The organism is Dinoroseobacter sp. PD6 (assembly GCF_028807315.1).
In the GTDB taxonomy this organism is placed as follows: domain Bacteria; phylum Pseudomonadota; class Alphaproteobacteria; order Rhodobacterales; family Rhodobacteraceae; genus Dinoroseobacter; species Dinoroseobacter shibae.
The window spans coordinates 1-110,569 of sequence record NZ_JARAMN010000010.1; the positions used below are offsets into that span (position 1 = coordinate 1).

Sequence of the window (110,569 nt, forward strand, 5' to 3'; positions counted from 1 at the left end):
TAAACGCCTCTTCCGTCGTCATCCGCATCGTCTGGTTTCCTCTCGGTGAAGGGGTCAGGGGTCAGGCCGGGACCGCTTGGGCGGTGTCCCTGGCGTCTTCGAGCACCATGTCGGAGAGCTTCTCGCCGATCATGATGGCCGGGGCGTTGGTGTTGCCCGAGACGATCTCGGGCATGATCGAGCAATCCGCCACGCGCAGGCCCGACAGCCCGTGGACCCGCAGCCGGGCGTCCACCACGGCGCCGGGGCCGGTGCCCATCTTGCAGGTGCCCGTGGGGTGGTAGATCGAGACCGAGTTGCTCCGCGCCCAGTCCAGCGTGGCATCGTCGTCGTCGAGCGCGAGATCGGCGGGGGGGCGGAATTCCTCGGCGATCTTGCCCGCCAGCGGGTCGGCCCGCGCGATCCGGCGCGCGATCTTGACGCCTTCGGTGAGGGTGGCGCAGTCGGTTTCGGTCGACAGGTAGTTGGGGTGGATCGTGGGATAGGTGCGCGGGTCCGGCCCGGCGAGGCGGATCTCGCCACGGCTTTCGGGGCGCAGCTGGCACACGGACATGGTGAAGGCCGAGAACGGGTGCACGCCTTCGCCGGGGCTGTCGGCGGACCAGGGCTGGACGTGGAACTGGATGTCCGGCGTGGCGATGTCGGGCCGGGTTTTCAGAAAGCCCGTGGCGAGGCTGGCGGCCATGGTCATTGGCCCCGCGCGGAAAAGCGCGTATTTCAGGGCGATGCGCGCCTGATTGACGAGGCTGCGGACCTCATCGTTCAGGGTCGGCTCGTTGCATTTGAACACCAGACGCGCCTGCAGGTGGTCCTGCAGGTTCTTGCCGACACCGGGGAGCGCGTGGCGCGGCGTGATGCCATGGGCCTGGAGCTGGTCGGGGTCGCCGATGCCCGACAGCATCAGGATATGGGGCGAGTTGATCGCACCGCCGGACAGGATCACCTCGCGCCGGGCGGTGACGGTGTGGGCCCGCCCGCCCGCGTCGGTATAGGTCACCCCGGTGACGCGCTTGCCCTCCATCTCGATCCGGGTGACGAGCGCGCGGGTGATGATGCTCAGGTTGGGGCGTTTTCTGGCGGGTTTGAGATAGGCGACCGCGGCGCTGCAGCGGCGGCCGTTGCGGGTGGTGAGCTGGAAATAGCCCACCCCCTCCTGGCTGGCGCCGTTGTAGTCGGGGTTGAACGGGTAGCCCATGGCTTGCGCTGCGGCGACCCAGGCGTCGCAGATCGGGCGCTGGATGCGCATGTTCGAGACCGCCAGCGGGCCGTCATCGCCGTGCCAGGGATCGGCGCCGCGCTCGTTCGCCTCGGCCCGCCGGAAGAGCGGCAGAACATCGTCCCAGCCCCAGCCCGCATTGCCCATCTGGCGCCAGCGGTCGTAATCCTCGGGCTGGCCGCGCACGTAGAGCAGCCCGTTGAGCGAGGACGAGCCCCCCAGCACCTTGCCACGCGGCCAGTCGATGGACCGCCCGTTGAGGCCCGGGTCGGCCTGGGTTTTGTAGCACCAGTCCACGGTCGGATTGTGCATGGTCTTGAAATAGCCGACGGGGATGTGGATCCAGGGGTTCGTGTCGGGCGGGCCCGCCTCCAGCAAGACGACCTTGTTGCGTGCATCCGTGCTGAGGCGATTGGCGACGACACAGCCGGCGGAGCCGGCACCGATGACCACATAGTCCGCTTCCATGTCGAAAATCCTCCCCGCTGGCGAATTTGTGTCTATGCAAAACGGGAAACGTATTCTAGTCTTTTTTGATACAAAATATCTCAATAATTGCTCACATGGGAGGTAAGCAATGAAAATCGGAGATCGTATCAAGGGCGTGTCGCGCCGGGATTTCTTCAGGATCGCAGGGACTTACGGGATGAGCTCGACGCTTCTGGCGGCGGGGGCATTCGGGGGTGCGATGACTGCCGCGAACCTCGCGAAGGCGGCGGAATCGACCTATGACAAGCGCTTCGGCAAGGAGCCCAAGCACACGCTCAAGTTCGGCGCCGCGGGCTTCAACCCGCAGAACCTGCTGATCGAGCGGGCCGGGTGCCTGGAGTTTGCCCGCGATCTCGAAGAGCGCACCGATGGCGAGATCCGGATCGAGTTCATCGGCAACAACCAGATCTGCGGGCAGCTCTCTTGCGTCGAGAAGGCCCAGCAGGGGATCATCGACATTTATGCGGCATCCACGCAGAACTCCGCCGGGGGCGCGCCGTATCTCAACGTGCTGGACTATGCCTACATGTTCCGCAGCCGGGCGGATCAGTACTATTTCATGTACAGCCCCGAGTCCCAGCGGATCCTGCGTGACCCGTTCGAGAAGCGTCACGGGTTGAAATTCCTGTTCACCCACGCCGAATTGCGCGGGATCATGATGGGCCAGAACTTCGCCGACAAGCCCACGGTGACCCGCATCGAGGACATCATGGGCACCAAGAACCGCGTCACCGGCACCCAGCTGGGCCGGATCGCGATGGAGGCGCTCAACCTCAACCCGGTGCCCGTGGCCTGGGAAGAGACCCTCGACGGGCTCAAGCAGGGCCTGATCGACGGGGCCGAGACCTGGGCGTCGGCGGTGGCCTATGCCAACATGTCGCCGGTGGTCAGCCAGGTGGTCGATCTGCGCTTCTTCTGCGGCACCGAGCATACGGCGATGCGCTCCGAGACCTTCGACGGGCTCGACGGGTACCTGCAGGATGCGGTGATGGAGTCGTCCTACCTGACCCAGGTGCATGTGCAGGCCGCCAATGAGGCAGCGCTGGTCAACACCGTGGGGCACACCGATCCGCCCCGACCCGGCACGATCTTCGCCGAGAACAACGTGCGCGTGGCGCCCCTGTCGGATGCGGAGGTGCGCAAGGCCGAGGAGATGTGCTCGCCCGAGTTCCAGCCGCAGCTGTGGGAGCAGTGGCGCGAGCGGATCAACAACTGGGCCGGTGGCATCGACACCTACCAGGACATCTACAACGAGGTGCGCAAGAACCCGCACACCCTGGCCGAGAATGTCGAGCCGCGCCGCTGGTGGCGCAGCGCCTGACGTCAGGTGCATGATCAGAGCCGGTCCCGCCATGTGCGGGGCCGGTGCCCATGGGGGCACCGAGACCGGGACAACCCGGCGATACGACAAAAAGGGAGGAGGGGCAGATGGAGCTCTGGTCCGATCTGAGCGCCCTGATCAGCGCTCTTGGCAGTCAGGATTCCTGGACGATCCGACAAGCCCTGGCCCCGAACACGGTCTATGTGTTCGCAACCGCGTTTCTGGTGGTCTCCGGGCTAGCGCTGGCCTGGGTCTATCACCATGTGCCGATCATCGAGCGGTATTTCGAACGCACGGTGATGGTCACCTGCTATCTCGCGACGGCGGGCATCATCTTCTGGGGGGTGATCGACCGGTTCGTCTTTTCCAACCAGCAGCCCTGGTCCACGACGATTCCGCCCTTCCTGTTCATGATCATGGCGCTGTTCGGCGCGGCCTATAACATCCGGCTGCGCACCCATCTGAGCTTTTCGGAGTTTCGCACGAACATGCCGCGCCGGGCGCAGTTCGCCTGCCTGTGGCTGGATTTCGCCCTGTGGTTCGGCTTCGCGGTGATCCTGCTGGTCACGACCGCGCGGGTCGTGGCGCTCTCGGCGTCGAATTTCCAGATCGTGCTGGGCACGGACAACACCATGCAGTGGTGGTTCCTGCTCTCGGCCCCCGTCGCGGCGACGCTGATGGCCGCGCGGGCGGTCGAGAACATCCAGGACGACATCGACAACTATCGCAACGACAAGCCGCTGATCAGCCAGGCCGTGATCGGGGGGGATGCGGGATGACCGATGGCACGCTTGTCACGCTGATCTCCGTCGGGGTCACGTTTCTGTTCATGCTGGGGGTCCCGGTGTTCCTGGTCATCGCCTATTGGGTGATCGGCTGTTCCTTCGTGCTGGGCCTGACGCTGGACAACATGGGGGCGGAGATCCTCAACGTATTCAACAAGGGCTTTGCCCTGCTGGCCATGCCTCTGTTCATCCTGACGGGGGACCTGATCAACAAGTCCGGCATCGCCCGGCGGCTGTCGGATTTCGCCTATGCCTGCCTCGGCTGGCTGCGGGGCGGTCTGGCCATGGCGTCCCTGGGCGCCTGTGGCCTGTTCGCGGCGATCTCGGGGTCGAACTCGGCCACCACGGCGACCATCGGGTCCATGCTGCATCCCGAGATGGTCAAGGGCGGCTATGACGAGCGGTTCTCGGCAGCCACGGCGGCGGCGGGCGGTACGGTGGGGATCATCATTCCGCCCTCGATCATCTTCATCGTCTACGGGTTCCTGATGAACCTGCCGATTTCGGACCTGTTCGTCGCGGGCATCATCCCCGGCGCACTGATGGTGATCGGCATGCAGCTGGCCTGCTGGATCATCTGCCGGATCAACGGCTGGGGCTTCATCATCCCGCTGCAACTGAACCGGGTGCTCAAGACCGCCTTCGGCGCGTGGCTAGGCTTCTTCGCCATCGGTCTGGTGCTATGGGGGATCTACACCGGCAAGTTCTCCCCCACCGAGGCCGCCGGGGTCACGGTCGGGTTCTGCGTGATCGCGGGGCTGGTGTCGTGGGTTTTGACGCGGGTGCTGCGGCTGCGGTCGGACAAGACCTGGGAAGAGAAGAGCTATGGCGAGATGCTGGTGGTGGAGGGCTTCACCCTGCGCCAGATCCCCGGCATCACCATGCGTTCGGCCGAGATCACCGGCATCCTTGCCCCCCTGATCGCCATTTCGGTGGTGATGCAGCAGATCCTGTCACTGCTGGGGGCGCAGCAGGTGATCGGGGATTTCGTCACGTCGATGGGCGGCTACCACGCGGTGCTGTTCACGGCGATGGTGATCGTGTTCTTCTCGGGCATGGTGCTGGAGTCCCTGCCGGTGACGATCATCCTGGCGCCGATCCTGGCGCCGATTGCCGCCAGCGTCGGGGTCGATCCGATCCATTTCGCGGTGATCTTCCTGGTAGGCGCCTCCATCGGGTTCATCACGCCGCCCTACGGGCTCAATCTGTATGTCGCCTCGGGGGTGACGGGGGTGCCCTATTTCCGGCTGCTGCGTTACACGGTGCCGTATCTCGTGGCGCTGATCTCCGTTTGGATCCTTGTGTCGCTGACCCCGGAGCTGGCATTGTTCCTGCTGCCCAACCGCTAAGGACCCCATGCCCGAAGTCAGACCGCCTCCGGACGACAAGGCGCAGATCCCGACGAATCTGCGCCTGCTGCGGGTGATCGAGGAGGTGGCGAAGGCCGGGGTGCCGGTGCTGCCCGGCGCGCTGGTCGAGGCACTGGGTCTGCCGAAACCCACGGTGCACCGGCTGCTGACCACCGCCGAGGAGGAAGGGTTCGTGCAGCGCCATGTGGACGGGCGGTCCTATGGGCCCGGCGTGCGGCTGCGGCAGGTGGCGGCGCACACCCTGTCGTCGGAGCGGGTGCGGACCGAACGGCTCCTGATCATGCGGGCGCTGGCCGAGGCGGTGGAAGAGACCTGCAACCTCGCCGCCCCCGGGCGGTACGGCATGGTCTATCTCGACCGGGTGGAGACCCACTGGCCCCTCCGCATCCAGCTGCCCATCGGAACCCAGGTGCCGTTTCACTGCACCGCGTCGGGGAAGTGCTACCTCGCGAGCCTGCGCGCGGACAAGCTGGCGCGGCTGATCTCGGCTCTGCCGCTGGAGCGCCAGACGCCCCATACCCTGACCGAGGCGGGCGCGTTGCGCGCGGAGCTGGCCGAGACCCGGACGCGGGGGTACTCGGTCGACCACGAGGAGTTCATGGACGGGATGTGCGCCATCGCGGTGCCGATCCACGACACAGAGGATCGCTTCCTGACGGCCCTGGCTATCCACGCCCCGATGCAACGCCACAGCCCCGACAGCCTTGCGGAGCGTGCCCTGGCGCCTTTGCAGGAGGCGGCGGGCAAGCTTAGCGCGCTGTTGGTCTAGGGCGGCGCCCGGCGGCATTGCCGAAGCTTCGGACAATACTCGCGCACCAGAGGGCTTGGAGATCGAGCTGCGCGCGCGCCTCGTCAATGCATGGCGGCGCTGCAGGGAACCCAACGGACGCCCGATTGGTTTTGCATGGGACATCAGAATGGAGTTTGCCCCATGTCCTCTTCGAAATCGCGCACTCAGATCTGGGATGAATGGCGGGATCTGGTCAACATGGCGCCAAAAGAGCTGTCCGACTGGCTGGAAACGGACGAGAGCCACAGCGTCGGCGACTGTACGGACGGCGAATCCACCGGGCACGCATCCGGCCGCCGTATTGTTGAGATCAAGCGCACCGACAAGGCCGATCTGAGCGACGATCAGTGGGATCACATGGCCACGGTCGTGGGCTATATCAAACGCCATCTGAGCCAGGGCGGCCCGGACACCGGCATCGAGACATCCGACTGGCGCTATTCGCTGATGAACTGGGGCCACGACCCCTGCAAGAGCTGACCACCGGACAGCTTGCGTCGGCGGCCCGGGTGCGCTACCTCGCCCGGGCACCACACGGGATACCGCCGATGACCCTCGAGCTGCAGCTCCGACGAGACTTGCCCCGCGCGTGATCCGCGCGCCCCGGTGCCCCGGGCCAACCGCCCATCTCGCGCCCGGCTCCCCTTTTCCGGCCCCCTCATTCCAGATTGACATGGCTTCCAAATTGACACGGGCCCACGCCCTTGGCACCTATGGGGCTTCTCCGTTCCGAGAGGATTTTCAAGATGATCCCTGCGATCCTGCCGACCTATAACCGCGCGCCCCTGAGTTTCGTGAAGGGCGAAGGCGCCTGGCTGATCGAGGCCGATGGGCGCCGCTTTCTCGACCTCGGCGCCGGGATCGCGGTGAACGCGCTCGGCCACGCGCACCCGCGGCTTGTGGCGGCCCTGACGGATCAGGCGCAGGCGCTCTGGCATGTCTCGAACCTCTACCAGATCCCGGCGCAGCAGAAGCTCGCGGAGATGCTGGTCGCGGAAACCTTCGCCGACACGGTGTTCTTCACCAATTCCGGGACCGAGAGCTGCGAATTGGCCGTGAAGATGGTGCGCAAGCATTTCCATGACGCGGGCCAGCCCGAGCGGGTCGAGATCCTGACCTTCGAGGGGTCGTTCCACGGCCGGTCCTCGGCGGGGATCGCCGCGGCGGGGTCCGAGAAGATGACCAAGGGGTTCGGCCCGCTATTGCCCGGGTTCCGGCACCTGCCCTTCGGCAATCACGAGGCGCTGCAGAGCGCGGTGAACGACCGCACCGCGGCGATCATGGTGGAGCCGGTGCAGGGCGAGGGCGGCATCCGGGCCCTGCCCGATGCGTGCCTCAAGGGGCTGCGCGACCTGTGCGACCAGCATGGGATCCTGATGATCCTCGACGAGGTGCAATGCGGCGTGGGCCGGACGGGGCGGCTTTTTGCCCATGAATGGGCCGGGGTGAGCCCGGATATCATGATGGTGGCCAAGGGGATCGGCGGGGGCTTCCCGCTGGGGGCGGTTCTGGCGACGGCCGATGCGGCCTCGGGCATGACGGCGGGGACCCACGGGTCGACCTATGGCGGCAACCCGCTGGGCTGTGCTGTGGGCTGCGCGGTGCTGGAGACGGTGTGCGCCGACGGGTTTCTGGAAGAGGTGCGGCGCAAGGCGGGGCTGATGCGGCAGGCGCTGGAGGGCCTCGTGGCGGAGTTTCCGGGCGTGTTCGCGGAGGTGCGCGGCGCGGGGCTGATGCTCGGGCTGGTGTGCCGGGCGCCGAATACGGACGTGGTTCAGGCGGGCTACGGCGCGGAGGTGCTGGTGGTGCCCGCGGCGGAGAACGTGGTGCGGCTGCTGCCGCCGCTGACGATCACGGACGCGGAGATCCGCGAGGCGCTGGCGCGGCTGCGCAAGGCGGCGGCTTCGGTGCAGGCCGATGCCGCATGAATATCGCTTCGTGCCCGTGAGCCGTGACGATTACCCGATGCTGCGGCGCTGGCTGGCCCAGCCGCACATGGCGGGCTGGTGGGGCGCGCCGGAGGCGGAGATCGCCCTGATCGACGGGGATCTCGGGGCCGGTTTCTGCGACATGCGGATCGTCTGGGCCGACCGGCCCTTCGGGTTTGTGCAGGACTATCCCGTCCGGACTTATGGTGCGCCCCATTACGGGCATCTTCCCGATGAGGCGCGGGCGCTGGACATCTTCCTGGGCGATCCCGCCTATCTGGGTGCGGGCCACGGCGCGGGCTTTCTGAAGGCGCGGGCGGCAGCGCTTTTCGCGCAGGGCACACCGGCGCTCGCGGTGGATCCGGACCCGGAGAACCACCGGGCGGTGGCAACCTTTGCCAGGGCCGGGTTTCGCCCCCTTGGCATGAAGGCGGCCGAGGACGGGGCGCCCGTTCTTGTAATGGACATGTGGCCCGAGGGGTTGGACTCCGGCCGGACCGCGGACGAGAAAGACTTGATATGACGCATTTTCTGGACATTCACACCACGGATCCGGCCGACCTGCGGGCGATGCTCGACCGGGGTCGCGCGATGAAGACCGCGCGCGCCGGGCGGCCCAAGGGCGCATCGGATGACGACCAACCCTTGGCCGGGCATATGGTGGCGCTCATCTTCGAGAAGCCATCGACCCGCACGCGGGTGTCCTTCGATCTGGGCGTGCGCCAGATGGGCGGGCAGACCATGGTGTTGTCGGGGGCGGACATGCAACTGGGCCACGGCGAGACCATCGCGGACACGGCCCGGGTGCTCAGCCGGTATGTGGACCTGATCATGATCCGGACCTTCGAGGAGACCACCCTGCTGGAGATGGCCGAGCATGCCAGCGTCCCGGTGATCAACGGGCTGACCAACCGCACCCATCCGTGCCAGATCATGGCCGACGTGATGACCTTTGAAGAGCACCGCGGCCCGATCGCCGGCAAGAAGGTGGTGTGGTGCGGGGACGGGAACAATGTCTGCGCCTCGTTTTTGCATGCGGCGGGCCAGTTCGGGTTCGACATGACCTTCACCGGGCCGCCGACCCTGGATCCGGAAGCGGAGTTCGTGGAGGGCGCGCGAGCCAAGGGCGTGACCGTGGAGATCGAGCGCGACCCGGCGGTGGCCGTGCAGGGCGCGGACCTGGTGGTGGCGGATACCTGGGTGTCGATGCATGACAGCCAGACCACCAAGGAGCGGCGGCACAACCAGCTGCGCCCCTACCAGGTGGACCGGGCGCTGATGGACAAGGCCAAGCCCGATGCTCTGTTCATGCACTGCCTGCCGGCGCACCGGGGCGAGGAGGTGACCTCGGAGGTCATGGACGGCCCGCACTCGGTGATCTTCGACGAGGCGGAGAACCGGCTCCACGCCCAGAAGGCGGTCATGCGCTGGTGCCTCGGGGTGTGAACGGAAACCGGATCACGTTCAACCGAACCGATCTTCGTTTGCCACGTGGTGTCGTGCGTATTTGGGCAAAGATGAAACAGGCACTGTTGGGCGCAATAACCTTTACGGCGCCCTGCCTTTTTCATCTTTGACGAAATACTCCGGGGGGTCGCGTCAGCGACGGGGGCAGCGCCCCCTTGCGCCGTCCGCTCAGGGCCGCCAGGTCAGGAAATTGGCGATCATGCGCAGGCCCGCAGCCTGGCTTTTCTCCGGGTGGAATTGGGCGCCGACCATGGTGTCGCGCCCGACGACGGCCGTGACCGGGCCGCCGTAGTCGCAATGGGCCAGAAGGGTCGCGGGGTCGGTCACCTGCATGTGGTAGGAATGGACGAAATAGGCGTGATTGCCCGTGGCCACCCCGTCCAGCACCGGGTGCGGGCGGTCGATCACCAGGTCGTTCCAGCCCATATGGGGCACCTTGAGGGCCGGGTCGGAGGGCGTGATCTTCACCACCTCGCCATCGATCCAGCCAAAGCCGGGCGTGTCTTCGTATTCGCGCCCCGTGGTGGCCATCAGTTGCATGCCCACGCAGATCCCGAGGAACGGGCGGGCACGGGTGGTCACCGCCTCCTCGATCGCCTCGAAGAGCCCCCCGAACCCCTCCAACCCCGCGCGACAGGCCGGGAATGCCCCGTCGCCAGGCAGCACGATCCGGTCGGCGCGCGCCACGAGGTCGGGGTCGGAGGTCACGCGGATCTTCCCGCCATCCACCTCCCGCGCCATACGTTCGAAGGCTTTCTCCGCCGAATGCAGGTTGCCGCTGTCGTAATCGACCAGAACCGTCAGCACGTCAGAGCGACCCCTTGGTGGAGGGGATGGCATCGGCCTTGCGCGGGTCGGTTTCCAGAGCATCGCGCAGGGCGCGGGCAACCGATTTGAACGCGGCCTCGGCGATGTGGTGGGAATTGATCCCGGCGAGCGCGGTCACATGCAGGGTCAGCCCGCCGTGGGTCGAGAGCGCCTGGAAAAACTCGCGCACCAGCTCGGTATCGAAGGTGCCGATCTTGGCGGTGGGGAGGGCCACATCCCACACCAAATAAGGCCGTCCGGAGATGTCGAGCGCGGCGCGCACCAGCGCGTCGTCCATCGGCAGCAGGCAGGACCCGTAGCGCACGATCCCGCGCTTGTCGCCGACCGCCTCGGCCAGGGCCTGACCCAGGGCGATGCCCACATCCTCCACCGTGTGGTGGTCGTCGATATGCAGATCGCCCTGGCAGCGGACGGTCATGTCGATCAGCGCGTGGCGGCTGAGCTGGTCCAGCATGTGGTCAAAAAACCCGACCCCGGTGCGGTTGTCATAAACCCCGGTCCCATCGAGATCGATTTCGACCGAGATGTCGGTTTCGGCGGTCTTGCGGGTGATGGTGGCGCGGCGCATGGGCAGATCCTCGGGCTGTCGCCGCCTTTTGGCACGCGCTCCGGGCCTTGCCAAGCCCGGGCGATACCGCCACCGCCGCCGACCATTGCCCTGCCGCGCGAAACCCTGCATGGTCCGCGCAAAATCGACTTCGAGGGAGAGACCCATGTCCGACGACACCCCCAGCTACGGCTTCGACACGCTGCAGATCCATGCGGGCGCGCGGCCCGATCCGGCCACCGGCGCGCGGCAGACGCCGATTTACCAGACCACGGGCTACGTGTTCCGCGACGCGGACCATGCCGCGGCCCTCTTCAACCTGCAGGAAGTCGGCTACATCTATTCGCGGCTGACCAACCCCACGGTTGCGGTGCTGCAGGAACGCATCGCGACGCTGGAGGGCGGTGTCGGCGCGGTCTGCTGCTCTTCGGGCCACGCGGCACAGATCATGGCGCTCTTTCCGCTGATGCAGCCGGGGTGCAACATCGTGGTCTCGACCCGGCTCTATGGCGGGACGGTCACGCAGTTCGGCCAGACGATCAAGCGCTTCGGATGGTCCGCGAAATTCGTGGATTTCGACGATCTCGATGCGGTCAGGGCGGCGATTGACGACGACACCCGCGCGGTGTTCGGCGAGGCGATCGCCAACCCGGGTGGCTATATCATGGATGTGCGCGCGATTGCCGACATCGCCGATGCCGCCGGCATCCCGTTGATCATCGACAACACCACGGCCACCCCCTATCTGTGCCGCCCGATCGAGCATGGTGCCACACTCGTGGTGCATTCCACCACCAAGTACCTGACCGGCAACGGCACGGTCACCGGCGGCTGCGTGGTGGATTCGGGCAAGTTCGACTGGGCCGCGTCGGGCAAGTTCCCGTCCCTGTCCGAGCCCGAGCCCGCCTATCACGGGCTCAGGTTCGCCGAAACCTTCGGGCCGCTCGCCTTCACCTTCCACGGGATCGCCGTGGGGCTGCGGGACCTGGGCATGACCATGAACCCGCAAGGCGCGCATTACACCCTTATGGGGATCGAGACGCTGTCGCTGCGGATGGCGCGCCATGTGGAGAATGCCGAGAAGATCGCGAAATGGCTGGAGGCCGACGACCGGGTGGAGTTCGTCACCTATGCCGGGCTCCCATCCTCGCCCTATTTCAAGCGGGTCAAGACCGTCTGCCCGCGGGGCGCGGGGGCGCTCTTCACCTTCGCGGTCAAGGGCGGCTACGAGGCCTGCATCAAGCTGGTCGACAGTCTCGAGATCTTCAGCCACGTGGCCAACCTCGGGGACACGCGGTCGCTGATCATCCACTCGGCCTCGACCACCCACCGGCAGCTCACCCCGGAGCAGCAGGAGGCCGCCGGGGCCGCGCCCAACGTCGTGCGCCTGTCCATCGGGATCGAGGACGCGGACGACCTGATCGCCGATCTCGATCAGGCCCTGTCCAAGGCAACCGCATAAACCCAGACCCGAAGGCCCTGCAGACGCGGGGCCTTTTCATGTCGGCCCTGCGCGGGGCGCCCGCGTGCTGCTTGACGGCTTCCGGATCCGGCGCAACAGTGATCCTGCAACCAACCATATGCGTGAAAGCCCGGCGCGGCATGCCGTCCGCCGGGGGAGGAGACACGATGAAGACGACATCTATCGCGGCCATGGCCGCCACGGCGGCCCTGCTGATGGCTTGCGGCAACTCCGGCTCCAACTACGTGCCCGTGATCGACGGTCCCGTGGGGCCGAGTTTCAACGTGGACCTCCAGCAGTGCCAAGGCCTCGCTGCCTCCCAGGACCAGTTCGACGGCAACACCGCGACCACCGCCGCAACCACCGCGGGCGCAGCGGCCGTCGGCAGCGTGATCATCAACGACAACAGTGACAACCTCGCCGAGGCCGCTGCGGCCGGGGCGGTTGTCGGGCTCGCCTCGGACGCGCTGCGCAAGAACGCCGATCGCGAGACGATCATCAAGAACTGCATGCGCGGGCGCGGCTACAACGTCGTGGGCTGACCGGCGCGCCGCCCCCGATGGGCGGCGCCCCTGCCCGACCGGACACTCCCGGCGCGGCCTATTGGACGAGTTCGATCACCAGGGACACCGCAGCGCGGACACTGACCTCGCCGGCGGCGACGGGCACGGCGCTGTCGGCCATGGCCATCTCGGAGCGCATCATCATCGGGCCGCGCATGCCGCCCTGTTCGGTGATCGACCGGATCGGACCGAGGGCCACGCCGGCGGCCTCGGCCAGAGTGCGCGCGCGGGCGAGCGCGTCCTGCATCGCCCGTTCGCGGGCTTCGACCTCCAGCGGGCCGGGTGCCTGCACGCCGAAGCTCAGCCCGCCGAAACTGTTGGCGCCGTCGCGCACGCTGGCATCGAGGATCTCGCCCAGCCGTTCGAGGTCGCGCACCCGTACGGTCAGCGCGTTCTGGGCCCGGAAGGCGACGATCCGGCGCGGCAGATTGCGTAGCTCCGTCCCCTGCTCATAGACCGGATTCAGCGTCAGGTCCGAGGTCTGCAGATCCCGCTCCGCGATGTCGAAGCCGCGCAGTTCTGCCAGAACCGCCTGCATGCGTTCGGTATTCTCGGCAAGCGCCTGCGCGCCGGTGCGGGCCTCGGTCACCACCGCAAGGCGCAGGGTGGCCATGTCGGGGATTGCGGGCACGCTGGCCTCTCCGGTCACGCTGAGCAGGCCCGGCCCGGCCTCCTCGGCGCGGGCGGTCGGGGACAGACCGAGACCGGCCAGCAGAACAAGCATCAGCACAAGACGAGAGAGCGGGGCACGGCAGTTGCGGGCGGGCTGGGTCATGAGGCCTCCTGGGATCGGGGATTCCGCGGAACACAGGCCGGGTTGCGGCCTTTTCCTGCGGAGGGAAACAGGGTACAACGTGCCGATGGGAGGGGGCCATTGCAAGGCCCGCATATCCACCGATGAAACCAGGTTTCGCGCTCCTTTTGTCCCATGACGGGCTGACCCTGAGCCACCGTACCAGCGAGGGCTGGCTACGCATCGGCGAGGTCTCGCTCGATGCGCCGGACGTGGCGGGGGCGCTGGCCGAGTTGCGGGTGCAGGCGGTGGAGATCGCCAAGGCGCGCAACCTGGCCCCGTTGCGCACGAAACTGGTCCTGCCGAACAGCGAAGTTCTCTATCATACGGTCTCGGTCGAGGGTGTCACCAGCCCCGATTATGACGGGGCGATCCGCGACAGTCTGGATGGGCGGACGCCCTATGCACTGGACGAGCTGTGCTATGACTACGTGGTCAGCGGCAGCGAAGCGCAGGTCGCGGTCGTGGCGCGCGAGACCCTGGCCGAGGCGGAGGCTTTCGCGGTGGAGCATCGCCTGGCGCCCGTCTGTTTTGCTGCCGTACCGCCCAAGGGGGCGTTTTCAGGCGAGGTGATGTTCGGCACCACGAAGGCGGCCGAGCACCTTCTGGGTCCGGGCGAGATGCTGGAGCGGGACATGGCACCCGTGGTGCTGCTGGGAGAGGCGCAGGGCGCCGACGCCCCGGGCCCGGCATCGGAACCTGCGCCGCTACCGAAGCCGAAACCGCCTGCGGCACAGGCAGAGGCCGCGGACCCTGCGGCGGGCAAGACCGGGGCGGCGAAGGCCCCCGACAAGGCCGCGCAGGCGGCCGTGGAGGGCACCGAACCGGCCGCCGAAGACGCGCCGAAGCCGAGTTTTGCCAGTGCCCGCACCCGCGATGGCGCGGCCGTCCCGAGTGCCCCGTCCCCGGAGGCACCGCAGGACCCGATGGCGCCCCGGATCAACCTGTCGGCCGAGGTGCGGTCCAAGGTGGAAACACCGCCCGCCGCCCCCCCGCCCGCGGAGCCCAAAACGCGTCCTGTCGGTCTGCTGCTGACCGTGGCGCTGCTGGTGGTTATGGTCCTGGTGGGTGTGTTCGCGGCACTGACAGGCGGTGACGAGGCAGCCGAGACCAGGCCGCCGCCCGCGGAAGAGACCACACCGGAGGCGGTCGCAGCACCCACGCCCGAGCAGGCGCCGCGCCAAACCGCCGAAGAGGGACCGCCGGTCGCCGATGAGGACAGCGGCGACGCGGTCGCAGAGGCGGCGCCAGATGCCGCAACCCCGCCGGTGGTCGCCATGACCACCGGGCCCGAAGCCCTCGCTCCGGCCACGCCGAGCAGCCCGTTTGCCAGCCTTCCGACACCGGAAGAGGTGGCCGAGGGCGACGAGGCCAATGTGGCAGACGCCCCGACACAGGATATGGCGTCGCTGCCCGACGCGCCGGGCTTGCCGGATATCGATGCACTGCCGGTGGATGACACGCCACCGCCTTCGGATGCGGCCGACCCGCAAAACCCCGGTCTGATCGAGACCGAGACCCGCTATGCCGCCACGGGCATCTGGCAGCGCAGCCCGGATCCGCTTCTGCCCCTGACGCCCCCGGGGATCGAGGATCTCTACGTGGCCGCCCTCGACAGCGATATCGCGATCGAGGACGCGCTTGCCCTGCCTGCCTATCGCGACGACCGGGATCTGCGCCCGGTCACGCCGCGACCGCCCATCGCGCCGGGGCAGTTCTTCGAGCTGGACGCGGACGGGCTCGTTCCGCCGACGCCCGATGGGGCCCTGACACCGGACGGGGTGCTGGTCTTCAGCGACCCGGAGGTCCGGCCCGATCCGCGCCCGGGCATAACCCCGGCCACCACCGATGCGGATATCTTGCGCGAGACCCTGTCAGGGCTGCGCCCGCCGCCGCGCCCCGAAAACGCCACCGAACTCAGGGAGCGCGCGGTGCTGGATGGGCGCAGCCGAGCGGAGCTGGCCTCGGTCGCGCCGCCGGCCCGGCCCGCTTCGATCCAGGACCTGGCCGAGGCGCCCGACGCAGCGGAGGCCGAGGCGAGCGGCATGGCCTCCTCGCTGGTTCCCGATGCGCGCCCGTCGGATTTCGCGGCAAGGGTGGCAAGCCTGCGCGCCGCGCGCACCCAGGCAAGGGCCGAGGCGCCCTCGGGATCCCGGGGCAGCGCCCCCTCGGCCTCCCTCGCCGCGGTCGCGCCACCGGCACCGGCACCGGAAGTCCGCGAAACCGCACCGAGCATCCCCACCACCGCTTCGGTGGCGCGTCAGGCGACACTGGAAAACGCCTTGCCGCTGAACCGGATCAACCTGATCGGGGTCTATGGCACGCCGAACAGCCGACGCGCGCTGATCCGGCTCGCCTCGGGCCGCTACGTCAAGGTGGAGGTCGGCGACCGGGTGGATGGCGGCCGTGTCGCCGCGATCGGCGAAGCGTCGGTCCAATACACCAAGGGCGGGCGCAACATCACCCTGGAGATGCCCCGGGGCTGACCCGCAGGCAGGCCATGGGCGCGCGATCTTCCGTCCCGGCGCCCAATAATGCCGCATGCCGGAACGCTTTACCCGCAGGCCGCGCCCGGTAGAGTAGCCCCACGCGCCCCAGTATCCACCACGACCCAAGCCAGGATCCCCGATGACCGCATTTCTGATCGAAGCGACCATATTCCTGTTGGCGGCGGTCATTGCCGTGCCGCTCGCGGTGCGGTTCGGGCTGGGTTCGGTTCTGGGCTACCTGCTGGCCGGGGTCATCATCGGTCCGGTTCTGGGCCTCGTGGGCACCGATGTGGAGGAGTTGCAGCATTTCGCCGAGTTCGGCGTGGTGATGATGCTGTTCCTGATCGGGCTGGAGCTGGAGCCGCGCGCCCTGTGGGACATGCGCGACCGGCTTCTGGGACTCGGCGGCTTGCAGATCGGGCTGACCATGGCGGCGATCACCGGCGGCTGCATCCTGCTCGGCTTTGCCTGGCCCGTGAGCCTCGCGATCGGGATGATCATGGCGCTGTCGTCGACCGCGATCGTGTTGCAGACCCTGAACGAAAAGCGGCTGATGCAGACCCCGGGGGGCCGCAGTGCGTTCTCGGTGCTGCTGACCCAGGATATCGCGGTGATCCCGATGCTGGCCTTCATGCCGCTTCTGGCGCTGTCGATCCTGCCCCATGCACCGGAGGCCCAAAGCCCCGCGAGCGGTCTTGCCGGTATCACCGCCGCCCCCGATGGCAGCGTTCAGCTCGCCCCGGGCGGCACCGACGGGCATGGGCATGACGATCATTCCGCAACCGCGGTGATGCACCTGCTGGACCAGTTGCCTGGCTGGGGACTGACCCTCGTCACCATCGCGGCGATTGCGGCGATCATTCTCGGCGGGCATTACCTGACGCGGCCCGTGTTTCGCTTCATCCATGCGGCCCGGATGCGCGAGATGAACACGGCTGTGGCATTGCTGTTCGTGACCGGGGTCGCGTCGCTGATGCTGATCGTGGACCTGTCGCCGGCGCTCGGCACCTTCCTGGCGGGCGTGGTGCTGGCCAACTCGGAGTACCGTCACGAGCTGGAGGCGGATATCGCGCCCTTCAAGGGACTGCTGCTGGGCCTGTTTTTCCTCACTGTCGGGGCGGGGATCAATTTCGGCGTCCTGTTCGGTGATCCGGTGCTGCTGATCTCGCTCACCCTGGGTCTGATGCTGATCAAGGGAGTGATCCTTCTGGGTCTCGCGATACTGTTCAAGATCAGGGGGCGGGATCGCTGGCTCTTCACCCTCGGTCTCGCCCAGGCGGGGGAGTTCGGCTTCGTGCTGATCAGCTTCGCGGTGGGTACCCATGTGTTGCCCGCCGAGCTGAGCCAGACCTTGTTGCTGGTGGTGGCATTGTCGATGCTGCTAACGCCCTTGCTGTTCATCGTCTATGACCAGGTTTCCGCCCGAATGGAGGAAGCCAGCGGGCCGCAACAGCCCCATGACGAGATCGACGAGCAGCAGCCGATCATCATCGCCGGGATCGGCCGGTTCGGGCAGGTGGTCAACCGCATGGTGCAGATGACCGGGATGAAGACAACGGTGCTCGACCACGACCTCGAGATGATCGAGCTGATGCGGCGCTTCGGGTTCAAGGGGTTCTTCGGCGATCCCACCCGGCCCGAACTGCTCCATGCGGCGGGGCTCGACAAGGCGCGGGTGCTGGTGGTGGCGCTCGACGACAGGGAGGCGGGGCTGCGCCTGGTGCAATACGCGCGGCGGATGCGGCCCGACCTGCATATCGTCGCCCGCGCCCGGGACCGGGTGCATGTCTACGAGCTCTATGCCGCTGGGGCCAATGACATCGTGCGCGAGACCTTCGACAGCTCCCTGCGGGCCGCGCGCTATGTGCTGGAAAACATGGGGATGAGCGAGTTCGACGCCGCGGATGCGGAGCACACGTTCTTCCGGATGGACCGCAAGGCGATGCGCGATCTGGCGGTGCTCTGGAAGCCGGGCGTGCCGGTCACCGAGAACACGGCCTATGTGACACGCGCCAAGGAGCTGAACCGCGACCTGGAGACCGCGCTGGTCAGCACCCTGGACGAGGGCAAGGCGGTGACCGGGTACAGCGACCGGTTCGCGACGCTGGAATCCGAGACCGCGATGAAGCAAAGCCGCAAGCCCACCGCCTGAGCCTCAGCCGTCGGACACGCCCGCCTCGGCGAAGGTGGCCATGCCGGAATGGCACGCGACCGCACCCTTAAGGATGCCCAGCGCCAGCGCCGCGCCGGAGCCTTCGCCGAGACGCAGGCCGAGCGACAACAGCGGCGTTTTGTCCAGCCGCGCCAGCAGGGCCTCATGCCCGCCTTCGGCCGACAGGTGCCCCGCCACCGCGTGATCGAGCGCGCCCGGCACGGCCTCGGCCAGGCAGGCCGCCGCCGCGCAGCAGATGAACCCGTCGAGGATCACCGGGATCCCCTCGCCGCGCGCCCGCGCGATGGCTCCGGCCATGGCCGCGAGCTCCCGTCCGCCGAGGCAGCGCAGCACCTCCAGCGGATCGCCCAGCGCCCCCGCGTTGACCGCGAGGGCCGCGCGCACCGCGTCGGCCTTGCGCGCGAGGCCCGCGTCGTCGACGCCCGTGCCACGCCCGACCCACCCCTCCGCGTCGCCGCCGTAAAGGGCCGCACACAGGGCCGCCGCCACGGTGGTGTTTCCGATCCCCATCTCCCCTGCCACCAGCACATGCGCCGTGGGATCGACCGCCTGCCAGCCCGTGGCGAGGGCCGCGACCACCTCGGCCTCGGTCATGGCGGGGCCTTGGGTGAAATCCGCCGTTGGCTTGTCCAGATCCAGCGCCTGCACCGTCATCTGCGCCCCGAAGGCCTGCGAGAGCTGGTTGATCGCGGCCCCTCCGGCCTCGAAGTTGGCGACCATCTGGGCCGTCACCTCGGCGGGGAAGGCCGAGATCCCCTGCGCCGTCACCCCGTGATTGCCTGCGAAGACCACCACCTGCGGCGCATCGAGACGCGGCGTCTCGGTCCCCTGCCAGGACGCCACCCAGATCGCCAGATCCTCCAGACGTCCGAGCGCCCCGGGCGGCTTGGTCAGCACGCCGTTGCGGGCCCGCGCCCGGGCCTCGGCCGGGCCATTCGGCCCCGGTGCATGTGCAAGGGCCGCGCGGAAGGCGCTGAGGGTCGTGAAGGGAGCATTGGAGGGGGGCGGCACGCTGGACATCCGGGCAAATTCCTGAAGAAAGAGACGTGCGGGCACTGTTTACCGACCGGCCCGCCCCTGCCACGCGACAGTCCGCCACAGCAATCGGAGCCTGCGATGTCCCGCCCCCGCCTTGTCGATCTCGGGATCGCCCTGAGCCTGCTGAGCCGGGTGCCGGTGCCGCAGGACCATGCCGCCGCCGGGGCCCGCGCGGCGCAGGCGGCCTGGGCCTATCCGCTGGTGGGCGCGGCTTTGGGCGGTGCGGCGGGCGGGCTGGGCTGGGCGTTGGCGGCGCTTGGCGTGCCGGCGGGCCCTGCCGCCGCGGTCATGCTCGCCGCCCTGGTCATGGTGACCGGGGCGTTACACGAGGACGGGCTGGCCGACAGTGCCGACGGGCTCTGGGGCGGCTGGGACGCAGCGCGACGGCTGGAGATCATGCGCGACAGCCGGATCGGCGCCTACGGAGTGTTGGCGCTGGGACTGGGGCTGCTGCTGCGCTGGAGCTGCCTTGCGGCACTTCTGGCCGAGACCGGACCGGTTGCCACGCTGGCCGCCCTGGTCGCGGTGGGGGCGATGTCCCGCGCAGCCATGGTGGGCGTGATGCGGGCCCTGCCCCTCGCACGAAATGACGGGCTTTCGCACAGGGTGGGCACCGTGCCCGGCTGGGCCGCCGGGCTGGCCGCGGCGGTCGGCCTTGGCACCGGCCTCGCGGTTCTGGGACCGGTGGCGGCGGTGGTTCTGGGGTTTGCGGGCGGGATCGCCGCGATCCTGGTTGGGCGGCTGGCCCGGTCCCGGATCGGTGGGCAGACCGGGGATATCCTGGGCGCGACGCAGCAGGTTGCCGAGATCCTCGGACTTTTGGCGCTCGCGACGCTTGTTGCCCAGAGCACATGAAAAAAGCACGGCCGAAGCCGTGCTTTGAACATCGTGAACTGTTGGAAGGTCAGGCCGCGCGCGACACCAGCACGTCATCGACGCGCTTCTGGGCATTGCCCTCGTCATCGCCGCTGACGGCCGCGATCTCGCGCGTCAGCCGCTCCAGCGCCGCCTCGTAGAGCTGGCGCTCGGAATAGCTCTGCTCGCGCTGGTCGTCATTGCGGTGCAGGTCGCGCACCACTTCGGCAATGGCGATCAGGTCCCCGGAATTGATCTTCTGCTCATATTCCTGCGCGCGGCGGGACCACATGGCGCGCTTGACCCGCGCCTTGCCCTTGAGCGTGTCCATGGCCTTCGACACGATGTCGGGGCTCGACAGGCTCCGCATCCCGACCTCGGTCGCCTTGTTCGTGGGCACCCGCAGGGTCATCTTGTCTTTTTCGAAGGAGATCACGAACAGCTCAAGCGTCAGTCCGGCGACTTCCTGCTCCTCGATCGACACGATCTGTCCGACCCCATGGGCCGGATACACCACGTATTCGTTGGGACGGAATTCGTTGGATTTGTTCGCCTTGCTCATGCACTTCCACTCCTGCTGGTGGACGCCACCGATACCGCAAACGATCTGGAACCGGGATTTCACACGGTCAGGCCTCTGTCTGTCGCGGTAAAAAAAACGCATCGGCACACAGGCTGAAGCGTTTTCGGTGGGCTCTCCACGTCAATGTATCTTGCCACCATACCAAAAAAAAGGCGGTTTGAGAAGGCACTTGCCGCAGGTGCAAACGCAACCTGTGCCCAAAACCCGGTTTTTCAGGGCATTTGAGCGAAATCAACGCGCCATTCCGCGGGCCAGCGCAGCGCATGCGCCCCGCTGGGCGAATCGGTCAGCCGCCCTCGCCGGGCGCTTCGGAGAAATACTTCTCCAGCTTGCCTTGTTCCCCGTCACGTTCTTCGGCGTCGGGCAGCTGGTCCTTCTTGGTGATGATGACCGGCCAGGCCTCAGAATACTTGCGATTGAACTCGACCCATTTCTCCATGTCCGGCTCGGTGTCGGGACGGATCGCGTCGGCGGGACATTCGGGTTCGCACACGCCGCAATCGATGCATTCGTCCGGGTGGATCACAAGCATGTTCTCCCCCTCGTAGAAACAATCCACCGGGCAGACCTCGACGCAATCGGTGTATTTGCAAGCGATGCAATTGTCGGTGACGACATAGGTCATGGGCGCGTTCCTTCGTGTGCTGCTCCTGCATTAAAACCCTCGGACGCATCATTCAAGCGGGGGGCGCCGGGATTCCTCGTAGTCGCGACGATGTTTCTTGGTCGGCCTCGGCCCCTTGCGCACCGGGGGAGGCTCGCAGGGGTCCGGCACCGGGGTCAGATCGGTGTAGAGCGCCTGTGCCTCGGGGGCCGGGCCGCGCCGCATGCCCGCCGCTTCGACGCGGATCACGCGGATCTGCCGCCCCTGCGCGAAGGTCAGCACATCCCCCGCCCCGACCGAGGCCGCGGGCTTCGTCACACGCGCCGAGTTGACCCGCACATGGCCCCCGCTGACCTGTTTCGCCGCGAGGCTGCGGGTCTTGAAGAACCGCGCGAACCACAGCCACTTGTCGAGCCGCTGGCGCGCGGGCTGCGGATCGCCGGTCGCGGTCAGGACTTGTCCTTGAGCCCCATGAGGGCTGCGGCAAAGGGGTTGTCCGGGTCGATCTTGTCCTTGCGCTCGGGCCGGGACTGGTAGGTCTTGGGCCCGGTCTCGCGCGCAGGGCGCCCACCGGGCTTGCCCTTGCCCCTCGGCTTGCCACCGGGCTTGCCGCCGGTCTTGGCATTGGGCCGCCCGCCGCTCTCGGCACCCTGGCGGCGCCCTCGGGCCTCGCCGCGGCGCGGTCGGGGGGACCAACGGAAGGTGTAGAACACCTCCACCTCCGGCTCGGCCTTCTCGGCAACCACGTCGCCGACGGCCTCGGCAGCGCCGGGCTCTGCAGGCTCCGCCGTCGCGTCGGGTATTTCCGCGGGCGGCGTCTCGGGGGTCTCGGTCGGGGCCTCGACAGGGTCTTCCGTCGGGGCCTCGGGCGGTGTTTCTGCCGGGGCCTCCTGCGGGACTTCGACGGGCATTTCCCTTGGCGCCTCCGGCGGGGTTTCCGAGGGGGTCTCGTTGGGCGTCTCTGACGGCACGTCGGACGGCTCACCCTCCGGCGTCTCCGCCACCTCTGCCGGCGCAGCCGCGACCGGCGCGGGCTTCACCTTGGGCCGCTCGCCCTTCTCGGCGGCATAGCCCAGCCCCTGCATCAGGTCGGCGAACTGTTCCAACGTCATACCCGTGATCGAGAGCATGTCCGGCGTTGCCTCGAACCCGCCACGGGTATCGACGCTGCGCAGCATGTCGGCCAGACGCTCCAGCATGTCGATGCGGATCGCCCGCGCCCCGGCGGCCCGATACCCGGATTCGGTGTAGATCTCCTGCGCGACCCCCTCGACCGTCGGAATCGTCACGAGGCCCGGCGGCGGGCTTTCGGGGAACACGTCGCGCTCCTTGGCCAGCGACGACAGGACCAGCCGCAACCGGGTCGGCGCGGGCTTCAGCAACAGGGGCAGGAAGATCGTGAACTGCCCGAACCGCACCCCGTGCTTGCGCAGGAGCGCGCGGGCATCCTGGTCCAGCGATTTGACGTCATTGGCCACGGTCCCGCGCGGCAGCACGCCCAGCGCCTCGACCAACTGGAAGGCGAACCCACGCACCAGCCCGGTGAGCGCCTCGTCCCGGCTCATGGCCATGAGCGGCTCGAACAGGGCGGCGATCTTGCGGTCGATGAAATGCTGCAAGCGGCGCTCGACCTTCTGGGCGACCTCGGGCCCGGCCTCGTCATCGACGAAGGCCTGCACCATGGGCTTGAGCGGGTCGGCGCCCTTCACGAGCTTGCCCACCGCATGCTCGCCCCACATCAGGCCACCCTGCTCGGTATAGTCGATCTCGGTCTCCGGCGCGTTGTAGAACCGGTCGGCGCGCAGATGAAACTCCGGCGCGAGCGCGGCCACGGCGGCGGCGCGCACGGTCTTGGCCTCCTCCGGCGTCGCGGTCTTGTCCTGGCGGAAGCGGAACCCCTCGAGACGGCCGATCAGCTCGCCCTCAACGGTTACTTCACCCTTGTCGTTTACGTCAGCCACCAGGCTCTCCTTCTGCTTCAACCGCCGCAGGAGCACAGATGTGCGGCGGTCGACAAATCTCTGGGTCAGTGCCATGTGCAGGGCATCTGACAAGCGGTCTTCTACAGCGCGGGTTTCGCCGCGCCAATGGCTATCCTGTTCGACCCACCCCTTGCGTTGGGCGACATAGGTCCATGTGCGAATATACGCCAAGCGTTTCGACAATGTGTCAATGTCGCCATCTGTCCGGTCGATACGGGCGACTTGTCGCGCAAACCACGGCTCGGGCACGCGGCCCTCGTCATGCAGGAAGCCGAAAATCCGCGTCAGCATGCCCGCGTGTTCGCCCGCCGAGATGCCGCGGAAGTCGGGGATTCGGCAAACATCCCACAAAAGCCGCAGATCGCGCGCATCCGACAGGCGCGCGGCGACCTCGGCCTCTGCCGCCAGGGTCTTGAGCGCGGCCAGATCGTCCGATTCCCGGGATCGGGCAAGCCACTCGTCCTCTGGCGCGGCCTCCAGCGAGGCGATGAGCCGCCCGGGCCCGGTGAAGTCGAGCCGGGCGCTGCGCCATTGCAGCTTGCGAATCGGGGTAAACCGCGAGGCCTCGATGGCCGCGACCACCTCCGGCGTGATTTCGGGCGCCTCGCCGGTCACCCCGAAGGTGCCGGGCGTCATGTAGCGCCCCGCGCGCCCGGCGATCTGGGCCAGCTCGTTGGGCGCCAGCGCCCGCATCCGGCGACCGTCGAATTTCGACAGGCTGGAGAAGGCGACATGGGCCACATCCAGGTTCAGCCCCATCCCGATGGCGTCCGTCGCCACCAGGTAATCCACATCGCCGTTCTGATAGAGGTCCACCTGGGCGTTGCGGGTGCGCGGGCTGAGCGCGCCCATCACCACGGCACAACCGCCCTTCTGCCGCCGGATCAGCTCCGCCATGGCATAGACATTGTCGACCGAGAACCCGACGATGGCCGAGCGCGGCTTCATCCGGCTGATCTTCTTGGCCCCGGTATAGGTCAGCTCGGAAAACCGCTCCCGGCGCAGGAATTGCGCCTTGGGCACCAGCGCTGCAATCGCCCCGCGCATGGTCTCGGCTCCCAGAAACAGCGTCTCCTGCAGACCGCGTGCCCTGAGCAGGCGGTCGGTGAACACATGGCCCCGCTCGGGATCGGCACAAAGCTGGATCTCGTCCACCGCGAGGAAATCGGCGCCAATCTCCTGCGGCATCGCCTCGACCGTGCAGACCCAGTATTGCACCCGGTCCGGCACGATCCGTTCCTCGCCGGTCACCAGGGCCACCACGGACGGGCCGCGCAGGGCGACGATCTTGTCATAGACCTCCCGCGCAAGCAGCCGCAGGGGCAACCCGATCACGCCCGTCCGGTAGCCCAGCATCCGATCTATGGCGTAATGGGTCTTGCCGGTATTGGTCGGACCGAGGACCGCGGTGATCCGCGCGTCGTGTCGCATGGTGATGAGGTCCCCAGTGGCCCGGTCGTCATGTGGCGCGGTCTGGTCAGAGGCTCTGGCCGCCCAGCTCCCGCTCCAGACTTTCTATCGCCTCGCTTATATCGGGGCGCTTGGGATGTATAGCTTTGGCCGCCTGAAACGCGGCAAGCGCGGCTTCCGGCTCACCCATCTCGCTCAGGATGCGGCCCACGCCCGACAGGGCGCCGAAATGCTGTGGGTTGAGGGTCAGGGCCCGGCCCAGATCGCTCAGCGCCGGTCCGTAGAGATCGGCAAGGAAATAGGCCGTCGCCCGCGCATACCAGCCCTCGGCGAACTCGGGCGCATGATCGGTCAGCGCGGTCAGATGCTCGATGGCCGCATCGTAATTCTGGGCCTCCATCGCATCGCGCCCCCGGTCCAGCAGCAGGTCCGCCGCCGGAGAGCCGGATTGCGACCAGGCGTCGTAGATGCGCCGCTCCACCGCCTCCCAGTTCTGCAGGTCCGGCGCCTGGAGCCGCTCCATCAGCGTCTCGACATCGGCCGATTGGGCCTGCACCGCACCGCCCGCCAGTGCGACGCAGAGAAAACCTGCCGCGAAGGCAGCGTTGAGGCGTTGAACAATCCCGGTCATCATGGCTCTTATGGTAACGCAGCCGCCGGAAAAAGCGAGAGCCCGGCAGTCACAACTTGGAGCGACAGGGAAATCCATGAGCGAAGTGATCGAGAAGGCCGTCGAGGCCCTGCAGCAACGTCTGCCTGACGGGTTCGACGGCACGGTGAAATTCGTCATCGAAGACGAAGGCGCCGTGATGGTGGACGAAAACGGCGTGCGCGCCGGCGACGAGGACGCCGAATGCACCCTGACCGCCAGTTCGGACACTTTCCAGGGGATCATGTCCGGCGACGTCAATCCCACGGCCGCTTTCATGACCGGCAAGCTGAAGCTGGACGGTGACATGGGGATGGCGATGAAACTCGGCAGCGCGCTGAGCTGATCTCTTGACGGACCCTGCCCCCTATCGCGCGGACCTCGCACGGGCCCCGCAGGACGCGCGCGCCGTCTGGGTGCGCGCCGATGACGGTGTGCGCTTGCGGGTGGCGCTCCATGCCACGGGCGACAAGGGCACGGTCCTGATCTTCCCCGGTCGCACCGAGTGGGTCGAGAAATACGGGCGGGTCGCCGGGGATCTGGCGTCCGCGGGCTACAGCGCGCTGGTTATCGACTGGCGCGGACAGGGTCTGTCGGACCGCCTGCTGGATGATCCGCTCAAGGGCCATGTGGCCGATTTTCCGGACTACCAGATGGATGTGCAGGCCGCGCTGGATTGCGCCCGGGATGCAGGGTTGCCGGAGCCCTATTTCCTGATCGCGCATTCCATGGGCGGCGCCATCGGCCTGCGCGCGGTGATGCAGGACCTGCCGGTGCGCGGCGCGGTGTTCTCCGGGCCGCTCTGGGGGGTGAAATTCCCGCTCTGGGCGCGGCCCGTGGCGGGGCTTCTGGGCACGCTGTCTTCGTGGTTCGGGCTCGGCGAGGGATACGCGCCCAGCACCAGCCCGGAGCCCTATATCCTGACCGCCCCCTTTCACGACAACCTGCTGACCACCGACCGGGCCGAGTATCAGGACATGGCCGACCAGATGCGGGCCGAGCCGGGCTTTGCCCTGGCCGGGCCGACGATGATCTGGGTGCACGAGGCCAATTGCGAATGCAAATGGCTCGCGACGCAGCCCTCCCCCGCCCTGCCCTGCCTGACCTTGCTGGGCACGAACGAGCGGATCGTGGATGTGGGCGTGATCCACGAGCGCATGGCGCGCTGGCCCGGCGGCGAGCTGGTCTTGGTCGAGGGCGGCGAACACGAGGTGCTGATGGAATCACCCGACAAGCGCGACCCGCTGATCGCGCGGATGATCGCGTTCTTCGACGCGCATCGCGGCGACGCGTAGACTGGCAAAGGAAGGGGGGGTGGTACCACCGCCCCGGCTCGAACGGGGGACCTCCTGATCCACAATCAGGCGCTCTAACCAACTGAGCTACGGCGGCACGCTGCGAGGGTTTAGCCCCGAGATTTCCCGATTGCAAGAGGCGGAACCGGCCCGCGCCGTGCTTTTTCGACCCTCAGAGCGTCATCTCCCAGTGCTGTTCTACCACATCCCGCCCGAAGTTTCGAGTTGGCTTGGTCCCGGTGATCTCGAACCCGGCGGCGGCGTAGAGGCGCCCGGCCGCTGCATGGCTTTCATGGGTCCAGAGCGCGGCGCGCCGGTACCCGACCGCGCGGGCGAAGCCGAGCCAGTCGGCCAGCATCCGCCGCCCCAGCCCGGTGCCGCGCAGGGACGGCTCCAGCCAGAACAGGCGCAGCTGTGCCATGTCCGGCGCGGGCCCCCGGACGCAGAACACCGAGCCCAAGGGCAGACCGTCGCGCACCGGGATGAATGCGCGCTCCCGCGCCGGGTCGCGGGTCTTGAGGTACTCCACGAGGACTTCCGCCACGAGCCGCTCGAAACTCGCATCGAAACCCGCCTCGATCCGGTAAAGCTCTGCGTGACGCTGGATCAGCCAGCCGAGATCCCCCGGCGCCATGTCCCGGATCGTGATCGCGGAGGCCGCGAGCCCAGGATCGCCCAGCGCCGTCCGTACCCGCGCGATGGCCCGGTCGAGCGCGGGGCGCTCGGCATCGCTGAGGCCCGCAAGGCTGTCGCGGACCTGGCGCCGCGCCACCTCTTCATGGGCCGCACGGCGGGCCGCCCCGGTCTCGGTCAACTCCAGCAGGGCGACGCGCCCATCCTCCGGGCTCGCCGTCCGGCGCAGCCAGCCCTGCGCGGCAAACCGTTTCAACACCCGGCTGACATGGCCCTCGTCAAGCGCGAGGTGCCGGGCAAGCTGCCGCGCGGTCCAGGTCGCCAGCCCCAATTCATGCAGGATCCGCATCTCGGTCAGGCTCATGTCGCCGTCCGGAGCCGTACGGCTCAGCACGCCCGACGCCCGCGTCACGATGCGATTGAGCGCCCGCATGTTCTCGACCGTTTCCGGCGGCAGGGCCGCTGCAGCGGTGCCGGGGGATGGATCATGCGGCATGTTGGCCTCCCATTTACTTGCATACTGCAAGCTATTTCCATGCTTGTGTCAAGCGATCTGCATCTTGCCCCCTCGCCCGTGGCGGAGTACCTGCGGGCCGCGCAACCTCAGGAGCTTCCCATGGGCATCGACAAGCAAAGCGACATTGCCGCCAATCTTCAGATCGGCCCGACCTCGCTCGGGATGGTGCGGATCTATGTGGAGGCCGAAGGCGTCGACCTGCCCCTGGATTTCGACCCCGACGAGGCCCTGGAGATCGCCGAGGAACTCAGGGCCGCCGCCGAGCGCGCGCGCCGGGTCAAGCCCTGAGCCGGGGCCTGCGGCCCCCCGCCGCCCGACTGCGCCCTTGACGCGCCCGCCCCCGGGCGGCATGTGACCGGCACACATATTCCCGCAACCGGGCGTTCCGTGGGCGCCGAACCGACGAGGCAGCCGATATGGCCCAGATCTCTCTCACCTTTCCCGATGGCAATGCACGCGATTTCGACGCAGGGGTCACCCCGGCGGAGGTCGCCGCCAGCATCTCGACCTCCCTCGGCAAGAAGGCCATCTCCGCCACCGTGAACGGCGCGCATCACGACCTGCAATGGCCCATCGACGCCGATGCCAGCATCGCGATCCACACGCTCAAGGACGACGCCCAGGCGCTGGAACTGATCCGCCACGACTGCGCCCATATCATGGCCCGCGCCGTGCAGGAGATCTGGCCCGATGTGAAAGTCACCATCGGCCCGGTGATCGAGAACGGCTTCTATTACGATTTCGACCGGGCGGAGCCCTTCACCCCCGAGGATCTGGGCCAGATCGAGGCCAAGATGAAAGAGATCATCAATGCCCGCGATCCCGTCCGCACAGAGGTCTGGGACCGTCCCCGCGCCATCGCCCATTACGAGGCGAATGGCGAGCCCTACAAGGTCGAGTTGATCGAGGCGATCCCGGGCAACGAGCCGCTGCGCATGTACTGGCATGGCGATTGGCAGGATCTCTGCCGCGGCCCGCACCTGCAACATACCGGGCAAGTGCCCGCGGACAGCTTCAAGCTGATGTCCGTCGCGGGGGCCTATTGGCGCGGGGACAGCTCCCGTCCGATGCTGCAACGGATCTACGGCGTGGCGTTCCAGAACCGCGACGCCCTGAAAAAACACCTCCACATGCTGGAGGAAGCCGCCAAGCGCGATCACCGCAAGCTCGGCCGCGAGATGAACCTGTTTCACATGCAGGAAGAGGCCCCCGGGCAGGTCTTCTGGCACCCTAACGGCTGGACCGTCTACACCACGTTGCAGGACTACATGCGCCGCCGTCAGCGCGAGAATGGCTATGTGGAGGTCAACACCCCGCAGGTCGTCGACCGCAAGCTGTGGGAGGCCTCCGGCCACTGGGACAAATACCAGGAAAACATGTTCATCGTCGAAGTAGACGAAGAACATGCCCGCGAAAAGGCGATCAATGCCCTGAAACCGATGAACTGCCCCTGCCATGTACAGGTCTACAATCAGGGCCTGAAATCCTATCGTGACCTGCCCCTGCGCATGGCCGAGTTCGGCGCCTGCAACCGCTATGAGCCGTCCGGCGCGCTGCACGGGCTCATGCGGGTGCGCGGCTTCACCCAGGACGACGCCCATATCTTCTGCACCGAGGACCAGATCCAGGACGAGACCGCCCGCTTCATCCGGATGCTGAGCACGATCTATCGCGACCTGGGTTTCGAGAGCTTCGACATCAAGTTCTCCACCCGCCCCGAGGTGCGCGCAGGCTCCGACGCGGTCTGGGACAAGGCCGAGGCCGCGCTGGAGGCCGCGATCCGCACGGTGACGGACGATTTCGAACTCGATCCGGGCGAAGGCGCGTTCTACGGGCCGAAGCTCGACTTCAAGCTTACCGACGCCATCGGCCGCGAATGGCAGTTGGGCACCTTCCAGGCCGATTTCGTGCTGCCGGAACGGCTCGATGCCACCTATATCGGTGAGGACGGCGCGAAACACCGCCCCGTCATGCTGCACCGCGCGATCCTGGGCTCCTTCGAGCGGTTCCTCGGCATCCTGATCGAGAACTTCGCAGGCAAGCTGCCCTTCTGGCTCGCCCCGCGCCAGGTGGTCGTCGCCTCGATCATCTCCGAGGCCGATGATTACGTGCGCGAGGTGGTGGCGGCCCTCACCCGGGCGAGCATCCGCGCCGAGGCCGACATCCGCAACGAGAAGATCAACTACAAGGTGCGCGAGCACAGCGTCGGCAAGGTGCCCGTGATCCTCGCCGTGGGCCGCCGCGAGATGGAGGAACGCACCGTCACCCTGCGGCGGCTGGGCGAAAAGCAGACCTCGGTCGTCGGCCTCGATGCGCTGGTGGCGGATCTCGCCGCCGAAGCGACCCCGCCGGACCAGCGCCCGGATCAACCCGCCGTCTGAACCGCGCGCAGGGCCGAGTCGATATCGTGCACGACCTGCACGGGCGTTCCGGGCTGGAGCGTCCCGTGCAGGTCCGCCGCCCCGGCCCCGCCCAGCAGGATCGGGACATTGAAAGGCAGTTTCTGGATCTGACCGATCAGCAGTCTTAGCGGCTGAACCGGGTCGAACTTGCTGGCCGTGAGCCCGACCGCGTCGGGTCGCAACCGCCGGATACGGTCGACGATCTCCTTGGGCAGCATCTCGAGCTGCAGGTCCACCTGCCAGCCTGCCTGCCGGAACGCCTCCGCGGCGAGGATGATCCCGAACGTGTGGGTCTGCCGCGGCAGCGTGGCGAAGACCGCGTGGGACTCGTCCGCCTTCCGGATCAGCGGCACGTACCGCCGCCCGACCCGCTGGTGCAGCCTGTGCAACTCCGTCACGGCGATCGCTACGTCCGCAAAGGACAACCTGTCCTCCTCCCACCGGGTTCCGAGACGACGCGCACAGGCGGCGAAAATCCCGTCGGCGAGATCCGCATAGCCCTGGCGCTGCCCGATCCGGCTCCGCACCATCGCCTCGGAGGCCTCGATGTCGCGCGCCACGAGCAGGGTACACAGGCTTTCGATGAAATCTTCGGAGGCGGGCACCTCCGGTCGGGCCACGCGGGTGGCGACGTTCTCAAGCGCGAGCTTGACCACCGTCATCAGCGTGTCTTCCGAAGGGGACGCCCCGATGCCTGTCTCTGTCTCGGTCTCGGTTTTGCGGGGCTCGGCGTCGTCCGATGCAGGCATGTCCCGGCCCTTTCATGCAGTTCCTCAGACAGATGGTCTGGGCCTCCCAACTGTCAAGAAAATCTGACAGGATGATCCCCGACGGACGAGACATTCCGCCTCCATGCGCGAGAAACCCGCCCGGTCCGGTCTCCCGAGGGCCCGCGGCCCCGCGAAGCGCCACGCCGCCACGGCGTTCGGCCTCACCCGGACAAGACGGACCGCGGGGAAAAGCCGCGCCCAGGCGGGAACGCGCCAGCAGGCTCACACCGCCCCGTCACACCACGCCGGATCGCGGTTCACAGCCTTTCGAGGGCCGCGACGATCGCATCACCACAGGCCACCGTTCCCGCCTGTCCACCAAGATCGGCGGTCCGGCGCACCGGGTCCGCGAGCACCTCTTCGAGGGCCGCGACGATCGCGGCGGCGGCCTCGCCCTGCCCGAGATGATCCAGCATCATCGCCCCCGCCCAGACCTGGCCCACCGGATTGGCGATGCCCTTGCCCGCGATATCCGGGGCAGAGCCGTGGACCGGTTCGAACAGCGACGGGAAATCGCGCTCCGGGTTGATGTTGCCGGAGGGCGCGATGCCGATGGTCCCCGTGCAGGCCGGGCCGAGGTCCGACAGGATGTCTCCGAACAGGTTCGAGGCGACGACCACGTCGAACCAGTCGGGGTGCAACACGAAGTGCGCGGTCAGGATATCGATATGATACTTGTCGACCGCGACCTCCGGGTATCCCTTCGCCATCTCGACCACCCGCTCGTCCCAATAGGGCATGGTGATGGAAATGCCGTTCGACTTGGTGGCCGAGGTCAGGTGCTTCTTCGGCCGGCTCTGCGCCAGTTCGAAGGCAAAGCGCAGGACGCGGTCCACACCGACACGGGTCATCACCGTTTCCTGCATCACGGTTTCCCGCTCTGTGCCCTCGAAGATGCGCCCACCGATGGACGAGTATTCTCCTTCGGTATTTTCGCGCACCACCCAGAAGTCGATCTCACCCGGCGCGCGACCCGCGAGAGGCGAGGTCACCCCGGGCATGAGCCGCACGGGGCGCAGGTTGACATACTGGTCGAACTCCCGCCGGAACTTCAGCAGGGATCCCCAGAGCGACACATGATCCGGCACCATGTCGGGCCAACCCACAGCCCCGAAATAGAGCGCATCGCTGTCGCCGATCCGGGATTTCCAGTCATCGGGCATCATCTGGCCATGGGCCTGGTAATAGGCCGCGGACGCGAAATCATGGGTCTCGAACTCGAGCCCGATATCGAACTTGCGCGCCGCCGCCGTCAGAACCTTCAGCCCCTCGGGCACGACCTCGGTCCCGATCCCGTCGCCGGGAATGACTGCGATGCGGTAGGCGTTGCGGCTCATGCGGGGTGATCCTCCGGTTGCGGGCCATGGCGCGCGGCGGCGCGTGTCGATGCGCGGCGGATCGCCCTGAGACAGAGCGCAGTATCCGCGACGCCTTGCCCGACGATGGCATGGGCACGGGGGAATGGCCACGGCCCATGACAAGGGCCCTGACGCGGTCCTTGTGTGGGAGACCAAAATCCCACGCGTCCACCGAGGGGTACAGGGCGCAGCGCTCACATGTCCTCACGACCCGCCCCATGGTGCGCCACGGGACGGCAGCGCCCCTTTTGTCTTTGTTTCAGCCGCAGCGCAGCAATCCCGCGGGCCTCCTCACGAAAAGCCCCAACCCGCTCGCGCGCCCAAACATCCCCGTGAACAGACCACGCGAAACCGGGGGCATTTTTGAAACAATGTTTCTCCGCAACACGGCTCCGTGACACACGCGCCGGTGAGTAGGGCGTGAGCGCCCCCTTGGCCTACGGTCAGGGCATCGCAAGACGCGAGCCCCGCATCCCCGGACACAGACCGGAGCGGGGGATGGACAACCCAAAACGAAAGAGAAATCCATGTCGAAATCCATTACCGCCGTCGCTCTCGCCGGGGCCGTTGCCGCCGCTCTGACCGGTCACGCCACCACCGCCGAGGCCCAGGCACAAGAGAAATGCTTCGGCGTGTCCCTGGCGGGCGAGAACGACTGCGCTGCCGGCCCCGGCACCACCTGCGCGGGCAGTTCCACCGTGGACTACCAGGGCAACGCCTGGACCCTCGTGCCCGCTGGCACCTGCGAAACCATGGAAGTGCCCGGCGACCGCATGGGCTCCCTCGAAGCCCTCGACCGCGACCTGCCGGCCTGAGCGCGCCGCACCACGCGCCCGGTCTCCGCGGGGACCGGATGCGTGCAGCCGGGGTGCCGGACGGGGGTCGATCCCCCGACCGGCACCCATGCCTTTCTTCCCTGCCCGAGACCTGAAAGACGCGCCATGTTCGACCATTCTCCCGACCGCCCCCTGCCCGCCGCCCCCGGCGTCGGCTACAAGGCGCAGCACTTTCAGGCTATCCTCGACGCCCCCGCCCCCGTCGCCTGGCTGGAGATCCACGCCGAGAACTACATGGGCGCCGGCGGACGCCCCATCGCCCAGCTCAAGGCCCTGGCCGACCGCTTCCCTATCTCGGTCCACGGGGTCGGGCTGTCCATCGGCGGCGAAGGCCCGCTCGATGCCGACCACCTCGCCCGGCTGAAGCACCTCGTCGGCTGGCTCGACCCGGCGAGTTTCTCCGAACATCTCGCCTGGTCCACCCATGACAGCCACTTCCTCAACGACCTGCTGCCGCTGCCCTACACGCAGGCCACCCTCGCCCGGGTCTGCGCCCATATCGACGAGGTCCAAACCACGCTCGGGCGCCGGATGCTGCTGGAAAACCCCTCCACCTACGTGGCCTTCACCGACAGCGAGATGTCCGAGATCGACTTTCTGACCGAGATTACCCGGCGCACGGGCTGCGGCCTGCTGCTCGACGTCAACAACGTCTTCGTCTCCGCCACGAACCAGAACTGGGATGCCCGCGCCTATATCGACGCCTTCCCGCTCGCCGCCGTGGGCGAGATCCATCTCGGCGGCCATGAAGAGGACGCCGACGAGTACGGCGCCCCCCTGCTGATCGACAGTCATGGGGCAGAGGTCGTGGACCCGGTCTGGGCGCTCTACGCCCACACCCTAGCGCGTTCCGGGCCCCGCCCGACCCTGATCGAATGGGACACAGATGTGCCGGACTGGCCGGTGCTCGCCGCCGAGGCCCGCCGGGCCGCCGACCTCTTGGCCCCGCTGGCATCCCCGGTCGCACCATGAGCCAGACCGCCTTCACCGACGCCCTGCTGCGCCCCGACGCTCCGGTCCCCACGGGCATCACCGACCCGCAGGGCCGCATCTCGACCAAACGCTTCAATATCTACCGCAACAACGTCGCGGCCTCTCTCACCGAGGCGCTGGAAACCGGCTTCCCGGTGATCCGCAAACTCGTCGGCGACGCGTTCTTCAAGGCCATGGCGGGCGTGTTTCTGCGCGCACACCCGCCGCGCTCCCCGGTGATCAGCGGCTATGGCACCGCCCTGCCCGCGTTTCTCGAAACCTTCCCGCCAGTGGCCCACCTGCCCTATCTCGCCGATGTCGCGCGGCTGGAGCTTGCCCTGCGCATCAGCTACCACGCCGCCGACCACCGGACCCTGCCGCCCGCGCGCTTCGCCGCGCTGCCGCCCGACACCCTGGTGCAGACGCGCTTTGCCCTCGCCCCGTCCCTGATCCTGCTGCGCAGCCCCCATGCGGCTTTCGACATCTGGCGTGCCAACACCGCGGCTGACGCGCCGCCCCCGGGCCCGGGTCCACAGGATATCGCGGTCACGCGCCCGGGCTTCGATCCCGCGCCGCAAACCCTCGCCCCCGGCGCCTTCACCTTCCTCAAGACCCTGCAAGCAGGCGAGCCGTTCGGCACGGCCCTGACCGCCGCCACCGCCGAGGCCCCCGCTTTCGATCTGACCACAACCCTGTCGCTCGCCTTTTCCGAGCAACTCTTCTCGGAGGAGACCCCATGCTGACGCTCTACGCCCGTGTCACCGATATTCTCGACGACATCGCCCACTGGCTGACCCCGACCGCCGCGCGCCTGCTCTTCGCGGCTGTGCTCTTCGTCTATTACTGGAATTCCGGCCTGACCAAGCTCGGCGACGGAGTCTTCGGCTTCCTCTTCCCCTCCACCGGCGCCTATATCCAGATCTTCCCCAAAACCGTCGAGGCACTCGGCTACGACACCTCGCAACTGGGCGTCTTCCACTGGGCCGTCGCCGTGGCGGGCACCTGGGCCGAATTCATCCTGCCCGTCCTGATCGTGCTCGGCCTCTTCACCCGGCTGGCCGCGCTCGGCATGATCGGCTTCGTGGTGGTGCAAAGCTGGGTCGACGTGACCGGTCACGGGCTCGGGCCGAAAGATGTCGGCGCGTTTTTCGACGGCGACCCCTCGTCGCTGATCCTGGATCAACGGGCGTTCTGGGTCTTCGTGCTGGGCTACCTCGTGCTGCGCGGCGCCGGACCGGTCTCGGTCGACGCGCTCTTGCGTCAGAGCAGCCGCGCCTTCACATCCGCCCCCCAGCCCAGGTGAAGCGTGCCGCCCGGGGTCTCGATCACCGGGCGTTTCATCAAGGTCGGATGCGCCGCCAGCAACGCCTCGGGCGCCTGCGCCCGCGCCGCCTCGTCCAGCCCCCGCCAGGTGGTCGAGCGGGTGTTGAGCAGCGCGTCACCGAAGGCCGCCAGGAACCTGTCGATCTCCGCCGCCGTCAGGGGCTCGACGCGGATATCGCGCAGTTCCGCGCCCAGCGCACCCACGGCTTTCCGGCACGTGTCGCATGTCTTGATCCCGTAAACCCGCATCCTGTCCTCCCCGGTTCCTCGCAGAAATGAACACCGCCGGACCGCGCGGCTCAAGCCCAAATTTTCTTTGACTTATGAAACGGGCGACCCACGTGTAATTTTGTAAATGACCTTGGTTTCAAGGCGCATTTGCACCCTGCCCGGGGCGCGGACCCGGATACGAAAACCAGCAAAACGATGCCTTCGGCATCTGAGGACTACCGAGAAGGGAGACGCGGACATGCCGACTGGCACCGTGAAGTGGTTCAATACAACCAAGGGTTACGGGTTCATCGCACCCGACGAAGGCGGCAAGGATGTGTTCGTGCACATCTCGGCCGTGGAACGGGCCGGCCTGACGGGCCTGGCCGACAATACCAAGATCGAATATGAGCTCAGGGAAGGCCGAGACGGCAGGTCCTCCGCGACCGAATTGAAGGTCGTGGGCTGACACGACCCTCCCCCTCCAGCCCCGCATGCACCAAGACCCGAAGCGTCCGCGCTTCGGCCCAAGCACCTGTCCAGATCGCCGGCGGGCTCAGCCCCAGACGGCCTCGAACTCGCGCCACTCACCCTTGCTCATGCCGGAATTCTCCTGGGTGACGGTTTCGCCTGCAAGCCGCCGCTTCAGGCAATCGACGCCCCTGGCGCTCAGCTGCACCGCGCCCATCCGGTAATCCTCGAACGCGGCATAGGCCGCCGGGACCCAGTCCTTCACCATCTCGCAAATCGCATCCGCATAGACCCGGATCTCGTACTGCGCATGGGCATCGGCCCGCAGCCGCAGGAAATGGAACAGGTTGTGCAGGTCCACCTTCCAGTACCACTGGGTATAGACATTGGCCGGCAGGTTCATCCGCGCCAACTCCCGCGCCAGGCCCTGCTGGCCGTCCTGGCTCAGCATGTCCTCGTAATGGTCATAGGCCCGCATGCTGTCTTCCTTCAGAAGCCGCAGCACCCGCTCGGCCTCCGCGCCCTGCAGGGTCTCGCCGCGCCCCTGGTTGTTCACCCGGGACTGGGCGGCGAGCTGTTCCGGCGCGGGGATGTAGAACTCCCTGTCCAGCACCGAATACCGTGCGGAATACTCGTTCACATTCGCCGTGCGGTGCCGGATCCACTGGCGCGCCACGAAGACCGGCAGCTTCACATGCAGCTTGATCTCGCACATTTCGAACGGCGTCGAATGCCAGTGCCGCATCAGGTACCGGATCAGCCCGCTGTCGTCGCGCGCCTTCTTGGTGCCCGCGCCGTAGCTGACCCGCGCCGCCTGCACGATCGCCGCGTCGTCGCCCATGTAATCCACCACCCGCACGAAGCCGTGGTCCAGCACCGGCTGCGGCGTATAGAGATGCGCCTCCATCCCCGGGGCGACCGCCCGAAGGGTCGGCTGCGGGTTGGAGCGCAGGGCCGCGATCTCGGCCTCGGGTGTCTGGGGCGTGTCGGCCTGGTCGTTCATGGGAAGCGCCTCTTTTCCTGACATATCTACATTCTGTGGATTCGGACCGGGATTTCTACCACAAAATGTGTTCGTGCGTGCTGCACCCCACAGAATCTTGTGGATAACCCGGGTCCGGCTTGCTCCGCCCCCGGTTCCGGCTACCTGTTGGGCACCGGAACTAACGGACAAGACTCATGCTGGAATTCTATCATACCATGGTCCGCGTAAAGGACCTGGACACCTCCCTCGCCTTCTACAAGCTGCTCGGCCTCGAAGAGGTCCGCCGCCGCGACAGCGAACAGGGCCGCTTCACCCTGGTGTTCCTGAAGGCCCCGGGCGACACCGGCGCGCCGCCGCTGGAGCTGACCTATAACTGGGACGGGGATGAGGGCCTGCCGAGCGACAGCCGTCATTTCGGGCATCTCGCCTTCCTGACCGACGACATCTACGGGCTGTGCCAGCGCCTGATGGACGCGGGCGTGACCATCAACCGCCCGCCGCGGGACGGACACATGGCCTTCGTGCGCTCGCCCGACAACGTCTCGATCGAGCTTCTGCAGAAAGGCGATGCCCTGCCCCCGGCCGAGCCCTGGGCGCAAATGGAAAACACCGGGCACTGGTAGGATGATGCGCGCGGTGGCCCTGGCGCTCGCCGCCCTTGTCGGGCTCGGGCCGGGCCTGGCCCGGGCCGAGACCCCCTGTCGGCAGGCGCTGGCGCTCGGGATGGATGTGTCGGCCTCGGTCGACGCCGCCGAATACCGCCTGCAACGGGATGGCCTCGCCCATGCCCTGCTCGACCCGGCGGTGGTCGCGGCCTTCACCGCCCTGCCCGATGCCCCCGTGACGCTGATGATCTTCGAGTGGAGCGGCTATCGCAGCCAGACGGTCCTGCTGCCCTGGACCCCGATCCGGTCCCGGGACGATCTGCGCGCTGCGGCCTCGGTGCTGGCCGCTCCCTCCGGGCCGCGCAACGAGAACGCCACGGCGATCGGCGGGGCCGCGCTCTTTGCCGCCCGCGCCTTCGGGCAGGTGGCCGATTGCTGGCGCAAGACGCTGGATCTGTCGGGGGATGGCAAGAACAATGACGGGCCGACCCCGGGCATGCTGGCGCAGGATCCGCGCCTCGACGGGATCACCATCAACGGTTTGGTCATCGGCGCGGGGTCCGGCACCGACGCCACCCGGCGCAATGCCCATATCGGGGAGATGGTCGCCTATTTCCAGCGCCACGTGATCCGGGGTCCGGGCGCGTTTACCGAGGTTGCCCTGGGCTTCGAAGGGTTCGAGATGGCGATGCGTCGCAAGCTGCTGCGCGAGATACGCGTATTGCAATTCTCGGAGCTGGCCTCCGGGCCGCGCTGAGCGCGAGGGCAGCCCCGAGGCACGCAACCGCGCCCAGCCAGAGCACACCGGTCATCACCAGGTCCATTCCGCGCCCTCTCAGTAGATGTAGCGGATCTGGTCGGCCCAGTACCGCTCCATCCGCCGCAGGGCGGTGTTGATCTCTTCGAGACTTTCGCGCCCCAGAACGCCCTTGCTTTCCAACCCGCTTGCATGGCGCGCGAACAGGTCGCCGACCACCCGGCGCACCTTGTGCCCCTCCTCGGTCAGGCGCACCCGGACGGACCGACGGTCGATCTCGCTGCGCTGGTGATGCATGTAGCCCATCTCCACCAGCTTCTTGAGGTTGTACGAAACGTTGGAGCCCTGATAATAGCCGCGGGATTTCAGCTCCCCCGCCGTGACCTCGTTATCGCCGATATTGTAGAGCAGCAGCGCCTGCACCGCGTTGATCTCCAGCACACCGACCCGCTCGAACTCGTCCTTGATCACATCGAGCAGCAGACGATGGAGACGTTCCACAAGCGACAAGCTTTCGAGATACCCGGTCAGAACACCGAGATCGGGGGCGTCTTCCAGTCGCGCGTGCAAGCTCATGTCATTCTCCGAGTATCAGTACCTGAGGCCGACACTCGGGGAATTTCCCCAACAATCCCTTAATGCAAACGCTTCTATTGTCGGAAAAATCAAAAAAACCTGCCCGGGTCCGTCACCGGCCGGTCTGTCCCAACCGCGTCACCAGTGCCGCGAACCGCTCCGGTGGCGCGGCCTGCCCGGAGACCCATTGATAGAGATCCTGGTCGTTTTCCTTCAGCAGCGCGTCGAACGCGTCGAGCTCGGCCTCGCTCATCCCGGCGAGGTGCGTGTCCGCGTAAGGCCCGAGGATCAGGTCCATTTCCTTGATCCCCCGGCGCCAGGCGCGGATCTTCATGCGCTTGATCCGGGCCTCCGGGGTCTCGTTGGGGGTGACGACCCCCATGGCGGCTTCGGTCAGGTGAAATTCGCTCATGGCGCATTCTCCAGGCTCTTGCGCAACCGTTTTTCCAGCCGGGCCATGCGCCCGCTCAGGCGCGTCATCTCCGCCTGCACCTGGCGCAGCTCGGTCAGGGCGGCGCGCACATCCCCGGGCATGTCGCTGCCGAGATCGGGCGCGTCGATCCCCTCGCCCTCCCCGGTCATCAGCCAGCTCAGGGACACGTTGAGCAGCCCCGAGAGCATCTGGATCCGGTTCGCCCTCGGCTCCGACAGATCCTCTTCCCAGTCGCGCAGGGTCTTGGCCTTCACGCCCAGCCGCTTGGCCAGTTGCGCCTGGGTCAGCCCCACCGCCTCCCGGGCCCCGGCGAGCCTGTCCCCGAAGGTGGCCGTCGCTTCGGAATACCAGTCCTGGTCTTCGGGCATTGCGCTCCGCTCCCTTGCGTTTCGGCTTGATTGGCAGATGCCGCAAGCCTAAGACATGGACCCGGGTTATGCAAACCGGAGTCCCCTGAAATGTCCTTCCTTTCGACCTCTCTCGCCCGTGTCAAACCGTCGCCGACCATCGCGGTGACCAACATGGCAAACGAGCTCAAGGCCGCCGGGCGGGACGTGATCGGTCTCGGCGCCGGTGAGCCTGATTTTGACACGCCCCAGAACATCAAGGATGCCGGAAAAGCGGCCATCGATGCCGGGAAAACGAAATACACCGCCGTGGACGGCATCCCCGAGCTGAAAAAGGCGATCGTCGCGAAGTTCAAGCGCGACAATGGCCTGGACTATGACACCACGCAAGTGACCGTGGCCAATGGCGGCAAGCAGATCCTGATCAACGCGCTGATGGCGACCATGAACCCCGGCGACGAGGTGATCATCCCCGCGCCCTACTGGGTGAGCTACCCGGACATGGTGCTCCTGGCGGGCGGCGAGCCGGTGATCGCGGAGGCCTCGATCCAGACCGGCTTCAAGCTGACCGCCGACCAGCTGGAGGCGGCGATCACGCCCCGCACCAAGTGGTTCATCTTCAACTCGCCGTCGAACCCCACCGGGGCGGGCTACACCGCCGCCGAGCTCAAGGAACTGACCGATGTGCTGCTGCGCCACCCCCATGTCTGGGTGATGACCGACGACATGTACGAGCACCTGGTCTATGACGATTTCGAGTTTGCCACCCCCGCCCAGGTGGAGCCGAAACTCTACAACCGCACCCTGACCTGCAACGGGGTCTCCAAGGCCTATGCCATGACCGGCTGGCGGATCGGCTATGCCGCGGGCCCCAAGGAGCTGATCGGCGCGATGCGCAAGATCCAGTCCCAGTCCACCTCCAACCCCTGCTCGATCAGCCAATGGGCCGCGGTCGAGGCCCTCGACGGCACCCAGGACTACATCCCCGAGAACAACAAGACCTTCAAACGCCGCCGCGACCTGGTGGTCGGCATGCTCAACGACGCCCAGGGGATCAGCTGCCCGAAACCAGAGGGCGCGTTCTACGTCTATCCCTCCATCGCGGGCTGCATCGGCAAGACCTCCGCCGGGGGCACCAAGATCACCGATGACGAGGCCTTCGCCAAGGCCCTGCTGGAGGAAAAAGGCGTCGCCGTGGTCTTCGGAGCGGCCTTCGGGCTCAGCCCCAATTTCCGGGTCAGCTACGCCACCTCCGACGACGCCCTGACCGAAGCCTGTACCCGCATCCAGGACTTCTGCGCAGGGCTCAGCTGAGGCGGCGGTGTCCCTGTCCCTACCCAACCTCTACTTCCGGGTGAAGGAGAACGGCGCGACAGTGTTTCGGGTGACCGCCGAAACCCGTCAGAACCGGCTCGACATGACGCAGGTCGCCACGGTGAACATCCGCAATGGCGACATCAAGGTGCAGAACAACAAGGACATCTCCGACACCGAGCGCACCGAGATCGAAGCCTGGATCGAGACCCGCCGCGCCGTGCTCGATGCGCGCCACATGGACGACGTGCACCGAACGGTGGATTTTCTCAACCACACTGCGCAATGGGTCCAGTCCCGCGCCACGGATGACGAGCTCGAAGAGATCACCGACACCCTGCTGCTGACCATGCACGACCTGCGCAGCCTGCTGGTGCGCAAGAAGGCCGACCGGGTGATGGCGGCACGTCCCAAGGACGACTGACACCGCCCCCGCCGAAGGAGACCGCCATGTCCACCCCGCCAGCCCCGGCACCCGCCGCAAGCCCCCGCAAACTCGTGGCCGGCATGATGGCCCTGAGCAGCGCGCTGCTCTTCATCGTCTTTCTGGCCGAGGATTTCGGCGGTCTCATGGCAACGCTGCAGGCCGAACTGCCCTGGGGGCTGGTGCTGCGCTACCTGGTGGCGATGGCGGCGGGCGGCGCGCTCTGCGGGGCGCTGCTGTCGGGGCTGTTCGGGCGACAGGGGCTCGGCGGCTGGCTGCTGGCCGGGCTCGGCGGGATCGTCACCGCAACCATCGCCGGGATGCTGGGCAGCCTTCTGGGCCTGCTGCCGGACCTGTTGGCCGATGGCTGGCAGACCCGGGACCTGGTCGCGGTCGGGGCCGGCGCGCTGGTCCTGCCCCTGGCCGCAACCGGCTGGACACCGCTGCTGGCGCTCTGGGCCGCCGTGGTCGGCGGCACCCATATCCGGGTCCGACGACTGCGCAGCTAGAAGCCAGCGCGTGCCAACCCTCCACCCGGTGGCGCGCACATGTCCCACCACGCCGCACGGGGGGCAACAATTCCGCCCTCTCCCGAGACTGGCGCCTTATCCGTGACATCCTCACCTGTGTCTGACGGGTCTCCCAAGGGCCGCCATGAACACATTCTGACAGGCACCGTGATCGCGGGTGTCCTTCGCAGCCAGCGGCGCGGCACCGACGACGCCAAGTTCGTCGAGATCGGCGCCGTCAACACCCTCGACCCGACCTCCGGCGCCGGATTCGACATCGGCTCCGTGCGCGTCACGGCCCTGCGTTCGGCACCGCCGCCGCGGGGACAACCGCGGACGAGCGCCCTTTTGCCGGGCTCCGGCCTTCTGGGTGCGGCCGCGCTGCGCCGCCGCAAGCGCAAGAGCCGATCTCGCCCAACACCTGCATGTCAAAGGCCGATGCAAGCGCATCGGCCTTTTTCATGGTCCTGCTTAGAAGGCACCGCGGCGACCCGGGCCGGCTTATGCCCAGCGTTCGATCGCCGCCCTGGAATCGGTCGGCCCGGTATTGAAGGCGATCCGGGCTTGCGGCGCATGCTCATGCACCACGTTCACCAGGGTCTCGAATACCAGGAAATGTTCGTCATCCCGGCGCACGCCCGCCCCGATCATCACCACGTCATAGGCTGTTTCGCGCAGCTGCGTGGCCACCTGGTCGGTGGCAGTCTCACCACTCCGGATAAATCCGATCTCCGTCTCATACCCGGCCGCCTCCAACGCCGCCGCATCGGCCCGCAACCCGGCTTCGAGCTTCTCCGGCGTCAAGCCCGGCCACTTGCCATACGCCACCACGCTCGGGTGCCAGCCCACCATCAGAACCTTCTTTGCCATCCATGTCTCCTCCGTGCCTTGTGCCGCCCCCGGACCGGTCGAGGCAAACAAGGATTGCTCCCGGATCCGAGGCGGCCTATGAATGTTTACGCGTAAACTAAAACACAGACTAATTTACATGACAAACAAAAATCCGCTCCCGCCCTCCCTCGGGCGCCAACTGAACTTCACCACGGGCCAGATGAACGCGCTCTGCCAGGCCTGGCTGGCGCCCCACGGGCTGTCCTTGCCGCAATGGGTGGTGCTCTCGTGCCTGTGGCGGGAAGGCGAGATCAGCATCGGCCTGCTGGCCGAGCGGGTCGGCACCGGCCTGCCCGCGACCTCGCGGATCGTCGATCGCATGGAAGACCGCGGCCTGCTGGTCAAGCGCAAGGACCCCGAAGACCGGCGCAGCGTCCAAATTGCCGTGACCGCGGCGGGGCAGGCTCTGGACCACCTCGCGCGCTTCTACGACCATATCAACGAGGCCCTGCTGGCCGGGTTTACCCCCACGGAGCGCAGCCTCGCCTTCGACCTGCTGGCCCGGATGGAACACAACGCCCGCGCCGCCCAGGAGCGCGACGGCCCCTGACCGGACCAATATTGCGCCAGACCGCAGAAAACCGGAACAACGGCCCGATCCGCGCCCTGATGCAAAACTGTTTCCCAGAATCCCCCATCCATGGCACGCTTTCGGCCTGATGCGGAAGTAACGGTCAAGACTTGCACCGCATCCGGACATGGGAGGAGACACATATGAACCTGAGACCGGACCCGACATTCCACGCCACCCCCAAGCTCGCCATGGAGGCGCCGCCCGAAACTCTGGCCTTCACCCTGATGCTCAGTCCCGATGGCGCGCAACCGGACGGGCTCGCGGTGGTCGACGTGAACCCCGCCTCCGAAACCTACGGTCAGATCGTCCACCAGGTGATCATGCCCAATACAGGCGACGAGTTTCACCATTTCGGCTGGAACGCCTGTTCCTCGTCGCTCTCCCCGCTCAGCGGGCACGCCTTCCTCGAACGGCGCTACCTGATCATCCCGGGCATCCGCTCCAGCCGGATCTACATCATCGACGTCAAGGAGCCGCTGAAGGCCAAGATCCACAAGATCATCGAACCCGAAGAGGTCTTCGCCAAGACCGGCTATTCCCGCCCCCACACCATCCATTGCGGCCCCGAAGGCATCTATGTCTCGACCCTGGGCGGCGGCGGCGCGGACGGCATGGACGGCCCGCCGGGCATCTTCATCATGGATTGCGAAACCTTCGAGATCCTCGGCCGCTACGAGATGGACCGGGGCAAGCAGGACAAGCACTATGATTTCTGGTGGAACCTGCCGCGCGACTACATGGTCAGCTCCGAATGGGGCCTGCCGCCGCAATTCGAGAACGGGATCGTCGCCGAGGACCTGCTGGCCAACAAGTACGGCCATTCCATCCATTTTTGGAACCTGCGCCAACGCAAGAACGTCCAGACCATCGACCTGGGCGCCAATCACCAGATGGCGCTGGAAATCCGCCCCGCCCACGACCCGTCCCGCGATTACGGCTTCTGCGGCGTGGTGGTGGACACCACCAACCTGCAAGGCGCGATCTTCACCTGGTGGCAGAAGGACGACGGCAGTTTCGAGGCGAAGAAAACCCTCACCATCGACCCCCGCCCCGAGGACGCAGCGAACCTGCCGCCGCTCCTGCAAGGCTTCGGGGCGGTCCCGCCGCTGATCACCGACATCGACCTGAGCCTCGATGACAAGTACCTCTACGTCTCCTGCTGGGGCCTGGGCGAGATGCACCAATACGACGTCTCCGACCCGATGCACCCCAAGCTCGCGGGCAAGGTCGCACTGGGCGGCATCGGGCGCGGGACCACCCACCCCAACGGCAAGCCCTTCGTCTTCGGCCCCCAGATGGTCGAGATCAGCCGCGACGGCAAGCGCGTCTACTGGACGAACTCGCTCTATTCCACATGGGACGAGCAGTTCTACCCGGGCGAGGAGGGCGGCCAGATGGTCATGGCCCATGTGGGCGAGAATGGCGGGCTGACGCTGGACAAGGATTTCTACGTGGAGTTCCCCAAGGGCTACCGCAGCCACCAGATCCGCCTCGAAGGCGGGGACTGCTCCACCGACAGCTTCTGCTACCCCTCCGTCTGAGACGTGGACGCGCTGACCACCGCAACGGCCCTCTGGGGGGCCGTTGTCGCTTCGGGCCTCTACCACGGGATCAACCCGGGCATGGGCTGGCCGCTGGCGGTGTCCGCCGCCCTGATGGACCGCACGCCCGGCGCTTTGTTCAAGGCGCTGGTCGCCCTCGCGCTCGGCCACCTGGTGGCCATGGTCGCGGTGCTCTTTCCCTTCGCGGTGCTGATGTTTCTCGTGGACTGGCAGCGCCAGATCCAGATCGGTGCCGCCTGCCTCGTGATCGGGCTCGGGATCTACCTGCTGATCAACCGCCGCCATCCGCGCTTTCTCGCCCGCGTCCCGCCCAGCCGCCTGGCACTGTGGTCCTTCCTCGCGGCCATGGCCCACGGGGCGGGCCTGATGCTGGTGCCGATCTATCTCGGCATCTGCCAGACCCTCGACAGCGATGCGGGCCACGCCGCCGCCGCCACGCTGATGCAAGGCAACCTCGCCATCGCCGCATCCGTCGCCGTCGCCCACACGCTGGCGATGACACTCGCGGGCGGCGCGCTCGCCCTCGGGGTCTATCACTGGCTGGGGCTGAAATTCCTGTCGCGCAGCTGGTTCAACCTCGACGTGGTCTGGGCGCTCAGCCTGATCCTCGTGGGCGGCCTGTCCCTGCTACTCCCGCACTAGACCCCGCGCCTGCCAGCCGCGCCGCCCCCAGAACCGCCACATCAACAACATCGCCGCCAGCGCCAGCCCGACCACCAGCCCGGCCCAGATCCCGACCCCGGCCAGCGGCGTGTAGAACCCCAGGACAAATCCCACGGGCAAGCCCACCCCCCAATAGGCCAGCGCCGCGATCACCATGGGCACCCGCGTGTCCTGCACCCCGCGCAACAGGCCCAGCGCCATGATCTGCGCTCCGTCCGCGAACTGGAACAGGGCCGCCATGAACAGCAACGCAATCCCGATGCCCAGGATCTCGGCCCGCGCGGGCTCATCCGGCGACAGGAAAGCCCCGATCAGAACCTCCGGCATGGTCACGAACACCACCACCGTGCACAGAGAGAACCCCGCCGACAGGGCGATCGCCACCGCCCCGCCGCGCTTGAGTGCGGCCGCATCCCCGAGCCCCAGCGCCCGGCCCGCCCGCACGGTCGCCGCCTGGCTCAGGCCGACATGCACCATGAAGGTGATCGCCACCATCTGCAGCGCGATGCCATGGGCCGCCAGGTGCAGGGTCCCGATGGCGCCCATCATCATGGCCGAGGCCGCGAACATCCCGCTCTCGGCGAAACTCGTGACGCTGATCGGCCAGCCCAGCCGGTACACCGCCCGGAACGCCGACCAGTCCGGCACCCAGAGCCGCCGGAACAGGTCATGCTCGGGCAGCTTGCGCCGGGCATAGATCACCAGCGCCACCAGCGACACCAGATGCAGGCTCAGGGACGCCAGCGCTGCACCCCGGATCCCCAGCTCCGGCATCCCCAGCCGCCCGAAGATCAGCACGTAATTCAGCCCCGCGTTCAGCACCGCCGCCCCGATCGTGACCCAGAGAACGACCTGCGTCCGCTCCAGCGCCGAGAGATATCCCTTCAGCACCATGACCAGCAGCCCCGGACCCAGCGCCAGCCCCGCGATCCGCAGGTACTCCTGGGTCAGCTGCGCAGTGCCCGGGTCCTGCCCCAGCGCGACCAGCCAGGGCGCCGACCACAGCATCGGCGGCGTGACCACCGCGGCAAAGATCAGCACCAGCCAGAAGCCCATCCGCGTCACCCGCCGGATCTGCACCTCGTCGCCCTCGCTCGCGGCCTTGGCCACCATGGGCATCACCGCCCAGGCAAAGCCCGAGCCCACGATCAGCAACGCAAAGAAGATCGAGGACGAACCCAGAACCACCGCCGCCAGCGCCTCGGCGGAATACCAGCCGAGCATCACCGTATCCGTGGCCGAAATCGCGATCTGCGCCATGTGACTGCCGATCAACGGCAGACCCAGTTTCAGGATCGCGCGGGCATGGCCGAAGGAGGTGAGCGTCTGCGACATGATCCGGCCTTAGATCACGGCGCCCCCCCGGGCAAGGCCGCTCAGCCCGGCTTGCGCGCCACGAAGTCGATCAGCCCCGAGCGCCCGGAATGGCCCGGCCCCTCGTCGATCTCCGCGTCGTAATCGGCCGCGTGCAGCACCGCGTAGCCCGGGAAGGCCGCGCGCAGCATCTCCAGCTCGTACATGTTCGCCTCCGCCGGGGGCCCGCCGGTGCCGTAGCCCACCTGCCTCGGCGCATAGCCATGCAGCAAGAGCACCCCGCCCGGCTTGAGCGCCGCATCGAGCCCGGCGAACACCTCTGCCCGCGGCCCCGGCCCCATGAACTGGATGAAGATCGCGACCACCGCATCCACCGGCGCCGCCGCCCAGTCCCAGGCGAAGATGTCCGCCTCGTGGAAATCCACCGCCACGCCCTTCTCGGCGGCCAGCTTGCGCGCCTTGTCCACCGCGTTGGGCGCCGCATCGAAGGCGGTCACCTCATGGCCCAACCCGGCCAGGTGCACCGAATTGCGCCCCTCGCCATCGGCCACCACCAGCACCCGCGACGCGTCCGGGATATGGCCCGCCTGGGCCACCAGAAACGCCGCCGGGTCGCGCCCGAACAGGTAATCGGGCCGGTCGTAGCGCGCGTTCCACATGGGCCTCTCCTACATCCCCGCCTGCAACAGGCCCCAGGCCAGCAGCGCCACCAGCACCCCCGCCCCGATCTCCAGCACGCTGCCCAGGTGCCGCGCCTGGCTCCAGCCGCCGGAGGCCAGCGCGCTGCTCTCGCGCAGCCCCGTCGCCGCCACGGCCACCGCCACGGTCACGCTCGCCGTGCCCAGCGCCATGGCGACCACACCGGCCACCGCCGCCGCCTCGATCTGCAACCGCAGCCCCAGGATCAGCACGAAGAGCGCGCCGGTACAGGGCCGGATCGCCACCGCCCCGATCAGGGCCAGGATCTCCCGCGGGCCCCGCGCCGCCAGCACCGCGCTCGCGTCGGGCGCATGGGCATGACCGCAGGTCTCGCAAGCCCCGTCGCCGTGGCCATGGTCGTGATCGTGGTCGTGATCGTGGTCGTGCCCATGGTGATGGTCGTGATGGTCATGGTGATGGGCCTCGACCCGCCGCGCCGCGCGCAACCGCGCCACCCCGCGCCAGACCAGCCACAGGCCCAGCACCAGGATCGCCGCCGCACTCGCCGGCGCGAACCAGTCGTCGGCCACGCCCGTCAGCTGCGCCGTGCTCGCCTGGAACACCCAGGCGCCCACGCCCACCAGAACGATCGCCGTGGCCGCCTGCCCGAGGCTCGCGATCAACGCCACCCCCGACAGCCGCAGCATCGAGATCCGCCGCGCCACGCCGTAGCCGCCGATCACCACCTTGCCGTGCCCCGGCCCAGCCGCATGAAAGAAACCATAGGCGAAACAGACCCCCAGGAACCCCGCAAGCGCGCCCGCCTCGCCCACCCGCAGCGCGCGCAACTGCCCCGCCAGCGCGTCCTGCACCTCGCGCTGCTGGCTCGCGGCCCAGCGCGCGATCCCGTCGCCGCCCCCGCCCCAGAGCAGGAAGGCCAGCCCCCCCAGCAGCAGCAGCGCCGCGCCCGCGCCTAGGGCCCGCATGTGACACGCACCTCATGGGCAAATAGATCCCCGACCGCCGGAAAATCGTCCTCGAACAGCGGATCGTCGCTGCCCGCGAATTCCTGCAAGGCCGCCACCAGCTGCTCCGACGCCGCCTCCGGGTCGGGCACGTAAACCTCCGCCACGCAACCCTCCGGCGCGTTCTCCAGCCGCACGGGCAGGTTGATCTCGTAGGACGTGTAATATGTCGGATCGTAGATCTGCAAAATCACCGGCTCCGCCCCCACCGCGACCCGCGTCTCCAGCGCGCGCAGATGGGTGGACACGACCCGCCCCTCGTCATAGGCCGCGTCATACTCCAACGGTCGGGTCAGCGGCACCTCCGCGCCCCCGGCCAGCAGATAGCTGTCCCCGGCAAAACCCTCGATCCAGTTCATGTCGAAGCCCGACAGCTGCTCCGCCTCGCCGGGCTCCAGCACACCGTCGAAATCCGGGTCGAGGCCCTGCTCCTCCACCACCACCAGCGAGAACAGCGAATCGTAGGCCCACACGATCCGCACGGCCCCCAACCGGCCTTCCTCGTCGAACACGAGCGTCGCGCCCGCATCGATGAAGATATGCGGATGGGCAAACGCAGGAAGGCTCGCCGCTGCAACCCAGGCAGGGGCGAGCCAGGACACCGCACAAAAGGCGCGCAAAGCTTTCATGGGGCGAAGATAGTCGCTCCGCCCCGCAACCTCAATCGCCGCTCAACTGCTGCGGCGGGTATCGGGATGCAGCGAGGCGCCGAGGATATGCTCGGCCGAATGCACCACATGCCCCGCCCCGCCCACGATCAGCGGATCGGCCGGGGTCACGATGTCGTAATCCTTGTCCGGATAGTCCAGCGTCGACAGGAAATGCCGCATGCAGTTGAGCCGCGCGCGCTTCTTGTCGTTCGACTTCACGATGGTCCAGGGCGCGTCGGCGGTGTTGGTGTAGAAGAACATCGCCTCCTTGGCCTCGGTGTACTCGTCCCACTTGCTCAGGCTCGCCTTGTCGATCGGCGACAGCTTCCAACGCTTCAGCGGATCGGTCGCGCGACTGTCGAACCGGCGCTTCTGCTCGGCCTGGGTGACCGAGAACCAGTACTTGTAAAGCCGGATGCCCGACCGGGTGAGCATGCGCTCGAATTCCGGGGTCTGGCGCATGAATTCCAGGTATTCCGTGGGCGAGCAGAACCCCATCACCCGCTCCACACCGGCGCGGTTGTACCAGGACCGGTCATAGAACACCATTTCGCCCGCGGTCGGCAGATGCTCGATATAGCGCTGGTAATACCACTGGCCGCGCTCTTCGTCCGTGGGCTTGTTCAGCGCCACGACCCGGGCCGCGCGCGGGTTCAGGTGCTCGGTGAACCGCTTGATCGTGCCGCCCTTGCCGGCGGCATCGCGCCCCTCGAACAGCATCACGAATTTCTGCCCGGTCTCCTGCGCCCAGAGCTGCACCTTCAGCAACTCCGCCTGCAACTGCGCCTTCTCGGCCTCGTAGGCCCGGCGCGCCATCTTCCGGCGATAGGGATATCGCCCGGTCTCAAAGGCCTGCCGCACGGCCTCGGGGCTCGGCGACGGGCTCCGCGCGGGCGCCGCGGCACTCTGACCGTTGGACTTGGTCTCGGACTTGGGAAGATCGGCGATCGGGGTCTGGTCGGTCATAGGCGCTCCTTGAGGTTCCCCGACGGCCTAGCAGGTTCGCGCAGCGCCGACTTTGACACGAGTCAAGAACTCCTGCCACGCCCTGACAAGGCGCGCAGGTCCCCCGACCACGGGGCACAAGACATAAAAAAGCCGCCCACATCCCTGTGAGCGGCTCTATATTTTTCAAAAGGCCGAAGCTCAGCCGCGGGCTTTGCGTGCCCGCAAGGCCACCGCTCCAAGCGCCCCGATCAGCAACAGACCAGACGCCGGCAACGGAACCGGCGCGGGCGGCGCCCCGAAGCCCGGACCACCGATGCCCACTCTCATACCGTCAAGCGAGAAACCGTCGTCTTTGCGAAAGGTCACGCCATCCGACTCGAAGTTGAAGAAATCGATATCCGCAGCGGTCACTGCGCTACTGAATTCGATCACGACGATGCTGGAATTCCCATCGGGCAGTTTTCCACCGACGCGTTGCTCGAACGTGTTGCCGCCACCCGCGTCGATCCGAAGGAATGCGCCCTGGTCGCTACCATCGGTCAGGGTGAAAAAGATCGCGTCGAAGGAAGCTCCCCCGAGGGACACATCCCACTCGATCCCGTGGGTATCGTTGCTGTCGAGGAACCACGACCCGGTCGTGGGAATCTTGTTGCTGCGTCCGAACACGGTCCCGTCGCGCAGGGCGAGCCCGGTCCCATCATTTGGAAAGCCGCTTCCCGTCACGGTCCCGCCACCGCCTGTGCCGCCGACCGTTTCGAAGTTGCCCACAGCGGTGGACAATGGCGAGCCCTGGAAGCCGACCTGACCCTCGACGGTCGCTCCGCCGCCCGGCCCGAGGTTCTCGAAGTCCTCTCCGTTGAACGTGCCGAGCCCCTCGATGAAACCAAAGCTGGTCGCGTCGAATTCCTGCACCGAAATCGAAACCGCCCAGACCGGTGCCGCCCCGAGGGCCAGCGCCGTTGCGGTCGCCAGTAGTCCTGTCTTGAATGTCATCGTCACACTTCCACTCGTTGTAGTCCAAATACCAAATATCACTATCACATCTGCGCCCGCGGAAGTCAAACTTTGTAAAGATTGTCTTAACACCGCGCCAAATCGGCAGTCTTCACGCGCAGGCGGTCGAAAGTTGCACAAATAAGCAGCAGTCTCGACCGCGTTCCCAGCGCAGGGCGCGTTAGCGGCCCGCGCGAACCGCCGCCCTCGCACCAGCCTGGAGGCCGTGATTCGTCCCCTCCGGCCCTGCGCCCCGCGCCCTGCACGCCCCGCCCGGCCCGGGCTTTACGTGGCCGGCACGGACTTGTCGCGACCAATCGCACATGCGGCGGGCACGCCACCCCGCGCACGCGATTGCCCCGCCAGCGGCACCTGAACTCGGCGTCCACCGCCACACCCGGCGCGCAAACCGCAGACCGCCCCTGGTCGCGCACCGCGTCACGACCGGCGAACTCGCCGCTCTCGCTCCGGGCGGCGATCATCGCCCCCGCGACGAATGATGCCCCCGCGCTCACCCGACGCACCGGCCTCAGCCCCCAAGGTCGTGCGCCTGCCCGCCCGGGCGGCGACATCCCCGCCCCCCTTCGCCCCTCGCGGCCACTTCCCACCTCCCCCCCGCCCTGCCATACTGGCGCAAACACCAAGAATGAGCAGTCCCATGGCCAACGACCTTCTCTCGGGCGCGCGCGCCGACACCGCCGCCACCTATGACGCCTCCTCGATCCAGGTGCTGGAGGACATGGAACATGTCCGCCTGCGCCCCGGCATGTATATCGGCGGCAAGGACGACCGCGCCCTGCACCACATGGTCGCCGAGATCATCGACAACTCCATGGACGAGGCGGTCGCGGGCCACGCCACCTGGATCGAGGTCGAGCTGCACGAAAACGGCCATGTCTCCGTGCGCGACAACGGCCGCGGCATCCCCACCGACCCGCACCCGAAAACCCCCGACAAATCCGCGCTGGAGGTGATCTTCTGCACCCTCAACGCGGGCGGCAAGTTCTCCGGCGACAGCTACGAGACCTCGGGCGGCCTGCACGGCGTCGGCTCCTCCGTGGTCAACGCGCTCAGCGACCACCTGCGCGTGGAAGTCGCCCGCAACCGCGAGCTTTACGCCATGGAATTCTCCCGCGGCGTCCCCCAGGGCAAACTGGCGAAAATCGGCGCCGCCCCCAACCGCCGCGGCACCGCCGTCACCTTCCACCCGGACCCGGAGATCTTCGGCTCCCTCGCCCTCAAACCCGCGCGCCTGTTCAAGATGGCCCGCTCCAAGGCCTACCTCTTCTCCGGCGTGGAGATCCGCTGGAAAACCGCCATCGACGACGGCGACACCCCCGCCGAGGCCACCTTCCACTTCCCCGGCGGGCTCAGCGACTACCTGAACGAAACCCTCGGCCAGGCCGCCACCTATGCCGACGCGCCGTTCTCCGGCACCGTGTCCTTCGAGAAATTCGGCCGCCCCGGCAAGGTCGAATGGGCCATCAACTGGACCCCCGCCCGCGACGGCTTCATCCAGTCCTACTGCAACACCGTCCCCACGCCGGAGGGCGGCACCCACGAGGCGGGCTTCTGGGCCGCCATCCTCAAGGGCATCAAGGCCTATGGCGAGCTTGTCTCGAACCGCAAGGCCGCCACCATCACCCGCGAGGACCTGACCACCGGCGCGGGCGCGCTGGTGTCCTGCTTCATCCGGGAGCCGGAATTCGTCGGCCAGACCAAGGACCGCCTCGCCACGGTCGAGGCCCAGCGCATGGTCGAGAACGCCGTGCGCGACCACTTCGACAACTGGCTCGCCGCCGACACCAAATCCGCCGGCGCCATCCTCGACTTCCTCGTCCTGCGCGCCGAGGAGCGCCTCCGCCGCCGCCAGGAAAAGGAAACCGCCCGCAAATCCGCCACCAAGCGCCTGCGCCTGCCCGGCAAGCTGGTGGACTGCTCCGCCACCAACCGCGCGGGCACGGAACTGTTCATCGTCGAGGGCGACAGCGCGGGCGGCTCCGCCAAGATGGCCCGCGACCGCAAGACCCAAGCCCTGCTCCCCCTGCGCGGCAAGATCCTCAACGTGCTCGGCGCGGCGTCGTCCAAACTCGGCTCCAACCAGGAGATCAGCGACCTCACCCAGGCCCTCGGCGTCGGGCTCGGCAGCAAGTTCAACATCGAGGATCTGCGCTACGACAAGATCATCATCATGACCGACGCCGACGTGGACGGCGCCCATATCGCGTCCCTGCTGATGACCTTCTTCTTCACCCAGATGCGCCCGATGATCGACGCGGGCCACCTCTATCTGGCCTGCCCGCCTCTCTTCCGCCTGACCCAAGGCGCGAAACGGGTCTATTGCCTCGACGAGGCCGAACGCGACGCCTGGCTGGAAAAAGGCCTCGGCGGCAAAGGCAAGATCGACGTCTCCCGCTTCAAGGGCCTCGGCGAGATGGACGCCAAGGACCTCAAAGACACCACCATGAACCCCGAAACCCGCAAACTGATCCGCGTGAGCATCGACGAGGACGAACCCGGCGAGACCGGGGATCTGGTCGAGCGCCTGATGGGGAAGAAGCCAGAAAAGCGCTTCGAGTACATCCAGGAGAACGCCCGGTTCGTGGAGGAGTTGGATGTCTAATTCTGTAGGAATAGATCGGAAAGAGTTTCGCAATCGTCTTGATTACCTTCTGCATCCGTCCCGGCACATTGAACTGGCCGCGCAGCTCAAAGGGCGAGAAAAAACTCTTGCGGAGATGCTCGATGCCTTTGAAACTCCTGGCGCACATCCGTTTATCTGGGGCGCACGCGGGATAGGCAAAACCTCAGTAGGCCACACCGCCTGCATTGTTTTTGACAACGTGGTCGAGCTGCGCGCGGCGGTTGCCTGCGGAAAAGACACCTCCTTTCGATCATTGCTTCAGGACATTCTAGATGCCTCGACGGAGAAAAATCCGTCTATTCTAAAGAGCATCAAGGCCAAAGGGCAGTTCAGTTTTTTGGGTTTGACTATAGCAGGAGAAACCCTTGATCTTTTTCAAGTCGGCGAAACGATAAGCCCAAACCAAGCTGCCAGTTTGATTGATAGAGTAATAGTGGGCGACGATGTTGACCTTACTCCTTGCTTGATAATCGATGAATTTGACCGATTGGAGAACGATGATACTTTTCAATGTCTTTCTGATATGCTCAAGCAAATGTCAGTTCGAAACTCTCGGGCGAAGATTATCTTCTGCGGGGTAACGCGTGATCTAGACGACCTGTTGAGCGCCCATGAGTCAATCGATAGATATGTCCAAGGAGTAGAGCTAGCCCCCCTGTCTCACGATGCAATTTGGGAGATTGTGACCGACGTAGAAGAAGAGTTTGGCGTATCCTTTCATAAGGGCCAACGCACAAGAATAAGTCAGATCTCTTGCGGCTACCCACACTTTGCACATCTAATCTTGAAATCTACTCTTCTGAGAATGTTCGAGGATAAAATTTCTACCTCAAACGTTTCGGATGATCTTTTTAAATCTGCGCTAAACAATGCTTCAGACAAGGCGGCGACTAGACTGAGAACCGCTTATGACAGCGCCGTGCAGAAAGGTACTGACCGGTATATAGAACTTTTGTTTGCTTTGGCCAACGGCCCTCATCTTGCAAAGCAATTCAAGCAGATCTGCACTGACTATGAAGAGATCATGAAGGAGCGGCCGGAAAGACCTAGATACAATACGATCAAGAACAACGGACAGGATATTCGGAATGCACTTGAAAGCCTTTCGAAACGGCGTTTTTTAAGGAAATCCCGTTCAGGCTGGTACGAGTTCACCGATCCTATGCTTCGCGGCTATGTAAGATTGCAGGCCGAAAAAGAAGGGATTGAGCTCGGAGACAGCCACTTCGGCGCTTAGTCCATTCACCAAACCGGTCAACAAGGGTCCGAGCCCGGGGTTTAACCCGCTGCTGCCAGAAACCGGTTCGCAACCCTACTCCAACCGTCCCAGAAGCATCCTCCCCGCCAAACACCAAGCCGCGCGGTCGCCGACCCGCGGGGTGGCGTTCCAACAGCCCAGCGGCGCGCTTTATGGCAGCCAAACACATTCCCCGCTCCGAACTAAGCACCAACCCCAACCAATCGCCGCCCCGGGGGGCGGGTCGGCGATCGCGCGGCGGCCTCCGGCCTTGTCCCGCGCTAGGGGATAAGCCGAAATGAGGGAATGTCGGCCCCTCTCGCGCATTGCTGCGCAATACGCTGCCGGCCTACGCGCGCGCCAAAGGCGCACGCTTGGATCACGCGGCGGCCTGCGGTCTTGTCCCGCGCTACGCACAAAGCCAAACAGGGGGAATGTCGGCGCCTCTCGCGCATTGCTGCGCAATACGCTGCCGGCCTACGCGTGCCGCTGCGCGGCACGCTAGGATCACGCACCGCCCTCCGGCCTTGTCCCGCGCTGGGGCGCTTGGCGCCACCGGAGCAATGTCGGCCCCTCCCGCACGGTGCATTGCATCGTGCAACCGACCTGCGCACGCCTGCGGTGCACGCCCCGATGCCGGGGTGAAACCCCGGCCTGCACCTGCGCACAAAACCCCGCACCAAGCGGCGCGCGGCGCACACCGCCCACACCGCCCGTAGGCCGGGGTTTCACCCCGGCGCGCCCCGGCGCCGCCACCCCAACCCCGGACCGCAATCGTAAACCAATCCCTAACCCACCGTGCGAAGGTGCCCGACACTTGCCCGACACATGGCCGACGCAAGGCCGACGCCGATCCGACCCCTGTCGGGCGCCCCCTCTAGGCCTCGGAAAGCATCCCGTTTTCCATCCGCACCACCCGGTCCATCCGGCCCGCCAGCGCCATGTTGTGGGTCGCGATCACCGCACTCAGCCCGGTCTCCCGCACCTGCGCCATCATCGCGTCGAACACCGTGTCCGAGGTGGCAGGGTCCAGGTTCCCGGTCGGCTCGTCGGCCAGCAGAACCCGGGGCGCATTGGCCAGCGCGCGGCAGAACGCGACCCGCTGCTGCTCCCCGCCCGACAGCGCCGCGGGACGGTGCGTCAGCCGCGCGCCAAGGCCCACAGAGCGCAGCAGCCCTTCGGCCCGCGCCCGCGCGTCGGCTTCCGGCACCCCGTCCGCAAGCTGCGGCAGGATCACGTTCTCGGCGGCATCGAATTCCGGCAGAAGGTGATGAAATTGATATATAAATCCGACCTCGCGACGGCGCAGCCCGGTGCGTGTCCGGTCCGGCAGACCCGCGACCGCCGTACCCGCCAGCGTCACCGTCCCCGCATCCGGCACATCCAGCAGCCCCGCGATATGCAAGAGCGTCGACTTGCCCGACCCCGAGGGCGCAACGAGCGCCACGACCTCCCCCGGCGCCACGGTCAGGGACGCGCCGCGCAGCACCGCGATCTCCCCCGGCGTGCCCGCATTGTAGGTCTTGGTGATCCCCTCCAGGACCAGCACCGGCTCACTCATAGCGCAGCGCCTCCACCGGGTTCATCCGCGCCGCCCGCCGCGCCGGAAAGAGCGTCACCACGAACGACAGCCCCAGCGACAGCGCCACCGCCGAGGCGACATCCCCAAACTCCAGCTTGGCCGGCACATTGTAGATCCCCCGGATGCTCGGATCCCAGACACCACCCCCCAAGGCCCAGTTCACAAAGGAAAAAACCTGGTCGATATAGATCGCGAAGAGGCAGCCGAGCACCACGCCAAGCGCGGTTCCGATCACCCCCGTGGCCGCGCCACACAGGAAAAACACCCGCAGCACCGCGCCCTCGCTCAGCCCCATGGTGCGCAGGATCCCGATGTCGCGGCCCTTGTTCTTCACCAGCATCACGAGGCCCGAAATGATGTTCATCGCCGCGATCAGCACGAGGATCGACATGATGATGAACATCACGTTGTCCTCGATCTCCAGCGCCCGCAGGAACCCGCCCGACGCGTCCTGCCAGGTCCACAAGAGCGCCCCCTGCCCCGCCGCCTGCATCAGCCCCAGCGTATAGCGGTCGAGGTTTTCGGGATCGGTCACCATCACCTCGATCTCGTCCGCTCCGCCCTCGCGGTTGAAAAACGCCTGAGCTTCGGCGAAGGGCATGTAGACCCGGGTCCGGTCGATGTCGAACCGGCCGAGCGAAAACACGTAAACCACCTCATAGGCCTTGACCCGCGGGCTGGTCCCGAAGGGTGTCTTCACCCCGTCGGGCGAGATCAGCCGGATCATGTCGCCTACTCCCACGCCCAGCTCCCGCGCCACGCCGGAGCCGATGGCGATGCCTTCGGAGAACCGGTCGAGGTCGCCCCGCGCGGTCTCGTCCGCCGCGATCCCGGGCAGGGAACGCAGGTCGCCCTCGGACAGCCCGAACACCTCCACCCCGGACGTGCGGCCGTCATGTGTGGTGATGACCTGCCCCCGGATCAGCGGCGCGGCCCGGGTCACGCCGGGCACCGCCGCCAGCGCCTCGGTCCGCGCCGCGTACTCGGTCAGCAGACGGGAGGTCGCCCCGGTCTCGGCGTCATAGATCGCGCCGTATACCGTGACATGGGCGTTGGCGCCGAGGATGGTGTCGACAAACTCCGCCCGGAACCCGCTGCGCACGGCAAGCGTCGCGATCAGGGCGAAGACCGCGAGCGTGATGCCCACCAGGCTGATCCAGGTCATCACGCTCACCCCGCCCTCGGAGCGGCGCGCCCGCAGGTAGCGCCAGGCGATCAGCCATTCGAAACGGGCAAAGGGCGGGGGGGAACGGACCACGGGCGGGCTCCTGTCTGGGTGCCCGCCCGGTTTAGCCTGCCCACGGGCAGGGTCAATCGTTGCGCGAGATCAATCCTCGTCGAGCGCCGCCCAGATCAGCGCCCCGATCACCGCGCCCGCGAGCGGTGCGGCCCAGAAGAGCCAGAGCTGGCCCAAAGCCGGGCCGTCCGCATAGATCGCCATGGCGGTGGAGCGTGCCGGGTTCACCGAGGTGTTTGTGATCGGGATCGAAATCAGGTGGATCAGCGTCAGGCACAGCCCGATGGCGATGGGCGCGAAGCCTTCGGGCACCATATGCGAGGTCGCCCCGAGGATCACAATCACGAAGACCGCCGTCAGCACCACCTCGGCCACCATGCCCGACATCATGCCGAACCCGCCCGGGGAGGCCACGCCGTAGCCATTGGAGGCAAAGCTGCCGACGCTGGCGAACTCCGCCTGGCCCGACATGATGACGAACAGCGTTCCCGCCGCCGCCGCCCCGCCCAGAAGCTGCGCGATCCAGTAGGGCGGGATGTCCTTGGCCTCGAACCGACCCGCGATGGTCAGCCCCAGGGTCACGGCCGGGTTGAAATGGCCGCCGGAAATGCCGCCCACCGCATAGGCCATGGTCAGGACAGACAGCCCGAAGGCCAGGCTGACCCCGACCCAACCGATGCCCACCTCGGGGACGCCGGCCGCAAGCAACGCGGCACCGCAGCCGCCGAAAACCAACCAGTAGGTGCCGATGAATTCGGCCAAGGTACGTTTGAACATGTTTATCCCCCGTGTCGCGCGCCGCCATCCGGTCGGCGCAATCCGGGGTAGAGTGCGGCAAAACCACGCAACTGCAAAGAGATTTTTCCGCCCGTGGTCAGCGGTTTGGCGCGGCCTTGAGCCAGCTTTCGACCTCCGCCGCGTTCCGGTCCGGCGGAAAGACCGGGTAGAAACACGTGGCGATCCGCCCGTCCCGCGCGATCAGGGTCAGCCGCTTGAGGCAGGTGATCCCATCGGCCTCGAACGTGGGCAGGCGCAGGGCGCGGGTCAGGGCACCGGCGGCATCCGACAGCAGCGGGAACGGCAGGTGCAGCCGCGCCGCTGCCGCCGCCTGATCCCTGGGCGACTGGGTGGAGATCCCGAAGACATGGGCTGCCCCAGCGGCCTGGAGATCCGCGAAATGGTCGCGAAAGGCGCAGGATTGCGGGGTGCAGCCCCGGGCGCCGGGGATGTCGTTCCACCCTTCGGGCAGGGCGACGCCGGGAGTGCCGGTCATGGGATAGACATAGAGCACCGCGGTGCCCGGGAGCCGGTCCAGCGCCACCGTGCCGCCGCCCGTCGAGGGGAGCGCCACGGCAGGCAAGACCATGCCCGGCAGATGTGCCGCCGCCCCGTCATCGACGGGTTTGGGCAGTTCCGACCACTCGATTTCAAAGCCGTGCTGACCTGTCATGTCTTCCCTTCCCTCCGAGCCGGGCCAAGGATTTTCGAAAATCCTTGCCCGGGACCATCCCGCGGTCTGTTGCACCGGGCCGCCGGGTCAGGCCCAACCGCCCCCCGCGGCTGTCTGTCTCGCACTCGGTCGGGCCGGGACCAAGGATTTCCGAAAATCCTTGGCAAGGCTCTTGCAAGAGCCTTGGCTCAGGCCCCTGCGTAGCGCGCCACGACCTTGGCCACCGCGGCTTCGGGCGACAGCTCCTCGCTCTCGCCGGTCTTGCGGCTGGTCAGCTCGACCACCCCGGCCTTCAGCCCGCGCGGCCCCACGGTGATCCGCCAGGGCAGGCCGATGAGGTCCATGGTGGCGAACTTGCCCCCCGCCCGCTCGTTCCGGTCGTCATAGAGCGGCTCCAGCCCCGCCTTGGTCAGCGCGTCATAGAGCCCTTCGCAGGCCGCATCCGCCGCGGCATCGCCTTGCTTGAGGTTCACGATCCCGCAATGGAACGGCGTCACCCCTTCGGGCCAGATGATCCCCTTGTCGTCATGGCTTGCCTCGATGATCGCGCCCAGCAGGCGGCTGACCCCGATCCCGTGGCTGCCCATGTGCACCGGCACCTGATTCTGGTCCTTGTCGATCACCGTGGCGCCCATGGCGTCGGAATACTTGGTGCCGAAATAGAAGATCTGCCCGACCTCGATCCCGCGCGCGGAGCGGCGTCGCGCCTCCGGCACCTTGGCGAAGGCGTCCGGGTCATGGGTCTCGTCCGTGCGGGCGTAGCGGGAAGTGAACTCCTCCAGCACCGCCTGGCACTGGCCCACATCGTCATAGTCGATCTGTCGGTCGCCGAAGCTGAGATCCGTGATCTCGGCGTCGTAGAACACCTCGCTCTCGCCGGTCTCGGCCAGCACGAGGAATTCATGGGTATAATCCCCGCCGATCGGGCCGCCATCGGCGCGCATCGGGATCGCCTGCAGCCCCATCCGCTCGTAGCTGCGCAGATAGCTGACCAGGTGACGGTTGTAGGCGTGCAGCGCCGCCTCCTTGGTTAGGTCGAAATTATACCCGTCCTTCATCAGGAACTCGCGCCCGCGCATCACGCCGAACCGGGGCCGGACCTCGTCGCGGAATTTCCACTGGATGTGATAGAGCGTCAGCGGCAGGTCCTTGTAGCTGCCCACGTTCGACCGGAAGATATCGGTGATCAGTTCCTCGTTCGTGGGCCCGTAGAGCATGTCGCGCCCGTGCCGGTCGGTGATGCGCAGCATCTCCTGGCCGTAATCGTCGTAGCGCCCGCTCTCGCGCCACAGGTCGGCCGATTGCAGGGTGGGCATCAGCATGGGGATATGGCCCGCGCGCTGCTGTTCCTCGTGCACGATCTCTTCGATCCGGCGCAGCACCTTGTAGCCCAGCGGCAGCCAGGAATAGATCCCCGCGCTGGCCTGCTTGATCATGCCTGCCCGCAGCATCAGCCGGTGGCTGACGATCTGGGCCTCGGCGGGGGTTTCCTTGAGCACGGGCAGGAAGTAGCGGGACAGGCGCATGGCGGTACCTTTGCAGACAGTTCACGGGGTTTTGCGCCACGGCGGCGGGCTTGGCAAGAGTGCCCGGACCCGGCGGGCCGGTCAGCCGCGCAGCAGGTTCTCTTCGCCGCTGCCTTCGACCTCCGCCGCCATCTGGGCGTCAAGGTCCACGAGGTCGGTTTGCAGATCGCCTTCGGCCTCCGACACGTCGGTCTCCCGCGCCGCGGGGGCCGGGCGCGGCGGGGCGGGGGCGGCGGTGGGGGGCGCGTCGGCCTGGTGGATCGGAATGCCTTGCGGGAAGATCACCTCGCGGGCCTCGTCGGGCATGGACACGCCGGCCTCGGTCAGCGCCTGCTTGACCCGGCGGATCAGGGCCGAGCGCAGCTTGATCGGCGAGACCCGCGCCCCGTCGAACCAGAAATAGACCATGACGTTGACCGTCGCCGCCCCCAGGCTGTCGGCCAGGACCATCGGCTCGGGGTCCTGCACCACCGCCTCGTGCCCGCGCAGCACCTCCAGAATGATGTCCTGCACCTCCGAGATCGGCACGTCGTAGCCCACGCCCACGGTGAAGGTCTCCCGCCGGGAGGCGCTGGTGGTGTAGTTTTCGATGGTGGTCTTGAAGACCTGCGCATTGGGGATCTGGATATGGTTGCCCTCGGGCGAGACCAGCACGGTGGAGCGCGTGTTCATCGAATGCACCACCCCCAGATGCTCGCCCACGCGGACAACGTCGTTGCGGTGGAAGGGCTGGCGGATCGACAGCAGCAGCGAGGCGAGGAAGTTCTCGGCGATGTCGCGGAAGGCGAACCCGATGACGATGCCGACGATCCCCGCGCCGCCGATAAGCGACAGCGCCAGCTGGGTCAGGCCCGCCACCTGGAGCACCACGTAGACCCCGATCAGGAACACCGGCAGCGCGATCAGGCGGGCGAGCACATCGCCGAGAAAGGCCGACCGCACGCGCCCGCGCAGCATCCAGCGCGCCAGCCGCCCGACAAGGCGCGACAGCAGCAGCGCCAGCGGCAGGATCAGCACCGCCGCCAGGATCGACGGGGCCGCCGCGACGGCCTGGTCCCAGAGCGCGCGCATCTCGGTCTCGATCGGGTCGAGGGTCAGCTGCACCTCCTGGTCCAGTTGCAGCCGGTTGACGATGGCCACCACCCCGTCGGTCTTGGCGGCCAGATCGCGCAGCCAGTCGCGCCGTTGTTCGGTCGTCACGGTGCCGTCGAGGAACACGATGCCGTCCTCCACGCGCAGGGTCACGTCGTCATACCAGCCGGTGGTCTCGAGAATGCCCGCCAAGCGTCGCGCGATCTGCGTATCGGCAATGCCCGCATCCACGGAAACGGTCTGGTCGGTGTCCACCACCTCTTCGGAGGGCGCGGGCGCGGATGAGGTCTGGGCCACCGCCTGGAGGAGGCGGAGATCCACGAGGATCAGCGCCAGAAGAACAAGGCAGGGCAGCAGACGGGACAAACGCATGGGGCATCCTTCGCCAAGACCCCGGCACAGGCCGCGCCCGGGGCAATCGCCGGGTCAACCCCCCGAGGATGCAATCCGTTCCCGCCTCGGGGCCGGAAACTGCCTGCGCGGGCTTGAAACTGCGCTCCGGGCGCGCGATGAACACTCCAAAGGAGCACGCCCTTGGCCTTACCTGTTCGACAACAAGTCCTGTCCTGGAGCATCGCAGCGCTCGTCTTCCTGGCGCTGCTGTGGCTTCTGGGCGATGTCATCCTGCCCTTCGTGGTGGGCGGCGCGATCGCATATTTCCTCGACCCCGTGGCCGACCGGCTGGAGGCGATGGGGCTGAGCCGCACGATCTCCACCGCGATCATCGCGCTGGTGGCGGTGTTCGTGTTCATCATCGCAGCCCTTCTGATCATCCCGACGCTGATCCAGCAGACGATCGCCCTGGGCGAGGCCATCCCGCAGATCCTGTCGCAATTGCAGGCTTTCCTGTCCGAACGCTTTCCCAGCCTGAACGATCCCGAGAGCACCATCCGGGAATCCCTCGCCACCCTGGGGGAGATGATCCGCTCGCGCTCGGGCGAGCTGGTCAACAAGGTCTTCGCCTCGGCCCTCGGGGTGATCAACGCGGTGATCTTCATCATCGTCTGCCCGGTGGTGGCGTTCTACCTGCTGCTGGACTGGGACAACATGGTGGCGCGAATCGACGATCTGCTGCCGCTCGATCACAAGGCCACGATCCGCAAGCTGGCCGGCGAGGTCGACGGGGTCATGGCCGGGTTCGTGCGGGGCCAGCTGACCGTGTGCCTGATCCTGGGCACCTTCTATTCCATCGCGCTGATGCTGGTGGGGCTGCAATTCGGCCTGGTGGTGGGCGCGGTGGCGGGGCTGCTGACTTTCATTCCCTATGTCGGATCGCTGGTGGGCGGAACGCTGTCCATTGGCCTGGCGATCTTCCAGTTCTGGGGCGATCCGGGCTGGATCGTGGCGGTGGCGTTGATCTTCATCCTCGGCCAGATGATCGAGGGCAATTACCTGACGCCGAAACTGGTGGGCGACTCGGTCGGGCTGCACCCGGTCTGGCTGCTCTTTGCGCTGTCGGCGTTCGGGACGGCCTTCGGCTTCGTCGGTATGCTGGTCGCGGTGCCGGTTTCGGCCATGATCGGGGTGCTGGTGCGCTTCGCCATCGGGCAGTATCGGGGCGGGCTGCTCTATCGCGGCCTGTCGGGCAGTCGTCCACCGCCGGATGAAGAGGCCCGATGAGCGCGCCGCAACAGCTCGCCTTTCCCCTGCCTGCCTGGCCCGCCCTAGGCCGCGCGGACTTTATCGCAGCGCCCTGCAACGCCGAGGCCCTGGCACGCATCGACGCGTGGCCCGAATGGCCCGCGCCGCGGCTGGTGCTGTGCGGCCCGCCGGCCTCGGGCAAGACCCACCTGGCGCAGATCTGGGCCGCCAAGGCCCGGGCGGAGACCCTGCCTGCCCGGTTGTTGACGCTCGACATGGTGGCGGAGCTACCCGCGCAGGTGGCCATCGAGGATGCCGATCAGCTTTTCGGGATGGGTGAGGCTCAGGAGGCGCTGTTTCATCTGCACAACCGGCTTGCGGCGGAGGCCGAGGGCGCGCTGCTGATCACCGGGGCCGCGCCGCCCGCGCGCTGGTCCATAGCCCTGCCCGACCTGGCCAGCCGCTTGCAGGCGATGCCGCTGGCGCAATTGTCGGCGCCGGACGACGCGCTGCTGGGCGCGCTGCTGGCCAAGCTGTTCGAGGATCGGCAGATCGCGCCGCCGCCCAACCTGATCCCCTTCCTGCTCATCCGGATGGAGCGGTCCTTTGCCGCCGCCCGCGCGGTCGTGGCCGAACTGGACCACCGCGCCCTGAGCGAGCGCCGCGCCATCGGCACCGCCCTGGCGGCGGAAATCCTGACCTCTCTCGACCGCGCGCCCGGCTAGGGTGATCCCACCGTCACATCACGAGGCGACAGACAGCCCATGACATACGCCAATTTCCTGACCGACCCCTTTCCGCCCGCGATCACCCTGCCCGACGAAGAGCGCATGGGCCCCGGCCGCTTCTTCAACCGCGAGCTGAGCTGGCTGGCGTTCAACTTCCGCGTGCTGGAGGAGGCCGCGAACCCCAGGGTGCCGTTGCTGGAGCGGGTGCGATTCCTGTCGATCTCGGCCACCAATCTGGACGAATTCTATTCCGTGCGCGTGGCCGGGCTGCGCGAGCTGGCCCGCGAGGGCAATCACACCCCCGCCGCGGACGGCCGCACGCCCGAAGAGCAGCTGGTGCTGATCAACGCCGATGCGCGCAAGCTGATGGAGACCCAGCAGACGACGCTGGATGCCCTGCTGAGGGAAATGCATGACGAGAAGATCGACGTGCTGACCCGCGACCAGTTGACCAAGAGCGATCTGGCGCGGATCGACGCGGTGTTCATGTCCCATGTGTTTCCGGTCCTGTCGCCGCTGGCCATCGACCCCGCGCATCCCTTCCCGTTCATCCCCAACGAGGGCTTCTCGCTCGCCCTGCAGCTGGAGCGCAGCCGCGACAAGCGGGGGCTTCAGGCGCTGCTGCCGATCCCGGCGCAGATCGACCGCTTCCTGCAACTGCCCGAGGTGGACGGCACCCAGCGGTTCCTGCCGCTCGAAGAGCTGTTGTTGCAGAAGATCCCGGACCTGTTCCCGGGTTACCGGGTGAAGGGGCATTGCGCCTTCCGGGTGCTGCGCGACAGCGACCTGGAGGTGGAGGACGAGGCCGAGGACCTGGTGCGCGAATTCGAGGTGGCGCTGAAACGCCGCCGCCGGGGCGAGGTCGTGCGGCTGAAACTGTCGGCCAACGCGCCGAAATCCCTGCGCGACGTGATCGTGCAGGAACTGCGCGTCACCGAGGAGGAAATCATCGAGATCGACGGGCTGATCGGGCTGTCGGACCTCAACGAATTGGTGCTGGACACCCGCCGCGACCTGCAATGGCCCTCCTTCACCCCGCGGGTGCCCGAGCGCGTGCAGGATTTCGACGGCGACATGTTCGCCGCGATCAGCCAGAAGGACATGCTGCTGCACCATCCTTACGAGACCTTCGACATGGTGATCCGGTTTCTCGCCCAGGCCGCGCGCGATCCCAACGTGGTGGCGATCAAGCAGACCCTCTACCGCACCTCGAACGAGAGCCCGATCGTCGACGCGCTATGCGAGGCGGCCGAGAACGGCAAGTCCGTCACCGCGCTGGTGGAGCTCAAGGCCCGGTTCGACGAGGCCGCGAACATCCGCCAGTCGCGCAAACTGGAACGGTCGGGCGCGCATGTGGTCTACGGGTTCATCAATTACAAGACCCACGCCAAGATCAGCACCGTGGTCCGGCGGGAGGGCGACAAGCTGGTCACCTATACCCATTACGGGACCGGCAACTACCACCCGATCACCGCGCGGATCTACACCGACCTGAGCTTTTTCACCTGCGACGACGCGCTGGGGCGCGATGCCACCAAGGTGTTCAACTATATCGGCGGCTATGCCGAGCCCGAGACCCTGGAAAACCTCGCCATCTCGCCCACGATGATGAAGGCCCGTCTGATCGAGTTGATCGGCGCCGAGGCCGCCCATGCGGAGGCCGGGCGCCCGGCGGAGATCTGGGCCAAGATGAACGCGATCATCGAGCCGGACGTGATCGACGCGCTGTACGATGCGTCGAACCGCGGCGTGAAGATCAACCTGGTGGTCCGGGGCATTTGCGGCGTGCGGCCCGGTGTCGTGGGCCTGTCGGAGAATATCCGGGTGAAATCCGTGGTGGGCCGGTTTCTCGAACACTCCCGCATCGTCTGTTTCGGCAACGGTCACGGCCTGCCGGCCAAGAAGGCGCGGGTCTTCATCTCTTCGGCGGACTGGATGGGGCGCAACCTGACCCGCCGGGTCGAGACCCTGGTCGAGATCAAGAACGCCACCGTGAAGGCCCAGATCGTCAGCCAGATCATGGCCGCCAACCTCGCCGACACCGCGCAGAGCTGGGTTCTGTCGCCCGATGGCTCGTTCCAGCGCGAGACCGAGCGCCCGGACGAGCCGCTCTTCAGCTGCCACCGGTTCTTCATGGAAAACCCGTCGCTGTCGGGCCGCGGGTCCGCCGGGGCGTCGGATGTGCCGGAACTGACCCATTCCAGGGACTGACCGGCGCGCAAATCGGCGGAAAAGGAATTGACGGAACTGCGCCTGTTTGACTACGGTCACCCGGCGAGCGAGTGGGGAGCGAGCGGAGATCCCGTGCAAGACGAAGACTGGGGACCGTTCGGAAAGGCGTTGTTCGAAGACCCGTCTGCTCAGGCCTTGGGCCGGGTGGGTGTCATCGACGTCGGATCAAACTCGGTCCGGATGGTGGTATTTGACGGGGCGGCGCGGTCGCCCGCGTATTTTTATAATGAAAAGGTGATGGCGGGCCTCGGGGCCGGCCTGAGCCAGTCCGGGCGGCTCAATCCAGAGGGCCGCATCCGGGCCATGGATGCGATGAAGCGGTTTGTCCTGCTGGCGCAATCCATGAACGTGTCCCCGCTGGTAGCTGTTGCAACAGCTGCAATGCGGGAGGCGGAGGACGGTCCTGCGTTTAGGGAGGAGTTGACGCAGGAGACCGGCCTCCGCCTCTGGGTTATCGACGGCGCCGAAGAAGCCCGCCTCAGTGCGCAGGGCGTGTTGCTGGGCTGGCCCGGGGCCACGGGGCTGGTCTGCGATATCGGCGGCTCGTCCCTGGAACTGGCGGAGCTGTCGGAGGGGCAGGTCGGCAAGCGCGAAACCTCGGCCCTCGGCCCGCTGAAGCTGCGCGACGTGCCCGGGGGCAAGAAGGGGCTGAAGGCCCATATCCGGTCCGAACTCGACACTCTGCGCGCCCGGATCGACGGCAGCTACGACCGGCTGTTCCTGGTGGGCGGCTCCTGGCGGGCCATCGCGCGGCTGGACATGATCCGCCGCGAGTACCCGCTGGCCGTGCTGCATGAGTACCGCATGAGCCCGCGCGCGGTCTCCGAAACCATCGCGATGATCCAGAACACCACGCCCGAGGCGCTGCGCGCCATGTCCGGCATCGGCGAGGCGCGGATGTCCCTGCTGCCGGAGGCGGCACAGGTGCTCGGGCCCCTGATCCGCACCTTCCGACCCAAGGAAATCGCGGTCTCGGCCTACGGGATCCGCGAGGGTCTGCTTTACGAGCAGATGCCGCAGAAGCTGCGCAACCGCGACCCGCTGATCGAGGCCTGCCGCTACATGGAGGCGCAGTCCTCCCGCATTCCGGGCTTCGGCAGGGGGCTGTACGAGTTTCTCAAGCCGCTGTTTTCGTCGGAAAAAGCCAGCGGGCGGCGGCTGATCAAGGCGGCCTGCCTGCTGCATGACATCAGCTGGCGCGCGCATCCGGACTACCGGGCGGAGGTGTGCTTCGACACCGCCACGCGGGCCAATCTCGGCGGGCTGTCCCATTCGGAGCGGATCTTCCTCGGGCTTGCGCTGCTGCACCGCTACAAGAACAGCCGCTCCGGCAGCCGGTTCGAGCATTTCTTCGAACTGCTACCGGAGAAGGACCAGAAGAAGGCCGAGGTGCTGGGCAAGGCCATGCGGTTCGGCGCGATGCTGGCCGCGCAGGATCCCAGCAAGATGGGCCGGCTGAAGCTTTACCCGAAAAAGAAGGTGCTGGAACTGCGCATGCCGGTGGAGACCCGCGATCTGTTCGGGGAGGTCGCCCAGGCCCGGTTCAAGTCCCTCGCTGCCGCGCTGGAAGCCGAGCCGCGCGTGCTGATCTGAGGCTGGCCGGGCCGGATCAGAGGTCGATTGGGGCGTCTTCTTCGCCCTCGGGGGCGGGCTCGGGCGGCCTGGGCGCGCCCTCCGGGTCGGGCTTGCGGCGGATCAGGATGTCGCCATTGGGCAGGATCTCGGGCGCCTCATAGGCCTGCAACTCGTCGAGCTGCATCTCCAGTTGCCGCAGAAACGGCGAGAGCTCCTCGGTCAACTCTTCGAGCAGACGACGCGCCCCCTCGGTGAGCAGGTCGAGCCCTTCCTGCACCTCGTCGGACTCGGTTTGCGCCGCGACGGGCATCGGCGCGGCCAGAAGCAGGGCGAAGATCACGACAAGACGGCGCATGGGGACTCTCCTTGGCCCAAGTCTAGCGCAGGCGCCGCCGCGAGGCCACCGGGGCGGGCCTCAGGCGGATTTCACCTGCTGGATTTCTTCCCAGGCGCGGTTGATCGCGATGAGCTTGCGCTCGGCGAGTTTGACCGCCTCTTCGGGCACGCCCCTTGCCATCATCCGGTCGGGATGGGTTTCGCGCACCAGCGCGCGCCAGGCCTTGCGGGCCTCTGCCAGCGGAGCGTCGGGGGCGATCCCGAGGATGTCATAGGGGTCTGGCACCGCGTCGGGCACATGCTGCGCGCGCAGGCGGCGGAAACAGGTCTCGCTCAGCCCGAAAATCTCGCCCACCTCGGCCAGAAAGGCGTTCTCCGCAGGGTGGTAGGTGCCGTCGGCCATGGCGATGTGAAAGAGCCCCTCCATCAGATCGGTCAGCGTGTCGGGATCGTCGGCGAACATCTCGGCGATCCGGCTGGCGTAGATCTCGAACCCGGTCACGTCCTGGCGCGCCAGGTTGAACACCTTGGCGGCGTGGGGCTCGTCGGCGGGCGCGATGGTGAACACCTCGCGGAAGGCCGTCACCTCGTCCCGGGTGACCAGCCCGTCGGCCTTGGCCATCTTGGCGCTCAGCGCGATCACCGCGATGGTGAAGGCCACGCTCCGCTCGGGTGGAGAGCGCAGTTTCTCGAACACCGAAGACAGGTTTTCGCCGGAGCGATAGGCCGAAATGGCGTCAGCGATGCGGGTCCAGAGTGACATGGGCCGCAGGCTACCGGAAGGACGGGGCGACCGTCAGGGGACAAGTGTCGCACCCCGCCCGGATCACAGCCGTTTGCACATCAGCACAAGGTCGATCCAGCGGCCGAACTTGAAGCCGACCTCCCGGAGGGTGGCGACCTCGGCAAAGCCCAGATGACGGTGGAAGGTGACGCCCGCGGGGTTCTCGCCGCTCACCCCGGCCCAGAGCGTGTGCATGCCCCGCGCCCTTGCGTGATCCTCCAGGGCGGACATCAACCCGCGGCCGAGCCCCTGCCCGCGCGCCGCGGTGTCGAGCAGGATCGAATGCTCGATCGTGCGGGCGTAGCCGGGGCCGTTGCGGAAGGGGCCGTAGGTGGCAAACCCCGCGACCCGGCCTGCGTGGAGGGCCACGAGGAAGGGCTGGTCGGCGGCGGCCTTGTCGGCCAGGAGCGCTGTGATGTCGGCGGCGGTCTTCTCGTGGCTGTTGAAGGTGACCGTGGTGTCCCGGATCAGGGCGGACCAGAGGGCCGCGATCTGCGCCGCGTCGTTCTGCGTCGCCGGGCGGATCACAGCAGGATCTCGCCTCGCGGGCCGGACAGGCGCGCGCTGAGACCGGACGCACCCGTGGTCAGGGTCACGCGCGGGTCGCCAAGGGGGGCGAGCGTGGTTCGCAGGGTCGCGGCCTCCGGGTGCGAGACGGTGAGCGAGGTGAGCCGCAGGCCCTGGTCGGGCAGGCGCGGCGCGGGATGGCCCGCCCCCTCCCACGCGATCACGGCAGGATGCACCCCGTCGAAGGGCAGCGCGCCCGCCTCCGGCACCGCCATCTGCCAGCGCAAGTCCCCGCGGGCCAGGGCGAGGGGGCGGCCCGCAGCCGCGGGCGCATGGGCGATATCGTCCACCGCCACGACCCAGGCATGCAGCCGGGGCGGGCCGGTAAACCGGTCCAGCCCGAACCAGCGCGGATGGGGCGGCCGCGGGGCCTCCGGGTCGATGGCGATCACTTCGAGATAGAGGTCCGGGCCGAGCGACAAAAGACGGTTATGGGTGCCCATGGCCGCATGGGCCCCGCCCCCGGCCAGCGCGCAGCCCAGCCGCGCCTCGGCCCAGGCCACGCCCTCGGCCAGCGTCTCGGCGGCGATGGCCAGGTGGTCGAGCCGATATGTCGGCTCAGTCCTGGCCATTCTCGCATTTGAAGTTGTCGCGGTTGATGTCCTCCGGCTTCTCACCCCAGAGCGGCACCCGCGACTGAAAGGCCGCGCGCGCGATCACATGGGCGCCGATGGGCGCGGTGAAGAGCAGAAACAGGATGATCACGATTTCCTTGGCCACGGATTCGCCGCTGGTCAGCAGGGCGACCGCGCCGGCGATCATGCCCACGCCCAAGGTGCCCGCCTTGGTCGAGGCATGCATGCGGATATACACATCCTGCATCCGCACCACGCCCAAGGCCGCGATCAGCGAGAAGAACCCGCCCCCCACCAGCAGCGCCGCGGCGATCCATTCCAGCAAGGTCATGGCCGCTCCTCCCCCGGGGGCATCGGCGTACCGCTCTTGTAGTTGCGCCCCGAGCGCAGCACGAACCGCGCCAGCGCCACGGTCCCGAGAAAGGCGACCAGCGCCAGCACGATGGCGGCGTCGAGATAGGCGTCCACCTGGCTGGAGATCGCGAACAGCGTCAGCAGCGCCACCAGAAGGATCGAGATCAGGTCGAGGGCCACCACCCGGTCGGGCAGGGTCGGGCCGCGCAACAGGCGGATGGTCGACAGCACCAGGGCCGCGACCACCATCACGAAAGACAGCAGCACCGCCACGCCCAGCGGCCCGGTCTGCCGGGTCTCGATCAGCAGCGAACTGAAGAACTCAAGCAAGATGCACCCCCCGTGTCGCGCGCAGAACGCGCCGTTCGATCCCGTGTTTCATGGCCGCGATCTCGCCCTCCGGATCCTTGGCCCCGAACATCGAATGCACGAGCAACTCGGTGCGATCGGCGCTCAGATCGATGGACAGCGTTCCGGGCGTGAGCGAGATGATATTGGCGGTCAGCATCAATTCCAGGTCCGTCTTGGCGTCGAGCGGGACGACCACCAGGACGGGCCGCGCCTTCATCTCGGGCGTCAGCACGTCCCAGGCCACCTGCACGCTGGAGACCACCAGCTCGTAGAGGAAATAGACGAAGAGATTGATCGAGTAATAGATCCGCAGCACCAGCTTCATTGCGACACCTCCGCCAGTTGGGTCGCCGCCCGCTCGGCCCGGGCGGTCTCGGCCACCTCGGGCCCCAGCACGACCTCGACATAAGCCAGCGGATCCAGCAGCGTGATCGCCGCCTCCTCGGCCACGGTATAGAGCGGCCCGGCGCCGAGACCGATGATCACCGTCATCACCGCCAGTACCGCGATCGGGGCGGTCATGCTGCGCGGCATGACGGGGCCCTTGGCGAAGGCCGCGTCCGGATGATCCTTCCAGAAGGCCGCGAGCCAGATCTTCGTCATCGAGAAGAGCGTGATCAGCCCCACGGCCAGGGCTGCCAGCGCCACCCACCAGTCGCGCGCCTCCAGGCTCGCCTGCACGATGATGAACTTCGCCCAGAAACCCGAGAGCGGCGGGATGCCCGCGAGGCTGAGCGCGGGGATCAGGAACAGGATGGCCAGCAGGGGCGAGGCCTTCAGCAACCCGCCGATCTTGTCGAGCTCCTCCGACCCGGCCTTCAGCTTGATCAGGCCCGCCACGAAGAACAGGTTCGCCTTCACGATGATATGGTGGAACAGGTAGAAGATCGCCCCGATGATCGCCAAAGGCGTGAAGAGGGCAAGGCCCAGAACCATGTAGCCGATCTGGCTGATGATGTGGAACGACAGGATGCGACGCACATCGTTCTGCGCCGCGGCCCCGAGCACGCCGATCACCATGGTCAGCACCGCACCGATCAGCAGGATCGGCTGGATGAAGCCGCCGCCGCCGTCATAGACCACCGTGAACACCCGCAGGAGCGCATAGACCCCCACCTTGGTCAGCAGCGCCGCAAAAAGCGCCGAGGTCGCAAAGGCCGGCGTGTGATAGGACGCGGGCAGCCAGGCAAAGACCGGGAACATCGCGGCCTTGGCCCCGAACGCGAACAGCAAGAGCGCCGCGGAGGCCAGCACGGCGGTCTCGGACTGCCGGTCCGCGAGCACCAGGTGCAGGTCGGCCATGTTCAGCGTGCCCGCCGCGCCATAGAGGATCCCGACGCCGGTCAGGAAGGCGAGCGTGGCCACCAGGTTCAGGCCGACATATTTTACCGCCGCATCGATCTGGTCCCGCCGCCCGCCGATCACCAGCAGGCCGAAGGACGCGATCAGCATCACCTCGAACCAGACATAGAGGTTGAAGATATCGCCGGTCAGGAACGCACCGCAGACCCCGACGAGCAGGGCATGGCTCAGGGCATGAAAGCCCACGCGCTTTTCATCCTCGGTCACGTCGAACCGGCTGTAGACGATCACCGCCACCGCCACGATGCCCGCGATGACCACCATCGCCGCCGACAGGATATCGGCAAAGAGCGTGATGCCGAACGGTGCCTCCCAGCCGCCCATCTGCGCGGCCATGGGGCCACCGGTCAGCACCGCCCGCAACAGGATCAGCCCAGAGCCGAGCAGCGCCACGGACCCCAGAAGGGACACGTGATAGGCCAGCGCGGTCTTGCGCAAGAGCAGTGTGATCACCGCCGTGATCATCGGGATGACGATGGGCCAGACGAGGATCATTCCGCGGCCTCCCTGCGACTGCCCGTGACCGGGGTCGGCGTACTGGCCACGGGCGGGGTCGGCGGCTCCAGCGGTTCACAGGCGCGCATCGCGTCCATCTCCACCGTCCCGAGGCTCTGCCAGGCGCGGAAGGCCAGCGCCAGCGCAAAGGCCAGCAGGCCGAAGCCGATCACGATCGCCGTCAGGATCAGCGCCTGCGGCAACGCGTTGGCCGCCGTCACGGCGGTCGCGGTGGACCCCTCGGGCACGAAGGGCGGTGTCGCGTAGGTCAGCCGCCCGGAGGCGAAAATGCCCAGGTTGGCCGCGTTGGACAGCAGCACCAGTCCGAACAGGAACCGGATGAGCTGCCCACTCATCATCAGGTAGGCGCCCCCGGCCACGAGAAAGCCCACCAGGGCGGCAATGACCAGTTCCATCAGCGCTGGTCCTCTTGCGGCTCGGCATCGACCGCGTCTTCGAGCGCGAACAGGATCGCGCAGACCGCGCCCAGCACGGTCACGAACACCCCCGTATCGAACAGCAGGATCGACCCCACCGGCCAGCCCGACGTGCCTTCGCCGGGCACGTAGCCGTAGAATGGCCAGACCCCTTGCAGGAAGGCGCCGCCCACCGCCGCACCCCAGAGCCCGCCCGCGATGGACATCGACAGCCCCAGCCCCGCCAGCGACAGCGCGTCGAGCCGCAGGAACCGCCGCGCCTCGGCCACGCCCTCGGCCAGCGCATAGAGCGCCACGGCGATCACCGCCATCAGGCCACCGATGAAGCCCCCTCCGGGCGCATTGTGGCCGCGCCACAGGATCAGCAGCGACATCAGCAGGAACAGCGGGACAAGCACCCGCGTCGCGGTTCTCAGGATCGTGGAATTCATTCTTCTTTCTCTTTTCGCCCGGCACGCAGCCCCGCGGTCAGGGCCGCCGCCGCCGAGATCGCGGCGACTAGCACCACGGCCACCTCGCCCAGGGTATCCAGCGCCCGGAAGTCCACCAGGATCACGTTGACCACGTTGCGGCCCAGCGCCTCGGGGTAGCTTGCGGCGTTGAAAAACTCGTTGATACGCGGATCGAAGGGCTGCATCAGCACCGAGGCGACCACGAAGGCCACGCCCAGCCCGAGCGCCGTGGCGATCAGCGCGTCACCGGCGCGGAAATTCGGCTCCCGTGGCATGTTGGGCAGCTTGACCAGCGCCACGGCGAGGATGATCACCACCAGCATCTCGACCAGCAGTTGGGTGATGGCCACATCGATGGCCGAATAGAACACGAACAGGATCGCGACCCCGGCCCCGGTGATGCCCAGGGCGGTGAGGCCGTAGAGCCGCGAGCCCGTGGTCAGCACCACCGCCGCCGACACCGCGATCAACAGGCAGATCACCATCGGGATCAGCGCGATGCCCTCGACCGGCGGGTTGAACGCATCCCGCGAGGCCAGGTGCGCGCCCCACATCAGAAGTGCCAGCACCGCGAAGGCCGTGCGCAGATAGACCGTCATCTTGCCGCCCTGCACGGTCCGCGCCGACCAGGCCGCGAAGCGCTTGAAGGAGGTCAGAAGCAGATTGTAGGTGTCGTTGGCATCCAGCCCGCCGGTGAAATTCGCGCTCTGCAGCGAGCCGCGGATCTTGTCCCGCCCGTAATAGAGCGCAAAGCCCAGGGCAAAGGTCAGGATCGACAGCATCAGTGGCAGATTCACCCCGTGCCAGAGCTTGAGATACACCGCCTCCTCGCCCGGCAGGATGGACTGCACCACCGGGGTGATGATCGGACCATCGATCAAGGCCGGCACAAGCCCGAAAGCAAGGCCCAGCGCCGCCAGGAGCGCCGGACCGATCCAGAGCCACGGGGTCGGGTCCGCGGGTGACTTGGGCGGCGCAACGCGCGCGCCGAAGAAGGGCGAGATCGCCACGAGGGCCGCCGCCGCCACCATGTTGGCATTGGCAAGGAGCGCCGCGGTCACCACGAAGAGCGGCTCGGTCTCGACCCCGAGGGCGGCCTCGTACATCAGCTCCTTGCCGATGAAGCCGACAAAGGGCGCCAGGCCGGCCATGGACAGGGCCGCCAGAATGGCGATCCAGAAGGTGATCGGCATTTCCCGTCGCAGCCCGCCGAGTTGCCCGACCTCCCGCGTGCCGGTGCCCTTGTCGATGAGCCCCACGGTGAGAAACAGCGCGGCCTTGTAAAGTGCGTGCACCACCAGGAAGACCGAAACGGTCATCACCGCGTAACGCGTCCCGCCACCCAGCATCATGGTCAGCGCGCCAAGTGCCATGACCGTGGTATAGGCGAGCATCAGCTTCAGGTCGGTCTGCTTGAGCGCGAGCACCGAACTCCAGACCATGGTGATCGCACCGACGATGGTCAGGGTCCAGAACCACACTTCCGTGCCGCCCAAGGCCGGGGTGAACCGCGCCAGCAGGTAGATCCCCGCCTTCACCATGGTTGCCGAGTGCAGATAAGCGCTCACGGGCGTCGGGGCCGCCATGGCCCCCGGCAACCAGAAGTGGAAGGGAAATTGCGCGGATTTCGTGAACGCCCCGATGAAGACCAGCACCAGGATCGGCACATACATGGCCGAAGCCTGGATCGCGCCCGCCGCCGCGTTCATCTCGGAGATCCGGAAGGTGCCAGCCTCAGCCCCCAGCAGGATCAGCCCCGCCAACAAGGCCAGACCACCCAGCCCCGTGACCAGCAGCGCCTGCAGAGCGTTGTCGCGCGCCTTGGTTTTCTCGTGGTCGAAACCCACGAGCAGGAAGGACGTGATCGTCGTGCCCTCCCAGAACACGAAGAAGGTGACCATGTCGTCGGCCAGCACCATGCCCAGCATGGACACCGCGAACAGGAACAGAAGCGTCAGAAGCATGGTCAGCTTCGGATGCCCTTTGAAATAGACCGCGGAATAGAGGAAGATGATCGCACCGATCCCCGTCACCATCAGCGCGAATAGCATCGACAGGCCATCCAGCAGGAAGGCGACCTCGATGTCGAGGCCGGGAATCCAGGGCCGCGACCAGGTCAGGATCTCTCCGGAGGCGACCTGGGGGATGAACTGCGCGAACCACGCCGCGGTCAGAGCCATCAGAGCTGCGGGAACAAGAGTCAGGAGCCGGGGCATGGGCACACGTTCTATAGTTGGGGTACAGGGCTGCACCGCGTCTGGTTAGTACCTAGCTGTGTAGGCAGCTGGGGCAATCTAAATAAAAGGGTCGCGCCACGGCCCCGGATGTGGCGCGACCCTCAGCCGTCCAGAGGACGGCACAGGCCTAGAGGAAAGGAACTCTCCTCTGGTCGTGGCCCGTATCTCGGTTCCAATCCTGCCCGACATGAGGAAACATGAAGGACGTGGACAAGATCGTTACCTCCCGTGGCGTTGCCGCCTTCGATGGTTAGGAATATGCGACCGGTATTGAAAATAAAAAGCCGATGGCTTAAGAAATTTTGATAGTTTATTCCTATCAAAGGCACCCCATGGCCGGCCCCACCCTCAGACAATTGCAATTCCTCGTCTCGATCGAGGAAACGGCCCATTTTCGGCGCGCCGCCGAACGGGTCGGCGTGACCCAACCGTCCCTGAGCGCACAGATCCAGAACCTGGAGGACACCTTGGGCGTTGCCCTGGTGGAGCGTGGGCGCGGCGGCGTGCGCCTGACCCAGGTCGGCCGGGAGGTCGTGTTGCGCGCCCGGCGCATCCTCGACGATGTCCAGAGCCTGGTCGATTTCGCGGGCACCGCGCGCGACGGGGTGGTCGGCACCATCCGGCTGGGGGCCAAGGCGACGCTGGGGCCCTACCTGCTGCCCCATGTGGTCGGCGCGCTCCACGCGGCGCACCCGGACCTGCGGATCTACATTCGCGAGGATGCGCCACGGCTGCTGGAACAGGACCTCGCGCGCGGCGAGCATGACGTGATCCTGACGCAGCTGCCGGTGACCGGGGCCGATTACACCACCGCGCGGCTGTTCCGCGAACCGTTGCTGCTGGCCCTGCCCGCCGATCACCCCCTGCTCGACAAGGAGGTGCTGCGGCCGCGGGATCTGGCGGGCGAGCAGGTGCTGAGCCTCAGCCCCGCCTACCACCTGCACGACCAGATCACCGCGATCTGCCAGCAGACCGGCGCACAGCTTGCGCGCGACTACGAGGGCACGTCGCTGGATGCCCTGCGCCAGATGGTGGGGATGGGGATGGGGATCACGTTTCTGCCCGCGCTCTATGTCCGGTCGGAGATCGAGGGCCGCGGAGCGGAGGTGGTGGTCCGCCGTCTCAGCGGCGCACCCATCGCGCGGTCCGTCGGCCTGGTCTGGCGCACCCGGGCGGGACGCACGGGGGCCTACTTGCAGATCGCACAGGTGATCCGTGACGTGGTGCGGGCGCGCTGGCCGGAACTGGTGGTCGAGAGCTGAGCGCAGGTCTCAGCCGGAGGGCCGTGCCAGACGGCGCAAGGGAAGCATCCGCCCGTTCCTGACATAAGGCCCGAACATGGCTGCGGCGCTCGGTCGGTTGCGGCTTCGGACGGAGCCGGGCCGCGCCGCGCAGACCCGGCGGGCCCCCGCCCCCCCCCCGACACAGACCGGCCCGATCAGGCCGCTTCGGCCCGGGATTCCCGGATCAGGCGCAGGATGTCCTGGGCCGCCTCGGGGATGTTCGTGCCCGGCCCGAAGATCGCCTTCACCCCGCGGTCATAGAGGTACTGGTAGTCCTGCTGCGGGATCACCCCGCCGCAAATCACCAGGATATCCCCCGCGCCCTGGGCCTTCAGCGCATCGACCAGCTTGGGGGCAAGGGTCTTGTGCCCGGCGGCCTGGCTGGAGATGCCGATGACGTGCACATCGTTGTCGATGGCGTCCTGCGCGGCCTCTTCCGGGGTCTGGAAGAGCGGCCCCACATCCACGTCGAACCCGATATCGGCAAAGGCGGTGGCGATCACCTTGGCGCCGCGGTCATGACCGTCCTGGCCCATCTTGACCACGAGCATCCGGGGCCTGCGCCCTTCCTCGGCGGCGAACTCCTCCACCGATTTCTGGATGGCGGCGAACCCGTCATCGCCCTCATAGGCCGCGCCATAGACGCCCGCGAGCGTCTTCACCTCTGCCCGGTGGCGGCCGAACACCTTCTCCATCGCCATGCTGATTTCTCCCACACTGGCCCGCGCGCGAGCCGCTTCCACCGCCGCGGCCAGAAGGTTGCCCCCCTCAGCCGCGCACCGCTCCACCTCGACCAGGGCCGAGTCGCAGGCCGCCTCGTCCCGCTCCGCGCGGATCTTCGCGAGCCGGGCCACCTGCCCGTCGCGCACCTTGGCATTGTCGATCTCCAGGATGTCGATCGGGTCTTCCTTGTCCTTGCGGTACTTGTTGACCCCCACGATCACTTCCGTGCCCTTGTCGATCATCGCCTGGCGTCGGGCCGCGGATTCCTCGATCCGCAGCTTGGGCATGCCAGAGGCCACGGCCTTGGTCATGCCGCCCAGTTCCTCGACCTCCTCGATCAGGGCCCAGGCCTTCTCGGCCAGCTCGTTGGTCAGGCTTTCTACGTAGTAAGAGCCCGCCAGCGGATCGACCACGTTGGTCACGCCGGTCTCTTCCTGCAGGATCAGCTGGGTGTTCCGGGCGATACGCGCCGAGAATTCCGTCGGCAGGGCAATCGCCTCGTCCAGCGCGTTGGTATGCAGCGATTGCGTCCCGCCCAGAACCGCGCTCATCGCCTCGTAAGCGGTGCGGATCACGTTGTTGTAGGGGTCCTGCTCCTGCAAGGAGACACCGCTCGTCTGGCAATGGGTACGCAGCATCATCGAACGGGGGTTCTTCGGCTCGAACTCGGACATGATCTTGTGCCACAGCATCCGCGCCGCGCGCAGCTTGGCGGCTTCCATGAAGAAGTTCATGCCGATGGCGAAGAAGAAGCTGAGCCGCCCGGCGAACTTGTCCACGTCCATGCCGCGCGCGATGGCGGCGCGGACATATTCGCGCCCATCCGCCAGGGTGAAGGCCAGCTCCTGCACAAGGTTCGCGCCAGCCTCCTGCATGTGGTAGCCGGAGATCGAGATCGAGTTGAATTTCGGCATCTCGGCGGAGGTGTATTCGATGATGTCCGCGATGATCCGCATCGAGGGCTCAGGCGGATAGACATAGGTGTTGCGGACCATGAATTCCTTGAGGATGTCGTTCTGGATCGTGCCCGACAGGACAGACCGGTCATGGCCCTGCTCTTCGCCGGTGACGATGAAATTCGCGAGGATCGGGATCACGGCGCCGTTCATGGTCATCGAGACCGACACCTGATCGAGCGGGATGCCGTCGAACAGGATCTTCATGTCCTCGACACTGTCGATGGCCACGCCGGCCTTGCCCACATCGCCCTCCACCCGGGGATGGTCGCTGTCATAGCCGCGGTGGGTGGCCAGATCGAACGCCACCGACACGCCCTGCTGCCCGGCGGCAAGGGCCTTGCGGTAGAACGCGTTGCTCTCCTCGGCGGTGGAGAAGCCCGCATATTGCCGGATCGTCCAGGGGCGGCCCGCATACATCGTGGCCTTCACCCCGCGCGTGAAGGGCGCCTGACCGGGGACCGAGCCGAGATGGTCGAGCCCCTCCAGGTCCTCGGCGGTATAGAGGGGTTTGACGTCGATCCCCTCCAGCGTCTTCCAGGTCAACGTCTCCAACGGCTTGCCGCGCAACTCCTTGGCGGCGAGGTCAGCCCACGCGTCTTTGCCTTTCGTCATGGTCCACTCCTCTTTCTGGTCCTGTCAGGCCCGCGATGCACTCGGGGCTCTCTATGTAGGTGACCGCGCCGGCGGCACCGGAGCGCAGCCATGCGATGTCGTCGTCATACGCCGCCCGCATCCGCGCGATCTGCGCCGCGGAGAAGGGGCGCCAGGGCCCTGCCTCCGGCAGGCGCGCCAGGTGATGCGGGCACGGGCCCTCGGCCACCACCTTGCGCAGGAGCGCCACATCCGGCGACGCGTTGTGGATGCAGGGCACAGGCTCGAGCGGGGCGGGCAACACCCGCCGCGTCAGTCCGGAGACCAGCAGATGCGGCACATCCACCAGCGCCTCGAAGGGCCAGACCACGAGTTCGGCACCGGGGAACACCACCTGCAACTCGCGGATCACGTCGCGCCAGCGGCGAGGCTGGTCGACCAGCGTGCCCAGACGGTCCCGGTCGGGCACCCGTCCGCCATGCTTGACCGTGAAGCCGAGCATCGAGGTCCAGTGCCGTTCGTAATTGCGGATGGCGAGGCCAATCCGCGTACACTGCGCCCCGAAGGCCGGGCGGAACCGCGCCATCCGCCGTGCCGCATCCGGGTAAAGCTGCCCGCTGGCCACGCAAGCCGGGATCGCGCCCAGCATGTTCTCTTCGCTCACGATCAGGGTCCGCATTCCGGTCCCGCGCAGCCGGTCGAGTTCGCCGCGCACCCGCGCGCTGGACACCCGGGCCTGCGCGGCCACCTCCGGCGTGACCCGGTCGGCGGCCTTGACCAACCCGTCAAAGAGCGCCGCACGCGTGACATTCGGCTCCCATACCGCGACCGAACTTGCCCGCAACCGCGAGGCATTGCGCCGTAGCGTCTGTTGCAAACTTGTCGTGCCCGTCCGGTGGGCGCCCACATGCAGAATAACGTCCAAGATACGCCTCATTATCCCTCGGTCCGGCGCAAAACGCGCAGGATATGTCATCGCGAGAGACATTAGGCAGCGACCCTTCCGGACGAATTAACGTTACCGGGCGGCAAAAAGCGCATCGAGGGCTTAGAAATCCCGTTTGCACGGCATATATTCGGAGCAACCGGAGGCACCATGAAACGACTGATACCCTTTGTAATTGCTGGACTTCTCACGACGGCGTCAGGCGCGGCAGCGGCGGACGACATCCCCGTGATCTGGCCGCCGCTCGAGGCAAGTGAAGTCAATTTGAACGATTTTCTATGGGTTGCGCGCCCGGTCGTGGTGTTTGCGGACACACCCGCCGATCCCCGCTTCGTCGAGCAGATGACCCTGCTCGAGGCCCGGATCGAGGATCTCGCCGTGCGCGACGTCGTCGTGATCGTGGATACCGACCCCGACGCGAAGTCCGAATTGCGCACCAAGCTGCGCCCGCGCGGCTTCATGATGGTGATCGTGGGCAAGGATGGCGGCGTGAAGCTGCGCAAACCGTCCCCCTGGACCGTGCGCGAGATCACCCGCCAGATCGACAAGATGCCCCTCCGGCAGGAAGAGATCCGCCTGCGCAAGGCCACCGCGGGATAACCCGCGCAGCCGCCAGGCGCGCCTGCATCAGGCGTCCTGGCGCTGGTATGGCGGGCGGTGCGGATCACTCGAACTCCATGATCACGTCATCCACCGCGAGGCTGTCGCCGGCACCGGCGTTGATCTTGGTGACCGTGGCGGTCTTTTCGGCGCGCAGGATGTTCTCCATCTTCATCGCCTCCACGGTACAGAGCGCCTGGCCCTCCTGCACCTCGTCGCCGACCTCCACGTCGATCTTCACCACCAGCCCTGGCATCGGGCAGAGCAGCATCTTCGACGTATCCGGCGGCAGCTTCTCGGGCATCAGGTCATTCAGTTCGGCCTGGCGCGGGGTGCGGACATGGACCTTCACATCCGCTCCGCGGAACCGCATCCGGAAACCGCTGGTGATCTTGTCCACCTTGAGCACCATTGGCGCACCGTCGATCTCGACCGTGGCGAGGCTGTCGCCCGGGGTCCAGCGGCTGGTCACCCGGTGGGCGGTCCCGTCGGCGAAGCGCACGGTGGAGCCGCCCGGATCCGCGTCGATGGTCACATCGAACCGGGCATCCTGGGCGGTCACGACCCAGTCGGTGCCGACCATCCGCTCGTGGTTGTCGAGCGTACCGGAAATGCGGGTGCGCCGGATCTCTGCCACCCGGAACATCGCCGCCGCCGCCGCCGCAAGCCGTGTCAGGTCGGCCGCGCCGAGGGTCACGCCTTCGAAGCCGTCGGGGTACTGCTCTTCGATGAACGCGGTGGTCATCTCGCCCTTGATGAAGACCGGGTGGTCCATCACCGCCGCCACGAAGGGCAGGTTGTGGCCGATCCCTTCGACCTCGAACCCGTCGAGCGCGTTGCGCATCGCCTCGATCGCCGCCGGGCGGTCCGGCCCCCAGGTACAAAGCTTGGCGATCATCGGGTCGTAGTACATGCTGATCTCGCCGCCCTCGTAGACGCCGGTATCGTTGCGCACGGCGGTCTCGCCCGAGGCCGCGTCCCCGTGCCACTTGCCATTGGCCTCCAGCGGTCCTGCCGCGACCTCGACCGGCGGGCGGTAGCGCGTGAGCCGCCCGATGGAGGGCAGAAAGTTGCGATAGGGGTCCTCGGCGTAAAGCCGGTTCTCGATGGCCCAGCCGGTCAGGGTCACATCGTCCTGGGTCATGGGCAGCTTTTCCCCAGCCGCCACGCGGATCATCTGCTCCACCAGGTCGACGCCGGTGATCAGTTCGGTCACCGGGTGTTCCACCTGGAGCCGCGTGTTCATTTCGAGGAAATAGAAATTCCGGTCGCCATCGACGATGAATTCCACGGTCCCGGCGCTGGCATAGCCCACGGCCTGGGCCAGGGCGCAGGACTGCTCCCCCATCGCCTTGCGCGTGGCCTCGTCGAGGAACGGGCTGGGCGCTTCTTCGACCACCTTCTGGTTGCGGCGCTGGATCGAACATTCCCGCTCGCCCAGGTAGATGCAGTTGCCATGGGTATCGGCCAGCACCTGGATCTCGATATGGCGCGGTTGGGTGACGAATTTCTCGATGAAGATCCGGTCGTCGCCGAAAGAATTCGCCGCCTCGTTCTTGGAGCTCTGGAAGCCCTCGCGCGCCTCGGCGTCGTTCCAGGCGATCCGCATCCCCTTGCCGCCGCCCCCGGCGGAGGCCTTGATCATCACCGGGTAGCCGATCTCGCCCGAGATCTTCACCGCCTCGTCCGCATCCGCGATCAACCCCATGTAGCCCGGCACGGTGGAGACATTCGCCTCCTGCGCGATCTTCTTGGAGGTGATCTTGTCGCCCATCGCCTCGATGGCATTCGCGGGCGGCCCGATGAAGGCCACGCCCTCTTTCTCCAGCGCCTCGGCGAAGAGCTTGTTCTCGGACAGGAAGCCGTAGCCCGGATGCACCGCCTCGGCGCCGGTCTGCCGGATGGCGTCCATCACCTTGTCGATCACGATATAGGACTGGTTGGCGGGCGACGGGCCGATATGCACCGCCTCATCGGCCATCCGCACATGCAGCGCATTGCGGTCCGCATCCGAATAGATCGCAACCGTCTGGATGCCCATCTTGCGCGCGGTCTTTATGACCCGGCAGGCAATCTCGCCACGGTTGGCAATCAGGATTTTCTTGAACATGGCCTCTTCCTTCTTCTTGTCAGTCACGCGGCACGCGACCGCGGTCCCGGAACCGCGCGGGTCCGGGCATTGCAGGGCCCCGCTGCGCGCAGCACGCAGGGGGCCGGGTGTGGGGCGGGGCGCGCAGCGGGCCTGCGCGGGCGATATGTCGGGGGAGCGGTCCGCCATGCACGCGCCATCAGAGGGCTGCCAGGTCTGGTGGCGGCCCCCTGAAGCGTTCCAGTGCGTAGGGGTGGTGTTTGGGGCGACCAAAATACGTCCGCCACAACCTTGAGGAGAACATACTCTTGACGTTGGGGAAAGAGAATTTTGTGCCCACTGGCCGAAATCCGCCGGTCCGGGCCCTGTACCGCATGTCTCACTGACCGCCCTCCCCGTCGAACAGGTCCGGAAAGCTGCGCCGCGCCACCGCCACATCGATCCGCAAAAGTGACTGGTAGGACGCGGGATCGAAAGGGGTTTCCGCAGGAACGACCTCCCGCCCGAAGAGCCAGTTGAGCCGCCCGGCATCGAGATTGCCACGCTCGAAAGGCTGGTCGCCGAAATGGGTCCAGAGCGCCTCCATGAACCCTTCATCTGCCCGGCGATCGGCGGGGCGGCGGTCGGCATAGCGTTCCCGCGCCACCAGCGGCGTGGCGCCCTTCTTGCTGGCCCGGCGCAGGACGAACTGGAAATCCGTGCCCGGCAGGCGCCCGGGAAACCCGCGGTGCTTGGTCATCTCCGGCAGCGGCATCAGAACCCCTCCCAATCGCAGCCCGTGGCGGTGCGGCGGAAACTCTCGACATATTGCGTGGCGTCCGGGTTGGCCTGCCCCCGGGGCATGGCGCGGTCCTGCAGCACGACGATGACCTTCTCCGGCCCGTCCGCTTCCGCATCGCGCGCGCAGAGCGCCAGGAAATCCTCGGCCAGCGCGTCGTAGTCGTATAGCCCGCGCGCCCGGGCGATCTCCGGCGCGACATAGCGCAGGACCAGCACCGGCTCGCCCGCCTGCTCCTCCACCAGCGCCGGCAGCGCGATGGGGCGCAGGCCGCTGGGCAGGTCCTCGACCAGACCCGCCAGATGCGCGGGGGGGCGCGGTCCGGGATATGGCGCAAGCGCGATCATGGGCGCCGCGCCACCATGTCGACCTCGACCAGCGCACCGACCGCCAGCGCGGTCACCCCGATCGTGGTGCGCGCCGGGCGCGCGCCTTCGGGGAAATAGGACATGTAGACCTGGTTGAACGCGTCGAAATCCCGTTCGAACTCTGTCAGGTAACACCGGCACTGCACCACGTCGCCCAGGCCCAGCTCCGCCCCCTCCAGCACAAGCACGAGGTTGTCCATCACCCGACGCGCCTGCGCCTCGATCCCCTCGGGCAGGGGCGCGTCCGCGTCACCGGGGTCCGTGGGCATCTGGCCGGTCAGGAACACCCAGCCATCGGTCTCGGTCGCATGGCAGAACGGGCCGACCGGGGTCGGGGCCGCATCGATGAAATGAAATTCAGGCATGGACAACTCCGGCATGGCGCAGCCACCGGGCGCGGTGCTGCGGGTCTTCGAGCAGGGCGGCGATCCGCGCCTCGATCTGGGCCTTGGGGGCGCGCGCCGCGACCAGCTGCCCCCCGGCGATCACCTCTGTGCCCTCCGGGCCCGCCGTGACCTGCACAACGGGCGAGAACCCCCGCAGCCCCTGCAGCGCCCGCCACAGATCCTGGCGGATCTGATGCGCCAGGCGCCCGCGCGCCGCCACGGGCGGCATCCGGGTCGCGGCGGCGAGATCGAACCGCGCCCCGGGACGCCGCGACAGGGTCAGAACGGCGCCCGCGCGCCGCTCGATCCAGCCGCGCCGGCGATGGCGCGAGGGCTGGCGACCTGCGCCGCCAGCCCCGGGATCAGACACGCGTCCCCCACCGACGAAGGCCGCATCTGCGATCCCCTCGCTCCTCCCGGTGTCGTGGTCGTGTATGTGCCGATCCATCTCGATACGCTCGTTCAGAGGTCAGAGCGGAATGTTGTCGTGCTTCTTCCACGGCTTGACCGCGCGCTTGTTGCGCAGGGCGGCGAAGGCCCGGGCGACCCGGCGGCGGGTGGATTGCGGCATGATCACCTCGTCGATGAAGCCGCGCTCGGCCGCCACGAACGGGTTGGCAAACCGGTCCTCGTATTCCGCCGTCCGCGCCGCGATCTTCTCGGGGTCGCCCAGATCGGCGCGGTGAATGATTTCCGTCGCCCCCTTGGCCCCCATCACGGCGACTTCGGCCGTCGGCCAGGCGTAATTGATGTCGCCGCGCAAGTGCTTGGAGCTCATCACCACATAGGCCCCGCCATAGGCCTTGCGCGTGATCACCGTCACCTTCGGCACCGTAGCCTCGCCATAGGCAAAGAGCAGCTTCGCCCCGTGCTTGATGACGCCGTTATACTCCTGCCCGGTACCAGGCAGGAAGCCGGGCACATCCACCAAGGTCAGGATCGGGATCTCGAAACAGTCGCAGAACCGCACGAACCGCGCCGCCTTGCGCGCACTGTCAATATCCAGAACGCCGGCCAGAACCATCGGCTGGTTCGCCACCACGCCCACGGTCTGCCCCTCCAGCCGGATGAAACCGGTGATGATGTTGCCTGCGAAATCCTTCTGGATCTCGTAGAAATCCCCCTCGTCCGCGACCTTGGTGATCAGCTCTTTCATGTCGTAGGGCTGGTTCGGGTTGTCGGGGATCAGGGTGTCGAGGCTTTCCTCCACCCGCGCCGGGTCGTCGAAGAAGGGCCGGACCGGCGCCTTCTCGCGGTTGTTGAGCGGCAGGAAGTCGATCAGGCGACGGACCTCGGCCAGCGCCTCGACGTCATTCTCGAAGGCCGCATCGGCGACGGAGGATTTCCGGGTATGGGTGCTCGCGCCGCCCAGCTCCTCGGCGGTGACGACCTCGTTGGTGACGGTCTTGACCACGTCCGGGCCGGTCACGAACATGTAGGAGCTGTCCTTCACCATGAAGATGAAGTCGGTCATGGCGGGGCTGTACACCGCACCACCCGCACAGGGCCCCATGATCATGCTGATCTGCGGGACCACGCCCGAGGCCTCGATATTGCGCTGGAACACGTCGCCATAGCCCGCGAGGCTGTCGACCCCTTCCTGGATCCGCGCGCCGCCGGAATCGTTGATCCCGATCACCGGCGCGCCGTTCTCGATCGCCATATCCATGATCTTGCAGATCTTCTTGGCATGGGTGGCCGACACCGACCCGCCCAGAACCGTGAAATCCTGGCTGAAGACATAGACCTGCCGCCCGTTCACCGTGCCCCAGCCGGTCACCACGCCGTCGCCCGCGGGCTTCTGCTCCTGCATCCCGAAATCGGTGCAGCGGTGGGTGATGAACATGTCGAACTCTTCGAAAGAGCCCTCGTCCAGCAGAAGCTCGATCCGCTCCCGCGCCGTCAACTTGCCCTTGGCGTGCTGGCTGGCGATCCGTTTCTCGCCGCCGCCCATCCGGGCATCCAAACGCCGCTGGTCGAGCTCGTGCTGAATGTCTTTCATCTGGTCATCTCCGTCGCGATTTGTGGCGGACCCTACGGAGGCCCCCGCGCGGCGGAAAGAGGAATTCCGAAAATTTGCAAACTAAGTGAAAAGATATGAGTGCATATCGCAAATATGCAAACACAACTGTCCCTGGACTGGTAAAATGCCGGGATATCAAGCCCGAAGCACCCCGCGCGGCGTGGATCAGGGCCGTCCCAGCCCCGCCAGAGACCGCCCCGCGCCGCGGCAGACCCGACCAGAACCGCGACCATGGTGCCGGGCGTGACAATTAGCCCGCGCTTTGAGCGACATGCACAACAGCTGTGCAGGAGTGGACTTTGCCCCCGCGCCCGCATAGCTCTGGCCCATGACAAAACGCCCCGCCAGCCGCTTTCTTGACCGCAGTACCCCCCCGCATCTGGCCACGCTGGTGCTCATGGCGGGGGTCGCCGCGCTGTCGATGAACGTGTTTTTGCCCTCCCTGCCGGGCATGGCGGTCTATTTCGACGCCGAGTACGCGGTGATGCAGCTGTCGGTCTCGCTCTACCTGATGATGACCGCCCTATTGCAGCTGCTGGTGGGGCCGCTGTCGGATCGCTACGGGCGGCGGCCGGTGATGCTGATCTCCACGGCGCTGTTTGCCCTGGCGACCCTCGGGGCGATCTTCGCACCGACGGTCGAGGTGTTCCTGGCCTGCCGCATGGCCCAGGCGGTGATCGCCTCGGCCCTGGTGCTGAGCCGGGCCATCGTGCGCGACATGGTGGGGCAGGCCGAGGCGGCCTCGCTGATCGGCTATGTCACCATGGGCATGGCGATCGTGCCGATGATCGGCCCCGCCCTCGGCGGCCTGCTGGATGAAACCTTCGGCTGGCGAGCGAGCTTCTGGCTGCTCTTTGCCGCTGCCGTCGCGATGCTCTGGCTGATCTGGAGCGACCTGGGCGAGACCGCACCCAACCGTTCGGGCGGCTTCCGGGCGCAGGTCGCGGAATATCCCGAACTGCTCAAGGCCCGGCGTTTCTGGGGCTATGTCGCCGCGGCCGCCTTTGCATCGGGCGTCTTCTTCGCCTTCCTGGGCGGTGCGCCCTATCTCGGCTCCGAGGTGTTCGGGCTCAGCCCCGCCATTCTCGGGGTCTATTTCGGGGCGCCTGCGCTCGGCTACGTGCTCGGCAATTTCCTGTCGGGCCGGTTCTCCATCCGCATCGGGATCAATCGCATGATCCTCTGGGGTTCGCTCATCACCTCGGTGGGCATGGCGGCGTCGATCCTGATCTATGCCGCCGGTCTGACCCATCCGCTGAGCTTTTTTGCCCTGACCGCCACGGTGGGGATCGGCAACGGCATGATCATCCCCAACGCCACCGCGGGCAGCCTGTCGGTGCGTCCGCACCTGGCCGGCACCGCCAGCGGGCTGGGTGGCGCGATCATGGTGGGCGGCGGCGCGGCCATGTCGGTGCTGGCGGGCATCCTTCTGCCGCTGGGCACCGGTCCCTACCCGCTGCAGGCACTGATGCTTCTGACCTCGCTCGGCTCCACTGTCGCGGTGATCTACGTGATGCGCCGGGAGCGCGACCTGACCGCCCAGCCCAGCGCCTGACCCTCTGGACCCGCCTGTTTGCAAACCTTAGAACAGGGTTAGCAAACAAGCGGGGCACCCATGGCCACCCAGAAACTCTATGCCGGCGCGAAGCTGCGCGAGACCCGCACCGGGCTCGGCCTGACCCAGAAGCTCTTTGCCGAGAAACTGGGCGTGTCCCTGCCATATCTGAACCAGATGGAGAACAACAATCGCCCGGTCTCCAGCACCGTGCTGCTGGCGCTGGCGCAGGAGTTCGGCTTCGACGTCACCCAGCTCAGCACCGGGGAGGCGGAGCGGCTGGTGTCGGACATGCGCGAGGCGCTGGCCGATCCGGTCTTCGGGGAAACGCCGCCACCGCTCGCCGATCTGCGGCTCGCGGCGTCCAACGCCCCGGCCCTGGCGCGCGCCTTTCTCGAACTGCATCGCCACTACCGCCAGACCCATGAACGGCTGGCATCGCTCGACGAGGCGCTCGGGCGCGAAGGCTCCAGCCTGCAACCCTCGCCCTGGGAAGAAGTGCGCGATTTCTTCCACTATTGCGACAATTACATCGACGCCGTGGACCACGCCGCCGAGCATATCGCCAACCAGATCGACGGAGAGTTGGAATCCGGCGCCCGGCGCCTGCTGTCGCGCAAGGGGCTGGCCGTGCAATACAGCGACAGCGCCGATCTGCGCCACTTCAATCCGCAATCGGGGGTGCTGACCCTGTCGACCCGGGCGGCCGCGCCCACCCGCCGGTTCCAGCTGCTGGTGCAACTGGGGCTGGTAACCCAGAACGACCTGCTGGAGGCGACGCTGGATCTCGCCCGGTTCCAGACCGACGAGGCCCGCGCCATCGCCAAGCTGGGCCTGGCCAATTACTTCGCCGGTGCGGTGCTGCTGCCCTATCGCGCATTCCAGGCGGCGGCGGCCGAAACCCGCCACGACCTGGAACGGCTCGCGGACCGGTTCGGCGCCTCGATCGAACAGGTGGCGCACCGCCTTTCGACCCTGCAACGCCCGGGCGCCAAGGGCATCCCCTTCTTCTTCGTGCGGGTGGATCAGGCGGGCACGATCACCAAGCGGCACTCGGCCACCCGGCTGCAATTCGCCCGCTATGGCGGGGCCTGCCCGCTGTGGAACGTGCACCAGGCGTTTGAGACACCGGGCCGGTTCCTGCGCCAGCTGGCCGAGACCCCGGACGGGGTCCGCTACCTGTGCCTGGCGCGCGATGTGTCGAAATCCGGCGGCAGCTGGGGCGCGCCCACCCGCCGCTATGCCATCGGCCTAGGCTGCGAGGTGCGCCATGCCCCGGCGCTGGTCTATGGCGACGGGCTCGACCTCAGCCAAGGGTTCGAGCCCATCGGCATTTCCTGCCGCATCTGCGAGCGCAGCGCCTGCCACCAACGCTCCGTCCCGCCGCTGGAGCGCAAGCTCAGCGTCGATCCGGGGCTGCGCGGTGTGCTGCCCTACGAGGTGGATACCGGCTGATGCCGCGCGCGGCTCAGGCCGCGGCCGTCAGCATCCCGTAGATTTCGTCCTTCAGGCGCATCCGCTGGCGGCGCATCTCTTCCTCCGCCTCGTCCGAGACAGGCTCGATCCGCGCCTCGGCCCGGTGCACGGCCCGGTTGACCTCGTGATACTCCGCGCACAGCTTGGCAAAATGCGCGTTGCTCTCGCGCAGCTGCGCGATCAGTTCCACCTTGTCCGGAAATTCCTCGGCCAACTCATGGGGCGTATGAGACATGGACCTCTCCCTCTCTTGTTACGTCCCCACCCTAGGGCCGTTGCCGCGCACCACCTTGATCCGGGTCAAACACCCCACGGATTTTCAGGTTTTCGGCTCCGAAACCGACGGGGTGATCACCCCCCGGCGCAACCGCGCCTCGCGCCAGGACAGAAACGAGATCGCCGCCACGATCAGACCGCCGCCCAGCACCACGAATCCGTCCACCGCCTCGCCGAAGACCAGCGCACCCAGCGCCGTGGCCCAGACCAGCTGCAGGAAGGTCACCGGCTGGGTGACCGACATCGGCGCGGCCTGAAACGCACGGGTCATGGTGTAATGTCCCAACGTCGCGAAACAGGCGACGCCGAACAGCACCACGAGGTGCCAAGGGCTCGGCGTCACCCAGACGGCAATCGCGAAGGGCGCCAGCCCGATGGACACGAAGATCGACAGCCACGCCACCACCAGCCCCGGCGACAGGTCCCGTACCAGCCGCTTGGCCAACAGGTAGCTGATCGCAAAGCCAAGCGCCGTGCCGAGCATGGCGAAATGGCCCGGAGACAGCTCCCGAAACCCCGGCCGCAGGATGATCAGCGCCCCGAGCAGCGCGACGCAGATCGCCGCGATCCGCCTTGCGGCCAGCTTCTCGCCCAGAAACAGGGCCGCCCCGATGGTCACATAGACCGGCGAGAAATAGTTCATCGCCGTCACCTCGGCGATGGGGATCTGGGTCATGGCGAAGAACCACGCGATCACCGCGCCGGTGTGGATCAGCCCGCGAAGGGCAAAGATCGACAGGTTGGCCCGCGACGGCAGCGTCCGCAGCAGCGAGGCCAGCACCGGCAAAATGAACACCAGCCCCAGCACGTAGCGCAGGAAGGCCGCCTGGGCGGCCGGAATGTCACTCCCGATGGATTTGACCAGCGCCGTGACCGCCACGAAGCTCACCCCCGTGGCGACCATCCAGAGCATCCCCGCCAAGGGCCGTGATTGGCTGTCCGTCATGGCGTTGGCGTGCCACGGAATGCGCGGGCTGTGCAAGAGCCGCGCGCTACCGCGTGGCCGCCACAACCTCCGCCACCGTGGTCAGAATATCGGCCCCGTACTGATCGCGCAGCAACCCGTCGAGCGTGTCGATCCGGTGGCCGCCCCCTTCCACCAGCCGCACCTGGATCTCGGCGCCCGCGCGCTGCATCATCTCGACCGTGTCGGCGACCGAGCGCGCATTGTGCCCCGACACGCCCTTCGGCCCGACCCCGCCCTGGGCGGGCTGGTTCTCGTCCTCGGTGCCGTGGATATGCAGGATACGCAGCCCCCGCAGCGGCCCCATGCACCGATCGATCGCCGGGGTGCCCGAGATCGCGATCACCGTCTGAACCAGCCCGGGCCGTTCGCAGACCAGCCGGTAGGCCATCATCGCCCCGTTGGAATGGCCCACGACGGTGATCCGGTCCGGGTCCGCCAGCCCCTGCTCGACCAGCGCGAGGATGATGTTCTCCAGATAGGCGACATCCTGCACCGTGGTGTCGATGGCCCCGCGCCCCTCCATCCCCGCGTTCCAGGCGTTCATGCCGCCGCGCGCCTCCATCATCGGCCCGCTGCGGTTCAGCTTCAGGGCCGTGCCCGTGGGATAGACCAGGTTGAAGCCCACCCGCTCCGCCGCCTCGGCTAGGGGCAGGGTCTCGTACATCTTCTCACCGCTCTGGAACCCGGCATGGAGCACCATGACCAGCGGCGCGGCCTGCCCCTGCACGCTCTCGGCGCGGTAGAGCAGAAATTCACGCCCCTGCAGCGCCATCTCGTCGAGGCCCCGGGCCGGGGCGGCGGACGTGCCGAAGCTGAGCAGACCGAAGATCGACAGGAGCGCGGCCTTCAGTGCCTGCCAGATCCTGGACAGGAAGGAATGGTCTGACATGATCCGCGCCGCCTTTGCCTCTTGCCCTCAGCGACCTAGGCACCGCCGAAGGCAAAGTCTAGCGCGCAGATGCCGACAGCTTGCGACAAAGCCGTGGCGCGCGCTTTATCCCGGCACGCCCCGGATCAGCAGCTTTGCTGCCAGCGCCCACATGGTCACCGCGATGATCAGGTCCAGAACCTGCCACGCCCGGGGGCGGGCAAAGACCGGGCTGAGCGCCCGCGCGCCGTAACCGAGGGCGGCGAAAAATACCAGGCTCGCCGCCGCCGCCCCGACCCCGAAGGCGCCCCGTGCCTCGCCGAACTGCGCCGAAAGCGCCCCGATCACCACCAGCGTGTCGAGATAGACATGGGGGTTGAGCCAGGTCAGCGCGAGACAGGTCAGCACCGCGGCGCGCAGGCTCTCGGCCCCGGACCGCGCCGGGTCCAGCGCCGCGCCGCCCCGCCAGGCCGCCAGCGCATGGGTCGCCCCGTACCAGACCAGGAACGCCGCCCCCGCCCAGAGTGTGACCGGCGCAAGCCACGGCATCCGCGCCTCTATCGCGGCAAAGCCCGACACCCCCGCCGCGATCAGGATCGCATCCGACAGGGTGCAGATCACCACCAGCGCCCCCACATGGCTCCGCCGCAGCCCCTGGCGCAGCAGGAACGCATTCTGCGCTCCGATCGCCACGATCAGTTGCAGCCCGAGGGCAAAGCCGGACCCGGCCGCGAGAAGAGTGGGGGAAAGCATGGGCAACACCTGCGCGATTGACCCGCCCGGGCTAACTTCCCAAACGATTTGCGTCCAGTTAAACTTCTTGGAGTATCTTAAGGAATTCTAATGCTGAGCGACCCGGCCCTGATCGCCCTTTCGCAGGTGCTGCGCACCGGCAGTTTCGATGCCGCCGCGCGCAGCCTTGGCCTCACGCCCTCCGCGATCTCGCAGCGGATCAAGGGGTTGGAGGATCGGCTGGGCACACCACTGGTGCACCGCACCCAGCCCTGCACCGGCACGGCGGCGGGCCAGCGCCTGCTGCGCCATGCCGACGAGGTCGCCCTGCTGGAGGCCGCCCTCGCCCGCGATCTGCCCGCCCTCGGCCCCGCCGCCCTGCCGCACCTGCGCCTCGCGGTGAACGCCGACAGCCTGGCCACCTGGGTGATCCCGGCGCTGGCGGCCTGCGCGGACATGCTGTTCGATCTGGTGGTGGACGACCAGGACCACGCGGCCGACTGGCTCCAGCGGGGGGAGGTGCTGGCCGCGCTCAGCACCCGGGGCACCCCGGTCACCGGCTGCGACGTCACCGCCCTGGGGCGCTTGCGCTACCGCGCCACGGCCAGCCCCGCCTTCATGGCGCGCCACTTCCCCGCGGGCGTGACCGCCGACGCCCTGGCACGGGCCCCCTGCATGACCTTCAACCCCAAGGACCGGCTGCAGCGGGACTGGATCGCGCAGGTCTGGGGCCGGCCGGTCCTGCCGCCCACCCACCTGCTGCCCTCCACCCACGCCTTTGTCGACGCGGCCCTGGCCGGGCTCGGCTGGGGGATGAACCCCGAACCGCTGGTGCGCGACCACCTCGCCGCCGGACGCCTGGTCGAACTGGTGCCCGACACCCCGCTCGACACCGCGCTTTTCTGGCAGGTCCGGCGCCTGTCGGCCCCTGCCCTCGCCCCGCTCACCGCGGCCCTGCGCCAGGCCGCCCGCGCGGGCCTGCATCAGCACGCGCCCGCCCCGCGCCGCAGCCGCCAAAGCTCCACCAAGAGCAGATAGGGCAGGAAGAACGCGAACACCTGCACCCGGTCGAACGCCCCGGTAAACGCCTCGTTCGACCCCAGCCCGCCGGTCAACGCATACCACAGCCCGTAATGCACCCGGTACGCCCAGGAAGCCATGGCCAGCACCGCCAGCCGCAGCGCCCAGATCTGATGCCCCGCGAGATCCCGCGCCCGCGCGCGCCGGACCGCCTGCACCGCCGCCAGCAACATCAACGCCCCGTAAAGCCCGAAGCCCAAATCCATCACCGCGCCGCCGATGGTCCCCTGCACAGCGATGAAGGCCAGCCCGCCCAGCGCGGCCATCCCCGCCGCCCCGGCGATCACCCGGCCTGCGGCCCGGTGCAGCCCCGGCCAGCGGCGCCGCAAAACCGGCAAGACCTGGATCGGCACCAGGGCGGTGATCAGCGCACCGGCCAGCATATGCGCCGCCAGCGCCACTTCCGCCCCCCGCGCGCCGGTGTCGAACAGGTAACTCTCCGCCCCGGGATCCGCGACAAGCCCGCGCCAGCCGAACGCCGCGGCATAGGCCACGAAAGGCAGCGCCAGCAGCCAGACCGCCCCCAGCCCAAGATATCCCGCCCGTCCCATCCCGCGCACCTCAATGCCAACTCAAGTCCGCAAATGCCCCCGCCGCAGGCACCCCGCGCCGCAGGTTCACAGAAACGATCCACCCCGCGCCGCCGACAGGAAGGCGCGCGCCTCGGTCGCGGTCTCGAACACATGGGGGCGCACCTCCCGGGCGAAGGCCGCGCCGAGCTTCATCCGCATGAAGGCCGAGCCCGAATACCGCGTCACCGTCCCGTAGAAGCGGTCTTCCATCTGCTGCACCATCGCCACCCAGGCGTCCTCGACCTCCTCGTCGATCCGCGCTCCGTCGTAATTGGCGACCACGTCCACCCGGTGCCCCAGCGGCGCGCAGACCGCCTCGACCCGGGCGCGGACCTTGTTCACGTCGCCGGGCGCGCGCACCCGCATCTTCTCGAAATTCAGGAACAGCTGCGCCTTGTCCGCCGACAGCGCCACGCGGTCATCGAGGTCCAGATGCAGCAGGTCCACCCGCAATCCCATCGGCCCCTCGGCAAAGAGCCGCGCGTCCATCTCGGCAATCTCCGGGGCCATTTCCGGCGCGAAGGCCATATGGGCCAGCACGTCCCGCTCCAGGTCGATCCCCGGCGCGATCTCGACCAGTTCCACCCCCTCGGGGCGGAGCCGAAAGACCGCGCGCTCGGTGACGTAGAGCACCTTCTTGCCCGCTGCCGCCGCAAGCGGGCCGGAAAAGGTCACCTGCTCCACCGCCTCGACGAACTTGGTCACCCGGCCCTCGGACCGGATCTCCACCCCCGCCTCCGACACGGCCAGGTCCAATCCAACGGAGGTGAAGGTGCCCGCGAACACCACCGCCCGGGCGTTCTGGCTGATATTGATGAACCCGCCCGCCCCGGCGAGCTTCGGCCCGAAGCGCGAGACATTCACATTACCGCGCGCGTCCACCTGCGCCATGCCCAGCACCGCGATATCCAGCCCGCCGCCATCGTAGAAATCGAACTGCGCCGATTGCGGCACGATCGCGTCCGTATTCACCGCGGCCCCGAAATCCAGCCCCGACGCCGGCTGCCCGCCGATCACCCCCGGCTCGGCGGTCAGGGTCAGATGCGGCAAGAGCTTCTCCTCCCCGGCCACGGCGGCCACCCCCTCGGGCATCCCGATCCCGAGGTTCACCACCCCGTTGATCGGCAACTCGAAGGCCGCGCGCCGGGCGATCACCTTGCGCGGGGTCAGCGGCATCTCGGGCACGGTGTCCGCCTCCACCCGGAACTGGCCGGAAAACGCGTGGCTGTAGGGCGTGGCGAAGGTCTGGTGGTGGTTCTCGGGGGCGGCCACCACCACCGCATCCACCAGCGCCCCGGGGATCACCACGTCGCGCGGGTTGAGCCCGTGGCGCGCCACCATGCGCTCGACCTGCACGATCACCACCCCGCCGGAGTTTTTCGCCGCCATGGCTTGTGCAAGGTTGTCGATCACCAGCGCCTCGCGCTCCATCGAGATATTGCCCGCCGGGTCCGCGGAGGTGCCGCGCAGCAAGGCCACATGCACCGGCAGGGCGCGGTAGAACAGGTGTTCCGCCCCGCCTACCTCCAGCACCGAGACGATCTCGTCATGGGTGACATCGTTGATCTTGCCCCCCTCCAGGCGCGGGTCGACGAAGGTGCCCAGCCCCACCCGGCTGAGCGTGCCGGGCCGACCCGCGGCAATGTCGCGATAGAGGTGGCTGATCACCCCCTGGGGCAGGTTATAGGCCGCGATCTTGCCCGCCGTGGCCAGGGCCGCCACCTTGGGGATCAGCCCCCAGTGCCCCCCGATGACCCGTGCCAGCAATCCTTCGTGGCCTAGCCGGTTCAGCCCCCGGTCCTTGCCGTCCCCTTGGCCCGCCGCAAAAAACAGCGTCAGGTCCCGCGGGCGCGCGGTCTCGACGAACCGGGTCTCCAGCGCCACGAGCAATTCCTCCGGCACACCGATCCCGACGAAGCCGGAGGTCGTCACCGTATCCCCGTCGCGAATAAGCTCGGCAGCCGCCGCGGCGGAAATCTGTTTGTTCGGCATGGTTTCTCCCCTCGTCACCCGCGCCCAGTGTACCGGCCTTGCGCGCCTTGGCCAGTGGGGCGCGTCGGCAAAGGTCCGCACCCCGTCACACCGATGTTGCACTGGTCTGCTGAAACCGGCCCATGCAGGACCGTCTCGACCCTCTGATTGCCGAGCGCGCGCCCTGGCTTTTCGAGGCCGGGGCCCTGCCCGGGCTCGCGCGCCGGGTACTGACGCCACTGCTGGGCTATCCACGCACGGTGGCGCTCGGCACGGAGCTGGCCCCCCTGAGCAGTGGCGAGATCATGGCGACCATGGCCGAACGGTTGGCCCGCGACCTGACCGTGCGCGGGCTCGACAACCTGCCGCGCCGGGGTCCGGCGCTGGTGGTGGCCAACCACCCCACCGGGATTGCCGATGGCATCATGTTGCACGCGGCCCTGTCCGAACGGCGCAAGGATCTGTTTTACTTCGCCAATTCCGACATCTTGCGGGTGCTGCCACAAATGGAAGCGGTGATCGCGCCGGTCGAATGGCGGCGAGAGAAGCGCTCGATGACCAAAACCCGCGAAACCATGGCCTATACCCGCCGCGCCATCGCCGAGGGGCGGCTCGGGGTGATCTTCCCGTCCGGGCGACTGGCCAAACGGCGGGGGCTGCGTCTGTTCGAGCGGCCCTGGATGGCTTCGGCGGCGATGATGTCGCGCAAGTTCGATCTGCCGGTGATCCCGCTGCATATCGAAGCGCGCAACTCGGCGCTGTTTTACCTGTTTGATCTGATGCATCCGACCTTGCGCGACATCACCCTGTTCCACGAGACACTGAACAAGGCGCGACAGCCCTACCGCCTGACCGTTGGCGCGCCGATCTCGGCGGCGGCCCTGCCCGCGCGCAGCGAGGACGGGATCGAGATGTTGCGCCGGGTCACGCTTGCCCTGGGCGGGCCTGCGGCACCGGCCGTGTCCCTGATCGACACCACGCGCCGCCCAAGCTGGGCCTGAGGCAGCGCAGCGGTAGACTGTCACAGACCCGTGCATTTTGACTCGCCCGAAACCGCGGTTTTCTGCTATTCGGAGCTCGGGGTTGGACACCATTTTTCGGTAAGGCGCTGCCATGATGCATGACAACTTTCACACGGATGCGGCGGCTGTTCTGGCCCTCAAAGACGACGATATCGGGGAGTTTCTGCGCGAGCAGATCGCCCGCAAACGTCTGAGCCAGTTGGTGCAATCGCTCAACAACGATGTCCTCGACGGCAGTGCCGAAGCCGCCCAAGCGGCGCGCCGCGCCCTGTCGCGACTCGGCTTCGTCGACGACCGCGCCTGAGCCGCGCGCGCGAATCGCACCCTGACGGCCTATCACGCCCTGCAGGTCACAAACCGCAGGTCGCCCAGCCGAATCCGCCCTGCCCGAACCCATCGCCGTTGTAGAACATCACATGGCCCTCCCCGAGCGGGAGCACCGCCGGATAGGCCTGCATGAACCCGTCCCAGTCCTCGGGTTCGGGCGGGTTTGCAAAGCGCACCGGCCGCGGCACGCCGGCCGGTGTGCCCGCCGGGTCCAGCGGCCCCGCCATGATGCGATAGGCGGCATCGCGCTGCGTCCGGAACCCTGCGCTCTGGCGGCGCGAAAAAAACAACCAGTCCCGGCCGTTGACCCGCGCCACCCAGGGCCGCGCGATGCCCCCGCCCCGGGGCAGCAGCCCCTCGCCCAGCGCCAGCGTCACGTCGGTCCCCCGCCATGCCACGCCGTCCTCGGAAACCGCGCGCCGCAACCCATACTCCGCATCCCAGGGCCCGTCCGACCGCGCCTGCCAGCCGGTGGCACTCATGTACCACCCCTCCCAACCCGCGCCCGCAGGCCGGGCATGGAGAAGCGACACGAAATAGGGGTCTCGCGGCCCGACGGACAGGATCGGGCCATCCGCAACGCGCTCGAAAGCCGCGCCATCCGTACTCCGCGCCAAGCCGATCGCCAGGCCGTAGGGCACATCGCGCCGCAGATGCATCCCGAGGTAATAGAGCCACACCGCCCCGTCGCGCCGCACCGCCAGGCTCGCCCCCTGCCCCGCACTGTCGAACAGCCCCGGCGCGCCCAGCTCCAGCAGCGGCGCGGTGCTCTGGTACAGCACCCGCATGTCGTCCAGCGGATCGAGATCGACGAACAGGATCCGCGAGCGGTTCTCCGGATCCCGAACCGAGAAATACACCCGCCAGAGCCGCTCACCCAGGATCAGCGGCGTCGGGCACTGGGCATGGCTCGCCCAACCCGGCACCGACGCGTCAGGCGCCGTGCGGATCAGCCCGCGCCGGGTCCAGAGCGCCCCGAGGTCGCCTTCCGCCACCGCGCTCACAGCAACCTGTGCATCTTGTCGCTGCCAAAGGGCTTTATCTCGGAGCTCTGCCCCATCACCACCGATCCCGGCGCCAGGTCGCGCGACACGAACGCCCCGTTGACCAGTGCGCAGCCCGCCCCGATGGTCAGCCCGTGCGTGATCCCGACCTGGCCCGCGATATGGCACGCGTCCCCGATCACCGTGGAGCCCGCGATGCCCACCTGCGAGGCGATGAACACATGGTCCCCGATGGTGACATGGTGCCCGATATGGTTGCCGCTCCACAGGATGCAGTTGTTCCCGACGCGCGAGAAGGGTTGCAGGACATTGCGCTCCAGAATCACGCAATTCTCACCGATCTGATCGGTATAGATGTTGCAATCGGGATGGATGAACCGCGCGAACGCATACCCCCGCGCCTTGCCCTCCAGGTACCGATCCCGACGGATCGTGTTCATCCGCTGATAGGTCAACGGCCCAAGCAGATCGAACATGTCGGGCGGAAAGCGCGTCTCAAGCTGGCTCCAGGGGACCAGCGGCAAGCCATCATGGGTGTCCCCCTCGCAATAGGCATCATCGAGGGTATACCCGACGATCCGCAACTCCGGCGCATGGGTGCGCAGATAGACCGCCACCACCGCCGCCATGTCGCCGGTTCCGAAAATCACCAGATCGCGACTCATCGCCCGCCTCCGGTGTCGGGCCAATCCGACAGAACCTGCTGCACCCGCGCCAGGGGCACCTCGTAGTCGGAACGGTCAAGATAGGCCCCGTGCCGCTGCACGAAGAGTCCCGTGGCGATGGTCAGATCGATGCCGATCCGGTCGATGCAGCTGGAATAAAGCGTCATCAGGTCGATCGCTCCATGGCTGAGCAGGCACATCCGCGTGCCGGGACGGGCGAAGAACATCCCGTGACTGGCCGACCCGGCCATGCAGACCACCTGCTCCGCGGCCCGGATGATCCGCACCTGCTCCGCGAGACTGTGCGTCTCGGGGCGGAAATCGCGGTAGCCCAGCGCACCGAGATAGCCGTCGATCTCCCGGTGTCGACCAGCTTGCGATAGCGCGGCGGCGTGCGCCGGATAAAGAGCCGCTTGGCGTCCTCCGGCTGCGGCGTCAGCACCGTGCCGGCCCAGGCGCCTGCGTCGCGAAAAAGCCGTGCCAATTTTGGCATATGGGCACCAAAGATGTTCAGATCCCGCACGACCCCGTCCTCGGACAGATGGTCGCCGCGCACGAACTGCGGATTGTAGAGCCACGAAGTCTGGGGGAACAGCGTCCCCACTTCAACCCGGTGGCGCCGCGGCACGCGGATGATCTCGTGCCGCCCGCCCGAGAACAGGGCGATGGACTGCCGATGCTGCCCGGGCATGTCCGCGTCGATCAGGACCGGCACGCCCTCCAGTTCGGGATCGTCCCGCAGGGTCAGGCACAGCCGCAAGAGCCCGTACAACCAGTGACCGAAAGCCTCCGCGCTCAGACCCATGACCGAAATCGCGCGATCCCGCCGCACCACCCGATCCTCGGCGCGATCCTCGATATGGTACACATGGTCGCCGTCCTGCTGGCAGATCGCCGGATCGGACCCCAACTCCACCGGCACCCTGGCCAACTCGTCCCCCTGCTGATCAAGGATCAGCCGGTCCCGCTTGCGGATCGCCGGGCTGCGCGCAAAGAGCGTCACATCCTTCAGCCACCCGCCCGACACCACCCGGGGCGGCTCCAGCGTGCAGGGCGCCGTGAGCCGGTCCACGATCCGCAGCCCTGTCCCTTCCGCCTGCAACACGTCCCACAGCTGCGCGATCGGCAGCCCCCGCAGCCGCAGCCGGTCATCGAGGTCCAGCCCCCCCCGCAACCGCGCGAACCCGTCCTCGGGCGCGCAGTGCCGGTGCAGGATCGTCTTGGTGTGCACCTCATGGACCAGGCTCGGCAGCTTTTTGCGTGTGATCTTCGCAAGCTCTGCATGCACCGGCCCGAGGGCCGCATCCAGCCCTTCGGGCGTGTGATCGAGCTGGCTCACGGGCGCGGTCTCGCGGTCTGCATCGCACGGCCGCGCCCGTGCGGCAGGTCCGCCTCCATCCAGGCAAGCGCGGCTTCCGCGACCGGCATCTCGATTTCGTAGTTCGACTGGTCCACCCAGGGCTGTGACCTTTCGGTGAACGGCCCCGACAGCACCCGCAGGTCGAACCCGAGGCAGGCAAAGGCCTCCGACTGCCAGGCGAAGCGCGACATCTCCGGATGACTGAGATAGAGCACCCGCGTCCCCGGCCGGGCCAGCGGCAGCCCCAGCGACCCGGACCCGTTCTGCACCACGATCCGATCCGCCGCACGCAAAGTGGCAACCTGCGCGGCAAAGCCCATTTCCTCGGGAAAGACCGTGACATAGCCAAGCCCATCCAGCCTGTCGCGCAGCGCTTCCCAGTTGGCGATGGACCGGTGGCGGGCAGGCTTTCGCGCCCAGAACACCCGGCGCTGCACCCGGATCTGGGGCGCAACCGCCACCCCGAGCTCGGCGATCCGCGCATCGGCCCGCGCGCCGGCCTGCGCGTAAACCCCGGCAACCCACGGGACCACCGCATGCACCTTCGAGACATCGAGCCCCTCGTCCGTGGTGATCAGATGCGGCGCATAGGCCCAGTCGAGCACACAGAACAGCCGGTCGACCCGGACCCGCAGGCCGCGCGGCACCTCGATGATCTCGGGGCCGTCCTCCCCGCCGAAGAAGCGCAACGCCTCCGCATGCTGCGCCGGGATATCGGCATCCACGAGCAGCGGCGGCGTTGCCGCGCCCAGAAGCGCCCGCGTCGCCAGAAACCGCGGCAGCTGCTCCAGCATCCAGTGCCCGAACGAGTCCGCGTTGATCCCCAGCAGCGAGAGCGCCCGGGGCAGATGCAGGCAGCGGCCCGGACCGGTATCCTCGATGAAGGCCACCTCCGCCGCGCCGGTCCTGCGAAAGACGACCGGATCGAAGGCCAACTCTTCGGGAAGACTGGTCAGCTCGTCGTGCTGCGCATCACGCAGCAATTCCTCTCCCCGCGCCACGAGCGCCGAGCGGGCAAAGACCGTCGCATCCTCCAGCCATCCCGCCAGGATCCGCCGCCCGGTGTTGCGCAGCTCGGGTACATGGCCCGGCCCATGGATCTCGGGCGCGCGGTTCACCCGCGGCTCACCGCCGGGGTTCAGCACGATGACCGGCTCGGCCGCCTCCGCCTCCAGCACCGCACCGAGATCGCACAGCGGGCGCCGGCGCAACGCATGGGCCGCATCCAGCTCCGACAAGGCGCAGAAAACCTCGAATGCCTCGTCCATCGGCAGACGCGCCGCCAGATCGCATTTGGCCCGCATCGCGTTCATCAGCGAGGTCGCCATGCCGTTCGGCCGTAGGGCACATCGTTTGACGGTCTGTCGCCAGAGCGGTTCGGGAACGGCTTGAGGGCGTTGGATCACGGGAAGGTCAGGACCTGCCCGGGAACAGCCGCCTGCAACGGGTCGTGGGCCCGCGCCGGGGGCAAGGCCCGGGACAGGGTCTGCACCACGCGCGCGATGTCGCCGGGGCTGAGATCAGGTGCCATGGGCAGGCCGATCAGCCGGGCGCTGATATCTGCCGTCACCGGCAACGGGTCGGCCCGACAGCCCGCGAAATGAGACATGGCGTGCAGCCCTTCCTCGTACCAGCGCCGCCAGCCGACGCGCGAGGCCTGCAGGCCGTCGCGCAGGGCCTGTGCCTCCGCCACGGTCTCCGCCAGGAACAGCGCATAGGCCGAACTGACCGCACCGCCGACGAACAGCGTGCCTGGCAGCGCATGGGCCGCCACGGCCGCCTTGTAATCCGCGGCCACCGCCTCATAGGCGGTCAGACGCACCTCGAGCCGGTCCAGCATCGCATGACCCACGGCGGCGTGGTATTCGCTCATCTTGCCATTGAACCCCGCCATCCGGCATTCACGCGAATGGAGGAAGCCGAAATTCGTCGCCTGACAGATCAGCTCCCGACCTTCCTGATTGCGCCACAGGACCGCGCCGCCCTCCCCGGTTGAAAAGGTCTTGGTGGCATGGAAGCTGACCGCGATCGGCACCACGTCCGAAATCACCTCAGGGCTGCCCAGCACCTGCTCGAAGGCCGCCGCCCCGTCGACCACGACCGGCACGCCGAGGCGGGCCTGCACCCGCTCCAGCGCGCGCATGTCCGGCAGGCGGCCATAGGGCGCCACCGCCACGATCACACCCGCCTCCGGCGCGGCGGGGTGGGTCAGCAGAAGGTCCGGGTCGAGCGCCCAGGTCTCGGAATCGATATCGAGAAAGAAGGGCTGGTATCCGCAACGCTCTGCCGCCAGCGCGGTCGCCGCAAAGGTATAGGAGGGCAAGAGCGCCAGCGGCCTCTCCGCCGTCGCGCGGCCGCTTGTCGCCAGGATGGCCGCTTCCAGCGCCGCGGTACCCGTGGCGGTCGTGACCACCACATCCGGCGCGGAGGCCTGCGTTCCGAAACAGCGCGACAGCCGTGTCTCCAGTTCCTGAACCAGATGCCCGCGGTTGGTATACCATCGGGTCCGGTCCAGCGTCTCAAGATAGGATGCGATCTCGGACGCGCTCGGCAACAAGGGACTACAAACTTTGCGAAAATCTATCGACATGGACGATATTTATCACTTAGACCGGCCATGCGGAAACATTTTCTCAATTTGCACGGCATACCATTTGCCGGGGCGTCTCAATCCGGACACGGCCCGCTCCTGCCATCCGGCAAGAGCTTGCGCCTCGGAAAACATGCGGTCACAGCTGGACCGGACCCCGGCGCGCCCAGCGCTGCTTGAGCCATTTGGGACCTTGTGTATGATCTATCCGGGGCGACGGGGACACGCGCCGAGCGCGCCTGCAAGGGGAAACACATGAGAATTAGCGCCGTGCTGTGGTGCAAGGACGAGGTCGCGCTTTTGCCCTACGCGGTCGCACAATTGCTGCGCTCCGGGGTGTACTCGGTCTCGATCATGGATGACGGGTCCACCGATGGCACCGCGATCGCGCTCGACACCCTGCACGCCGTCCTGCCCAACGTGCATATCTGCCCAAGGGTCAAGAACCTGCAGGACGCGCTGTCCATGGACGGGCCGGTGTTCGGGCCGATCATCGCGCGGGACCGGCCCGACTGGCTGCTGGTGGGCGACCCGGACGAGTTCTGGATCCCCCGCACCGGGGACCTGCGCAGCCTGCCCGCCCTTCGGACCTGCGACGTGCTGGTGGTCGACCGGTTCAATGCTGCACTCTCCAGTGGTAAAATCGACCCGGGAATGATCGACAGCCAGGCTGCCCTGTGCAACCTGCCTCTCGTGGTGGAGCGCCGGCGCATGACCCGCGCGATCATGGCCGAGAATCCCGATCTGCGCTGGGTAGAGCATCACGACCCGCCCAAGGTGATGGTCCGTCCCGACATGGTCGCCAGCTTCGATCTGGGCATGCACGACGCCACCAGCGCCTCCGGGGCCGAGTTGCGGCGCGGCCAAGCGGGCGGCGTCCTGATCGCGCACCTGCCCTTCACCACCTTTTCCAGGTTCGAGCGCAAGATCCAGAACATCGCCAAGGTGTTCGATCGGTTCGACGCCGATCACTCGGGCGCACGGGGCTGGCACTGGCGCCGCTGGCTTGAGATCGCCGAGAACGGCGAGCTGGCCCAGGAATACGCCCGCCAGTTCTTCCCGCCCAAGACGCTGAACCAGATGCGGGCCAAAGGGCGGGTGGCCACCGCCAACGATATCTTCGCCCGCCGGATGGCCGAGGCCGCCGCCCACAAGGCGCAAGCGGCGGAAACCTGATGCGGCTGGCGGTGATGCAGCCCTATCTCTACCCCTACCCGCTTTATTTTCACCTGATCGCCTCGGTGGACCGCTTCGTGGTGTTCGACTGCGTGCAGTTCCCCCGCCGCGGCCGGGTCCACCGCGCGCCCCTGCCCGGTGGTGGCTGGCTGACCCTGCCGCTTGCGCCCCAGCCCCGGGACACGACGATCCAGGCGCTGCGCTTCGCGGATGCAGCACAGCGGCTCTGGTCCGACCGGCTTGCCGCCCTGCCCTGGCTCGGCCCGGAGCTTACCGCCCGGCTCGCCCCCCTCGGCGCGGATGTCACCGGCTACCTGGTCGACCAGCTGCGCGGGGTTTGCGCGCGGCTCGGGATCACGACGCCGCTCCTGCGCAGCTCGGCGCTCGACCTGCCTCGGGCCGCGCGCGGCACGGACCGGGTGATCGCCGCCGCCCGGACCTTGGGGGCGGATCACTACGTGAACCTGCCCGGCGGGCGCCCGCTCTATGATCCCGCCACCTTCGCCGCCGCGGGGCTGGAGCTGTCGTTTCTCGCCCCCTATGCCGGCCCGCACGCCTCCCTGCTTCATGCCCTCGCGACGCAGCCCGTCGCCGCCCTGCAGGACGAGCTGGCCCGCCTACCCGCCCCGGAAAGGGCCCTGCTTTGAGCTTGCGCAGCCCCGACGCCCTGCGGCGCTACTACGACAGCCGTCTCGCCGCCCATGGCGACACGGCCCAGGGCGCAGGCTGGCCGAACGAGGCCGATCGGCAGACGCGCTTCGCGGTCATGCGCGCCCTCGCCCCGGACGGAAGGATGGAGGATCTCTGTGATCTTGCCTGCGGCACCGGCGCCTTTCTCGACCACCTGCACGCGGCCGCGACGCCCCCGGCGCGCTATCTCGGGCTCGACATCTCCGAGACAGCCATTGCGACCGCCCGGGCCAAGCACGGGGCCGACCGCTTCGCCGTCCACGACCTGCTGGCGGACCCGGTTCCGGGGCAGTTCGACTACGTGGTCGCCAACGGGCTCTTCACCGTGAAGGACAGCCTGAGCGCGGCGGAAATGTGGGATTTCCTGCGCACCGCCACCACCGCCATGTGGGACATGACCCGGGTGGGCATGGCCTTCAACGTGATGTCGGCGGTGGTCGACTGGCAACGCGAGGACCTCTTCCATGTGGAGGCGGATGCGCTCCTGCGCTGGCTCTACGCGCTGGCCGGGCGGCGGGTGATCCTGCGGGCCGATTACGACCTCTACGAGTATACGGCCTATGTCTACCGCGCGCCCCTCGCCACCCGCCCGGGCCAAGGATTTTAAGCAAAATCCTTGGCAAAATCCTTCCTCAAGGATTTTGCGCCCGGCGGCACGCTCAGCCTTTCCTCAACCGCGCGCGCAGCTCGGTCTTGAGCACCTTGCCGTAATTGTTCTTCGGCAATTCGGGCAGCGCGATATAGGCCTTGGGCCGCTTGAACCGGGCGATCTGCGACAGGCAATGGGCATCCAGCACCCCCGGATCCATCTCCGCCCCCGGGGCCGGGACCACGAAGGCCACCACCTCCTCGCCCCATTCCGCGTGGGGCCGACCCACCACCGACACCTCCGCCACCTGCGGATGGGTCAGAAGCACCTCTTCCACCTCGCGCGGATAGACGTTCGAGCCCCCCGAGATGATCATGTGCTTGGACCGGTCCACCATGGTGACATACCCGTCCGCGTCCATCCGGCCCATGTCGCCGGTCCAGAGCCAGCCGTCCCTGATCGTCTCCGCCGTCGCCTCCGGCCGGTTCCAGTAGCCCAGCATCAGCCCCGCGCCGCGCACCGCGATCTCGCCGGTCTCGCCCGGGGGTACCGGCCGGCCCTCGGCATCGAGGATCGCGACCTCGCTGATCGTCTGCGCCACCCCGACCGAGGCCAGCCTTGCCTGCCAATCCGGGTGGCTGCGGTCCGAGACATCCGCGCGGCTGAGCGCGGTGATGCTCATGGGGTACTCCCCCTGCCCGTAAACCTGCACGAACCGGTCGCCCAGAACCTCCACCGCCTCGATGATATCGGCCAGGTACATCGGTCCGCCCGCATAGACGATCGTCTTGATCCCGTCGCCGGTATCCCCGCGCGCCTTGGCCACATCGATCATCCGCCGCACCATCGTCGGCGCGGCGAACAGGCTCACCTGGCGCATCTCGCGGGCCAGATCGAAGATCTCCGCCGGGTCGAACCCGCCGCTCTCGGGTACCACGTGGCGCGCGCCGCGCAGCACATGCATGAAGTTGTAGACCCCGGCGCCGTGGCTCATGGGCGCCGAATAGAGGATCGCGTCCTGCGCTGTCACCTCGTCCACGTCCACGAAATAGCTCAGCGTCATGGCCGTCAGCGTGGCAAAGCTCATCATCACGCCCTTGGGCTTGCCGGTCGTGCCCGAGGTATAGAACAGCCAGGCCAGATCGCCGCTGGCCCGTGCCACCGGTGCCGCCATGGGCGGGGCGGCCAGCATTTCGCCAAAGGCCGCACTGCCGGTGACCACGCAGGCGCAGTCGGGCGCAGCCTCCGCCAAGCCCTCGGCCAGGTCCGGGGTCACGAGGCACAGCGCAGCCTCCGCATCGGACAGGATCCAGGCCGCCTCCCGCGGGTGCAGCTTGGAATTGATCGGGATCGCGGCGGACCCGCACCACCAGATGCCATAGAGCACGCGCAGGTAATCGGTGCTGTTCTTCATGAACACGCCGATGCGGTCGCCCTTGCCCAGACCGCGCGCCGACAGGGCCGCGCCGATCCGGGCCGCCTGATCCGCGAACCCGGCATAATCCGTCTCCAGCCGCGTGCCGGTGTAAAGCGCCGGCGCATCCGGGCAGCGCGCCGCAGTCCTCTGAAGCCAAAGCGCAAAGTTCATCGAAAGATCCTCGTCCCCGTCTGGGTGCGCGCAGGCTAGAGCAGCCCGCGCAACACTGTCTAGCCGCCCAGCCCCGGCAGCCAGGTGGCCAGAGGCGGGAACAGGATCAAGAGCGCCACCAGCAACAGCGAGCACGCGATGAACGGGATCGCGGCGAGATAGATCTCCCGCATGGTGGTGCTGGGCGGCGCCACCCCCTTCATCACGAACAGGAGCAGCCCGAAGGGCGGGGTGGTGAAGCTGATCTCCAGCGCCAGCAGCATGATCAGCGCAAACCAGATCAGATCAAACCCGAGGCTTTGCGCCAGCGGGAAGAAGATCGGCACCGTCAGCAGCATGATCGAGATCTGCTCCATGAACATCCCCAGCACCAGCAGAACCCCGAACATCGCCAGCAGCATCCAGATCGGGTCCAGGTCGAACCCCGTGGCCCAGCCGATCAGCCCGCCGGACGCCCCGGAGAACGCCAGAAGCTGGCTGAACGTGGCCGAGCCGAACACGATCATGTAGGCCATCAGCGTCACCTTCAGCGCGCCCACCACCGAGCGCCGCAGCGCCTCCACCGTCAGGCAGCGGAACGCCGCCGCGAGGATGATCACGCCCAGCGCGCCAAAGGCCGCGGCCTCCGACGGGGTGACGATGCCGAAGATCATCAGCGACACGATCACCACCATCACCCCCACCATGGGCACCACGTCCCGCAACAGCAGCCAGAGCTTCGCGCCCAACTGCAATTCCGCCACCTCGTAGGCCGGGGCCGCACTGGGGTCGCGCCGGGTCTGGATCCAGATCGTGGCGATATAGAACCCCGCCAGCATCAGCCCCGGGATCACCCCCGCGATCAGCAACGCGCCCACATCGATCTGCGCCAGCGTCGCCAGCAGCACGGCAAGGGCCGAGGGCGGGATGATGATCGCCAGCCCCCCGGTCCCGAGGATCGGCCCGATGCTCATGTGCGACTTGTAGCCCCGCGCATTCATCTCCGGCACCATCAGGCTGCCCAGCAGCGCCGTGGACCCCATGGACGAGCCCGACAGGGTCGAAAACCCCGTCCCCCCCAGCACCGTGACATAGCTCAGCCGCCCCGGCAGCCGCCCCAGAAGCCGGTCGATGGCCGTGAACATCCGCCCCCCCAGCCCGGTATGAAAGAAGATCTCCCCCATCAGCAGGAACAACGGGATCGGCACCAGGGCATAGGTCGTCAACGCCCCCAACCCGTTGTTCAACAGCTGCACGATCCCCCGCTCGCCGCCCATGAACACCCAGGCCCCGAGGATATTCGCCGCCAGAAACGCCAGGGCCACGGGCATGCCCAACGCCATGAGCGCCACGATCGCGCCCAGCAGCAGGGCCAAAGCCTCGAACCAGTCCATCTACTCGTGTATCCCCGCCTCGCCCGAATGCAGGATCTCGCGCCCGAACACGAACCGCGCGAACTCCACCGCCATGAAGCCGAAGGCAATGGGGAAGGAAATCGTCAGCAACCAGCGCGGGTAGAAATAGGCCCGCACGTCGAAATCATTGCGCTCCAGGTTGCGCAGGCACAGCTCCACGCCCTTCCAGGCCAGCACCACGCACACCAGAACGCACAAGAGCGCCACGAACCGGCTCACCACCTGCCGCAGCCCCTCGGGCAAGGCGGCGGTGACAAGCTCGATATGCACGTGCCCTTTCTCGCGCACCAGCCACGGCGCGCCCAGCATGGTCAGATAGAGGATGCTGTACTCGGCCGAGGTGAACAGCCACGCGAAGGGCTGCATCCCCAGATTGCGCATCGCCACCGACGCGATGACCGACACCATCAACCACACCAGCCCCGCCCCGGCGAGCACCGCCATGGCTAGGATCATGAAATCATATGTCCGGCTGAGCACGCGCATCGCGGGCAAGGCGCGCCGACGATCCCGCCGGCGCGCCGCACACTCAGTCCAGCGCCGGATCGTAGTAGAGAGAGATCAGCGTGTCGTAATTGCCGTCGCCCGAAGGATGCTCCGCCATCAGGCCGCGCATCCGCTCCCAGGTCTTCTCCCGCGCCGCCGCGAGGTAGCGCTCCTTGGCCTCGCCCTCCAGGCTGACGACCTGCATGCCGCCCTCTTCGAGCGCTGCGAAATCCGCGTCCCGCTTGGCGCGCAGGGCCTCGACACTGTCCCTCTCATGCTGGATCGCCACATCCTGAAGGATGGTTTTCGCCTCGTCGCTCAGGCTCTCCCATTTCTCCAGGTTCACGATCACGCCCAGGTCGGTGGAAAAGAAATTCGGCTCGATCCGGTAGTTCAGGAACTCGTTCCATTTCAGGTCGATCAGCCCGATCTGGGTCCAGCCCGTGGCATCCACCACGCCCCGCTCCAGCGCGGCATAGACATCCGTGGTCGGCAGGTCGATCACCTGCGCGCCCAGATACTCGGTGAAGAAGGCGTTGTAGACCGCGTTGCCGCGCAGCTTGATGCCCTCCACGCTCAGATCGCCGTTCTCCTCGAATTGCGGCTCATCCTTGGTCCACAGGTTGTAGGACACCCCGCTGTCGAACCAGCCGAGGTAATAGACCCCCATCTTCTCCTGGTGGATCTGGTTCATCAGGTCGGTGCCGCCATTCTCGCGCGCCTCGACCGCCGTCAGGTTGGACGCCACCATGGCGTCCTTCTCGGGCACCGTGCCGCCGTAGAACGAGCCCGGCGTATAGACCATGTCCACGATCCCGTCGCGCACCGCGTCGGGCTGCTGGAACATGCCGATCGCCTCGGGCCCGCCGCGCACCTCGATCTGCACCACGCCCTCGCCCGCGGCATTCACCTTGTCCACGAACTCCAGGAAGCTCTGGGTATAGATCAGGGTCGTGGGGAAGGCGTGGACCGCCGTCAGCGTCTCGGTCGCCTGCGCCGCCCCGCCAAGGCCGAGGCCTGCGGCCAGCGCGCCGCTCAGTACGTAGTGTTTCATTCTGGTTTCTCCCTTTTATGCGGACCGCTCCGGGCGGCCCCTCCCTGTGGTCTTTTCTGTCATGTCCAGCGCCGCCCAGGGCCGCGCCGCGGCATCGGCTGCCCGAAACGCCGCAATCTCCGCCCCGTAGGCGCGGGTCAGGTCGATATCGTCCAGACCCTCGATCAGCTTGCGTCGCCACACGGGGTCGAGGGTGAAGCCCACGGTCC

General features: G+C 67.3%; 113 protein-coding genes and 1 tRNA gene (1 of these 114 cut by a window edge). 46 read left to right on the forward strand and 68 right to left on the reverse strand.

Annotated elements, in window-relative coordinates; all coding sequences use genetic code 11:
- Window positions 1-61: 61 nt before the first annotated feature.
- Entirely contained in the window at window positions 62-1,684 is a 1,623-nt protein-coding gene (locus tag PVW48_RS15610) for a GMC family oxidoreductase (RefSeq protein ID WP_274581993.1), read from the reverse strand.
- Window positions 1,685-1,793: 109 nt separating this feature from the next.
- Between PVW48_RS15610 and PVW48_RS15615 the strand changes: the two genes are divergently transcribed.
- The 8 genes from PVW48_RS15615 to argF all read left to right on the forward strand — a co-directional run bounded on the left by PVW48_RS15615 (window position 1,794) and on the right by argF (window position 9,345).
- The gene (locus PVW48_RS15615; protein WP_012177480.1) at window positions 1,794-3,026 is read left to right on the forward strand and encodes a TRAP transporter substrate-binding protein; all 1,233 of its coding nucleotides are present in this window, start codon (window positions 1,794-1,796) and stop codon (window positions 3,024-3,026) included.
- 107 nt (window positions 3,027-3,133) lie between these two features.
- Window positions 3,134-3,805 carry a TRAP transporter small permease gene (locus PVW48_RS15620; protein WP_274581994.1) on the forward strand — a complete coding sequence of 224 codons (672 nt, stop codon included), beginning with the start codon at window positions 3,134-3,136 and terminating at the stop codon, window positions 3,803-3,805.
- On the forward strand, window positions 3,802-5,160 hold the full coding sequence (locus tag PVW48_RS15625; RefSeq protein ID WP_012177478.1) for a TRAP transporter large permease: 1,359 nt from the start codon (window positions 3,802-3,804) through the stop codon (window positions 5,158-5,160). Before PVW48_RS15620 ends, PVW48_RS15625 begins: the two co-directional genes overlap by 4 nt.
- Before the next feature lie 7 nt (window positions 5,161-5,167).
- Window positions 5,168-5,950, forward strand: coding sequence for an IclR family transcriptional regulator (locus PVW48_RS15630; protein WP_012177477.1), 783 nt, complete (start codon window positions 5,168-5,170; stop codon window positions 5,948-5,950).
- Window positions 5,951-6,112: 162 nt separating this feature from the next.
- Window positions 6,113-6,451: a DUF3140 domain-containing protein gene (locus PVW48_RS15635; RefSeq protein ID WP_274581995.1), complete on the forward strand. Its 339-nt coding sequence runs from the start codon at window positions 6,113-6,115 to the stop codon at window positions 6,449-6,451.
- A gap of 266 nt (window positions 6,452-6,717) precedes the next feature.
- Window positions 6,718-7,899 (forward strand): aspartate aminotransferase family protein, encoded by a 1,182-nt coding sequence (locus PVW48_RS15640; RefSeq protein WP_274581996.1) that lies wholly within the window; start codon window positions 6,718-6,720, stop codon window positions 7,897-7,899.
- Window positions 7,889-8,422 (forward strand): GNAT family N-acetyltransferase, encoded by a 534-nt coding sequence (locus PVW48_RS15645; RefSeq protein WP_274581997.1) that lies wholly within the window; start codon window positions 7,889-7,891, stop codon window positions 8,420-8,422. Before PVW48_RS15640 ends, PVW48_RS15645 begins: the two co-directional genes overlap by 11 nt.
- On the forward strand, window positions 8,419-9,345 hold the full coding sequence (argF, locus tag PVW48_RS15650; protein ID WP_274581998.1) for an ornithine carbamoyltransferase: 927 nt from the start codon (window positions 8,419-8,421) through the stop codon (window positions 9,343-9,345). The genes PVW48_RS15645 and argF overlap by 4 nt, the downstream gene beginning before the upstream one ends.
- Before the next feature lie 189 nt (window positions 9,346-9,534).
- Here argF and hisH read toward each other — a convergent pair whose 3' ends face one another.
- Window positions 9,535-10,173, reverse strand: coding sequence for an imidazole glycerol phosphate synthase subunit HisH (gene hisH / locus PVW48_RS15655; RefSeq protein ID WP_274581999.1), 639 nt, complete (start codon window positions 10,171-10,173; stop codon window positions 9,535-9,537).
- Between the two features lies 1 nt (window position 10,174).
- Window positions 10,175-10,762: an imidazoleglycerol-phosphate dehydratase HisB gene (gene hisB, locus PVW48_RS15660; protein ID WP_274582000.1), complete on the reverse strand. Its 588-nt coding sequence runs from the start codon at window positions 10,760-10,762 to the stop codon at window positions 10,175-10,177.
- A 145-nt stretch (window positions 10,763-10,907) separates the two neighbouring features.
- Between hisB and PVW48_RS15665 the strand changes: the two genes are divergently transcribed.
- Together PVW48_RS15665 and PVW48_RS15670 are read left to right on the forward strand one after the other, a co-directional pair.
- Window positions 10,908-12,203, forward strand: a complete 1,296-nt coding sequence (locus PVW48_RS15665) for an O-acetylhomoserine aminocarboxypropyltransferase/cysteine synthase family protein (protein WP_274582001.1) — start codon at window positions 10,908-10,910, stop codon at window positions 12,201-12,203.
- Between the two features lie 167 nt (window positions 12,204-12,370).
- Window positions 12,371-12,745, forward strand: a complete 375-nt coding sequence (locus tag PVW48_RS15670) for a glycine zipper family protein (RefSeq protein ID WP_012177469.1) — start codon at window positions 12,371-12,373, stop codon at window positions 12,743-12,745.
- Window positions 12,746-12,803: 58 nt separating this feature from the next.
- On the opposite strand, the gene PVW48_RS15675 is transcribed toward PVW48_RS15670, so the two are convergent.
- The gene (locus tag PVW48_RS15675; protein WP_012177468.1) at window positions 12,804-13,541 is read right to left on the reverse strand and encodes an SIMPL domain-containing protein; all 738 of its coding nucleotides are present in this window, start codon (window positions 13,539-13,541) and stop codon (window positions 12,804-12,806) included.
- A 122-nt stretch (window positions 13,542-13,663) separates the two neighbouring features.
- Here PVW48_RS15675 and PVW48_RS15680 point away from each other — a divergent pair, with 122 nt between their 5' ends.
- Window positions 13,664-16,045, forward strand: a complete 2,382-nt coding sequence (locus tag PVW48_RS15680) for a hypothetical protein (protein ID WP_274582002.1) — start codon at window positions 13,664-13,666, stop codon at window positions 16,043-16,045.
- Window positions 16,046-16,187: 142 nt separating this feature from the next.
- The gene (locus tag PVW48_RS15685; protein ID WP_012177466.1) at window positions 16,188-18,200 is read left to right on the forward strand and encodes a cation:proton antiporter domain-containing protein; all 2,013 of its coding nucleotides are present in this window, start codon (window positions 16,188-16,190) and stop codon (window positions 18,198-18,200) included.
- Between the two features lie 3 nt (window positions 18,201-18,203).
- Here PVW48_RS15685 and cobT read toward each other — a convergent pair whose 3' ends face one another.
- Window positions 18,204-19,241, reverse strand: coding sequence for a nicotinate-nucleotide--dimethylbenzimidazole phosphoribosyltransferase (gene cobT / locus PVW48_RS15690; protein ID WP_274582003.1), 1,038 nt, complete (start codon window positions 19,239-19,241; stop codon window positions 18,204-18,206).
- Window positions 19,242-19,337: 96 nt separating this feature from the next.
- Here cobT and PVW48_RS15695 point away from each other — a divergent pair, with 96 nt between their 5' ends.
- Complete coding sequence (locus PVW48_RS15695; protein WP_274582004.1) at window positions 19,338-20,114, forward strand: adenosylcobinamide-GDP ribazoletransferase; 777 nt, start codon at window positions 19,338-19,340, stop codon at window positions 20,112-20,114.
- 49 nt (window positions 20,115-20,163) lie between these two features.
- On the opposite strand, the gene PVW48_RS15700 is transcribed toward PVW48_RS15695, so the two are convergent.
- From PVW48_RS15700 to PVW48_RS15720, 5 genes are all read right to left on the reverse strand, one after another.
- The gene (locus PVW48_RS15700; protein ID WP_012177463.1) at window positions 20,164-20,676 is read right to left on the reverse strand and encodes a CarD family transcriptional regulator; all 513 of its coding nucleotides are present in this window, start codon (window positions 20,674-20,676) and stop codon (window positions 20,164-20,166) included.
- Window positions 20,677-20,983: 307 nt separating this feature from the next.
- Window positions 20,984-21,322: a ferredoxin FdxA gene (gene fdxA, locus PVW48_RS15705; protein ID WP_012177462.1), complete on the reverse strand. Its 339-nt coding sequence runs from the start codon at window positions 21,320-21,322 to the stop codon at window positions 20,984-20,986.
- 48 nt (window positions 21,323-21,370) lie between these two features.
- Window positions 21,371-21,754, reverse strand: a complete 384-nt coding sequence (locus PVW48_RS15710) for an RNA-binding S4 domain-containing protein (protein ID WP_044028342.1) — start codon at window positions 21,752-21,754, stop codon at window positions 21,371-21,373.
- Window positions 21,751-24,714, reverse strand: a complete 2,964-nt coding sequence (locus PVW48_RS15715) for a helicase-related protein (RefSeq protein WP_274582005.1) — start codon at window positions 24,712-24,714, stop codon at window positions 21,751-21,753. Before PVW48_RS15715 ends, PVW48_RS15710 begins: the two co-directional genes overlap by 4 nt.
- A 46-nt stretch (window positions 24,715-24,760) precedes the next feature.
- Window positions 24,761-25,324, reverse strand: coding sequence for a tetratricopeptide repeat protein (locus PVW48_RS15720; protein ID WP_274582006.1), 564 nt, complete (start codon window positions 25,322-25,324; stop codon window positions 24,761-24,763).
- Window positions 25,325-25,400: 76 nt separating this feature from the next.
- On the opposite strand from PVW48_RS15720, the gene PVW48_RS15725 reads away from it, so the two are divergent.
- Window positions 25,401-25,688 (forward strand): SCP2 sterol-binding domain-containing protein, encoded by a 288-nt coding sequence (locus PVW48_RS15725; protein WP_274582007.1) that lies wholly within the window; start codon window positions 25,401-25,403, stop codon window positions 25,686-25,688.
- Between the two features lie 4 nt (window positions 25,689-25,692).
- Window positions 25,693-26,637: an alpha/beta fold hydrolase gene (locus tag PVW48_RS15730; protein WP_274582008.1), complete on the forward strand. Its 945-nt coding sequence runs from the start codon at window positions 25,693-25,695 to the stop codon at window positions 26,635-26,637.
- A 20-nt stretch (window positions 26,638-26,657) separates the two neighbouring features.
- Here PVW48_RS15730 and PVW48_RS15735 read toward each other — a convergent pair.
- Window positions 26,658-26,734: transfer RNA gene (locus PVW48_RS15735), tRNA-His, on the reverse strand.
- A gap of 75 nt (window positions 26,735-26,809) precedes the next feature.
- Window positions 26,810-27,766: a GNAT family N-acetyltransferase gene (locus tag PVW48_RS15740; protein WP_274582009.1), complete on the reverse strand. Its 957-nt coding sequence runs from the start codon at window positions 27,764-27,766 to the stop codon at window positions 26,810-26,812.
- A gap of 120 nt (window positions 27,767-27,886) precedes the next feature.
- Here PVW48_RS15740 and PVW48_RS15745 point away from each other — a divergent pair, with 120 nt between their 5' ends.
- A complete protein-coding gene (locus PVW48_RS15745) occupies window positions 27,887-28,075 on the forward strand; it encodes a DUF6324 family protein (RefSeq protein WP_012177455.1) in 189 nt (62 codons plus the stop codon).
- A gap of 128 nt (window positions 28,076-28,203) precedes the next feature.
- Window positions 28,204-30,168, forward strand: coding sequence for a threonine--tRNA ligase (gene thrS / locus PVW48_RS15750; RefSeq protein ID WP_274582010.1), 1,965 nt, complete (start codon window positions 28,204-28,206; stop codon window positions 30,166-30,168).
- On the opposite strand, the gene PVW48_RS15755 is transcribed toward thrS, so the two are convergent.
- The gene (locus PVW48_RS15755) at window positions 30,153-30,938 is read right to left on the reverse strand and encodes a cobalamin B12-binding domain-containing protein (protein WP_012177453.1); all 786 of its coding nucleotides are present in this window, start codon (window positions 30,936-30,938) and stop codon (window positions 30,153-30,155) included. The genes thrS and PVW48_RS15755 overlap by 16 nt on opposite strands.
- A gap of 278 nt (window positions 30,939-31,216) precedes the next feature.
- Window positions 31,217-32,296, reverse strand: a complete 1,080-nt coding sequence (locus PVW48_RS15760; RefSeq protein ID WP_012177452.1) for a tartrate dehydrogenase — start codon at window positions 32,294-32,296, stop codon at window positions 31,217-31,219.
- A gap of 548 nt (window positions 32,297-32,844) precedes the next feature.
- Between PVW48_RS15760 and PVW48_RS15765 the strand changes: the two genes are divergently transcribed.
- From PVW48_RS15765 to PVW48_RS15780, 4 genes are all read left to right on the forward strand, one after another.
- Window positions 32,845-33,132 (forward strand): BufA1 family periplasmic bufferin-type metallophore, encoded by a 288-nt coding sequence (locus PVW48_RS15765; protein ID WP_012177451.1) that lies wholly within the window; start codon window positions 32,845-32,847, stop codon window positions 33,130-33,132.
- Between the two features lie 126 nt (window positions 33,133-33,258).
- A complete protein-coding gene (bufB, locus tag PVW48_RS15770) occupies window positions 33,259-34,125 on the forward strand; it encodes an MNIO family bufferin maturase (protein WP_274582011.1) in 867 nt (288 codons plus the stop codon).
- The gene (locus tag PVW48_RS15775) at window positions 34,122-34,868 is read left to right on the forward strand and encodes an HvfC/BufC N-terminal domain-containing protein (protein ID WP_274582012.1); all 747 of its coding nucleotides are present in this window, start codon (window positions 34,122-34,124) and stop codon (window positions 34,866-34,868) included. Before bufB ends, PVW48_RS15775 begins: the two co-directional genes overlap by 4 nt.
- Complete coding sequence (locus PVW48_RS15780; RefSeq protein WP_274582013.1) at window positions 34,862-35,428, forward strand: DoxX family protein; 567 nt, start codon at window positions 34,862-34,864, stop codon at window positions 35,426-35,428. The genes PVW48_RS15775 and PVW48_RS15780 overlap by 7 nt, the downstream gene beginning before the upstream one ends.
- Here the strand turns inward: PVW48_RS15780 and PVW48_RS15785 are convergent.
- Window positions 35,386-35,697, reverse strand: a complete 312-nt coding sequence (locus PVW48_RS15785) for an ArsC/Spx/MgsR family protein (protein WP_274582014.1) — start codon at window positions 35,695-35,697, stop codon at window positions 35,386-35,388. The two genes, PVW48_RS15780 and PVW48_RS15785, sit on opposite strands and share 43 nt — an antisense overlap.
- A 220-nt stretch (window positions 35,698-35,917) precedes the next feature.
- Between PVW48_RS15785 and PVW48_RS15790 the strand changes: the two genes are divergently transcribed.
- Window positions 35,918-36,127 (forward strand): cold-shock protein, encoded by a 210-nt coding sequence (locus PVW48_RS15790; RefSeq protein ID WP_012177446.1) that lies wholly within the window; start codon window positions 35,918-35,920, stop codon window positions 36,125-36,127.
- A gap of 87 nt (window positions 36,128-36,214) precedes the next feature.
- On the opposite strand, the gene thyX is transcribed toward PVW48_RS15790, so the two are convergent.
- Window positions 36,215-37,132, reverse strand: coding sequence for an FAD-dependent thymidylate synthase (thyX, locus tag PVW48_RS15795; protein WP_274582015.1), 918 nt, complete (start codon window positions 37,130-37,132; stop codon window positions 36,215-36,217).
- Between the two features lie 176 nt (window positions 37,133-37,308).
- Between thyX and PVW48_RS15800 the strand changes: the two genes are divergently transcribed.
- Entirely contained in the window at window positions 37,309-37,737 is a 429-nt protein-coding gene (locus PVW48_RS15800; protein WP_012177444.1) for a VOC family protein, read from the forward strand.
- 1 nt (window position 37,738) lies between these two features.
- On the forward strand, window positions 37,739-38,476 hold the full coding sequence (locus PVW48_RS15805) for a DUF1194 domain-containing protein (protein WP_274582016.1): 738 nt from the start codon (window positions 37,739-37,741) through the stop codon (window positions 38,474-38,476).
- 78 nt (window positions 38,477-38,554) lie between these two features.
- Here the strand turns inward: PVW48_RS15805 and PVW48_RS15810 are convergent, their stop codons facing one another.
- From PVW48_RS15810 to PVW48_RS15820, 3 genes are all read right to left on the reverse strand, one after another.
- Window positions 38,555-39,052, reverse strand: a complete 498-nt coding sequence (locus tag PVW48_RS15810; RefSeq protein WP_012177442.1) for a MarR family winged helix-turn-helix transcriptional regulator — start codon at window positions 39,050-39,052, stop codon at window positions 38,555-38,557.
- A gap of 112 nt (window positions 39,053-39,164) precedes the next feature.
- Window positions 39,165-39,464: a succinate dehydrogenase assembly factor 2 gene (locus PVW48_RS15815; protein WP_012177441.1), complete on the reverse strand. Its 300-nt coding sequence runs from the start codon at window positions 39,462-39,464 to the stop codon at window positions 39,165-39,167.
- Window positions 39,461-39,853, reverse strand: a complete 393-nt coding sequence (locus PVW48_RS15820) for a helix-turn-helix domain-containing protein (protein WP_012177440.1) — start codon at window positions 39,851-39,853, stop codon at window positions 39,461-39,463. Before PVW48_RS15820 ends, PVW48_RS15815 begins: the two co-directional genes overlap by 4 nt.
- Before the next feature lie 90 nt (window positions 39,854-39,943).
- Between PVW48_RS15820 and PVW48_RS15825 the strand changes: the two genes are divergently transcribed.
- The 3 genes from PVW48_RS15825 to PVW48_RS15835 are packed head-to-tail and all read left to right on the forward strand — an operon-like array spanning window position 39,944 to window position 42,079.
- A complete protein-coding gene (locus PVW48_RS15825) occupies window positions 39,944-41,146 on the forward strand; it encodes a pyridoxal phosphate-dependent aminotransferase (protein ID WP_012177439.1) in 1,203 nt (400 codons plus the stop codon).
- Between the two features lie 7 nt (window positions 41,147-41,153).
- Entirely contained in the window at window positions 41,154-41,570 is a 417-nt protein-coding gene (locus PVW48_RS15830) for a hypothetical protein (RefSeq protein ID WP_274582017.1), read from the forward strand.
- Between the two features lie 26 nt (window positions 41,571-41,596).
- A complete protein-coding gene (locus tag PVW48_RS15835; RefSeq protein ID WP_012177437.1) occupies window positions 41,597-42,079 on the forward strand; it encodes a hypothetical protein in 483 nt (160 codons plus the stop codon).
- Window positions 42,080-42,580: 501 nt separating this feature from the next.
- Here PVW48_RS15835 and PVW48_RS15840 read toward each other — a convergent pair.
- Window positions 42,581-42,949, reverse strand: coding sequence for a hypothetical protein (locus PVW48_RS15840; protein ID WP_274582018.1), 369 nt, complete (start codon window positions 42,947-42,949; stop codon window positions 42,581-42,583).
- Between the two features lie 118 nt (window positions 42,950-43,067).
- Between PVW48_RS15840 and PVW48_RS15845 the strand changes: the two genes are divergently transcribed.
- From PVW48_RS15845 to PVW48_RS15855, 3 genes are all read left to right on the forward strand, one after another.
- On the forward strand, window positions 43,068-43,520 hold the full coding sequence (locus PVW48_RS15845) for a MarR family winged helix-turn-helix transcriptional regulator (protein WP_274582019.1): 453 nt from the start codon (window positions 43,068-43,070) through the stop codon (window positions 43,518-43,520).
- A 164-nt stretch (window positions 43,521-43,684) separates the two neighbouring features.
- The gene (locus tag PVW48_RS15850; RefSeq protein ID WP_012177434.1) at window positions 43,685-45,085 is read left to right on the forward strand and encodes a selenium-binding protein SBP56-related protein; all 1,401 of its coding nucleotides are present in this window, start codon (window positions 43,685-43,687) and stop codon (window positions 45,083-45,085) included.
- A gap of 3 nt (window positions 45,086-45,088) precedes the next feature.
- Complete coding sequence (locus tag PVW48_RS15855; RefSeq protein WP_274582020.1) at window positions 45,089-45,748, forward strand: hypothetical protein; 660 nt, start codon at window positions 45,089-45,091, stop codon at window positions 45,746-45,748.
- Here the strand turns inward: PVW48_RS15855 and PVW48_RS15860 are convergent.
- The 6 genes from PVW48_RS15860 to PVW48_RS15885 form a co-directional block, all read right to left on the reverse strand.
- Complete coding sequence (locus PVW48_RS15860) at window positions 45,734-47,104, reverse strand: MATE family efflux transporter (protein WP_012177432.1); 1,371 nt, start codon at window positions 47,102-47,104, stop codon at window positions 45,734-45,736. The genes PVW48_RS15855 and PVW48_RS15860 overlap by 15 nt on opposite strands.
- Window positions 47,105-47,145: 41 nt before the next feature.
- Window positions 47,146-47,742 (reverse strand): SAM-dependent methyltransferase, encoded by a 597-nt coding sequence (locus PVW48_RS15865; protein WP_012177431.1) that lies wholly within the window; start codon window positions 47,740-47,742, stop codon window positions 47,146-47,148.
- Window positions 47,743-47,751: 9 nt separating this feature from the next.
- Window positions 47,752-48,708 (reverse strand): nickel/cobalt transporter, encoded by a 957-nt coding sequence (locus PVW48_RS15870; RefSeq protein ID WP_012177430.1) that lies wholly within the window; start codon window positions 48,706-48,708, stop codon window positions 47,752-47,754.
- Window positions 48,696-49,376, reverse strand: a complete 681-nt coding sequence (locus PVW48_RS15875) for a DUF1007 family protein (RefSeq protein ID WP_274582021.1) — start codon at window positions 49,374-49,376, stop codon at window positions 48,696-48,698. Before PVW48_RS15875 ends, PVW48_RS15870 begins: the two co-directional genes overlap by 13 nt.
- A 42-nt stretch (window positions 49,377-49,418) precedes the next feature.
- Window positions 49,419-50,363, reverse strand: coding sequence for a polyphosphate kinase 2 (ppk2, locus tag PVW48_RS15880; protein WP_012177428.1), 945 nt, complete (start codon window positions 50,361-50,363; stop codon window positions 49,419-49,421).
- A gap of 180 nt (window positions 50,364-50,543) precedes the next feature.
- On the reverse strand, window positions 50,544-51,344 hold the full coding sequence (locus PVW48_RS15885) for a hypothetical protein (protein WP_274582022.1): 801 nt from the start codon (window positions 51,342-51,344) through the stop codon (window positions 50,544-50,546).
- Between the two features lie 652 nt (window positions 51,345-51,996).
- Between PVW48_RS15885 and parE the strand changes: the two genes are divergently transcribed.
- The gene (gene parE, locus PVW48_RS15890; protein WP_274582023.1) at window positions 51,997-53,961 is read left to right on the forward strand and encodes a DNA topoisomerase IV subunit B; all 1,965 of its coding nucleotides are present in this window, start codon (window positions 51,997-51,999) and stop codon (window positions 53,959-53,961) included.
- A complete protein-coding gene (locus PVW48_RS15895) occupies window positions 53,954-55,219 on the forward strand; it encodes an ATP-binding protein (RefSeq protein WP_274582024.1) in 1,266 nt (421 codons plus the stop codon). Before parE ends, PVW48_RS15895 begins: the two co-directional genes overlap by 8 nt.
- A gap of 877 nt (window positions 55,220-56,096) precedes the next feature.
- Here PVW48_RS15895 and PVW48_RS15900 read toward each other — a convergent pair.
- The 6 genes from PVW48_RS15900 to PVW48_RS15925 form a co-directional block, all read right to left on the reverse strand.
- Window positions 56,097-56,780 (reverse strand): ABC transporter ATP-binding protein, encoded by a 684-nt coding sequence (locus PVW48_RS15900; RefSeq protein WP_274582025.1) that lies wholly within the window; start codon window positions 56,778-56,780, stop codon window positions 56,097-56,099.
- Window positions 56,773-58,059 (reverse strand): lipoprotein-releasing ABC transporter permease subunit, encoded by a 1,287-nt coding sequence (locus PVW48_RS15905; RefSeq protein WP_274582026.1) that lies wholly within the window; start codon window positions 58,057-58,059, stop codon window positions 56,773-56,775. Before PVW48_RS15905 ends, PVW48_RS15900 begins: the two co-directional genes overlap by 8 nt.
- A gap of 69 nt (window positions 58,060-58,128) precedes the next feature.
- A complete protein-coding gene (gene aqpZ, locus PVW48_RS15910) occupies window positions 58,129-58,815 on the reverse strand; it encodes an aquaporin Z (protein ID WP_274582027.1) in 687 nt (228 codons plus the stop codon).
- A gap of 97 nt (window positions 58,816-58,912) precedes the next feature.
- Window positions 58,913-59,488: a peroxiredoxin gene (locus PVW48_RS15915; RefSeq protein ID WP_274582028.1), complete on the reverse strand. Its 576-nt coding sequence runs from the start codon at window positions 59,486-59,488 to the stop codon at window positions 58,913-58,915.
- A 188-nt stretch (window positions 59,489-59,676) separates the two neighbouring features.
- Window positions 59,677-61,014, reverse strand: coding sequence for a proline--tRNA ligase (gene proS, locus PVW48_RS15920; RefSeq protein ID WP_012177421.1), 1,338 nt, complete (start codon window positions 61,012-61,014; stop codon window positions 59,677-59,679).
- A gap of 81 nt (window positions 61,015-61,095) precedes the next feature.
- The gene (locus PVW48_RS15925) at window positions 61,096-62,478 is read right to left on the reverse strand and encodes a mechanosensitive ion channel family protein (RefSeq protein WP_274582029.1); all 1,383 of its coding nucleotides are present in this window, start codon (window positions 62,476-62,478) and stop codon (window positions 61,096-61,098) included.
- A gap of 162 nt (window positions 62,479-62,640) precedes the next feature.
- On the opposite strand from PVW48_RS15925, the gene PVW48_RS15930 reads away from it, so the two are divergent.
- The 4 genes from PVW48_RS15930 (at window position 62,641) to PVW48_RS15945 (ending at window position 68,240) form a co-directional block, all read left to right on the forward strand.
- Window positions 62,641-63,726 (forward strand): AI-2E family transporter, encoded by a 1,086-nt coding sequence (locus PVW48_RS15930; RefSeq protein ID WP_012177419.1) that lies wholly within the window; start codon window positions 62,641-62,643, stop codon window positions 63,724-63,726.
- Window positions 63,723-64,412: a chromosomal replication initiator DnaA gene (locus tag PVW48_RS15935; protein WP_274582030.1), complete on the forward strand. Its 690-nt coding sequence runs from the start codon at window positions 63,723-63,725 to the stop codon at window positions 64,410-64,412. The genes PVW48_RS15930 and PVW48_RS15935 overlap by 4 nt, the downstream gene beginning before the upstream one ends.
- Window positions 64,413-64,451: 39 nt before the next feature.
- Window positions 64,452-66,626 (forward strand): RNA degradosome polyphosphate kinase, encoded by a 2,175-nt coding sequence (locus tag PVW48_RS15940; protein WP_012177417.1) that lies wholly within the window; start codon window positions 64,452-64,454, stop codon window positions 66,624-66,626.
- A gap of 93 nt (window positions 66,627-66,719) precedes the next feature.
- Window positions 66,720-68,240 (forward strand): Ppx/GppA family phosphatase, encoded by a 1,521-nt coding sequence (locus PVW48_RS15945; protein ID WP_274582031.1) that lies wholly within the window; start codon window positions 66,720-66,722, stop codon window positions 68,238-68,240.
- 16 nt (window positions 68,241-68,256) lie between these two features.
- On the opposite strand, the gene PVW48_RS15950 is transcribed toward PVW48_RS15945, so the two are convergent.
- The 11 genes from PVW48_RS15950 to mbhE form a co-directional block, all read right to left on the reverse strand.
- The gene (locus tag PVW48_RS15950) at window positions 68,257-68,577 is read right to left on the reverse strand and encodes an AAA+ family ATPase (RefSeq protein WP_274582032.1); all 321 of its coding nucleotides are present in this window, start codon (window positions 68,575-68,577) and stop codon (window positions 68,257-68,259) included.
- A 60-nt stretch (window positions 68,578-68,637) separates the two neighbouring features.
- Entirely contained in the window at window positions 68,638-69,321 is a 684-nt protein-coding gene (locus PVW48_RS15955) for a molecular chaperone DjiA (protein WP_012177414.1), read from the reverse strand.
- A gap of 63 nt (window positions 69,322-69,384) precedes the next feature.
- Window positions 69,385-69,870 carry a GNAT family N-acetyltransferase gene (locus tag PVW48_RS15960; RefSeq protein ID WP_274582033.1) on the reverse strand — a complete coding sequence of 162 codons (486 nt, stop codon included), beginning with the start codon at window positions 69,868-69,870 and terminating at the stop codon, window positions 69,385-69,387.
- Window positions 69,867-70,481, reverse strand: a complete 615-nt coding sequence (locus PVW48_RS15965; RefSeq protein ID WP_274582034.1) for a VOC family protein — start codon at window positions 70,479-70,481, stop codon at window positions 69,867-69,869. The genes PVW48_RS15960 and PVW48_RS15965 overlap by 4 nt, the downstream gene beginning before the upstream one ends.
- Window positions 70,468-70,815, reverse strand: coding sequence for a monovalent cation/H(+) antiporter subunit G (gene mnhG, locus PVW48_RS15970; RefSeq protein ID WP_274582035.1), 348 nt, complete (start codon window positions 70,813-70,815; stop codon window positions 70,468-70,470). The genes PVW48_RS15965 and mnhG overlap by 14 nt, the downstream gene beginning before the upstream one ends.
- Complete coding sequence (locus PVW48_RS15975) at window positions 70,812-71,168, reverse strand: monovalent cation/H+ antiporter complex subunit F (RefSeq protein ID WP_012177410.1); 357 nt, start codon at window positions 71,166-71,168, stop codon at window positions 70,812-70,814. Before PVW48_RS15975 ends, mnhG begins: the two co-directional genes overlap by 4 nt.
- Window positions 71,161-71,514 carry a Na+/H+ antiporter subunit E gene (locus tag PVW48_RS15980; RefSeq protein ID WP_274582036.1) on the reverse strand — a complete coding sequence of 118 codons (354 nt, stop codon included), beginning with the start codon at window positions 71,512-71,514 and terminating at the stop codon, window positions 71,161-71,163. Before PVW48_RS15980 ends, PVW48_RS15975 begins: the two co-directional genes overlap by 8 nt.
- Complete coding sequence (locus PVW48_RS15985) at window positions 71,511-73,046, reverse strand: Na+/H+ antiporter subunit D (RefSeq protein ID WP_274582037.1); 1,536 nt, start codon at window positions 73,044-73,046, stop codon at window positions 71,511-71,513. The genes PVW48_RS15980 and PVW48_RS15985 overlap by 4 nt, the downstream gene beginning before the upstream one ends.
- Window positions 73,043-73,462 (reverse strand): Na+/H+ antiporter subunit C, encoded by a 420-nt coding sequence (locus PVW48_RS15990; RefSeq protein ID WP_012177407.1) that lies wholly within the window; start codon window positions 73,460-73,462, stop codon window positions 73,043-73,045. The genes PVW48_RS15985 and PVW48_RS15990 overlap by 4 nt, the downstream gene beginning before the upstream one ends.
- On the reverse strand, window positions 73,462-73,914 hold the full coding sequence (locus tag PVW48_RS15995) for an MnhB domain-containing protein (protein ID WP_012177406.1): 453 nt from the start codon (window positions 73,912-73,914) through the stop codon (window positions 73,462-73,464). Before PVW48_RS15995 ends, PVW48_RS15990 begins: the two co-directional genes overlap by 1 nt.
- Window positions 73,911-76,115 carry a hydrogen gas-evolving membrane-bound hydrogenase subunit E gene (mbhE, locus tag PVW48_RS16000; RefSeq protein ID WP_274582038.1) on the reverse strand — a complete coding sequence of 735 codons (2,205 nt, stop codon included), beginning with the start codon at window positions 76,113-76,115 and terminating at the stop codon, window positions 73,911-73,913. Before mbhE ends, PVW48_RS15995 begins: the two co-directional genes overlap by 4 nt.
- 389 nt (window positions 76,116-76,504) lie before the next feature.
- On the opposite strand from mbhE, the gene PVW48_RS16005 reads away from it, so the two are divergent.
- Window positions 76,505-77,434 (forward strand): hydrogen peroxide-inducible genes activator, encoded by a 930-nt coding sequence (locus PVW48_RS16005; RefSeq protein WP_274582039.1) that lies wholly within the window; start codon window positions 76,505-76,507, stop codon window positions 77,432-77,434.
- A gap of 176 nt (window positions 77,435-77,610) precedes the next feature.
- Here the strand turns inward: PVW48_RS16005 and scpA are convergent, their stop codons facing one another.
- Together scpA and PVW48_RS16015 are read right to left on the reverse strand one after the other, a co-directional pair.
- The gene (scpA, locus tag PVW48_RS16010; protein ID WP_274582040.1) at window positions 77,611-79,749 is read right to left on the reverse strand and encodes a methylmalonyl-CoA mutase; all 2,139 of its coding nucleotides are present in this window, start codon (window positions 79,747-79,749) and stop codon (window positions 77,611-77,613) included.
- Window positions 79,721-80,665: a hypothetical protein gene (locus PVW48_RS16015; RefSeq protein ID WP_274582041.1), complete on the reverse strand. Its 945-nt coding sequence runs from the start codon at window positions 80,663-80,665 to the stop codon at window positions 79,721-79,723. The genes scpA and PVW48_RS16015 overlap by 29 nt, the downstream gene beginning before the upstream one ends.
- Before the next feature lie 159 nt (window positions 80,666-80,824).
- On the opposite strand from PVW48_RS16015, the gene PVW48_RS16020 reads away from it, so the two are divergent.
- The gene (locus tag PVW48_RS16020) at window positions 80,825-81,274 is read left to right on the forward strand and encodes a DUF4174 domain-containing protein (protein ID WP_012177401.1); all 450 of its coding nucleotides are present in this window, start codon (window positions 80,825-80,827) and stop codon (window positions 81,272-81,274) included.
- Window positions 81,275-81,338: 64 nt separating this feature from the next.
- Here PVW48_RS16020 and PVW48_RS16025 read toward each other — a convergent pair whose 3' ends face one another.
- From PVW48_RS16025 to PVW48_RS16050, 6 genes are all read right to left on the reverse strand, one after another.
- Window positions 81,339-83,384 carry an acetyl-CoA carboxylase biotin carboxylase subunit gene (locus PVW48_RS16025; protein ID WP_274582042.1) on the reverse strand — a complete coding sequence of 682 codons (2,046 nt, stop codon included), beginning with the start codon at window positions 83,382-83,384 and terminating at the stop codon, window positions 81,339-81,341.
- 358 nt (window positions 83,385-83,742) lie between these two features.
- On the reverse strand, window positions 83,743-84,102 hold the full coding sequence (locus PVW48_RS16030) for a hypothetical protein (RefSeq protein WP_274582111.1): 360 nt from the start codon (window positions 84,100-84,102) through the stop codon (window positions 83,743-83,745).
- Window positions 84,103-84,116: 14 nt separating this feature from the next.
- On the reverse strand, window positions 84,117-84,488 hold the full coding sequence (locus PVW48_RS16035) for a DUF6497 family protein (protein ID WP_274582043.1): 372 nt from the start codon (window positions 84,486-84,488) through the stop codon (window positions 84,117-84,119).
- Window positions 84,485-84,874, reverse strand: coding sequence for a RidA family protein (locus PVW48_RS16040; RefSeq protein ID WP_012177397.1), 390 nt, complete (start codon window positions 84,872-84,874; stop codon window positions 84,485-84,487). Before PVW48_RS16040 ends, PVW48_RS16035 begins: the two co-directional genes overlap by 4 nt.
- Window positions 84,867-85,343 (reverse strand): hypothetical protein, encoded by a 477-nt coding sequence (locus tag PVW48_RS16045; RefSeq protein ID WP_338020478.1) that lies wholly within the window; start codon window positions 85,341-85,343, stop codon window positions 84,867-84,869. The genes PVW48_RS16040 and PVW48_RS16045 overlap by 8 nt, the downstream gene beginning before the upstream one ends.
- 21 nt (window positions 85,344-85,364) lie before the next feature.
- On the reverse strand, window positions 85,365-86,897 hold the full coding sequence (locus tag PVW48_RS16050) for an acyl-CoA carboxylase subunit beta (RefSeq protein ID WP_012177395.1): 1,533 nt from the start codon (window positions 86,895-86,897) through the stop codon (window positions 85,365-85,367).
- A 349-nt stretch (window positions 86,898-87,246) separates the two neighbouring features.
- Between PVW48_RS16050 and PVW48_RS16055 the strand changes: the two genes are divergently transcribed.
- Complete coding sequence (locus tag PVW48_RS16055) at window positions 87,247-88,473, forward strand: multidrug effflux MFS transporter (RefSeq protein ID WP_274582044.1); 1,227 nt, start codon at window positions 87,247-87,249, stop codon at window positions 88,471-88,473.
- Between the two features lie 60 nt (window positions 88,474-88,533).
- Complete coding sequence (locus PVW48_RS16060) at window positions 88,534-89,928, forward strand: helix-turn-helix domain-containing protein (RefSeq protein ID WP_012177393.1); 1,395 nt, start codon at window positions 88,534-88,536, stop codon at window positions 89,926-89,928.
- Between the two features lie 13 nt (window positions 89,929-89,941).
- Here PVW48_RS16060 and PVW48_RS16065 read toward each other — a convergent pair whose 3' ends face one another.
- The 4 genes from PVW48_RS16065 to PVW48_RS16080 all read right to left on the reverse strand — a co-directional run bounded on the left by PVW48_RS16065 (window position 89,942) and on the right by PVW48_RS16080 (window position 92,813).
- Window positions 89,942-90,184, reverse strand: coding sequence for a YdcH family protein (locus tag PVW48_RS16065; protein ID WP_012177392.1), 243 nt, complete (start codon window positions 90,182-90,184; stop codon window positions 89,942-89,944).
- An 84-nt stretch (window positions 90,185-90,268) separates the two neighbouring features.
- On the reverse strand, window positions 90,269-91,171 hold the full coding sequence (locus tag PVW48_RS16070; RefSeq protein WP_044027622.1) for a DMT family transporter: 903 nt from the start codon (window positions 91,169-91,171) through the stop codon (window positions 90,269-90,271).
- A gap of 46 nt (window positions 91,172-91,217) precedes the next feature.
- Entirely contained in the window at window positions 91,218-92,081 is an 864-nt protein-coding gene (locus tag PVW48_RS16075; RefSeq protein ID WP_012177390.1) for an alpha/beta hydrolase family esterase, read from the reverse strand.
- Window positions 92,082-92,186: 105 nt separating this feature from the next.
- Window positions 92,187-92,813 carry a LysE/ArgO family amino acid transporter gene (locus PVW48_RS16080; RefSeq protein ID WP_012177389.1) on the reverse strand — a complete coding sequence of 209 codons (627 nt, stop codon included), beginning with the start codon at window positions 92,811-92,813 and terminating at the stop codon, window positions 92,187-92,189.
- A 90-nt stretch (window positions 92,814-92,903) separates the two neighbouring features.
- On the opposite strand from PVW48_RS16080, the gene PVW48_RS16085 reads away from it, so the two are divergent.
- Complete coding sequence (locus PVW48_RS16085; protein WP_012177388.1) at window positions 92,904-93,830, forward strand: LysR family transcriptional regulator ArgP; 927 nt, start codon at window positions 92,904-92,906, stop codon at window positions 93,828-93,830.
- Here PVW48_RS16085 and PVW48_RS16090 read toward each other — a convergent pair.
- Together PVW48_RS16090 and PVW48_RS16095 are read right to left on the reverse strand one after the other, a co-directional pair.
- Window positions 93,776-94,423 carry a DUF2306 domain-containing protein gene (locus PVW48_RS16090; RefSeq protein ID WP_274582045.1) on the reverse strand — a complete coding sequence of 216 codons (648 nt, stop codon included), beginning with the start codon at window positions 94,421-94,423 and terminating at the stop codon, window positions 93,776-93,778. The genes PVW48_RS16085 and PVW48_RS16090 overlap by 55 nt on opposite strands.
- A 66-nt stretch (window positions 94,424-94,489) precedes the next feature.
- Complete coding sequence (locus PVW48_RS16095) at window positions 94,490-96,436, reverse strand: acyl CoA:acetate/3-ketoacid CoA transferase (RefSeq protein ID WP_274582046.1); 1,947 nt, start codon at window positions 96,434-96,436, stop codon at window positions 94,490-94,492.
- Window positions 96,437-96,558: 122 nt separating this feature from the next.
- On the opposite strand from PVW48_RS16095, the gene PVW48_RS16100 reads away from it, so the two are divergent.
- Complete coding sequence (locus PVW48_RS16100) at window positions 96,559-97,416, forward strand: 1-acyl-sn-glycerol-3-phosphate acyltransferase (protein ID WP_274582047.1); 858 nt, start codon at window positions 96,559-96,561, stop codon at window positions 97,414-97,416.
- A gap of 112 nt (window positions 97,417-97,528) precedes the next feature.
- Window positions 97,529-97,741, forward strand: coding sequence for a hypothetical protein (locus PVW48_RS16105; protein ID WP_274582048.1), 213 nt, complete (start codon window positions 97,529-97,531; stop codon window positions 97,739-97,741).
- A gap of 46 nt (window positions 97,742-97,787) precedes the next feature.
- On the opposite strand, the gene PVW48_RS16110 is transcribed toward PVW48_RS16105, so the two are convergent.
- The 6 genes from PVW48_RS16110 to PVW48_RS16135 all read right to left on the reverse strand — a co-directional run bounded on the left by PVW48_RS16110 (window position 97,788) and on the right by PVW48_RS16135 (window position 103,347).
- A complete protein-coding gene (locus PVW48_RS16110; protein WP_274582049.1) occupies window positions 97,788-98,768 on the reverse strand; it encodes a hypothetical protein in 981 nt (326 codons plus the stop codon).
- A complete protein-coding gene (locus tag PVW48_RS16115; RefSeq protein WP_274582050.1) occupies window positions 98,765-99,433 on the reverse strand; it encodes an acetyltransferase in 669 nt (222 codons plus the stop codon). Before PVW48_RS16115 ends, PVW48_RS16110 begins: the two co-directional genes overlap by 4 nt.
- A complete protein-coding gene (locus PVW48_RS20140; protein ID WP_443112684.1) occupies window positions 99,430-99,714 on the reverse strand; it encodes a hypothetical protein in 285 nt (94 codons plus the stop codon). The genes PVW48_RS16115 and PVW48_RS20140 overlap by 4 nt, the downstream gene beginning before the upstream one ends.
- The gene (locus PVW48_RS16125; RefSeq protein ID WP_274582053.1) at window positions 99,600-100,772 is read right to left on the reverse strand and encodes a hypothetical protein; all 1,173 of its coding nucleotides are present in this window, start codon (window positions 100,770-100,772) and stop codon (window positions 99,600-99,602) included. Before PVW48_RS16125 ends, PVW48_RS20140 begins: the two co-directional genes overlap by 115 nt.
- Window positions 100,769-102,121 carry a glycosyltransferase family 61 protein gene (locus tag PVW48_RS16130; protein ID WP_274582054.1) on the reverse strand — a complete coding sequence of 451 codons (1,353 nt, stop codon included), beginning with the start codon at window positions 102,119-102,121 and terminating at the stop codon, window positions 100,769-100,771. The genes PVW48_RS16125 and PVW48_RS16130 overlap by 4 nt, the downstream gene beginning before the upstream one ends.
- A 74-nt stretch (window positions 102,122-102,195) precedes the next feature.
- Window positions 102,196-103,347: a DegT/DnrJ/EryC1/StrS family aminotransferase gene (locus tag PVW48_RS16135; RefSeq protein WP_274582055.1), complete on the reverse strand. Its 1,152-nt coding sequence runs from the start codon at window positions 103,345-103,347 to the stop codon at window positions 102,196-102,198.
- Window positions 103,348-103,638: 291 nt separating this feature from the next.
- Here PVW48_RS16135 and PVW48_RS16140 point away from each other — a divergent pair, with 291 nt between their 5' ends.
- The 3 genes from PVW48_RS16140 to PVW48_RS16150 are packed head-to-tail and all read left to right on the forward strand — an operon-like array spanning window position 103,639 to window position 105,856.
- Entirely contained in the window at window positions 103,639-104,559 is a 921-nt protein-coding gene (locus PVW48_RS16140) for a glycosyltransferase family 2 protein (protein WP_012177381.1), read from the forward strand.
- Window positions 104,559-105,206 (forward strand): WbqC family protein, encoded by a 648-nt coding sequence (locus PVW48_RS16145; RefSeq protein ID WP_274582056.1) that lies wholly within the window; start codon window positions 104,559-104,561, stop codon window positions 105,204-105,206. Before PVW48_RS16140 ends, PVW48_RS16145 begins: the two co-directional genes overlap by 1 nt.
- Window positions 105,203-105,856, forward strand: coding sequence for a class I SAM-dependent methyltransferase (locus PVW48_RS16150; protein ID WP_274582057.1), 654 nt, complete (start codon window positions 105,203-105,205; stop codon window positions 105,854-105,856). Before PVW48_RS16145 ends, PVW48_RS16150 begins: the two co-directional genes overlap by 4 nt.
- A 52-nt stretch (window positions 105,857-105,908) precedes the next feature.
- On the opposite strand, the gene PVW48_RS16155 is transcribed toward PVW48_RS16150, so the two are convergent.
- The 5 genes in view from PVW48_RS16155 to leuD are tightly spaced (at most 59 nt apart) and all read right to left on the reverse strand, a layout consistent with a single transcriptional unit that may run on beyond the window.
- Complete coding sequence (locus PVW48_RS16155; protein ID WP_274582058.1) at window positions 105,909-107,426, reverse strand: AMP-binding protein; 1,518 nt, start codon at window positions 107,424-107,426, stop codon at window positions 105,909-105,911.
- Window positions 107,427-107,485: 59 nt separating this feature from the next.
- Window positions 107,486-108,799: a TRAP transporter large permease gene (locus PVW48_RS16160; RefSeq protein ID WP_274582059.1), complete on the reverse strand. Its 1,314-nt coding sequence runs from the start codon at window positions 108,797-108,799 to the stop codon at window positions 107,486-107,488.
- Window positions 108,800-109,306: a TRAP transporter small permease gene (locus tag PVW48_RS16165; RefSeq protein WP_274582113.1), complete on the reverse strand. Its 507-nt coding sequence runs from the start codon at window positions 109,304-109,306 to the stop codon at window positions 108,800-108,802.
- Between the two features lie 43 nt (window positions 109,307-109,349).
- Window positions 109,350-110,360: a TRAP transporter substrate-binding protein DctP gene (gene dctP, locus PVW48_RS16170; protein ID WP_012177375.1), complete on the reverse strand. Its 1,011-nt coding sequence runs from the start codon at window positions 110,358-110,360 to the stop codon at window positions 109,350-109,352.
- 15 nt (window positions 110,361-110,375) lie between these two features.
- On the reverse strand, window positions 110,376-110,569 hold the final stretch of the coding sequence (leuD, locus tag PVW48_RS16175; protein ID WP_012177374.1) for a 3-isopropylmalate dehydratase small subunit. The gene runs 466 nt beyond the window's last position; the window shows 194 of its 660 coding nt (coding positions 467-660); the start codon falls outside the window, past its right edge — the gene reads right to left on this strand; the stop codon is at window positions 110,376-110,378.

What these genes read in the sequence shown, in the direction of transcription:
- mbhE (WP_274582038.1), bottom strand. Translation starts at nt 76,115, where the DNA reads ATGGCTCTGACCGCGGCGTGGTTCGCGCAGTTCATCCCCCAGGTCGCC.
- PVW48_RS16140 (WP_012177381.1), top strand. Translation starts at nt 103,639, where the DNA reads ATGAGAATTAGCGCCGTGCTGTGGTGCAAGGACGAGGTCGCGCTTTTG.
- PVW48_RS15615 (WP_012177480.1), top strand. Translation starts at nt 1,794, where the DNA reads ATGAAAATCGGAGATCGTATCAAGGGCGTGTCGCGCCGGGATTTCTTC.
- PVW48_RS15870 (WP_012177430.1), bottom strand. Translation starts at nt 48,708, where the DNA reads ATGCGGGCCCTAGGCGCGGGCGCGGCGCTGCTGCTGCTGGGGGGGCTG.
- PVW48_RS15685 (WP_012177466.1), top strand. Translation starts at nt 16,188, where the DNA reads ATGACCGCATTTCTGATCGAAGCGACCATATTCCTGTTGGCGGCGGTC.
- argF (WP_274581998.1), top strand. Translation starts at nt 8,419, where the DNA reads ATGACGCATTTTCTGGACATTCACACCACGGATCCGGCCGACCTGCGG.
- PVW48_RS16050 (WP_012177395.1), bottom strand. Translation starts at nt 86,897, where the DNA reads ATGAAAGACATTCAGCACGAGCTCGACCAGCGGCGTTTGGATGCCCGG.
- bufB (WP_274582011.1), top strand. Translation starts at nt 33,259, where the DNA reads ATGTTCGACCATTCTCCCGACCGCCCCCTGCCCGCCGCCCCCGGCGTC.
- hisB (WP_274582000.1), bottom strand. Translation starts at nt 10,762, where the DNA reads ATGCGCCGCGCCACCATCACCCGCAAGACCGCCGAAACCGACATCTCG.
- PVW48_RS16075 (WP_012177390.1), bottom strand. Translation starts at nt 92,081, where the DNA reads ATGTCAGACCATTCCTTCCTGTCCAGGATCTGGCAGGCACTGAAGGCC.
- PVW48_RS15840 (WP_274582018.1), bottom strand. Translation starts at nt 42,949, where the DNA reads ATGGCAAAGAAGGTTCTGATGGTGGGCTGGCACCCGAGCGTGGTGGCG.
- PVW48_RS16155 (WP_274582058.1), bottom strand. Translation starts at nt 107,426, where the DNA reads ATGAACTTTGCGCTTTGGCTTCAGAGGACTGCGGCGCGCTGCCCGGAT.
- PVW48_RS16080 (WP_012177389.1), bottom strand. Translation starts at nt 92,813, where the DNA reads ATGCTTTCCCCCACTCTTCTCGCGGCCGGGTCCGGCTTTGCCCTCGGG.
- PVW48_RS16165 (WP_274582113.1), bottom strand. Translation starts at nt 109,306, where the DNA reads ATGCGCGTGCTCAGCCGGACATATGATTTCATGATCCTAGCCATGGCG.
- PVW48_RS15845 (WP_274582019.1), top strand. Translation starts at nt 43,068, where the DNA reads ATGACAAACAAAAATCCGCTCCCGCCCTCCCTCGGGCGCCAACTGAAC.
- PVW48_RS15780 (WP_274582013.1), top strand. Translation starts at nt 34,862, where the DNA reads ATGCTGACGCTCTACGCCCGTGTCACCGATATTCTCGACGACATCGCC.
- PVW48_RS16005 (WP_274582039.1), top strand. Translation starts at nt 76,505, where the DNA reads ATGGCCGGCCCCACCCTCAGACAATTGCAATTCCTCGTCTCGATCGAG.
- PVW48_RS16145 (WP_274582056.1), top strand. Translation starts at nt 104,559, where the DNA reads ATGCGGCTGGCGGTGATGCAGCCCTATCTCTACCCCTACCCGCTTTAT.
- proS (WP_012177421.1), bottom strand. Translation starts at nt 61,014, where the DNA reads ATGCGCCTGTCCCGCTACTTCCTGCCCGTGCTCAAGGAAACCCCCGCC.
- PVW48_RS16060 (WP_012177393.1), top strand. Translation starts at nt 88,534, where the DNA reads ATGGCCACCCAGAAACTCTATGCCGGCGCGAAGCTGCGCGAGACCCGC.
- dctP (WP_012177375.1), bottom strand. Translation starts at nt 110,360, where the DNA reads ATGAAACACTACGTACTGAGCGGCGCGCTGGCCGCAGGCCTCGGCCTT.
- fdxA (WP_012177462.1), bottom strand. Translation starts at nt 21,322, where the DNA reads ATGACCTATGTCGTCACCGACAATTGCATCGCTTGCAAATACACCGAT.
- PVW48_RS15980 (WP_274582036.1), bottom strand. Translation starts at nt 71,514, where the DNA reads ATGAAGCTGGTGCTGCGGATCTATTACTCGATCAATCTCTTCGTCTAT.
- PVW48_RS15915 (WP_274582028.1), bottom strand. Translation starts at nt 59,488, where the DNA reads ATGACAGGTCAGCACGGCTTTGAAATCGAGTGGTCGGAACTGCCCAAA.
- PVW48_RS15810 (WP_012177442.1), bottom strand. Translation starts at nt 39,052, where the DNA reads ATGAGCTTGCACGCGCGACTGGAAGACGCCCCCGATCTCGGTGTTCTG.
- PVW48_RS16065 (WP_012177392.1), bottom strand. Translation starts at nt 90,184, where the DNA reads ATGTCTCATACGCCCCATGAGTTGGCCGAGGAATTTCCGGACAAGGTG.
- PVW48_RS15625 (WP_012177478.1), top strand. Translation starts at nt 3,802, where the DNA reads ATGACCGATGGCACGCTTGTCACGCTGATCTCCGTCGGGGTCACGTTT.
- PVW48_RS15740 (WP_274582009.1), bottom strand. Translation starts at nt 27,766, where the DNA reads ATGCCGCATGATCCATCCCCCGGCACCGCTGCAGCGGCCCTGCCGCCG.
- PVW48_RS15775 (WP_274582012.1), top strand. Translation starts at nt 34,122, where the DNA reads ATGAGCCAGACCGCCTTCACCGACGCCCTGCTGCGCCCCGACGCTCCG.
- PVW48_RS16040 (WP_012177397.1), bottom strand. Translation starts at nt 84,874, where the DNA reads ATGCCTGAATTTCATTTCATCGATGCGGCCCCGACCCCGGTCGGCCCG.
- PVW48_RS16020 (WP_012177401.1), top strand. Translation starts at nt 80,825, where the DNA reads ATGAAACGACTGATACCCTTTGTAATTGCTGGACTTCTCACGACGGCG.
- PVW48_RS16130 (WP_274582054.1), bottom strand. Translation starts at nt 102,121, where the DNA reads ATGGCGACCTCGCTGATGAACGCGATGCGGGCCAAATGCGATCTGGCG.
- mnhG (WP_274582035.1), bottom strand. Translation starts at nt 70,815, where the DNA reads ATGACCTTGCTGGAATGGATCGCCGCGGCGCTGCTGGTGGGGGGCGGG.
- PVW48_RS16070 (WP_044027622.1), bottom strand. Translation starts at nt 91,171, where the DNA reads ATGACGGACAGCCAATCACGGCCCTTGGCGGGGATGCTCTGGATGGTC.
- PVW48_RS15895 (WP_274582024.1), top strand. Translation starts at nt 53,954, where the DNA reads ATGTCTAATTCTGTAGGAATAGATCGGAAAGAGTTTCGCAATCGTCTT.
- PVW48_RS15935 (WP_274582030.1), top strand. Translation starts at nt 63,723, where the DNA reads ATGAGCGCGCCGCAACAGCTCGCCTTTCCCCTGCCTGCCTGGCCCGCC.
- PVW48_RS15950 (WP_274582032.1), bottom strand. Translation starts at nt 68,577, where the DNA reads ATGCGCCGTCTTGTCGTGATCTTCGCCCTGCTTCTGGCCGCGCCGATG.
- PVW48_RS15755 (WP_012177453.1), bottom strand. Translation starts at nt 30,938, where the DNA reads ATGCCTGCATCGGACGACGCCGAGCCCCGCAAAACCGAGACCGAGACA.
- PVW48_RS15995 (WP_012177406.1), bottom strand. Translation starts at nt 73,914, where the DNA reads ATGAATTCCACGATCCTGAGAACCGCGACGCGGGTGCTTGTCCCGCTG.
- PVW48_RS16105 (WP_274582048.1), top strand. Translation starts at nt 97,529, where the DNA reads ATGATGCATGACAACTTTCACACGGATGCGGCGGCTGTTCTGGCCCTC.
- cobT (WP_274582003.1), bottom strand. Translation starts at nt 19,241, where the DNA reads ATGTCCAGCGTGCCGCCCCCCTCCAATGCTCCCTTCACGACCCTCAGC.
- PVW48_RS15785 (WP_274582014.1), bottom strand. Translation starts at nt 35,697, where the DNA reads ATGCGGGTTTACGGGATCAAGACATGCGACACGTGCCGGAAAGCCGTG.
- PVW48_RS15875 (WP_274582021.1), bottom strand. Translation starts at nt 49,376, where the DNA reads ATGAAAGCTTTGCGCGCCTTTTGTGCGGTGTCCTGGCTCGCCCCTGCC.
- PVW48_RS15965 (WP_274582034.1), bottom strand. Translation starts at nt 70,481, where the DNA reads ATGGCCAGGACTGAGCCGACATATCGGCTCGACCACCTGGCCATCGCC.
- PVW48_RS15800 (WP_012177444.1), top strand. Translation starts at nt 37,309, where the DNA reads ATGCTGGAATTCTATCATACCATGGTCCGCGTAAAGGACCTGGACACC.
- PVW48_RS15665 (WP_274582001.1), top strand. Translation starts at nt 10,908, where the DNA reads ATGTCCGACGACACCCCCAGCTACGGCTTCGACACGCTGCAGATCCAT.
- PVW48_RS16115 (WP_274582050.1), bottom strand. Translation starts at nt 99,433, where the DNA reads ATGAGTCGCGATCTGGTGATTTTCGGAACCGGCGACATGGCGGCGGTG.
- PVW48_RS15720 (WP_274582006.1), bottom strand. Translation starts at nt 25,324, where the DNA reads ATGACCGGGATTGTTCAACGCCTCAACGCTGCCTTCGCGGCAGGTTTT.
- PVW48_RS15675 (WP_012177468.1), bottom strand. Translation starts at nt 13,541, where the DNA reads ATGACCCAGCCCGCCCGCAACTGCCGTGCCCCGCTCTCTCGTCTTGTG.
- PVW48_RS15805 (WP_274582016.1), top strand. Translation starts at nt 37,739, where the DNA reads ATGATGCGCGCGGTGGCCCTGGCGCTCGCCGCCCTTGTCGGGCTCGGG.
- scpA (WP_274582040.1), bottom strand. Translation starts at nt 79,749, where the DNA reads ATGACGAAAGGCAAAGACGCGTGGGCTGACCTCGCCGCCAAGGAGTTG.
- PVW48_RS16015 (WP_274582041.1), bottom strand. Translation starts at nt 80,665, where the DNA reads ATGAGGCGTATCTTGGACGTTATTCTGCATGTGGGCGCCCACCGGACG.
- PVW48_RS15940 (WP_012177417.1), top strand. Translation starts at nt 64,452, where the DNA reads ATGACATACGCCAATTTCCTGACCGACCCCTTTCCGCCCGCGATCACC.
- ppk2 (WP_012177428.1), bottom strand. Translation starts at nt 50,363, where the DNA reads ATGACCGACCAGACCCCGATCGCCGATCTTCCCAAGTCCGAGACCAAG.
- PVW48_RS15815 (WP_012177441.1), bottom strand. Translation starts at nt 39,464, where the DNA reads ATGAGCGAATTTCACCTGACCGAAGCCGCCATGGGGGTCGTCACCCCC.
- parE (WP_274582023.1), top strand. Translation starts at nt 51,997, where the DNA reads ATGGCCAACGACCTTCTCTCGGGCGCGCGCGCCGACACCGCCGCCACC.
- PVW48_RS15860 (WP_012177432.1), bottom strand. Translation starts at nt 47,104, where the DNA reads ATGTCGCAGACGCTCACCTCCTTCGGCCATGCCCGCGCGATCCTGAAA.
- PVW48_RS15725 (WP_274582007.1), top strand. Translation starts at nt 25,401, where the DNA reads ATGAGCGAAGTGATCGAGAAGGCCGTCGAGGCCCTGCAGCAACGTCTG.
- PVW48_RS15715 (WP_274582005.1), bottom strand. Translation starts at nt 24,714, where the DNA reads ATGCGACACGACGCGCGGATCACCGCGGTCCTCGGTCCGACCAATACC.
- PVW48_RS16055 (WP_274582044.1), top strand. Translation starts at nt 87,247, where the DNA reads ATGACAAAACGCCCCGCCAGCCGCTTTCTTGACCGCAGTACCCCCCCG.
- PVW48_RS15640 (WP_274581996.1), top strand. Translation starts at nt 6,718, where the DNA reads ATGATCCCTGCGATCCTGCCGACCTATAACCGCGCGCCCCTGAGTTTC.
- PVW48_RS15835 (WP_012177437.1), top strand. Translation starts at nt 41,597, where the DNA reads ATGTCCACCCCGCCAGCCCCGGCACCCGCCGCAAGCCCCCGCAAACTC.
- PVW48_RS15760 (WP_012177452.1), bottom strand. Translation starts at nt 32,296, where the DNA reads ATGAGCCGCAACGCCTACCGCATCGCAGTCATTCCCGGCGACGGGATC.
- PVW48_RS15620 (WP_274581994.1), top strand. Translation starts at nt 3,134, where the DNA reads ATGGAGCTCTGGTCCGATCTGAGCGCCCTGATCAGCGCTCTTGGCAGT.
- PVW48_RS15825 (WP_012177439.1), top strand. Translation starts at nt 39,944, where the DNA reads ATGTCCTTCCTTTCGACCTCTCTCGCCCGTGTCAAACCGTCGCCGACC.
- PVW48_RS16100 (WP_274582047.1), top strand. Translation starts at nt 96,559, where the DNA reads ATGCAGGACCGTCTCGACCCTCTGATTGCCGAGCGCGCGCCCTGGCTT.
- PVW48_RS15695 (WP_274582004.1), top strand. Translation starts at nt 19,338, where the DNA reads ATGTCCCGCCCCCGCCTTGTCGATCTCGGGATCGCCCTGAGCCTGCTG.
- PVW48_RS15850 (WP_012177434.1), top strand. Translation starts at nt 43,685, where the DNA reads ATGAACCTGAGACCGGACCCGACATTCCACGCCACCCCCAAGCTCGCC.
- PVW48_RS15865 (WP_012177431.1), bottom strand. Translation starts at nt 47,742, where the DNA reads ATGTGGAACGCGCGCTACGACCGGCCCGATTACCTGTTCGGGCGCGAC.
- PVW48_RS15635 (WP_274581995.1), top strand. Translation starts at nt 6,113, where the DNA reads ATGTCCTCTTCGAAATCGCGCACTCAGATCTGGGATGAATGGCGGGAT.
- PVW48_RS15955 (WP_012177414.1), bottom strand. Translation starts at nt 69,321, where the DNA reads ATGTCACTCTGGACCCGCATCGCTGACGCCATTTCGGCCTATCGCTCC.
- PVW48_RS16085 (WP_012177388.1), top strand. Translation starts at nt 92,904, where the DNA reads ATGCTGAGCGACCCGGCCCTGATCGCCCTTTCGCAGGTGCTGCGCACC.
- PVW48_RS16095 (WP_274582046.1), bottom strand. Translation starts at nt 96,436, where the DNA reads ATGCCGAACAAACAGATTTCCGCCGCGGCGGCTGCCGAGCTTATTCGC.
- PVW48_RS15925 (WP_274582029.1), bottom strand. Translation starts at nt 62,478, where the DNA reads ATGCGTTTGTCCCGTCTGCTGCCCTGCCTTGTTCTTCTGGCGCTGATC.
- PVW48_RS15680 (WP_274582002.1), top strand. Translation starts at nt 13,664, where the DNA reads ATGAAACCAGGTTTCGCGCTCCTTTTGTCCCATGACGGGCTGACCCTG.
- PVW48_RS16160 (WP_274582059.1), bottom strand. Translation starts at nt 108,799, where the DNA reads ATGGACTGGTTCGAGGCTTTGGCCCTGCTGCTGGGCGCGATCGTGGCG.
- PVW48_RS16025 (WP_274582042.1), bottom strand. Translation starts at nt 83,384, where the DNA reads ATGTTCAAGAAAATCCTGATTGCCAACCGTGGCGAGATTGCCTGCCGG.
- PVW48_RS15790 (WP_012177446.1), top strand. Translation starts at nt 35,918, where the DNA reads ATGCCGACTGGCACCGTGAAGTGGTTCAATACAACCAAGGGTTACGGG.
- PVW48_RS15645 (WP_274581997.1), top strand. Translation starts at nt 7,889, where the DNA reads ATGCCGCATGAATATCGCTTCGTGCCCGTGAGCCGTGACGATTACCCG.
- PVW48_RS15630 (WP_012177477.1), top strand. Translation starts at nt 5,168, where the DNA reads ATGCCCGAAGTCAGACCGCCTCCGGACGACAAGGCGCAGATCCCGACG.
- PVW48_RS15670 (WP_012177469.1), top strand. Translation starts at nt 12,371, where the DNA reads ATGAAGACGACATCTATCGCGGCCATGGCCGCCACGGCGGCCCTGCTG.
- PVW48_RS15745 (WP_012177455.1), top strand. Translation starts at nt 27,887, where the DNA reads ATGGGCATCGACAAGCAAAGCGACATTGCCGCCAATCTTCAGATCGGC.
- thrS (WP_274582010.1), top strand. Translation starts at nt 28,204, where the DNA reads ATGGCCCAGATCTCTCTCACCTTTCCCGATGGCAATGCACGCGATTTC.
- PVW48_RS15900 (WP_274582025.1), bottom strand. Translation starts at nt 56,780, where the DNA reads ATGAGTGAGCCGGTGCTGGTCCTGGAGGGGATCACCAAGACCTACAAT.
- PVW48_RS15700 (WP_012177463.1), bottom strand. Translation starts at nt 20,676, where the DNA reads ATGAGCAAGGCGAACAAATCCAACGAATTCCGTCCCAACGAATACGTG.
- PVW48_RS16030 (WP_274582111.1), bottom strand. Translation starts at nt 84,102, where the DNA reads ATGACCAAGCACCGCGGGTTTCCCGGGCGCCTGCCGGGCACGGATTTC.
- PVW48_RS16045 (WP_338020478.1), bottom strand. Translation starts at nt 85,343, where the DNA reads ATGGATCGGCACATACACGACCACGACACCGGGAGGAGCGAGGGGATC.
- PVW48_RS15820 (WP_012177440.1), bottom strand. Translation starts at nt 39,853, where the DNA reads ATGCCCGAAGACCAGGACTGGTATTCCGAAGCGACGGCCACCTTCGGG.
- PVW48_RS15985 (WP_274582037.1), bottom strand. Translation starts at nt 73,046, where the DNA reads ATGATCCTCGTCTGGCCCATCGTCATCCCGATGATCACGGCGGTGATC.
- thyX (WP_274582015.1), bottom strand. Translation starts at nt 37,132, where the DNA reads ATGAACGACCAGGCCGACACGCCCCAGACACCCGAGGCCGAGATCGCG.
- PVW48_RS15765 (WP_012177451.1), top strand. Translation starts at nt 32,845, where the DNA reads ATGTCGAAATCCATTACCGCCGTCGCTCTCGCCGGGGCCGTTGCCGCC.
- aqpZ (WP_274582027.1), bottom strand. Translation starts at nt 58,815, where the DNA reads ATGTTCAAACGTACCTTGGCCGAATTCATCGGCACCTACTGGTTGGTT.
- PVW48_RS15990 (WP_012177407.1), bottom strand. Translation starts at nt 73,462, where the DNA reads ATGGAACTGGTCATTGCCGCCCTGGTGGGCTTTCTCGTGGCCGGGGGC.
- PVW48_RS16035 (WP_274582043.1), bottom strand. Translation starts at nt 84,488, where the DNA reads ATGATCGCGCTTGCGCCATATCCCGGACCGCGCCCCCCCGCGCATCTG.
- PVW48_RS15610 (WP_274581993.1), bottom strand. Translation starts at nt 1,684, where the DNA reads ATGGAAGCGGACTATGTGGTCATCGGTGCCGGCTCCGCCGGCTGTGTC.
- PVW48_RS16090 (WP_274582045.1), bottom strand. Translation starts at nt 94,423, where the DNA reads ATGGGACGGGCGGGATATCTTGGGCTGGGGGCGGTCTGGCTGCTGGCG.